Source organism: Mycoplasma aquilae ATCC BAA-1896 (assembly GCF_048074525.1).
GTDB classification, from domain to species: domain Bacteria; phylum Bacillota_I; class Bacilli_A; order Mycoplasmatales; family Metamycoplasmataceae; genus Mycoplasmopsis; species Mycoplasmopsis aquilae.
In genome coordinates this window covers 288,356-403,698 of record NZ_CP182208.1, presented here as the reverse complement: position 1 = coordinate 403,698, position 115,343 = coordinate 288,356, and the positions used below count along the sequence as shown (strand labels likewise).

At 29.6% G+C, this 115,343-nt stretch carries 74 protein-coding genes, 1 other RNA gene and 5 pseudogenes (1 of these 80 cut by a window edge); 21 read left to right on the top strand and 59 right to left on the bottom strand.

Features of this window, described 5'->3' with window-relative positions:
- Positions 1 to 27: the beginning of a hypothetical protein gene (locus tag ACM0IS_RS01785; RefSeq protein WP_416756593.1), read on the bottom strand. Its footprint begins 225 nt before the window's first position; 27 of the gene's 252 nt are visible here — the first part of the coding sequence; the start codon lies at positions 25 to 27; its stop codon lies off the left edge, out of view.
- Between the two features lie 391 nt (positions 28 to 418).
- Between ACM0IS_RS01785 and ACM0IS_RS01780 the strand changes: the two genes are divergently transcribed.
- Positions 419 to 718: a hypothetical protein gene (locus ACM0IS_RS01780; protein WP_416756592.1), complete on the top strand. Its 300-nt coding sequence runs from the start codon at positions 419 to 421 to the stop codon at positions 716 to 718.
- Positions 705 to 1,208 carry a hypothetical protein gene (locus ACM0IS_RS01775; protein WP_416756590.1) on the top strand — a complete coding sequence of 168 codons (504 nt, stop codon included), beginning with the start codon at positions 705 to 707 and terminating at the stop codon, positions 1,206 to 1,208. Before ACM0IS_RS01780 ends, ACM0IS_RS01775 begins: the two co-directional genes overlap by 14 nt.
- Positions 1,209 to 1,278: 70 nt before the next feature.
- Here the strand turns inward: ACM0IS_RS01775 and ACM0IS_RS01770 are convergent, their stop codons facing one another.
- From ACM0IS_RS01770 to ACM0IS_RS01715, 12 genes are all read right to left on the bottom strand, one after another.
- The gene (locus tag ACM0IS_RS01770; RefSeq protein ID WP_416756588.1) at positions 1,279 to 1,722 is read right to left on the bottom strand and encodes an NUDIX domain-containing protein; all 444 of its coding nucleotides are present in this window, start codon (positions 1,720 to 1,722) and stop codon (positions 1,279 to 1,281) included.
- A complete protein-coding gene (gene metK / locus ACM0IS_RS01765) occupies positions 1,722 to 2,858 on the bottom strand; it encodes a methionine adenosyltransferase (RefSeq protein WP_416756586.1) in 1,137 nt (378 codons plus the stop codon). Before metK ends, ACM0IS_RS01770 begins: the two co-directional genes overlap by 1 nt.
- 145 nt (positions 2,859 to 3,003) lie before the next feature.
- Positions 3,004 to 3,762, bottom strand: coding sequence for a hypothetical protein (locus ACM0IS_RS01760; RefSeq protein ID WP_416756584.1), 759 nt, complete (start codon positions 3,760 to 3,762; stop codon positions 3,004 to 3,006).
- A gap of 56 nt (positions 3,763 to 3,818) precedes the next feature.
- Positions 3,819 to 5,462, bottom strand: coding sequence for a hypothetical protein (locus ACM0IS_RS01755; protein WP_416756582.1), 1,644 nt, complete (start codon positions 5,460 to 5,462; stop codon positions 3,819 to 3,821).
- Between the two features lie 83 nt (positions 5,463 to 5,545).
- Positions 5,546 to 6,808, bottom strand: coding sequence for a serine hydroxymethyltransferase (glyA, locus tag ACM0IS_RS01750; RefSeq protein WP_416756580.1), 1,263 nt, complete (start codon positions 6,806 to 6,808; stop codon positions 5,546 to 5,548).
- Positions 6,809 to 9,022 carry a phenylalanine--tRNA ligase subunit beta gene (locus tag ACM0IS_RS01745; RefSeq protein WP_416756579.1) on the bottom strand — a complete coding sequence of 738 codons (2,214 nt, stop codon included), beginning with the start codon at positions 9,020 to 9,022 and terminating at the stop codon, positions 6,809 to 6,811.
- Positions 9,022 to 9,360, bottom strand: a complete 339-nt coding sequence (locus tag ACM0IS_RS01740) for a hypothetical protein (RefSeq protein ID WP_416756577.1) — start codon at positions 9,358 to 9,360, stop codon at positions 9,022 to 9,024. Before ACM0IS_RS01740 ends, ACM0IS_RS01745 begins: the two co-directional genes overlap by 1 nt.
- Positions 9,350 to 10,306 carry a phenylalanine--tRNA ligase subunit alpha gene (gene pheS, locus ACM0IS_RS01735; RefSeq protein ID WP_416756576.1) on the bottom strand — a complete coding sequence of 319 codons (957 nt, stop codon included), beginning with the start codon at positions 10,304 to 10,306 and terminating at the stop codon, positions 9,350 to 9,352. Before pheS ends, ACM0IS_RS01740 begins: the two co-directional genes overlap by 11 nt.
- Positions 10,306 to 11,529: a replication-associated recombination protein A gene (locus ACM0IS_RS01730; RefSeq protein ID WP_416756575.1), complete on the bottom strand. Its 1,224-nt coding sequence runs from the start codon at positions 11,527 to 11,529 to the stop codon at positions 10,306 to 10,308. Before ACM0IS_RS01730 ends, pheS begins: the two co-directional genes overlap by 1 nt.
- A gap of 254 nt (positions 11,530 to 11,783) precedes the next feature.
- Positions 11,784 to 12,110, bottom strand: coding sequence for a hypothetical protein (locus tag ACM0IS_RS01725; RefSeq protein ID WP_416756573.1), 327 nt, complete (start codon positions 12,108 to 12,110; stop codon positions 11,784 to 11,786).
- Positions 12,111 to 12,167: 57 nt separating this feature from the next.
- Positions 12,168 to 12,944 carry a hypothetical protein gene (locus ACM0IS_RS01720; protein ID WP_416756571.1) on the bottom strand — a complete coding sequence of 259 codons (777 nt, stop codon included), beginning with the start codon at positions 12,942 to 12,944 and terminating at the stop codon, positions 12,168 to 12,170.
- A gap of 2 nt (positions 12,945 to 12,946) precedes the next feature.
- On the bottom strand, positions 12,947 to 14,419 hold the full coding sequence (locus ACM0IS_RS01715; RefSeq protein ID WP_416756570.1) for a hypothetical protein: 1,473 nt from the start codon (positions 14,417 to 14,419) through the stop codon (positions 12,947 to 12,949).
- A gap of 158 nt (positions 14,420 to 14,577) precedes the next feature.
- Here ACM0IS_RS01715 and ACM0IS_RS01710 point away from each other — a divergent pair, with 158 nt between their 5' ends.
- The gene (locus ACM0IS_RS01710) at positions 14,578 to 15,000 is read left to right on the top strand and encodes a transposase (RefSeq protein ID WP_416755872.1); all 423 of its coding nucleotides are present in this window, start codon (positions 14,578 to 14,580) and stop codon (positions 14,998 to 15,000) included.
- 22 nt (positions 15,001 to 15,022) lie between these two features.
- Positions 15,023 to 15,840: pseudogene (locus tag ACM0IS_RS01705) on the top strand (IS256 family transposase).
- Between the two features lie 170 nt (positions 15,841 to 16,010).
- On the opposite strand, the gene ACM0IS_RS01700 reads toward ACM0IS_RS01705, so the two are convergent.
- The 6 genes from ACM0IS_RS01700 to ACM0IS_RS01675 all read right to left on the bottom strand — a co-directional run bounded on the left by ACM0IS_RS01700 (position 16,011) and on the right by ACM0IS_RS01675 (position 24,382).
- Positions 16,011 to 17,246: a hypothetical protein gene (locus ACM0IS_RS01700; protein ID WP_416756569.1), complete on the bottom strand. Its 1,236-nt coding sequence runs from the start codon at positions 17,244 to 17,246 to the stop codon at positions 16,011 to 16,013.
- A gap of 134 nt (positions 17,247 to 17,380) precedes the next feature.
- Positions 17,381 to 18,175 (bottom strand): Nif3-like dinuclear metal center hexameric protein, encoded by a 795-nt coding sequence (locus tag ACM0IS_RS01695; protein ID WP_416756568.1) that lies wholly within the window; start codon positions 18,173 to 18,175, stop codon positions 17,381 to 17,383.
- Position 18,176: 1 nt separating this feature from the next.
- Complete coding sequence (locus tag ACM0IS_RS01690; protein WP_416756567.1) at positions 18,177 to 19,688, bottom strand: RNA polymerase sigma factor; 1,512 nt, start codon at positions 19,686 to 19,688, stop codon at positions 18,177 to 18,179.
- Positions 19,689 to 19,698: 10 nt separating this feature from the next.
- Entirely contained in the window at positions 19,699 to 21,528 is a 1,830-nt protein-coding gene (gene dnaG / locus ACM0IS_RS01685) for a DNA primase (protein WP_416756566.1), read from the bottom strand.
- A gap of 19 nt (positions 21,529 to 21,547) precedes the next feature.
- Positions 21,548 to 22,921 carry a glycine--tRNA ligase gene (locus ACM0IS_RS01680; protein WP_416756564.1) on the bottom strand — a complete coding sequence of 458 codons (1,374 nt, stop codon included), beginning with the start codon at positions 22,919 to 22,921 and terminating at the stop codon, positions 21,548 to 21,550.
- Positions 22,922 to 23,047: 126 nt separating this feature from the next.
- Positions 23,048 to 24,382: a coiled-coil domain-containing protein gene (locus ACM0IS_RS01675; protein WP_416756562.1), complete on the bottom strand. Its 1,335-nt coding sequence runs from the start codon at positions 24,380 to 24,382 to the stop codon at positions 23,048 to 23,050.
- A gap of 350 nt (positions 24,383 to 24,732) precedes the next feature.
- On the opposite strand from ACM0IS_RS01675, the gene ACM0IS_RS01670 reads away from it, so the two are divergent.
- From ACM0IS_RS01670 to ACM0IS_RS01660, 3 genes are all read left to right on the top strand, one after another.
- A complete protein-coding gene (locus tag ACM0IS_RS01670) occupies positions 24,733 to 25,149 on the top strand; it encodes a hypothetical protein (protein ID WP_416756560.1) in 417 nt (138 codons plus the stop codon).
- Positions 25,150 to 25,151: 2 nt separating this feature from the next.
- Positions 25,152 to 26,408, top strand: coding sequence for a hypothetical protein (locus tag ACM0IS_RS01665; protein ID WP_416756559.1), 1,257 nt, complete (start codon positions 25,152 to 25,154; stop codon positions 26,406 to 26,408).
- A gap of 190 nt (positions 26,409 to 26,598) precedes the next feature.
- Positions 26,599 to 37,602, top strand: coding sequence for a GDSL-type esterase/lipase family protein (locus ACM0IS_RS01660; protein ID WP_416756557.1), 11,004 nt, complete (start codon positions 26,599 to 26,601; stop codon positions 37,600 to 37,602).
- A 59-nt stretch (positions 37,603 to 37,661) separates the two neighbouring features.
- On the opposite strand, the gene atpC is transcribed toward ACM0IS_RS01660, so the two are convergent.
- The 10 genes and pseudogenes from atpC to ACM0IS_RS01610 all read right to left on the bottom strand — a co-directional run bounded on the left by atpC (position 37,662) and on the right by ACM0IS_RS01610 (position 48,727).
- Positions 37,662 to 38,087: an ATP synthase F1 subunit epsilon gene (gene atpC, locus ACM0IS_RS01655; protein ID WP_416741983.1), complete on the bottom strand. Its 426-nt coding sequence runs from the start codon at positions 38,085 to 38,087 to the stop codon at positions 37,662 to 37,664.
- Between the two features lie 89 nt (positions 38,088 to 38,176).
- A pseudogene (gene atpD / locus ACM0IS_RS01650) lies at positions 38,177 to 39,571 on the bottom strand (F0F1 ATP synthase subunit beta); the annotation flags it as partial.
- A gap of 17 nt (positions 39,572 to 39,588) precedes the next feature.
- Positions 39,589 to 40,449, bottom strand: a complete 861-nt coding sequence (atpG, locus tag ACM0IS_RS01645; RefSeq protein WP_416756556.1) for an ATP synthase F1 subunit gamma — start codon at positions 40,447 to 40,449, stop codon at positions 39,589 to 39,591.
- Positions 40,449 to 42,041 carry a F0F1 ATP synthase subunit alpha gene (atpA, locus tag ACM0IS_RS01640; RefSeq protein ID WP_416755718.1) on the bottom strand — a complete coding sequence of 531 codons (1,593 nt, stop codon included), beginning with the start codon at positions 42,039 to 42,041 and terminating at the stop codon, positions 40,449 to 40,451. The genes atpG and atpA overlap by 1 nt, the downstream gene beginning before the upstream one ends.
- A 3-nt stretch (positions 42,042 to 42,044) precedes the next feature.
- A complete protein-coding gene (gene atpH / locus ACM0IS_RS01635; protein ID WP_416756554.1) occupies positions 42,045 to 42,599 on the bottom strand; it encodes an ATP synthase F1 subunit delta in 555 nt (184 codons plus the stop codon).
- A 4-nt stretch (positions 42,600 to 42,603) separates the two neighbouring features.
- The gene (atpF, locus tag ACM0IS_RS01630) at positions 42,604 to 43,200 is read right to left on the bottom strand and encodes a F0F1 ATP synthase subunit B (protein ID WP_416756552.1); all 597 of its coding nucleotides are present in this window, start codon (positions 43,198 to 43,200) and stop codon (positions 42,604 to 42,606) included.
- 13 nt (positions 43,201 to 43,213) lie between these two features.
- Positions 43,214 to 43,540 carry an ATP synthase F0 subunit C gene (atpE, locus tag ACM0IS_RS01625; RefSeq protein WP_416756551.1) on the bottom strand — a complete coding sequence of 109 codons (327 nt, stop codon included), beginning with the start codon at positions 43,538 to 43,540 and terminating at the stop codon, positions 43,214 to 43,216.
- Positions 43,541 to 43,557: 17 nt separating this feature from the next.
- Entirely contained in the window at positions 43,558 to 44,328 is a 771-nt protein-coding gene (locus tag ACM0IS_RS01620; protein WP_416756550.1) for a F0F1 ATP synthase subunit A, read from the bottom strand.
- 17 nt (positions 44,329 to 44,345) lie between these two features.
- On the bottom strand, positions 44,346 to 44,567 hold the full coding sequence (locus tag ACM0IS_RS01615) for a hypothetical protein (protein WP_416756549.1): 222 nt from the start codon (positions 44,565 to 44,567) through the stop codon (positions 44,346 to 44,348).
- 470 nt (positions 44,568 to 45,037) lie between these two features.
- Positions 45,038 to 48,727 (bottom strand): hypothetical protein, encoded by a 3,690-nt coding sequence (locus ACM0IS_RS01610; protein WP_416756548.1) that lies wholly within the window; start codon positions 48,725 to 48,727, stop codon positions 45,038 to 45,040.
- A gap of 84 nt (positions 48,728 to 48,811) precedes the next feature.
- Between ACM0IS_RS01610 and ACM0IS_RS01605 the strand changes: the two genes are divergently transcribed.
- The gene (locus tag ACM0IS_RS01605) at positions 48,812 to 51,283 is read left to right on the top strand and encodes a UU173 family protein (RefSeq protein ID WP_416756547.1); all 2,472 of its coding nucleotides are present in this window, start codon (positions 48,812 to 48,814) and stop codon (positions 51,281 to 51,283) included.
- A gap of 328 nt (positions 51,284 to 51,611) precedes the next feature.
- Positions 51,612 to 53,208 (top strand): annotated as a pseudogene (locus ACM0IS_RS01600) (IS1634 family transposase).
- A gap of 49 nt (positions 53,209 to 53,257) precedes the next feature.
- Here the strand turns inward: ACM0IS_RS01600 and ACM0IS_RS01595 are convergent.
- The 3 genes from ACM0IS_RS01595 to gap all read right to left on the bottom strand — a co-directional run bounded on the left by ACM0IS_RS01595 (position 53,258) and on the right by gap (position 66,695).
- On the bottom strand, positions 53,258 to 55,162 hold the full coding sequence (locus tag ACM0IS_RS01595) for a hypothetical protein (protein WP_416756546.1): 1,905 nt from the start codon (positions 55,160 to 55,162) through the stop codon (positions 53,258 to 53,260).
- A 148-nt stretch (positions 55,163 to 55,310) separates the two neighbouring features.
- Positions 55,311 to 65,438, bottom strand: a complete 10,128-nt coding sequence (locus tag ACM0IS_RS01590) for a hypothetical protein (RefSeq protein WP_416756545.1) — start codon at positions 65,436 to 65,438, stop codon at positions 55,311 to 55,313.
- Positions 65,439 to 65,693: 255 nt separating this feature from the next.
- Entirely contained in the window at positions 65,694 to 66,695 is a 1,002-nt protein-coding gene (gap, locus tag ACM0IS_RS01585) for a type I glyceraldehyde-3-phosphate dehydrogenase (protein ID WP_416756649.1), read from the bottom strand.
- Between the two features lie 342 nt (positions 66,696 to 67,037).
- Between gap and mnmG the strand changes: the two genes are divergently transcribed.
- Together mnmG and ACM0IS_RS01575 are read left to right on the top strand one after the other, a co-directional pair.
- A complete protein-coding gene (gene mnmG / locus ACM0IS_RS01580) occupies positions 67,038 to 68,873 on the top strand; it encodes a tRNA uridine-5-carboxymethylaminomethyl(34) synthesis enzyme MnmG (RefSeq protein WP_416756543.1) in 1,836 nt (611 codons plus the stop codon).
- A gap of 44 nt (positions 68,874 to 68,917) precedes the next feature.
- Positions 68,918 to 69,352 carry a 23S rRNA (pseudouridine(1915)-N(3))-methyltransferase RlmH gene (locus tag ACM0IS_RS01575; RefSeq protein WP_416756542.1) on the top strand — a complete coding sequence of 145 codons (435 nt, stop codon included), beginning with the start codon at positions 68,918 to 68,920 and terminating at the stop codon, positions 69,350 to 69,352.
- A gap of 45 nt (positions 69,353 to 69,397) precedes the next feature.
- Here the strand turns inward: ACM0IS_RS01575 and ACM0IS_RS01570 are convergent, their stop codons facing one another.
- From ACM0IS_RS01570 to ACM0IS_RS01540, 7 genes are all read right to left on the bottom strand, one after another.
- Positions 69,398 to 70,852 (bottom strand): hypothetical protein, encoded by a 1,455-nt coding sequence (locus ACM0IS_RS01570; RefSeq protein ID WP_416756541.1) that lies wholly within the window; start codon positions 70,850 to 70,852, stop codon positions 69,398 to 69,400.
- A 40-nt stretch (positions 70,853 to 70,892) separates the two neighbouring features.
- Entirely contained in the window at positions 70,893 to 71,324 is a 432-nt protein-coding gene (locus ACM0IS_RS01565; protein WP_416756540.1) for a hypothetical protein, read from the bottom strand.
- A gap of 101 nt (positions 71,325 to 71,425) precedes the next feature.
- Positions 71,426 to 72,748: a 23S rRNA (uracil(1939)-C(5))-methyltransferase RlmD gene (rlmD, locus tag ACM0IS_RS01560; protein WP_416756539.1), complete on the bottom strand. Its 1,323-nt coding sequence runs from the start codon at positions 72,746 to 72,748 to the stop codon at positions 71,426 to 71,428.
- Positions 72,736 to 73,281, bottom strand: a complete 546-nt coding sequence (gene rsmD, locus ACM0IS_RS01555) for a 16S rRNA (guanine(966)-N(2))-methyltransferase RsmD (protein WP_416756538.1) — start codon at positions 73,279 to 73,281, stop codon at positions 72,736 to 72,738. Before rsmD ends, rlmD begins: the two co-directional genes overlap by 13 nt.
- A 70-nt stretch (positions 73,282 to 73,351) precedes the next feature.
- Positions 73,352 to 74,353: a tryptophan--tRNA ligase gene (trpS, locus tag ACM0IS_RS01550; RefSeq protein WP_416756537.1), complete on the bottom strand. Its 1,002-nt coding sequence runs from the start codon at positions 74,351 to 74,353 to the stop codon at positions 73,352 to 73,354.
- A gap of 95 nt (positions 74,354 to 74,448) precedes the next feature.
- Entirely contained in the window at positions 74,449 to 74,931 is a 483-nt protein-coding gene (locus tag ACM0IS_RS01545; protein ID WP_416756536.1) for a hypothetical protein, read from the bottom strand.
- A gap of 41 nt (positions 74,932 to 74,972) precedes the next feature.
- Positions 74,973 to 75,365: a hypothetical protein gene (locus tag ACM0IS_RS01540; RefSeq protein ID WP_416756534.1), complete on the bottom strand. Its 393-nt coding sequence runs from the start codon at positions 75,363 to 75,365 to the stop codon at positions 74,973 to 74,975.
- Between the two features lie 262 nt (positions 75,366 to 75,627).
- On the opposite strand from ACM0IS_RS01540, the gene rpsD reads away from it, so the two are divergent.
- Together rpsD and rpmE are read left to right on the top strand one after the other, a co-directional pair.
- On the top strand, positions 75,628 to 76,227 hold the full coding sequence (gene rpsD / locus ACM0IS_RS01535) for a 30S ribosomal protein S4 (RefSeq protein ID WP_416754878.1): 600 nt from the start codon (positions 75,628 to 75,630) through the stop codon (positions 76,225 to 76,227).
- Between the two features lie 24 nt (positions 76,228 to 76,251).
- Positions 76,252 to 76,464 carry a 50S ribosomal protein L31 gene (gene rpmE, locus ACM0IS_RS01530; protein WP_416756532.1) on the top strand — a complete coding sequence of 71 codons (213 nt, stop codon included), beginning with the start codon at positions 76,252 to 76,254 and terminating at the stop codon, positions 76,462 to 76,464.
- Positions 76,465 to 76,611: 147 nt separating this feature from the next.
- Here rpmE and ACM0IS_RS01525 read toward each other — a convergent pair whose 3' ends face one another.
- Entirely contained in the window at positions 76,612 to 77,007 is a 396-nt protein-coding gene (locus ACM0IS_RS01525) for a hypothetical protein (protein WP_416756530.1), read from the bottom strand.
- 127 nt (positions 77,008 to 77,134) lie between these two features.
- Between ACM0IS_RS01525 and ACM0IS_RS01520 the strand changes: the two genes are divergently transcribed.
- Entirely contained in the window at positions 77,135 to 78,316 is a 1,182-nt protein-coding gene (locus tag ACM0IS_RS01520; protein WP_416756529.1) for an IS256 family transposase, read from the top strand.
- A gap of 55 nt (positions 78,317 to 78,371) precedes the next feature.
- On the opposite strand, the gene ACM0IS_RS01515 is transcribed toward ACM0IS_RS01520, so the two are convergent.
- From ACM0IS_RS01515 to ACM0IS_RS01490, 6 genes are all read right to left on the bottom strand, one after another.
- Positions 78,372 to 79,259, bottom strand: coding sequence for a nicotinamide mononucleotide transporter (locus ACM0IS_RS01515; protein ID WP_416756527.1), 888 nt, complete (start codon positions 79,257 to 79,259; stop codon positions 78,372 to 78,374).
- Positions 79,260 to 79,394: 135 nt separating this feature from the next.
- A complete protein-coding gene (locus ACM0IS_RS01510) occupies positions 79,395 to 79,529 on the bottom strand; it encodes a hypothetical protein (protein ID WP_416754873.1) in 135 nt (44 codons plus the stop codon).
- Positions 79,530 to 79,681: 152 nt separating this feature from the next.
- Positions 79,682 to 81,427, bottom strand: a complete 1,746-nt coding sequence (locus tag ACM0IS_RS01505) for a GIY-YIG nuclease family protein (protein WP_416756526.1) — start codon at positions 81,425 to 81,427, stop codon at positions 79,682 to 79,684.
- A 52-nt stretch (positions 81,428 to 81,479) separates the two neighbouring features.
- On the bottom strand, positions 81,480 to 83,252 hold the full coding sequence (locus ACM0IS_RS01500) for a hypothetical protein (protein WP_416756524.1): 1,773 nt from the start codon (positions 83,250 to 83,252) through the stop codon (positions 81,480 to 81,482).
- An 86-nt stretch (positions 83,253 to 83,338) separates the two neighbouring features.
- Positions 83,339 to 83,626, bottom strand: an RNA gene (gene rnpB, locus ACM0IS_RS01495) — RNase P RNA component class B.
- 42 nt (positions 83,627 to 83,668) lie between these two features.
- Entirely contained in the window at positions 83,669 to 84,427 is a 759-nt protein-coding gene (locus ACM0IS_RS01490; protein ID WP_416756523.1) for a hypothetical protein, read from the bottom strand.
- A gap of 137 nt (positions 84,428 to 84,564) precedes the next feature.
- On the opposite strand from ACM0IS_RS01490, the gene ACM0IS_RS01485 reads away from it, so the two are divergent.
- The 5 genes from ACM0IS_RS01485 (at position 84,565) to ACM0IS_RS01465 (ending at position 89,389) form a co-directional block, all read left to right on the top strand.
- Positions 84,565 to 85,404, top strand: coding sequence for an MAGa3780 family membrane protein (locus ACM0IS_RS01485; RefSeq protein ID WP_416756522.1), 840 nt, complete (start codon positions 84,565 to 84,567; stop codon positions 85,402 to 85,404).
- Positions 85,405 to 85,512: 108 nt separating this feature from the next.
- Complete coding sequence (locus ACM0IS_RS01480) at positions 85,513 to 85,899, top strand: IMPACT family protein (RefSeq protein ID WP_416756520.1); 387 nt, start codon at positions 85,513 to 85,515, stop codon at positions 85,897 to 85,899.
- A complete protein-coding gene (locus ACM0IS_RS01475) occupies positions 85,886 to 87,262 on the top strand; it encodes a M17 family metallopeptidase (protein WP_416756519.1) in 1,377 nt (458 codons plus the stop codon). The genes ACM0IS_RS01480 and ACM0IS_RS01475 overlap by 14 nt, the downstream gene beginning before the upstream one ends.
- A complete protein-coding gene (locus tag ACM0IS_RS01470; RefSeq protein WP_416756517.1) occupies positions 87,262 to 87,930 on the top strand; it encodes a PQ-loop domain-containing transporter in 669 nt (222 codons plus the stop codon). Before ACM0IS_RS01475 ends, ACM0IS_RS01470 begins: the two co-directional genes overlap by 1 nt.
- Before the next feature lie 82 nt (positions 87,931 to 88,012).
- Entirely contained in the window at positions 88,013 to 89,389 is a 1,377-nt protein-coding gene (locus tag ACM0IS_RS01465) for a M17 family metallopeptidase (protein ID WP_416756515.1), read from the top strand.
- 185 nt (positions 89,390 to 89,574) lie between these two features.
- Here the strand turns inward: ACM0IS_RS01465 and ACM0IS_RS01460 are convergent.
- Positions 89,575 to 91,169 (bottom strand): annotated as a pseudogene (locus ACM0IS_RS01460) (IS1634 family transposase).
- Positions 91,170 to 91,429: 260 nt separating this feature from the next.
- On the opposite strand from ACM0IS_RS01460, the gene ACM0IS_RS01455 reads away from it, so the two are divergent.
- Together ACM0IS_RS01455 and ACM0IS_RS01450 are read left to right on the top strand one after the other, a co-directional pair.
- Positions 91,430 to 91,603: a hypothetical protein gene (locus tag ACM0IS_RS01455; RefSeq protein WP_416756513.1), complete on the top strand. Its 174-nt coding sequence runs from the start codon at positions 91,430 to 91,432 to the stop codon at positions 91,601 to 91,603.
- 161 nt (positions 91,604 to 91,764) lie between these two features.
- A complete protein-coding gene (locus ACM0IS_RS01450) occupies positions 91,765 to 94,275 on the top strand; it encodes a GA module-containing protein (protein ID WP_416756511.1) in 2,511 nt (836 codons plus the stop codon).
- Positions 94,276 to 94,334: 59 nt separating this feature from the next.
- On the opposite strand, the gene ACM0IS_RS01445 is transcribed toward ACM0IS_RS01450, so the two are convergent.
- The 12 genes and pseudogenes from ACM0IS_RS01445 to pepF form a co-directional block, all read right to left on the bottom strand.
- On the bottom strand, positions 94,335 to 97,553 hold the full coding sequence (locus tag ACM0IS_RS01445; protein ID WP_416756509.1) for a type I restriction endonuclease subunit R: 3,219 nt from the start codon (positions 97,551 to 97,553) through the stop codon (positions 94,335 to 94,337).
- A gap of 72 nt (positions 97,554 to 97,625) precedes the next feature.
- A pseudogene (locus ACM0IS_RS01440) lies at positions 97,626 to 99,203 on the bottom strand (N-6 DNA methylase); the annotation flags it as partial.
- Positions 99,204 to 99,232: 29 nt separating this feature from the next.
- On the bottom strand, positions 99,233 to 100,513 hold the full coding sequence (locus ACM0IS_RS01435) for a DDE-type integrase/transposase/recombinase (RefSeq protein WP_416756508.1): 1,281 nt from the start codon (positions 100,511 to 100,513) through the stop codon (positions 99,233 to 99,235).
- Complete coding sequence (locus tag ACM0IS_RS01430; RefSeq protein ID WP_416756506.1) at positions 100,489 to 101,634, bottom strand: N-6 DNA methylase; 1,146 nt, start codon at positions 101,632 to 101,634, stop codon at positions 100,489 to 100,491. The genes ACM0IS_RS01435 and ACM0IS_RS01430 overlap by 25 nt, the downstream gene beginning before the upstream one ends.
- 169 nt (positions 101,635 to 101,803) lie before the next feature.
- Positions 101,804 to 102,985, bottom strand: a complete 1,182-nt coding sequence (locus ACM0IS_RS01425) for a hypothetical protein (protein ID WP_416756505.1) — start codon at positions 102,983 to 102,985, stop codon at positions 101,804 to 101,806.
- Positions 102,986 to 103,096: 111 nt separating this feature from the next.
- Positions 103,097 to 103,570: a DUF3899 domain-containing protein gene (locus ACM0IS_RS01420; RefSeq protein ID WP_416756504.1), complete on the bottom strand. Its 474-nt coding sequence runs from the start codon at positions 103,568 to 103,570 to the stop codon at positions 103,097 to 103,099.
- Complete coding sequence (locus tag ACM0IS_RS01415; protein ID WP_416756502.1) at positions 103,563 to 105,953, bottom strand: ATP-binding cassette domain-containing protein; 2,391 nt, start codon at positions 105,951 to 105,953, stop codon at positions 103,563 to 103,565. Before ACM0IS_RS01415 ends, ACM0IS_RS01420 begins: the two co-directional genes overlap by 8 nt.
- Entirely contained in the window at positions 105,946 to 106,998 is a 1,053-nt protein-coding gene (locus ACM0IS_RS01410; protein WP_416756501.1) for an ABC transporter ATP-binding protein, read from the bottom strand. The genes ACM0IS_RS01415 and ACM0IS_RS01410 overlap by 8 nt, the downstream gene beginning before the upstream one ends.
- 10 nt (positions 106,999 to 107,008) lie before the next feature.
- Positions 107,009 to 108,337 carry an ABC transporter permease gene (locus tag ACM0IS_RS01405; RefSeq protein ID WP_416756499.1) on the bottom strand — a complete coding sequence of 443 codons (1,329 nt, stop codon included), beginning with the start codon at positions 108,335 to 108,337 and terminating at the stop codon, positions 107,009 to 107,011.
- Positions 108,337 to 109,449, bottom strand: a complete 1,113-nt coding sequence (locus ACM0IS_RS01400) for an ABC transporter permease (protein ID WP_416756497.1) — start codon at positions 109,447 to 109,449, stop codon at positions 108,337 to 108,339. The genes ACM0IS_RS01405 and ACM0IS_RS01400 overlap by 1 nt, the downstream gene beginning before the upstream one ends.
- 76 nt (positions 109,450 to 109,525) lie before the next feature.
- A complete protein-coding gene (locus ACM0IS_RS01395) occupies positions 109,526 to 113,413 on the bottom strand; it encodes an OppA family ABC transporter substrate-binding lipoprotein (protein WP_416756495.1) in 3,888 nt (1,295 codons plus the stop codon).
- Between the two features lie 10 nt (positions 113,414 to 113,423).
- Positions 113,424 to 115,265, bottom strand: coding sequence for an oligoendopeptidase F (gene pepF / locus ACM0IS_RS01390; protein WP_416756494.1), 1,842 nt, complete (start codon positions 115,263 to 115,265; stop codon positions 113,424 to 113,426).
- Positions 115,266 to 115,343: the final 78 nt, after the last annotated feature.

Below are 115,343 nucleotides of genomic sequence, written 5' to 3'. Positions count from 1 at the left end.
TTCATTTGTTGTCTTTTCTGTGTCCATAAAACGCCTCCTTCTTTGTTTATTTAAATTTTAAATTTTTTTATTAAAAATAAAAACATTTAAATAAAAAGTTTATTTCCTCAAGAATTTCGACCTATTTACATAAATTCACCATTTGCAAGAGTAATAAGCGCAATTTTCAATAGCAACTTTTAGAGTATTTTTTTCATATTATTGTTTTTTTAATACTATCTTATAGTGCTCAATGTAAATTTGTGGAAAATTGGTTTAGTTTTTAGATATTGGCTCATCGCCTAATATATAAGAATATAATTATATTGTGAGAGAAATACATAAGAAATTGAAGCTATCAAAAAATACCATTATACACGGGAGTTATGCATTATATTTACAAAATAAATTAAATAGAGACTTCCATGATATTGATATTATGCAATTTAAAAAAATACTAAATAATGATTCAAAAATAGTTGAACAATTAAAAGCACAAAATGAAGCTTTAGAAGAATTATATGATTTCTTGAGAAATACTCAGGAAATGTTGAAATTTAGTAATATTAGCACAAAAAAGATTGATGGGTACTTTAAATTCTTAGAGACTTGTATTAAAAACAATACGGATTATATTGGAGTTCTAGAAGGTTGAAAAAGTCCTGAAGAACTTCAAGATAATAATGGTTCTGCCTGAATATATAATCCAATTTTAGGAGAAATGTATGACCCTTACTAGTTATCAAGATATCGTTTTTAAAATTAAGAGATTTAAAAGAATATATATGCCATATTTATTAGCATTAATTGCCTTAAGTGTTCTTTGAATAGCATTTGTTATTTGGTGAATTATCCTAACCATAAATGCTTGTGTCATTCAAAATATAAGCTTTTGAGAAGTGCCTAATGAATCTAGAATCATCTATACTGTAGTAGCTATTTCACTTGTTATCAACATAATTCATTTAGCTTTTATGTTTAGATATGGAAATCAAATCAGTAATTCATTATCTAGATATCCCGAATTTATTGCATACTATTTAAATTCACTTAAATGATATGAACTATTTGGAACAAAATATATTGTCAGACTAGGCTTGAAGCGCAAAGGTATGAAAATTCTGAAGAATCTTAGAAAGCAATATAAAACTAATAAGCCTACTATTGAAGACTTAGAAAGTCAAATACTAGAAAAAAATCTTTATATTGCCAAAGATGTAGAGATCTAAATGGCTCATTATTAATATTGGCATTAAGTTGCACATTGTAAAGCAAATAAAAATGCAGTTACTGGCTGCATTATTTCTTAATTCTTTTTGGTTTTGAAATGTTTAAAGATAAGTATTTATCATAAGCATCAAGTAAAAATTGCTTTGGTGCTTCATTATTTATTTTTTTATAGGCCTTTTTAATTGAAAAATATTTCGCTCTTTTTGATTCGCCTTTAACATGATGAGGGGCTTCCACATCTTGTGTATAGGCTAAAAAATATGTTACTTCTTTGTCATTTCCGGTTTCACTCACTACATAATTATCGATGTAAAACACATCTGAAATAATTTGGAAATTTTTAATAGTTGTTTCTTCCATTACTTCACGGTGTGCAGTTTCTACTGGAGTTTCATCACCTTCAATGTGTCCTTTAGGAAACACTCAAATATTATTTAATTGTTTAACTAAAAGTACTTTAGTTCTAAAACGAAATTTTCTAAAAATTATGGCCCCACAGGATTTTTCTAGCATTATTTATTTAACTCTTTCACTTTCTTTTGTAATTCTTCAACTTTATTTAATTGTTCTCAAGGAAGGTTTAGATCACTTCTTCCAAAGTGTCCAAAATATGATGTTTGAAGGAAAATTGGTTTTCTTAAACCTAAAGCATCAATTATTCCTTTTGGTGTAAGGTTGAATATTTCACTTACAGCTTGTTCAATTGCGTCTTCTGGCACTGTATTTGTTCCAAAAGTATCAAGCATAATTGAAACAGGTTTAGCAACTCCGATTGCGTAAGCGATTTGAATTTCAGCTCTTTTAGCTAGTCCAGCTGCTACAATGTTTTTAGCAATCCATCTAGCTGCATATGCTGCTGAACGATCTACTTTGGTTGAATCTTTTCCACTAAAAGCTCCACCTCCATGACGTGCAGCTCCACCATATGTATCAACTATGATTTTTCTTCCAGTTAATCCAGTATCTCCGATTGGTCCTCCAATTACGAAGTTACCTGTTGGATTAATTAAAATATTTTTTGGTGCTGCTAAATTATATTGTTCCATTACAGGAAGAATAATATGATTCTTAATGTATGACTTAAATTCAGCTTCATCATAGTTTTTGGCATGTTGAATACTCATTAATACAGTATCTACAAAAACATGATTTGGATCAGTGTAGTCTAATGTAACTTGAGATTTCATGTCTGCTTTAGCATTCTTGAATTCTAGGCTAGTTCTAAGTTTTTCAGCTCTACGAACTAAAGCGTGGGCTAATGTAATACCAAGTGGCATATATTCAGGTGTTTCATCTGTAGCATATCCAAACATAATTCCTTGGTCACCAGCGCCAATTTCATCGCCCAATTCAACCCCCATAGCAATATCTTCGCTTTGGCGTTTAATATCAGTAATAAAGCTAGTTTCATTTGTATAGTAGCCTAATTGTTTTAGAATGTTTTTAGCAATTTCAATTACATCAACATCAGCATTTGATTTAACTTCTCCAGCAATAAAGATATTGTGACCTGAAGCCATGCATTCTACTGCTACTTTTGAATCTGGATCTAGAGATAAATAAGCATCTAAGATTGCGTCTGATAATTGATCACAAACCTTATCTGGGTGTCCTCTACCAACTGATTCACTACTAAATAATTTTCTCATATCACTCCTTTTGTAAATGGTTATAAAAACAAGGATTACCCTTGTTTAGAAATAGTAAATAAATTATAAAAGAAAACTAGTTTTTTAGAAATCTTATTTTAAGCTAGCCTTCTTTTTTTAGTGCTATCAGATAGCACTAAAGGTATTATCTTTTTTTAGAAACAAAATTCTTATCGTTTCTTTCAAGTAAGTTAAGTAATTTAGTTACAAAGTCAGTTTCCTCAACTGTACGTTCTTCAATAAGAATTTGACTATAATCAACGAAGGTATCAAATAAGAGTTTTCCTTCAATATATTCAGGCTTATGTTTGCTATTAGCTAACTTTTCTAAGTTACATGTTTCGTAAGCTAAAGTAGTTTTACGATTAAAGAAATGAATTTTGTTTGTTTTAACTTTAGCTGGAAATTCTTTTTTAGATTCACAATCTTTTAAGTATTCATAAAAAATTTTTGCTTCTGGATTTTCCACTAAGTTTCAAGCATTCATTTCTTTATTTCAAGCATAAATTTCACGATAAATTGTTCAAATTAATAGTCCTGTAAAGAAAACATCAAGTAATCACAATACTACAGCTATTCCAGTTAGTGTAATTTTTTCTATTTGATCATTATTTTTGTTAACTTCTTGAAAGATTTGAGCCACAAAGATAAATGCAATTGGTGTATATGCAACTGTTATTGATGTAATAATAACTGTAATTATTGTAAAGATAACAAATCTCATCTTTCAATATTTGAATAAGTTTTGGTTCAAAATCACTCTTTGTAACATTTTTTCATTATTGTGTAGATGCAAACGATTGATTTTAACATGGTTAATAAATTTAGCTTGAGCTAATACTAAGACTATAAACGCCAGAAATGGTAGTAGTCCGATAACTCAAATGGCAGCTATTGGGATCATAATTCCTCCTAAAATAAAAAACTCATTATTTGTAAATAATGAGTTAATTATACTATTTATTCTTGCTCTGTTAAACTTTTTAATTGAGCTATTTCTTTAATTGAAGGAATAATTTTACGATATGAATGGCCAATTTTACCATTATCAAAAGCAACAGGAGTTACTATACTTGCATCATAAATAATTGCAACTTGTTCTTGTTGTGATTCAAAAATATTTAACACTGGATCATTTGTTCAAGAAGCATCAGAACTATCTTGATATACCATCTTATATTGTGAACCTGTTAATTGGTTTAATGCAGTTAAAATATTATTAACTTTATCAACTTGCCCATAATTAACTTCAGTTAATCCTAAAATATCAAATCCACCCGCTGCAATTACTTTCGCAATTGACGTGTATTTGAATTCTGGGACAGTTTCTCCACCATATTTAAGAATATTTCAGTGTCCAATTCTAATTACATTTTTTCCTTTAGCATATTTATCAATCGCATTATTGGTTTTAATGTCAAATTTAGCTTCTATATCAGTAAATACTGGAGCATGATCAGAAAGCCCAGATCTTAGTGGATTTCTTTTTGCATTCTTATTATATCCTGCTAACTCTTTATCTTCCTCTGCTAAAATGTGATCTTCAAATGCCTTTAAGATATCAATTTTAAATTGTATATCTGGAGTGTTAGCTGTTGTTAAAAATTTCAATTTGTCTTTATTAACATTTTTGAAAAACATTTTGTCATATGGTTGCGAATAAGGATTAGTAATTCCTAGCGAAGTATAATATGTTAATGCATCATGTGAATTAGTTAATTTTGATACAGTTGGTGTGTATTTATCGCTAAAGTTCTCTTGCAGTGTAAAGTTTTTATCTTCAATATTTGTATCACCACCAAAAATAATATTACTATTGCTACTAATAGTTGCAAAATCATCCATTACATTAGGCAAGGCAAGAAATTCACTGAATTCTTGTGCCCCCATAATTGCATGACCATGATATTTTGTTTTAAAATCAGGATCTTTAGTTGAAATTGAACTTTCTGAATATCCTTTTTTATCTTTATAGCCAGGTGAATCTAAATGTCCAAAGATAGTTGTAAATTTAATATCTTGATTATTTAACTTAAATTGCGCTCCAAATGGTGGACGCACGTATGCAGTCTTATATGGAGATGAAACAATAAATTCAGCACTATTGGCATCTGGCTGTATTGATGGTTTTGGTTTTGAATCAATTCCATCATTATCACCTGATGTATTATCATCATTATCCTTTTCGTCCATTTTTGCAATTTGGGTTTCTAATTCTTTGATACGTTGACTATAAGTTTCATTCTCTGCAATCTTAACCTGTAATTGCTCTTGCAGTTTTGTAATTTGTGCTTGTAATTGGGCAATTTGGGTATCTTTTTCACTAGTGTCAGGTGTTTTTTTGCTTTCTAATTCAGTCACTGTTTTTTGCGCACTTTGTAATTGCTTATTAATGCTATCTTTTTCTTTTCTTAAGGCATCAAATTTAGCTTTTAAATCAGCTGCCTTTTGAATTAATTTATCTTTTTCCTTTATTTTTAAGGTTAATTCATCAATTTTAGCTTGCTTTTTATCACTATCAGGTAAACAACTGGCAGCCACAGTTGGTGCAGCTATTATCGAACCAATAGCTAAGGTTAAAAATGTTCATTTACTTCTTCTCATATCTTTATTGTATCCTAGATAGATATATAAGTCAGAAAATAGCAGAAAAAATGTGGAAATAGCTTTTATTTCCACATAGTATTTTATAAGTATGATTTTTTAATTGGGAATTCTTGAGTTAAGTTAATAACCTGAGCTTTCAATTGAGCTAGTTTTTCTTCTCCTTCAGGAGAGTTTAAGAAGTCTAAATTTCTAAGTGCATAATCAATGATGTCACACAATTCTTGTCACTTAGTAAATCCTCTACTTGTCATAGCAGCTGTTCCAAGTCTTATTCCACTTCCAAGAGTAGGTGAAAGTGTATCGAAAGGAATAGTGTTTTTATTAATTGTTATATTAATCTTTTCAAGTAGTGTTTCAGCTTGCTTACCATTAATATTGTAAGTTTCTAGTACATTAACCATAAATAAGTGGTTATCAGTACCACCTGAAATAATAACTGCTCCTTTATCTTTAAAAGCTTGACAAAATGTTTGCGCATTAGTAATTATATCTGCAGCATATTGTTTAAACATAGGTTGCATTGCTTCGTAAAAGGCTACAGCCTTTCCAGCAATAGCGTGGAATAAAGGACCACCTTGATATCCTGGGAATACTCAACGATCTACCTTTTTCGCAATCTCTTCATCATTGGTCATAATAATACCTCCACGTCCACCACGTAGGGTTTTATGTGTTGTAGAAGTAATAATATCAGCATATCCAACAGGTGAAGGATGTAATCCTGCAGCAATTAATCCAGCAATGTGAGCAATATCAGCCATTAATTTAGCTCCACATTTGTCAGCAATTTCTCTAAATTTAGCAAAGTCTACTGTTCTAGAGTAAGCTGAATAACCACAAATAATTAAATCAGGTTTTTCAATTAAAGCTTGTTGTAAGATTGCATCATAATCTAATAATCCATCTTTAGATAACTCATAAGAAACTGAGTTGTAAAAGATTCCGCTAAAGCTAATTTTGTATCCATGTGTTAAGTGGCCTCCACAGTTAAGGGCTAGCCCCATAATTTTTCCACCAGAAGGTACTACTGAAGCAATTGCAGCAGCATTAGCTACGGATCCTGAATATGGTTGCACATTAGCATATTTAACGCCAAAAATAGCTTTTAAACGATCGATAGCAGCTTGTTCAACTATATCAACATTTTCACAGCTACCATAGTATCTTCTACCAGGGTATCCTTCTCCATATTTGTTTGTTAGTACTGATCCTTGAGCTTTAAGGACATCTTCTGAAACATAGTTTTCAGAAGCGATTAATTCAATATGATCTTGTTGACGTGCAAGTTCATTGTTAATTGCATCTTGCACAACTTTGTCATGTAATTCTAAATTCTTATACATCTATTCTCCTTTTTTATTGAATTTGGCATCAATAAGTGAAATTATTTGTTCAGTTCCTACGAAACGAACCGTTGTATTAACTTTATCACCCTTTTGGAATTGATCAATGACTTTAACTGTTTGTAGCTCATTTGTGGCATTATCAATTTGATTAATAAAATCAAGTGCAGGTGAAACATAATCATTTGTATCTAATTCAAAAGTAATATCAAGTGTTTTTAATGGTTCTAAGTTTACAGCTTCAAATTTAAGTTCTGAGCTTTGTTCATTAAACATAGAGGTTAAAATTTCAGCATATAAAGTTCCATTTGTAGTGTCATATTTAGGGTGGATTTTTCCAATTCATCCTACCATTTGGTCATGGAAGATAATTTCAGCTGAAGCATTTGGATGAATCATTTCATTATCTGCTAATGGAACAAATTTTAAGTCTTTTCCAGTTATGTTAATTAAATCAAGTTGCATTTGTCTAAATGATTTAGTGCTACTTGCCATTCCATATACCATAACATTGTTATTAATCATCCCTTTTTCAAAGATGTTAATATCATTCATTTTACGTTTTAAGTTATATTCAACTACACCTGCAAGCGATGTAACGATTGAGTTTCTAACTACTTCACGTTCTTTGGATACGTAAGTTTGTAAAACTTGGTTAGTTGTAAAGTTAAATGGATTGAATTGTGCTTTTTCATGTGAAACCAAGGTAAACGTTCTAACTTCTGAATATCCTTGAGCCACAAAGTTAGATGGTGTTGGATTAGATTTCATAGTTTTAAGTGGAACGCTAGCTAAAATTTCTTCACCAATTCCATCATATGAATAGAAACGTAAAATTTCTTCAATAACATCTTCCATTACATTAACATCATATCTATATTCAGGAATTGTAATCTTACTTAGATCACTAGCTAATTTAAATCCTAAATTGCTTAATGCTTGATAAGCAAATTCTAAACGCTTAGCATCTAGTTTTCCTCCATAAGCAGCTAATTTATCTAATTCAAATTTAATCGTTTTAGCATTATTTTGAGGTACATTAGCAAACTGATTTTTACTTGGTTGCTTTAATAAAGCTTGGGCTAAAGTTTTCATTCCTTGATATGCTAAATGCTTTGTAATAGGTCTAGAAGCTTGGGCACCGGCTGGATTTGACATTTTAATTTCTCTTAAAGTATGTCTAATTTCACTAGGCATAAAAGCAGCAACTTCAAATAAGAAGTTTTTTGTTTGTTCACTAATTTGGTATGGATTTAGTACGCTAACACCAGCTAGTGAAATTAATTCATTATTAGCATAAATTGCTAATACATCTTTAACCAAGGCTTCTTTATCTTCAACTATTACATTTCCTGAGAATTTTTTAGCACTTAAAATAGCTTTAGCAGGTAGCTTGTCTAAATCATAAACTTGTGCAGGAGTTCCTGCCATTAGAAGTAACATATTAGCTACATTATTAGCTCAAGATTGATTAGTATCAAAACCATGTTTAGCTAGTAACATTTTATCAGCTAAATCAACACTAGCTTGTGGTGCAGCTACTGGAAGATAAAACGCGTCATTAATTGCCTTGTTATTTAAGTCTAATTTTAAATCACATACAAGTTCGCTAGCTTTAATTGTTGTATCCATTAATTGATAATTTACTTCAGCACCATAATATGCAGCAAGTTCACGAGCTAGTACAAAATAACTATTAGCATCATTACGGTTAGCTGTAATTGAAATTTCAATTAGATAGTCATCTAAACCTAATTTTTCAATCGGATCATCATTTAATGAAGCAAAGCTTGGATCAAAAGTTACAATTTGGTCCTTTTTACTTAATAATTTTCAATCATAACCAATTTCACTTCAAGCCCCAAACATACCTTGTGAAGGTAATCCTTTTAATTCCACTTCACTAAAAGTGAAATCACCTTTACTTGCTCCAATTGGGAAGCAAATTGTTAAGTCTCCAGGTTTTAAAATTCGGTTATTAGTTTGAATTGTATATTGCCCTGATTTAGTTTTTACTTCAACTACATCTAAGCGATCACTATTTGGGTTAGGTTTTACTGAAAGAACTTCACAAAATTGCAACCCTTTAACATTGCTAAAAGGTTTTACTTCTTCAACCTCAAAACCAATGCTGTTTAAGGTTTTTTCTACATCACTTGCAGAAAGTTTAACTCCCTTAAGTAATGAATTTAAATGATTTAGCGAAATTAACATTATGCCTCCTTGTTAGTATCTCAATTGATTGCTGTGATACCTTTTTCTATTAATTTATCGTTGATTTCTGTAAAAATATTTCTTAAAGAAGGTGTTAGCTTCCCATTACCAGTTGAGAAAGCTAAACCATCTGCATAACCAACAGTATGATATGGATCTTGACCTAGAAGGACAACTTTTGTTTCATGGACTTGGAAGAAATCAAATGCATGGAACATATCCATTTGGTGAGGTAAAACTTGTGATTCTTTTTCAGCCACTTCTAATTTATTAATGATTATTTCGAAATAAGGTTTCTTACCTTCGGTTTGTAAAATATTTAAAAAACTATCTTTCATGTCTAAATTGCTCCATTATTCTTAAATCATTTCTGTATAAATCTCTAATATCATTAAATCCGTATTTAATCATTGTAATTCTTTCAATTCCAAGACCAGCAGCCAATCCATTAAATTCTGGATCAAAACCAGCCATTGCTAAAACATTTGGATGTAGCATTCCAGCTCCTAAAATTTCAATTCATCTTCCTTTGTAAAGCACATCGACTTCAACACTTGGCTCAGTAAATGGGAAGTAACTTGGTCTAAGTCTAATTTCAACTTGTTCTTCTAGCACGTATGAAAGTAAATCTTTTAGGGTTCAAATTAAGTTTCCAAAAGAAATTCCCTTTCCTACCGAAACAATATCAACTTGTGTAAATTGGTGTGAGTGAGTTGCATCATCTTCGTCATTACGATATACTTTTCCAATGGCAAAAGTTGAAAATATTTTATTTGGATTTTCAGCCAAAACTTTAGCAGTAATTCCTGTGTTATGTGTTCTTAATAGTGTAGTTGGATTAAAGTATAAAGAATCATGCATAGCTCTAGCGGGGTGATCACTTGGAATGTTTAATCTTTCAAAATTAAATAGATCAGTGACAATTTCACCTTCTTCTTGTTGATAGTAACCATGTTGGTAGAATCATTCTTTTAATCTGTTTTCAACAATTGTAATAGGATGTAAACTAGCTGGCTTACTTAAAGGTGCAGTCACATCGATAAATTCAGAATTAACTTTAGCTTGAATTTCTAATTCTTTAATTCTATTTTCAGCTTGTTCAAAGAAGTTATTGTATGCTGTTTTAAGTTGATTAATTTTAGCTCCAAGTTCTTTTTTCATTTCTACTGGCGCAGCTTTTAATTCATTTTGTAACTGTGCTATTTCGCCTGTGGCGGCAAAGGCTTTAGCTTTAGCTTGTTTTAAGTCTTCTAATGTATTTATAGTTTCTAATTTAAGCTCCATTATAGCTCCTTATTTTTTTTAATTAAATTTCAATATTTTTCTATATTTAATTCATTTGAATTTTGTTGAGGTCAATAAAACTGCATGTTTTTAATTTCATTAGGTAGATATTGTTGCTTCACATAATTATTAGCATAATCATGCGGATATTTATAATCATTTCCATCTCCTAATTTAGCAGCTGATGCATAGTGAGCATCCCGTAAGTGCTTAGGAATTTCATAAACTGCTCCAGATGAAATAAGTTGTTCTACCTGGCTAATAGCTAAATATGAAGCATTACTTTTAGGCGCTAATGCTAGGTCTAAAATAGCAAAGCCAATAGGTAGGCGTCCTTCTGGCATCCCTAAACGTTCAAAACTTCTAATAGCTTCTGCCACTCTAAGTGAAACATTAGGTGCAGCAAGCCCAACATCTTCGTATGCCACGCAAAGCATTCTTCTAAATAATCCATCTAGATCACCTGATTGTAAAATCAGCATTCCTCAATATAAGGCAGCATCTGGATCGCTCCCTCTTAAAGATTTATGAAATGCAGACAAATTATTATAATGAGCACTCGAATTTAAATCTGAATAAAAGTTCACGTTTGGCACAACTGTTTTAATAACTTCATCAGTTACTTCTTGTCCTTCATCAACACAGTTAGCTAGCATTTGTAAATTATTAATGCTAGAACGCAAGTCACCAGCTGATAAACGTGCTAGCGCTAGTAAATGAACACGCGACACTTTTAAGCCTGGATAAGTAGATGCAACAATTTCTTCCAGTTTATTGACAATATCTACTTCAGAGATCTTATTGAATTGTAGAATTTGCATTCTGCTGCGCACTGCTGGAACAACCTTAAAATAAGGATTCTCAGTAGTGGTTGCATATACAATTATCTTGTCAAATTCAACATATGATAATAAGATATCTTGTTTATCTTTATTTAATCGATGAATTTCATCAATAATAATGCATTGATTGTTTTCTAAAATATTTACAAGTTTTGATTTTGAGTCAACTGAAGCATTAAAATAATCATATTTTAACCCCAGATCATTTGCTAACGCTATTGCAGTAGATGTTTTTCCTGTTCCAGCTTCTCCAAAAAATAAGAAGCTGCTTGTAATTTTATTTGCAACTACTTTTTTCAATAATTTTATGATATTTTGTTGGCCAACAATATCATTTAACGTCTGTGGTCTTAAGGCATTTGCTAAGTTTTGACTCTTCATATAAAACCTCATTTAATTAAATATAAATATTTAATTCAATTATACAACACTATATATTTTTATGCTTTCTAAAAAGATTAATATCAGTTGGGCATAAAGTAGCATGTATCTTCCTTATTTGGCTAAATAAGCTGTTTGTTAATCAAAAAATATCTGGCTTACAATTCCAGATATTTTTGGTTGAAATTTTCCAATAAAACTATTGGATTTTTATGTTATGCATTAGATTAAATGTATTTAAAGCTCATGAAATTTTATTCAATATGAGGATTAAGTGCTCTTTGCATAAATTCATTTACGTATTCTTGAATTTTTTTAGCAATTTTTTCTTGTTCCTTTTTTGAAAGTTTAGCAGCTTTTTTAGAAATACTTGTTAGTTTATCTGACATTTCTTGAGCAATCTGCATTGCGTTTTGTGGGTTAGCTGTGATTTTTGTTATCATTTCATCAAAAACTGTTTTCATTTCTTTTGAAATACTTTCAGAAGAAACATCAGAGTTGTTGCATGCTACAGCTGATATTGGAAGAACAACTACAGTTGAACTAATCCCTATGCTTAATAATAATTTTTTAAATTTCATATTTTCTCCTTTAAATTATTTATCAAGAACGATTTATTACTATAGGAATTATCATATTTATTTAATTCCATTATTAGAGCTTAAGGCTTGCAAATTATGATAAAAATTTTGAATTTCAAACAATGAGTTATTTTGAGATAAGAAAAAGTTATCTAGCTTATAACTAAATGAAAATAAAAAGTAAAAAATATCTTCTATCTCTGAATTATTTGCTCCCAATCGTTTTCAATATTTTATCTTGAAATTAATTTTAGATATATATCTCCTATTTGACGAGTAAGTCTCTAATAAAGGCACAAAAATTTTACATGTTAATTTTGTACTGTTCTTATTTAAAGTTTTATTTGTAATTTTATTTGAGAAATTTTCAATATCATTCTTATCTTCAATTAGTGTTTGAGATAAAATTGGCATCTTCATTATATTTTTTATTTGAAGAATCCTTGCAATAAACCCAAAATACGATGCAAAACCCATTCAGCAAAAAACATTAAAATATGTGATATAGTTGTTCAAAATAGCAAATGTAAATGCAATTGATTGAATTATTGCATATACTATTCTAAAAATTGAGTCATAAATGATTTCTTGTTTGAGCTTACGCTTTATTAATGTATTTACGAGTTTGTGGCCTTTATTATATTTCTTAATATTACATTTGGTTGGTAAATTTAATTTGCTTTCTGTGTATTTAGCTTGGAATGAGCAACCAACGCAATGTATAAAATCAATTCCTCAAAATGCATAAAAATAGTAATCTTTGATTAAAAATATGCAGCACAAGATAAGTGCAAATCATGATAATGGTGAGGTTAAATTACTACTAAAATTCATAATTAACCTAAATTATCATGTTTTTTATTATTAGGTAATGTTCTAATATATCATTCATTAATATCATGATTATAAGCTTTAGTTAGTCCTTCAGCATGAAGAGCATAATTACTCATAGCAAGCATCTCTGATAATGTTTTAACTTCTCCTGTAATTAAGTTTTTAAAAACTAAGTTCTTTCCACCTGTTGCCCCAGTGCTGTAATCATCACCATAAATGGGTGTTTCATTTATTACAACCCATCTTACTCATTTTAGATTATTCATTTGTTTTATTATATTTTCCATACGATTTTTTAGATTTTGAGTAAAATTGTTGATTTCATTTATCATCTTATCTGCTCTTATTATATCTGATGTTGAATTATATATAGTATAGCCATCTATCGCAATACTTGCACCCGCAAGAACACCTGATAATACCTCAGATGGCGTAGAAAACACAAAGGCAGATTTTATTTTCAATTTTTTCAAACCATTTAAACCACTTTTCCCCAGTGTATATAAATTATTCATATAATCAACATTCGCAACAATCGGTGTTACCCCATATGCTATTAGATTATCAAATATTGATGATTTTGTTACTTTTGCATTTTTAATAGCATTTTCAATCGACTCATAAATTTTATTTCTTTCTTCAAAAACTGTATATTCATTTTTGAACTTATCTAATGCTAGTGAGAGGCCAAAAGTTGTTGCTCCTGCTGCCATTGCTCCTAGTGTTGCAGGAGGCCAAAAGAATGAAAATATGGTTGATAAAATAGAAACAACAGACATGCCAATAATCGCAGCATTAAGTTTTTTGATTGTATATTCGTATGATTTCATTATCTCTAAATTTTTTGTTGAAACCGATTGCAATGATTTTAATTCATCTTCTAATTTAATAAATTCAATGCCTATTAATTTTGAGTTCTCATTCAGTTTTTCTTTATCAACACTTACATTTACTGAATATCCTTTTTTTGCATCGGTTATAATTTGCTTGTATTTTTTGCTAATTTCTTGATTTATAATCTTCTCAAGTTTTTGCTTTTCTTTGATTTTTGACTGTTCTTCTCTAATTGTTTTTCTAAATTTTGTTTTAAATTTAGCAACAAAGGTGTCCACCTTTGAAAGAGCATCATTATATTGTTCCATATCTATGAGCTTTTTCTCTTTTGCTAAATTTAAAAATTTTATTAACATGTCCTTAACTTCTTGATCTGAAATTTTCTCGCGTACTATCTTTAGAGAACTATCAGAACTATTTTGGATAAAATTAGCTAATTTACTAAATAATTCTTCATTCCCTTTTATGAATTCAGGTACTAGTAATTGATTAAAAATTTTCCCAAATTCATCAAAATCTGCTTCTTTGTTTATTGATGCTTTATTTATTATGTTTGGATTATCTACTGTTGTACCCACTAAGCTTGTGCTTAAATTTCCAATTGCATTAATTGGTTCTCCTAATTTTAAAATAGTTTTCATTTAACTCCTTGTTATTTTGTGAAAGGCTACTTTTAAATAAGTAAGCCTTATAAATTATTATAAATAAGAATAAAAACATTTTAATAAAATTGTAAAAAGTTTCCATATATTGACTTTTGTGCCTATCTGCTAGCGAAAAATAGATACTATCCAAAATCTTGTGTAAATTTAAAATTACCCAAAAAAGGGTAAAAAGAAAAGATAAGTTACCTTATAATTTTTTTGAACAAGAAAGGAACTTATCTATGAATAATTTTAAACTATTAAACCAAGATTTTATTAAAAACTTTTCTAAAAGTATAAATAGTATTGATGACTTTATGAAACTAATGCTTGAACAATACAAAAACGATATTCAACATATATTAAACGAACTATTAAAAGATGGATTAACTGAATTTCTTAAATACGAGAAATACAAAAGAGCAGATACTGATAATTATAGAAATGGGTACTACACAAGAAAATTATTATTAGAAATCGGAGAAATTGAACTAAATATTCCTAGAGATAGAAATGGGGATTTCAATAATAAACTAATTAAAAATATCAAAGAACACAAGAAGAAGTGACAAAATTAGTCAAAATTTTATTTAAAAGGGAATGGATTATTCAGATATTATCGATGTCACGACTGATTTATTTGGAAAGCAGTTATCTAAACAATCTATAACAAATATAACTGATAAATTTTTGGTAAATGTTGAAGAATTTAAGAAAAGACAACTTAAAAAGAATATAAAGTTGTCTACTTGGATGCAACATTTTTGAGCATTAAACGTGGTACATATAGCAAAGAAGCTGTTTATATAGCACTCGGTATAAGCCTTGAAGGAAATAAAGAGGTACTAGCTTTTGATATTAATCCTAATGAAAGCGCAAACAACTGAGATGAAATACTTCAAGATATAAAGAATCGTGGTGTTGAGAACGTCGAACTTTTTGTTACTGATGGATTAGCCGGAATTAAAGATGTAATCTTCAAAAACTTTCCATCTACTAAATTTCAAAGATGTTGAACGCATATATCTCGTAATATATCTACAAAAGTGAAACCATCAGATAATTTTGAAATTATCCAAGACTTAAAATTAATTTACAATCAAACCGATGAAGAACAAGCTATTCAAAAATTCAATTCATTTTTAAATAAGTGAAACAAGAAATACCCAAACATTACAAGAGGACTCCTTAAAATTGCGGATGATTTATTTGCGTTCTATTCTTTTCCTTATGCAATACGAAAATCAATATATACGACTAACTTAATAGAAGCATTAAATTCACAAATAAAAAGACAATTAAAGGGTAAAAAACAATTCTCCACAGTAGAAGCTGCGGAGAAAATACTTGTTGCAATGTTTGAAGAGTACAATTTTAAGAATTCTCAATACAAACATTGTGGGTTTAAAAACATTTAATAAATTATGTATAATTTGTATACCATAAGAATTATAAAACTTATCTTTACAAATTTACACAAAATTATTTATAGTATCGAAAAATATGAAAAAAGCACCATTTCTGGCGCTTATAAATCTTACATAGTAGTTGATATACTTTAGTTATAGAATCCATCATTTTATCAACATTATAATGTTTTCAAATCTTCTTCTAGGTTGCTGATTAATTGTTGTATTATCACTTTAGTATCTGCGACTTGCTTGTCTACATCGATAGTTATTTTGTTTGCTAGCGCAGTCATGTTTATATATGATTGAATAGTACGTGTACGCTCATTAATATTGTTTAATTCATTATCAAGTTTTTCAATTGCGTTTTTTATCATTTCTCTATAAACAACATCAATCCCTTGCTCTGCGTATTCCTTAATAATAGTTTGTACATATCTTTCAATTTCATCCATAAACTTAGAGTTATCTTTAGTAGAATCAACATTCATATATCTGTTTTTATTGATGAAAATTGTTTTTCTTAAAGCATCTTTAAGAATTTTAGGGGTATTTGAATCTGATATTTTACTAATAATAAATAAGTCTTTAAAATTGTTAATCATTTGTTGATTAGTAACATTTTTTGTCTCAATATATGAACTAATCAAAAATTGCTTATCACCAATTGCAAATTCAGACTTATCCTTTACTAAGTCTGGAATAACTAGTCTTTCCGGGCATATCGATCCAGCAAGACACCCATTTGTATCAAAATATGAAAGATTAAGCATCTGAGTCATTAAAGTAGCTATCTTCAAATCTAAATTAACTTGTCAAAAAATATTTTCATTTTTTATTTTGCCTTCTAAATAGTTGATTCAATTTTTTGTTTCATTTGTGCCTAATTGCTTTAGTAATTTCAATATTCAAAAGCCATGTTCATATTCTGATTTTTCTTTTAGAAGTTCTGCGATCTTTGAATCTTGTTTGTGATTTGTTTTAAATACGTTTATATTTCGATTTCTATTTTCTTTATATTCATCAAAAATATAGCTGATTTTATTATCTGAATTAGTGTTGTCATTTTTGCCAAGGAATGTTGCAATATCATTTAATTCATCAATAATTATATTTAGTTTTTCAACTCTATCACTAATTTGAGAATCATTTGCAATACGTGCATACTTAGCTAAAAGCTTATTTGTTTGATCAATAATACCATCCAGTTTTAAATATTTTGAATCATTATATAAAGCAGGAAAAGCTAACAAATTGCTATAAATCCCTTCATTTATATTATCTACTGCTGCAGACACCTTGCTATTCAATTTTGAAACATCAATATCTTTATCAGTTTGATTGCATGCACAAGCAAAAGCAAGTGGTGTAATTGCTAATGGAGCTGCAAAATAGAATTGTCATGTTTTCTTCATTTTTCTCCTTTATCTTACATATAATCAAATTATAAAGGAGAGTTGAATAATTTTGTGCAATAAGCAAAAAGTTTCCACATTTTGACTTTTGTGCCTATGCGCTAGAGAAAAATATGAAAAAAGCACCTAAGTGCTTATAAGTTGTGGTATGGTTCTTTAATGTCTTTTAACACGAATTTATATTCAGGAAACATACCTGTTAAAATTTCATACATGTGTCATGCATAAACTTGCTCATCTAAATGAGGGACTTCTAAGATATTTGTCTTCATTTGATCAAAGACAATTCAGTCACTTCATCTAAAATCACTTGAAATGATTAAGTCTACCTGTGAGGCTAAATCATTTATTTGACCAATATACCCGCTACCAGATAAAATGGCTACTGTAGCATATTTATCATTATACTTATCAGCTGGTACATTGGTTCTAAATGCAGATAAATGCATTTTATCTTCTAATAATTTTTTAAGTTCTAAAAGGGATTTATTTGCCTTAAACACAGCGCTAAAAGTCTGAGTTTTGTCTCAATCCATTGAGGCTTCTAGACCCATATATTTAACGATTTGATATGAAGTTCCATATGGATCACAATCATAATTAGTATGCATTGAATATGCTGTAATTTGATGTTTTCTTAATAAGTTTAGAATTTCACGTTTATAAGGAGCTTTTTTGTCCTCAGCAAGTCAAGTTGCTTCAAATTTAAATGGGTGATGAGTTAAAATTACATTACAATCATTGGCAATCGCTTCTTGAAGTACATCCATAGTTAAATCAATTGCCAAAACTGCTCCCTTAAAGTGTTTACTTTGAACAGTTTTAACACTATATCCAGATGGATCTCAAATTTCTTTGTTTACATTTGGATACATTGAATTAACTACATTGATAAAATCTTTTATTTTTAAACTTTTTTCTTTACGCATTTTAGTTTTTTAAATAATCCTTTAAATTTTTGCCATGTTTAACATTGCTCTTTAATTTACGTAAAATCTTGTTTTCAATTTGTCTTACACGTTCTTTCGAAACACCACCACGGTCGATTGAAAGTTCTTCTAAAGAGTGCACTCTATATCTTTCACCATTTTCATCAACTCCTACACCAAAGCGCTTACAGATTAATTTTCTATCTTCTGGTTCGAGTTCGCTAATCATATCATCAAGAATTTTACTTAATTCTTCATGAGATGCATAGTCAACTGGTGAAATGATATTTTCATCTTTAACAAAGTCACTAAATGATGAATCATTTTCTTTACCAACTTGTTTATCTAATGAAATTGGGTCAATATTAATTTTTCTAATGTATCTAACTTTAGCAGCATCAAAGCCATTTCCGTATTTGTCTGCAATTTCATCATCGCTAGGTTCTCTTCCTAGTTCTTGTTGCAATTCGCGTTCGATTTTAGAAATCTTATTGATTGTTTCAACCATGTGCACTGGCACACGAATTGTTCTAGCTTGGTCAGCTACAGCACGAGTAATTGCTTGACGAATTCATCATGTTGCATATGTAGAAAACTTAAACCCTTTATTAACATCGTATTTTTGAACAGCTTTTAGAATACCAGAGTTACCTTCAGAAATAAGATCAATGAATGAAAGACCTCTGTTCTTGTATTTTTTAGCATTATTAATAACTAAACGTAAGTTTCTTTGGATTAGCTTATCTCTTGCTCTTTTTCCTCTGAAACCACCTTTTTCCATTTGTTCAGCTAATTTACGTTCTTCTTCAACAGTAAGTAATTCTCCATACTTACCAATTCATCTCATGTATCACTTAACAATATCGTTAGTTTCAGTTAGCTTGTTAGATAAGTCAGCTTTTTTCTTAGGAGTTTCATTTAGATCTACTGCTTCAACATAATCAAATGATAAAGCGTTTAGGTTAATATCAAGATCATCAGGCTCTTCAAAGAAGTTTTCGTTTAATTTTTCGTCATCATCTTCAGAATCATCGTCTTCGTCTTCCTCTTCTTCGATTTCTTCATCCGGAATCTTGTAATAATCTTCGTCAACTTCATCATCTTCAACGTAATCATCATCTACAAAGTCATCGTCATCTTTGTCATCTTCGAAGTCAATATCTATATCATCGTTATCGATTTCTGGTAATTCCTCATCCTCATCATCTAAGTCAAGCGCTTTTGAAGTTTTGCTTTTAGCTTTTGACTTATTTTTAGCTTTATCTTCATTGATTTCATCTAAAAAATCATCTGCTGAATAATCACCATCTAAGTATTCTTCATCATCTTCAGCAATGATGTTATTATCTTTTAATTCTTCAAGAAAATCATCAAATTCAGCATCCTCAATAAATAAATTTTTAGCTGCTAGAACTTCTAGCAATTCATCTTGTGTAAAGTAATCCTTATGTTTATGTTTTAATTGTTGTTTTAGATAAGTTATCACTGTGTTATAGTCAAATTTATTATCCATACAACCCCCTTTATTTCTTTTTGAGCGTTAAACGCTTATTTTTGTAGTTTATTAATAAACTAATTTGGTCCTGAATATATGTTGGAACAGGCACATTACCATTTTCTGGATATACAAAGTTTTTAAATTTTTCTCACTCGGCTACTTGCTCATTTAATGCTGGCATTAACGGAATTGAAGAACCATTTGTTACTTTTGCTTCATTAATATTTTCATCAATATAATCTTTAATAATTAAGTTGTTAGCAGCGGAATTAGTATCAATTGTATTTAGCATCAAATTTAATGATTGAGATATTTGTTCAAAAATTTGTTTTGCATCTTGAGGTGTTTCAAGTGTAATGGTGTATTCAAATAAATCTTTGATGTTTTCTGGCTTAGCAAAAATAAGCGCTACATCTGAAGTACTTTTGAGTAATTCTAAAATATTTTCATTACTCATTGCCCTAATTAGTAGAGCTAAACGATTTTGATTAGTTAATAAGTCTACTTTTTCTTGGTAGCTTTTAGCATGTTTATAATCTACTAGTTCTTCATCATTATGAAATACATCATAATGAGGGACTTTATCCAACTCTTTTATAGTTAGCGTGTAATTATACTCTTTTTGTAGTAAGCTAGCTATATATTTTTGTTGTTCAATATCAAGTAGGTCAATATAAGATTTAAGCACTAAAATAAATTTAGAAAAAGCTTCATAATCTTTAAGAGTATCAACTTTATGCTTTTGCTTTAATTTTTCATAGATAAAGTTGACAGCTGATATTTGCGAGTTTTTAATTAGCTCAGTTAATGTTTCAGCTCCATAAGTATTCAAAATTTCATCAGCATCTTTTGAATAATTATTTTCAATTAAGGACACTGTAAAATTGTGCTCGAATAAAATTTTTACAGTGCGTAGTGCAGCATCTATTCCAGCTGCATCATTATCTAAGAATAAAATAACTTTGTTGTTTTTAATTAAATTTAAATGTTCCTTGGTTAGAGCAACTCCCATTAAGGCTACTACGTTTTCAAATCCAGCTTTATATAATGCAATTGCATCCATAAATCCTTCAACTAGAATAACTTCTTTTTTGCTTGCAATTGCTTCTTTAGCATTATTGAAGTTATATAAAATCTTAGATTTATTAAACAACTCAGTTGCTGGAGAGTTAACATATTTTGCTACAGGGTGAGCTTCAATTGATCTGGCCGAAAATCCAACTAATTCATTGAATTCATTTCTAATCCCAAATGTAACTCTATCTCAAAATAGTTCATGTAAGTCACTATTAATTAGACCAGCCTTAAGCATGAGACCAGTATCAAAGTTTAATGACTTTAAATATTCAAGGGTCTTATTTTTAGGTGCATAACCAATGTCAAACTTTTCACGCAATGTTGCATCATCAAGTTTTCTAACTTTAAGATATTCCATTGCAGCTGGATTAGTTAACACTTGAACCTTGTAATATGAATTAGTAATTGAAAGCATATCAATCAATTCTAAAGTTTCTTGTGAATAGGCTTGAACATTTTGTGAATTCTTTAATGAACTAAAATCATATTGAATTCCAGCTCTTTGAGCTAAGAATTCAAGTGCCTGAATAAAGTTTCAATTTTTGATCCGTTGTAAGAAGCCTACAACATTACCAGAAGCTCCACAAGGGAAGCATTTAAAGATTTGTTTTTGGGGAGAAACTGTAAAACTTGGTGTGGAATCTTCATGAAATGGACAAAGTCCTACATAGTTGTTTCCTTTTTTAGCTAAATTAATAAACTCAGAAATTACATCAACTATGTTAGAACTAGTAATTATCTGATTAACTAATTCCGTTGGGATTCTCTTGTTTTCCATTCTTTCTCCAAAATTTTAACTATTTATGTGAGGCTAAAAACTCATTTAGTTTAGAGATTTCCACTCTAACTTGTTCCATTGTGTCTCTATTTCTCAATGTCACACAATTGTCTTCTAATGTATCATAATCTACTGTTAAACATCAATATGTTCCAATAGCATCTTGACGACGATATCTTTTTCCAATTGAACCAGCTTCATCATATGTTACTGAAATACCTTGGTCAATTAAACTTGCAAAGATTTCTTTACTTGTTTCAGATAACTTCTTAACAAGTGGCAAGACAGCTACTTTGTATGGTGCAAGTTCGTAAGTAAATTTAAGTACAACTCTTGAATCATTTTCAGCAAGCGTTTCTTCACAGTATGCATCAGAAATAATTGCTAACATTAAACGATCAAGCCCAATACTTGGTTCAATTACATAAGGAATCACTTTTGTATTAGTTTCAGGATCTAAGTAATCAAGTGATTCACCTGTCGCTTTCATGTGAGAAGTTAAATCATAATTTGTACGGTTAGCAACTCCTAAAAGTTCTCCTCATCCAAATGGGAATTTAAATTCTATATCACTAGTTGCATCTGAATAGTGAGACAGTTCTTCTGGTTCATGAGCTCTAATACGAATGCTATCTTGCTTGATTCCTAATTTTTGCACAAAGTTATAAGCCTTGTTAATGTAATAATCAAATCACACATTCGCTTCTTCTGGTTTAGTGAAGAATTCAAGTTCCATTTGTTCAAATTCTCTTGTTCTGAAAATAAAGTTTCCTGGAGTTACTTCATTTCTAAAGCTCTTTCCTACTTGGGCAATACCAAATGGTAGTTTAGCTCTCATAGTTCTTTGAACGTTTTTGAAGTTTACAAAAATACCTTGAGCAGTTTCAGGTCTTAAATAAACTTTTGATTTAGCGCCTTCAATAACTCCTTGAGATGTTTCGAACATTAAATTAAATTTCTTGATTTCTGATCAATTTGTTTTTTCACCTTCATATTCTTTAATGTGATCTTTAACAAATTGTGTCATTTCTTCAAATGTCATTTTTTCAGGAATAATATTTTCATCATATTCTTGAATTAATTTATCAGCTCTATATCTTTTTCCATTAACTTTGTTTTCGATTAACGGATCAGAGAAATTAGATACGTGACCTGAAGTCACTCAAACGTTTGGATTCATTAATATTTTTGAATCAATTAAAAAGTTATTTCCCTCTCTTAAAACAAATTCTTTCTTTCAAGCGTTTGCTACGTTGTCTTTTAATAAAGCTCCTAGTGGTCCGTAATCTCATGTATTTGATAATCCACCATAGATTTCACTTCCTTGGAATACAAATCCACTATTTTTTAAATGATTTACTATTATTTGCATTGAGTCTTTGTTATTTAGCATATTGCTATTTTACCACAATATTAAAAAATTATATTTTTTAATAGCATAATTTTGAAAAAATGAAAATATTTTTTCCACATTTTATTTTAGGTACAAAAAAAGCACATAACGTGCTTTTAAAATAAACTAAAGTGTTGGAATAATTCCGATTCCCATTAAGATCACAAGTGTGATTAGGATTCCGTATGACAATGCTAGTAAGAAGATAGCAAATCAGTTAACTGTGCTTTCAGTTCTTTCAGCTGGAACTTCTTTAACAACTTCTTTTTCTTCAGCTGGTGTTTGGAATACCATGAAGTGTTGTCTTTGAGCATCATGTCCAATGAAAATAGCGTAGTGGTATTGGTCTTTTGGTACAAATCCTACATGTTTATCATTGAATAAAACGTATGAAGTTTTTTGTGCTAGTTTGATGTTTCCATTTAATGAACATACTGAATAAATGCAATTTTCAGCTGTGTTTGCTATTTCTGGTTTACCAATAATTTTTGCATCGAATTCTTGTACTGATTTTGTAAGTGAGTACATAATTGCTGCAAGTAATTCTTTTAAGTCTTCTGATTTAAGTTCTTTTTCTAATGCTTTAGCAACTTCTAGTACATCTTTGAAATTCTTTTCAATAGCTTTAACGTCTTCAACTGATGTTTCGGTGTATTCTAATTGAGCTACTGTTGAACGCATTTTTCTAGCATAAATTGCTAATACTTTTAATTGTTCTTCAACAGGTAAGTCTCTTACATAAGCATATTCTACAATTTTGTCTTCAACTACTGAAACAACTGGAAGAACTACTTCTTCTTTTTCAATAATTACTTCTTTTGTTGCGTCTTTTTCTAGTTTTTCAGATTTTTCTCTTAATTCTTCAATTTCTTTTAATAGTTGTTCTTTATCTGAGTCTGAGTCTTGTAATCTCTTGTAAAGTTCTTGTAATTCTTTTTCGTAATCTGTTGCGTGTTTTGCTGATAATAAAGCTGATAATTCTGCTAATTTTTTGTTTAATTTTTCAATTTCAATATCTTTAGCTGATTTCTTTCTTTCAATTTTGAAGTCATCATCAACTGGGAAGTATGTTTCTGGGTCTTTTAAGATTTTGAAGTCAACAACAGCTTTTAAGTTTTTAGCTGCTTCTTTATCATTTCTTAATCCTGATTTAGGATCAATTGCTAATTCTTCAGCTGTAGCATCATATTCTAATCCACCATCGAATTTGTCAACATTAAATTCGTAGGCCATAACTTCTTTGTCGCCTCTTAATTCTTTTTCAGCAATTACTAATCCACCTCAGATTTTTTTATCTGTTTGGAATCATGTTGCAGCATCGTATCCTAATGATAAGAATCATGTCATAGCATCTTTACGTGACTTAAATAAAGCTAATGGACTTTCTACTTTTGGGTGTTTTAAAGCTCATGGATAGTTTTTATCTTTATTTGGTCTATATAAACATTGTAAACGTTTCATTTTTCCTCTTTCTAATAGTTATATTAGCCTTTAGGCTAGTTATATTATTTTTTTATATATAAAAATTATATCCATTTCGCACCTTTTTTCTAATATTTTCACATTTTCTGTTTATCCTTGAAAAATAGCACTAAAAGTATGCGAAATGTGGAAAAAATAAAAAAATATTAGGCAATTTTAGGGAAAAATAGACTTTTGCAACTATACGCAAGTTATAAAATGCTAAATTTAATGATATTTTAACCTCTTGTGGATAAATAAATCACTAGCTAGTAAACCTAATTTTATCACATATTACTTTCGAGTTAATTTCCTCTAATAAATAAAAACTGTTTTATAATTCTATATATATGGAAACAAAATTATTATATAAAGTAGGACAAGTTGTAACCGCAAAGGTTACAAGAACAGGCAGCAAGTTTGCTCTCCTCGAAGATAAAAATAATAGTAAATTTATTATTTACAAAAACGAAGTAACTGATTTTTACAAAATGCAAGTGTACGATATTTTACAAGTAAAAGATATCGTAAATTTTGTTGTGACCGGATATGATCAAAATACTAATCAATATATTGGATCATTTAAAAGAAATCACCCTAACTTTTTAAAGAGTGAACAATATTTTAGTAACAGTAAAAATCGTAAAAATGAATTAAAGGAAACAAAAAATGGCTTTGCTAATTTAAGAGAATTTACTTTATCTTATATTGATCCAGAAGCTGCTAAAAAAGCTGCTGAAGATGAAGCTACAAATATTAAGGAATAATTATGCCTTTAATTTCAATTAAGACTAAATATTATCAAGAAAAAAATACTCAAAATCAAGAATCTCAAGTAGCAAATGACATAATATCAAAAGTTAAGTCACTAAACTTTAAGGGTTCTTCTTTTTTAGGTTTTGATGATATAGCACTAAATTTTAAAATCAATGGGATTGATCGCATTGTAGATTTTTGTAATAAACTTTATCGCAGAAAAACTAACACCTTAATTATTTGATGTAAGAAAGAAAATCAAGTCGCCATTGATGCAGCCTTACAATTCATCTTTGGAGCAAGCGATTATCACAAGGATAATAAGATAGAGTTAGTTTTTATCAATGAACAATTACCAGAACACATTGTTTCTAAAACTATTAATCATTATCTAAATATAAATAAGCAAGATAATATAGCTTTACTTTTTTTAGACTCCCTAGGTTATGATGATAATCAGCAAGCTGCAGTAAAAAACTTTATCTCAAAATTCAACTATCAATCTAGTGAATTCTTAATTAAGAAATCCATCTATTTTATAGGTAGAAAAAATATTTTTAGCACAATTGATAACATCTCGATTCCACGTGAAAATGCCTTTTTCGTGTCTAATGATATCCATTCCGATTATGCTTTATTAAGTGAAATTGGATTAATTTTACTAGCTACTCAAGGTGTTAATATTGAAAAAGTTATAGCAGGTTACACAGATGCAAATAAAAATATCTTAAACCCTGACGTTTACTTTAATAATGCCTTGAAATTAGCACTTTATTTAAATGAAAATGATACAAAAAATAATCCTAGTGGATTTATTAATTTAAATATCGCTTATGACTTATTCCTAGACAAATATGTTCATTTTTATGCCCAATCACTTAATAAAATTACGCTTGGAGAAAGCATTCTAAATCAAGCAGTTTTATTCCCAAATGATATTCCTTGACAAGCTGAAGATATTTTATCTGGACAACGCAATAAATTCATTTTATTTTGAACTTTAAAACAAAGATTTTTTGACTATCAGCTTTCTTCAAATATTGAAAATGATGACTTAATTGATCAGTTAAAAAACTATACAATTAACCAATTCAATGAGAAATCTTATGATGTTTTCTTAAACTATTTAACTAGTTTTAATGACGATGTTAATGCTATTGAAATCGCAATAGAAAACAATAGCGAAGAAGCTTTAGGTGAGTTAATTTCACTTTGTTATTGAACCAAAATCTTCTATTGCATCATCAATGATATCGATCCCTTTAAATAATAAAATATTACATTTTAGTACGCTAATGGCTTAAAAAAGTCTTAGCGTTTTTTCTTTACTTTTTCCTTATGGGACTAAAATATAGTGATTTTAGTATATAAAACCATTTCCATAGGGCAGTGGCATAAAATTGCATATTTGTGATACTATTTATTTATAAATAAATAAATACCTATGTAAAGGGGAAATTATGAAGAAAAATAAACTAGTAACATCAACAGCAAGTTTAATTGCTTTTATGGGAGCTAGTGCCTTAACTGTTGCATGTAAGGCACCAGGTTCATCTCGTGGTATTGATGCCTCTGACCCAGTTGGTGACAAATATGGTAATAATCCAGGTGGGATAACAATTAAGCCAATTGATCCAGGTAAAGAACCACTTCCAGAAATTAAACCTGAACCAATTCCTGCACCTAATCCCGAAACACCAGCTACTCAACTAAGAGAAGTTTCACCAGCCTTTATTCAAGCTGATCAAAAAATTAAGCTTGTAGCTCTAGGTGACTCAATTACTGCTGGGTTTGATGGTGGTCTATTACAAGACTATCCAGGTCAAATGGTTAATGGACAAATTGAAGGAGCTTCATATCCTGCCTTTTTAGCACAACTTCTAAATCAAAATAATCGTGTTGAAAGTTTTGGAAACTATGCTGCTTCGGGAGCCAGAGCAATTGATTGAATTATGATGCTTGGAGCTAACTATCAAAACCCATACAGTGATAGTCCGACTTGAGATAAACTAGATCAAACTTTTGCAGGTAGACGTGGATTTAGTCAATTTAAAGCTGGGTATGCTCAAGAAGTTGCTAATGATACCATTGCAGCTTTAAAGGATGCTAACTTAGTAACCTTAAGTATAGGAGCTAACGACTTTTTCTACTTACTTACTAAGCACTTAACTCAAGCTAATCCAATGCAAATTATTAACGAGTTAAAGAAACCAAATCCTGATTACTTATTAATTTACAAATTCGTTAATGACGCAATAAAAGCTACTATTCCAGAAGTTGCTACTCGTGTTAAGATTTTAATTGATCGCATTGCTGAATTAGCTCCTCAAGCTAATATTAACTTAGTAACTTACCCAATGCCTATGTCAGGTCTTAAGAAGTCTTTAGATGACTTTATTCAAAGTTTAATTAAAACCAACCTCCCTCTTGATCCAGTAGTAGTTTTACTTGACCAAATTAACTTGCCATTTAAACAAGTTGATGAACTATTAAATCAAGAATTCGGTAATAAGAATCGTGTAAGTATTGTTAATGCTTACAACTCAAAATATTGAAGTTCACATTCAGCTGACTTGTCAGATGTTTATTTTGATATTCACCCTAACACAAATGGATATAAAAAATTAGCACTTGATATGTACCTTAAAATGACTAATCCAAGTGTTAATATTTCTCATTATGATCCTAATTTCGACCTTAATAAAGCCTTTATTGACAGTGATGCTTTAACTTTAAAATATGAAATTGCTGTTACTAAAAGCCCGGTTGAAGTTATTGGTAATAGTACTCAAGCTTACTTAGAAAAAAGCGATCCTTTCTTAGATAAAATTAATCAAACTCGTTCACCATACAACTATGGTGAAAGATTACTTAGAATGTCACAAACATTCAAAAACATTACTGTAGAAGCTATTTTAGCTCTAACTTCAAGCACTTTCTATAAACAACTAGATCCCGAAGGAAAACTAGCTGAATTAATTTTAGATAGCGAAAATAATGGAGAAAATGGCTTTGAATCAATTATCCAAGAAATCATTGACGAAAAGGTCTTACAAAAGATTATGGGTGATTTCCAAGCTGAATTAACCAAACGTAATAAAGCTGGAGTTTTAAAATTAAGTGACATTCCAAATATCTTTATTAGCAATGTGCTAACTGATGATAATTTATTTAGACTGATTAATGCTTTAGCTAAAAGTAACTTTATTAACCATAATAAAGCAGGACTAGCTGACGCACTAACTACTGTAATTGACAACTTATTTAAGAAGAATCAAGATTTTATTGCCCAAGCCATTGTTAAGGGAATTAAGCCAACCTTAGACAAAGCTCAAATTGCTGCAAGTGATGTTGAAGGTTTAATTAAAACTATTATTTCTTCTTCACAACTAAATCAAATTATTAACGCTTTAATTAAGACTTTTATTTCTAACTCAGCGCAATTCCAAACTGTTAATAATTATCCTGAGCTAATTAAAGCTTTCTTAAGTGATGAAGCAAATATCAAGCAAGTAGCTAACTCACTTTCTACTTTTGTTTGAGATATCTTAAATAATCCAACCATTAAAACTACCTTACAAGATATTGTTTGAAAATTAATTAATCAATATCATGTAAATAATAACCTTACTCAAGAACAATCTAATGCTTTTATTTCTAGCTTGCTAGATAACATTACTCAATTTAAGGAAGATAAAACTAACAAGTTCATTGCTGATTTCATTTCTCAATTCCTAATGGAATTAAGAAATACTGAATTTAATAAGCTTGATATCGCTTTAAATAACGCCTTTAAAAATACCTTAAATAATTTACTTGGTAAAGACGACATTCAAGACAATCTTTCTCCATACAAAGCAATTAATATCCTAGTTGAATCAAATCTAATTGTTTCAAATAAAGACTTCCTTAAACAATTACTACACAACATAGTTGAGCAAACTCCAAACTTAAAACTTGGTAATGTAATTTATTCACTTTTACCAGCTGGTGCTAAAAGTGTTCTAGCTCAAGATGGATTTATCACATTATTTAATGTTTTAATTAGTAATGAACATTCAAATGCCATCTTAATTAGTGCTCTAGACCATTTAATTGATAACTTTAATACTTTGAAAGATACCAATGATCTTGGAGCTCTAGTTGCTAACATTTTAAAAACTCAAGATTTAGCAACCTTAAAAACTCATTTAAAAGCAATTGGTAATGAACTATTAGTTCAAGAATCAATTCAAGATACCATCATCACTCTACTTCGTAAGTCATTTGAAAAGATTAAGGAACCAGCAAATATTAGTGATAATGAAATCTCTAACTTCTTAAAAGACTTCAGAAATGAAGGCTTTAGCTTTATTAGACAACTTAAATTCATTGATCCATTAATTGATACACTATTTAACTCCTTAACTAAAATCAAAGATTCAGCTACTCCTTATGTTGAACTAAAAGCTTTACCACAAGCTTTATTAAGTTCACTTAAACAAACTGTGCTAAGTGATCCATGGGCTCTAGTTGACAAACTAGCAGATAGTAAAACAATTAATCAAAACAAAGAATTTATCAAAAAACTAATTAGTTACTTATTTACAAGCCTAAACAAGAACAATGGATTAATCCAACAAATTCATTCATTAGCTCAAAGTGCTCTTAATAAAGCTAATATTGACCAATATGTTGATAAGGGTGAAGTTAAAGCTTTATTAGATCAAATCTTTAAGCAAAGTCAAATTAATTCCTTTATTCCAGCTTTAGCTAACTATATCATTGACCATATTGACTATATTAAGCTAGCTAAAAATCCAAATGAATTACTAGTTAAATTATTTAGTGATACAGCCTTTAAAGAATTAATTAAAAATCAAATTCAACCTATTATTCCACAACTTGTGCTTAACTTTAAGGCGCCTAAGACAATTTTTAAACTTGTTAAGTATCTAGCTGAAAGCAATAATATTAAGCTAGAAACTAAGTATGATGGAGTTATTGAAAAACTTATTTCAAATGCTCTTGATAACATTTGAAATAAAGACAAGATTGTCTCTGTTATTAATTCGCTTCTAGAACAAGCTATCCAAACTAGTGATGTCAATGCTTTTGTTAAATCTTTACCTAACATAATCAAAGATAAAGTTGAAATTAATGTATTTGACTTAGTTAAAGGCTTATTAGTAGTTCCTCTTGATAAGAATGAACTAGAATTATATGCACAATTATTAAATTCACTATTTGCTCAAGCTCAAGAACTCGCCAAAAGCAATGAGCCAAATGTTTTAACCAAATTACTTGCAAAAATTTCACTACCAGACAGCTTAAAAGAATATAACGTTCAAGCTAGTGATATAGCTAAATTTGTAATTAGAATATTACAATCTAACTCATTAAATAAATTAGCTAATGCTATTACAACAAGTGTAATTAGTAGCCAAGAAGCTTTAAATAAAGCAACTAACTTTGAAGAATTAGGATTAGTATTCCTAAAAGATGCTACATTTGTTGGGCAAATTAAGCAAGTTGTCCTAAGAATATTTGCTAAATACAATGAAGTTCCTGAATTTGCTATTGCAAAGAATGCGTTTGTTTCAATTGCTGCTAAAGTTTTAAGTACAAATGAGCAAACAGCTTGAATTTTTGCTCATCAAAATGATGATCAAAACTCTGAACTTAAAGCTTTACTTGGCTCAGCTTATGATTTATTAATTAAATCTCAAGATAAACTAAATCTTGTTGAAATCTTGTTTACTGGAATGGAAAAATTTGCCAACGATGGTAATGTAACAACATATGCTTCACTTGGTAAATATATAGCTAATGAATTTGCTGCCTTATTTAAAGGAGCAAACCTCGAAACTAATGTTATTAAGTTATTACATCTTTTTGGAGATAACTTACTTAAACAACACGCTTCCTATCTAAAACAAATTATTACAAATGTATATAACAAGATTGCAACTGATGATAGTTTCATTGATCAAATCTATCAATTATTACCTCAAAATATTAAAGATTTAGTGACTAAATACGCAACTAAAGAAAATATTGCAACTGTTGTTAAATTTATCTTTAGTAACGAAAATATCAAAGCAATCTTTACTAAACAATTATCAAATGTATTAGCTGCTTATGGAAGCTTTGAAAACATCAATAGCTTTAATGATCTACTTAAAGTAACCTTTGGAGCTGTTGATTTCAAGACAATTAGTAGCGATGTAACTAACTTTATAACTGCTTTCTTTGCTGATAATAAAGTTAAAGAAGCTTTAATTAGCATACTTGATAAAGTGGCTCAAGATAAGATTGAATACATCTATGCCCAAGGAATAAAAGGAAATAGCAACCTAACTAAAGAATTCATTACTTCTGTAGTAAATAACTTCTTACCATTAATTAAAGAACTTAACTTGTATGATAGCATGCTTCAAGTGCTATTTAATAGCCTAGAACAAGCTAAAAGTGCAAGTGATATTGCTGGTGAAGTTAAAGCTATTGGGCCTAAATTATTAGCTGTACTTACGACTGAATTTAAAAAAGACCCAAGTGCCTTTATTAATAAAATCTCAGCTTCATCAATTATTGTTAATAATAATGAGTATTTAAAACTAGTAGCTAAAATTTTAGTAACTAAGTATATTAAGTCACCTGAACTTATTTCTCTAATTAATAAACAAATTCAAAATAATGAAGCAAAAATTGCTCCTTATACAACAGTTGAGCACTTACAAGCTCTAGTTGATAAGCTACTTAACGATAACAATACTCTAGTAGTACTTATAGATGCAATTGAAGCTGGTTTAAGCCTTAAAGATTTAGGCCAAATTGTAACTAACCCTATGGCAGGTAGTTATCAATTAGTTAAAAATTCAAACTTATTTACTCATTCACTTGAACTTTCTAAATTTATTAAACTTATTTTAAATAGTGAAACTATTACTGATTTACTCCAAAACTTCATTAATAAGTTCTTAATTAGTAAAAATGTTTTTACTGCCAAAAATACCTTCCCACGTGAATTCTATAGTGGAGTTAGAAAGACTTTAGTAGCATTACTTGAACAAGATCCAAGTTTATTAACTAAATTCTTTACTTTAGCTAAAGAACAATTACCAAATAGCAATTCTTGAATTGATTTAGTAACTAATGTAGCTCCTAAATTAGGTTCATTAGTTAACCTAAGCGACTTTGCTTTTGTAAAAACAATTTTAAATTCAGACATTTGAGCCTACAGCGATAAACTTAACGTCTTTGTAGATCGTGTCTTTAATAGTGATACAGCAAATGGCTTATATGATACTTATGCAGATAAGCTTGTAGCATACTTGCCAATAGAAAAAATTGCTGCAAAATTAAACATTACAGATCAAGATAAAATTAATCAATTATTTAATAAGTTAATTGTTTCAAAACAATTTAAGACTATCTTACACGAAACAATTAAAGCTCTAGTAACTAACGCTAACAATACAGCACATCCAGAATTATCATTAAACGCTGCCAATAACTACAATGATCTAGTTAGAATTCTAGTAAGCAACGATACTTTTATCGCTAATATTAAGCCTCAAGTATTAGAAATTATTTCGAAAGCAATTAATCAATTTGGCGTTCTAGATCTCTTAAAAGATATTATTACTCAAGCAATTAAGAGCGAAAAAGTTGCCTTTGTATTTAAAGATATTGCTCCTGACAGAATTGATAGCTTAATTAGCAACATTTTAAGTCTTTATGATATAGTTGATACTAACTTTGGTATCTCAAACTTACTATTTGAAACTGTAATCAGCTATATGAAACTACACGGTGCCAACTTTAGCAACCTAAATCTTGGTGCAGCTTTAAGCTCATTATTTAAAGATAAAATTGCTCATGATACTAACCGTGAATTCGAAGCCAAAATTGTTAAGACATTTGCAAGCATTTCAGGCTCAAAACTATTTAGTGAAAACAAACCTGAAATCTTACAAATACTACAAAATATCTTTGGAAACTTAAGTCAAGAAGACGAATTAAGTGATCCAGAAATAGTTGCTCTTTACGGAACTAAAGGTCCTAAGAAAGCGATTGAATTAACACATTCAATTCTTAAGTTAATTCCTCAAAATACACTTGAAAAGATTTATGGCTTTGTAGATAAACAAGACTTTGAAAAGCTCTTTGTCTTTGTGCTAACAAACCAAAACTTCCAAGGCATTGTAACAAAAGGTATTAATAACTTAATTGAACATATGGATCAATTCAGCTCTGTAACTTCATATGCTGACATTATTAAGAAAGTTGTTACTCTAGTCGATCTGGACTCATTAAGAAGTGATTTAACTGGCTTTATTAATGATTTACTAACTAACCAAAATGTTCAACATATTGCTCAATACGCCTTAATTAAAGGCCTAAAAGCACTTGGAATAGATACTGATTCTTACTCTGAAGAAAAACTAGCAACAATTAAAGCTTTAAGCCAAAACCTTAAACCACTATTAGATAAAGTTGAATTGATTAATGAAACAATCGATATTGTGTTTGAAGGCCTAAAAACAGCCGGAAAAGAAACAGATTCAGCTCAAGTAATTGCTAAATTTGCTTTAATTCCTCAACAAATTACTCATCTAATTGATGAAAAAGTCAAAAAAGACCCGCTTACTTTTGTTAACAAGATTCTTAACCTCGACTTTATTAAACCTCACTACACAAGCTATATCGAAATCATGCAAGACGTAGTATTTGCTTTAATTAAGTCAGGTAAATTACAAAACATTGTAACTCAACAAATTACTGCACTAAATAGCAAACTATTTGAATACGTAGATAGACAACATTTTGCTAACTTAATTAACTTTATTTTAGGTGAAGTAACTACACAAAATGGTCAAATTTCAGTAGCTCACAATGATGATATTTTCACTTTACTAGCTGCTTACTTTGCCTTAATTAAACAACCTACTTTCCTTCAAGATGGTGATAGCTTAAAATTAGACCCTAATAAGTTTATTGCAGTATTAAAGAATGAACAGTTCCAACAACAAGCTAAAAATAGCTTAAAATCAATTCTAAATCGTGTATTAGCTTCTAAACAATTTAGCCAAGTTGTTGTAGATGCAACTAATGCAGCTGCAAAAATCTTCCATATTGATTTAGGTACAGTAGATCGTGATAAATTAACTCAAGATCTTTTATCAGATGCAATCAAATGACTTGAAAGCACAAAATCATTAGATGCGGTGTTAAATGCTTTAATCAATACAGCAGTACAATTTGCTAATAATGAAAGCAAACCTTGAAAAGAAAGAGCTTCTCTAGCTGTTAAAGACTTATCTAGTCAACTATTAAAAATCTTTAACTTCAAGAAATATAAATTTATTCAAGCCTTCTTTGAACAAGCAAACAACTTGCCAAAGAACAAAGATGCAATCATTAAACTAGTTGACATTATTTATGATGATATTTCTAAACGCGATGATGTAATTTACCAAATTATCACTATTTCAGGCTTAAATAAATATCTTGATAAATTTGACTTAAAATACGATCTTGCTAATAAAGATATTAATGCAGATGCTAAGTCAGGCGAAATTATTGAATTAATCAAAGAAGTCTTAAACTTGCCACAAGCTAAAGCTTTCTTGCATGTAGTACTAGAAGATGTTTTATCACAACAAAACTGAGATAAATTTGCTCAAATTAAACTACCAGCCAACTACCAAGAAGGTGATCAAGCAACAGTTCAAGATGATGAAGCTTACTCAAAATTAATTCAAGCCTTAGTTTCTGATCCTAAATTTAAGCAAGCAGCTGTTAGCGCAATTAGAAACTGAATTTACCAAATTAATAAGAGCGAAAACTTTGTCAAGATTCTTTCTAAAGTATTACATAAAGTACTTACAACTCTAGATATTAGCTCATTTAGTGGTAAATTACCTCTAATTAGTCAAAATAAAGGTACCGATACAATTCCAGCACCTGAAATTACTTCAATGAAGTTTGCTCAATTATTTGATGGAATTGAAAATCCAGAGCCTTTATTAGCAATCTTAATAAATAATTTAAGTGAATTTGATGCCAACTTAGATTTAATTCCTCAACTATTAGATAGCTTAATTGAATTAGTCAAGGATAAAGGATTAAATATTTCAACCAGTGACTTTGCTAACAAGCTTCTAGCTCTTGGAAAATCAATTTACAATAACCCTGACTTCCAAGTTAAAGTACTTGAATCACTTAAAATCAATGCTACAGCTATTAAAGAAAAGAACTTACAACAAGATGTATACACATTCTTTAGAAATGTAACTAAGTTTGCTACCTCAAATATTTCAATTGGAACTATTGCTTGAAGCCTTATTCCTCAAGACAATGCTACAATTGCTAAAATTAAACAAACTTTAAATATTAATGATGAAGAGTTCAATACTATAGGACTAAACTTTAAGTTCTTTATTGATCAATTAATGAATAATGATCGCATTCCTGGTTTAGTTGAAAATATCTCAAAATGATATTTAGAAAATCCAAATCAAATTGAAGGAATTACAGATTGATTTAGCGGATTACAAAAATATCTAAATGTCAAAGAAAACGAAGAAGCTACTTCACGAGCAATTATTGACTTACTCAAATCAGTGCTCAATGATAATCAATATGCAAGAAACATTGCACATTTACTTGTAAATAAAGCTCTTGTTTTTGCTGGATTAGACTATAGAACAGATGCTCAAGGTAAACAACGTCTTGATAAGATGGTTAACTTATTTGTTAATAATCTTGGAACCTTATTTGAAGAAACAGATATGTTTAAATCAATTATTGGTTCAATTCTTAACACAATTAAATCTGCTAAAGGATTTAAAGACTTTACTTCTAAAGTTGGTCTTGCTATCTTCAATGGACTTGAATTCACTGAATTTAAGACAGGTAAAAAATTCCTTAAAGCAAGTCTAATTGTTAAAAATAAAGATGATATTGTTAATATTACTCAAGAATTAATTACTAAACTACTCACCAGTTCAGCAAATGGTAAGAAAGGTAAAATCGAAGAGCTTATCCATACCTTTAATGTTGGAAATATGCTACTAGATGCCTTAATGCCTAAAGAAAAACAAGCTGAATTATCTTCAGAAAATCGTGCAAAGATTACAAATTCAATTAATGATATGCTAGTTGAAGCAGTAGCTCAACCTGCACTCGCTAATTTATTAATTACCTTACTAAAAGATATCTTTGATCGAACAAATGTATATACAGATGACGAACACAACTCATATTCTTCAATGTTGAGTGAAATATTTAACTCACCTAAATCAGAAGAAATTAAGAAAGATATTAAAGATTGATTTACAGCTATCTTATCAAACAGAGATAACATTATCTCTAAAGGTGTAACAGTTATCTTACAAAATGTTTTAGCTAACTCATTAAATATTGACTTTAGCTCACAAGAAGATTACAACCTATTACAAAACGTGGCTAATGGTCTATTTAAAACTATAGTAGGATCATCTGAATTAGATCAAGCTGTTAATGGTATTTACCAACGTATTAAAGAAACTCGCTTTGAACAAAGTCCAAACCGGATGAAAGACTTAACCAATGCAATTATTAAGGGTGCTTTAAGTGTTATTACGACTGAAGATGGAAATAACATTTCACTTGGTAAGATACTAGATAAAAATGAATTCCTAGCTAAATTGCTTGAAAATATTGGAGCTGATAATTATGCTACATTAATTAATCGTCTCTTTGATGCAAGCTCACTTGAAAACAATACAGGAATGTATAAGATTATTAAAGGAATCTTGAATATTTCAACAGAAAACAATACTGCTAGAAGTGCTTCCCAACCTACAGAGGCAAGTGAAACTCGTGCTGATGAAGGATTACAAAACCAACTTAAATTTGGATTCAAAGTGGATGTTAGTCTCTTTAGCGTGCCAAGCAAATTCAAGGCTTTAATAAAAGCTTTATATTACCCATTATTCAAATATCAAATGTCACAAGTTATGTCTGATAAGGTAGATGTATCCGGAGTACAATATGTCAAATCAGAAGGATACAAAGCGATGTATCGTTTAACAGCAACATTACTTCTTTTAGTTAAAGAAAAAGGAAATGTTGGTGGTGTATTCTGAAACTGATCAGGAATCTCAATTGAAGGTTTCTATAGAGATGGAATGGGTGACGCCTACAATGCTATGAAAGATGAAATTCCTAACTTTGATAGTATTTCCTCTGAAAAACGTGTAGCAATGGGTGCTAAGAAGTATAGTACAACCTATAACAAAGAATTTATCTTTGGAAACACCTCTTCACGAACCACATTAGACAACTACTGATCAGATCAATTATTAGTTTATGTTTGATGATTTGGTGATAAGGGTGCTATGGATAAATATAGCGACCCTAAAGTAACAATTCAACAATCATACTTTGAAGCCTTAAAACGTGGATACTTAATTCCATTTGGTACTAAATTAAAATAATGCTAAGCCTTCGGGCTTAGTTTTTTTGCATAATAAAAGTAGCCCGTAGGCTACCATTATTATTTATTGAAATTATTGTATGCATCAATTTTGAGAAGAGCTTTTTTCAACTTGGTTTCAAGTTTAAGTTTATCAATAGAATCGTTGTGTGAGGCTTCTTCAAGTTGACGAAGCACATTATCTCTATCTTTAAGAGCTCTTTGAACATCAATATTTTTAACATTTATAATATCATCAGTTATGATATTGATTTTATTAGCATCAGCATAAACTAATCCACCACCAATATAGCATTTAATGGTATCTGGATGATTATCTCATCCAATCGTTAAGTTACCTATTTCAATGTTAGAAAAGAGTGGTGTACGTCCAGCTTGAAGACCAATGTAACCTGAAGCTGTCTTCAAGGTTACAATATTTACATCACCTTCGTAGAAAATTCCACTTGGTACTGTAATAATTAAATGTACGTTATTTTCGCTCATTATTGTCCATTAGCTTCGCTATTTACTGCGTCAGCTTGGATTTTTTGATCTTCTACTTCGTTTGCTTCTGCTGCTTCAAGCTTAGTTTCTTTGTGTAGCTTGTTGTAACGTTCAATAACATCATTAATGCTTCCTGCATATCTAAAGATATCTTCTGGATAATCATCTAATTCACCTGAAAGAATAACTTTAAAACTTCTAATTGTTTCAGTTAAAGGTACGTATTGTCCTTTAATACCTGAGAATTTTTCAGCAACTGTAAATGGTTGTGATAAGAAGTTTCTGATTCTTCTGGCTCTTGCAACGATTTTCTTATCTTCTTCAGATAATTCACCCATACCAAGGATAGCAATAATGTCTTGTAGTTCCTTGAATCTTTGTAAAATAGCAACAACTTCTTGTGCTACATTGTAGTGTTCTTGACCAACAATTAATGGATCTAGTAATCTAGATGAAGAGTTAAGTGGGTCAATAGCTGGGTAAATACCAAGCGCTGCAATGCTACGATCAAGAACTGTTTTAGCATCCAAGTGAGTGAATGTTGTGGCAGGAGCTGGGTCAGTTAAGTCATCTGCTGGCACATAAACAGCTTGTACAGATGTAATTGATCCTCTACGTGTAGAAGTAATTCTTTCTTGAAGCGCACCCATTTCAGTTGCAAGTGTTGGTTGGTAACCAACAGCTGAAGGCATACGTCCAAGTAAAGCAGAAACTTCTGATCCAGCTTGGGTAAATCTAAAGATGTTGTCAATGAATAAAAGCACATCTTGGTTTTGTTTGTCTCTGAAATATTCAGCCATTGTTAGCCCTGTAAGAGCTACCCGCATACGTGCCCCAGGTGGTTCGTTCATTTGACCAAAGACTAGTGCTGTTTTATCTAGAACTCCGGCTGCTTTCATTTCGTGGTAAAGGTCATTTCCTTCACGAGTTCTTTCACCAACTCCGGCGAAAACAGAAAGACCATTGTGTTCTGTAGCAATGTTATTAATCAATTCTTGAACAAGAACTGTTTTACCAACTCCAGCTCCACCAAATAGACCAATCTTTCCTCCCTTAGCATATGGGATTAAAAGGTCAATAACTTTAATTCCGGTTTCTAAGATTTCAGAAGATGTTTTTTGTTCTTCATATGATGGAGAAGGAGCATGAATTGGAGCTTTTTCAACGTTTTTTGGAAAGTCCATATTATCAATTGGATCTCCAAGCACGTCAAACATTCTTCCAAGTACTTCATTTCCAACAGGTACTTCAATTGGAGCACCTGTATCAAGCACTTTCATTCCTCTTTGAAGTCCGTTAGTTGATACCATTGAAATAGTTCTGGCAGTATCATCCCCAATGTGTTGTGCAACTTCAAATGTGAATTTTTGTTCTTCATATTCTAAAGTTAAAGCATTAAGTAAGTGAGGTAATTTACCTTCGTCGAATCTAACATCGACAACAGGTCCTAGAATTTGTACTATTGTACCTTCGTTTTTAACCATAATTATCCTCCTTTTTATTATGTAGCATCTGCACCAGCTACGATCTCATTAATTTCTTGAGTAATGTTGCTTTGACGCTTACGGTTGTATTGTAATCTTAGGTCTTTGATTAAATCGTCAGCGTTCTTTGTAGCATTTTCCATAGCATTTCTACGTGAAGCCATTTCGGAAATTTTTGAACTTGTACCAAGTCCAAATACCATACTTGCTAAGTAAAGTGGAATTGAGTTTTTAAGTACCACTTCTGAGTTTGGTTCAAATTCGATTGTAGCATTAGCTTCTTGTTTAGTTTCCTTCTTTTCAGGAATATCAAATGGGAAAAGCTTTAGCACTACAGCTTCTTGTAATATGTTGTTAATAAATTCTGTGTAGTAGAAGAAAACATTAGCAATTTTCTTATTACGATATAAGTCTAATGCTTTCTTAGCAATCAATGTTCCAATTTCATAAGACACTGATTCACCAATTTCGGTGTATTTAAGCACGATTTGTTCACTTGCTCCCATTGATTGAATCATTGAGTAACCTTTTAAACCAATTACAATAATTTTGTCTTCTGGTTTAAGTTTAGTTTTAAGTAACTTAATGATGTTGTGGTTATAAGAACCACAAAGACCTAGGTCAGAGGTCATAACAATATGTAAGTCACCTTTTACTTCTTTATTTTCAGGGAAAATGTTAAAGAAGTCTCTTGGTTCAACATGTGAGATTAATTCATCAAAAGTATCTTTTAATGAATTTAAGTAAGCATCAACACTAGCGAATTCATTTCTAATTCTTCTTAATTTAGCAGTAGAAACAAGTTGCATCGCATTAGTAATTTTACGTGTGTTAGTAACAACTGAAATTCTATTCTTTAAACTATTTAAGTTAGCCATTATTTAGCTTCTTTAGTTTCTTCAACTAGATATTTACTTGGAAATGCTTTGTACATTTTTGGATCGTAGTTAGGAATACCTACAATAATATCTTTAACTATCTTAATTAATGCTTGTTCAATGAGTTTGTAATTTTCTTCACTAATTTTTCCTGTATTAACGATATCAGCATATAGTTTAATTCCTTCTGAATCGTTTCTTAAGTAAGCAAGTACATTGTCACGGTAATCGTGGATGTATTCAGCTGGAAGTGGGTTAATAATTCTTTCTTTAACCCCAACTAAAATGATTGCTTGTGCAGGTTGAGAAATAGCAAAGTATTGTTCTTGTTTTAATAATTCATAAACTTTTGCCCCGTGTTCTAGAATGGTTTTAGTTGAGTCATCTAGATCTGAACCAAATTGAGCAAAAGCTTGCATTTCATTGTATTGAGCAAGTTCAAGTTTTAATGAACCAACAACTTGCTTCATAGCTTTAATTTGAACAGCTGATCCAACACGAGAAACTGAGAAACCAATATCTACAGCAGGTCTTTGACCTGAGTTAAATAATGCTTCCTTAGTAAAGATTTGACCATCTGTAATAGAAATAACGTTTGTAGGGATATAAGCAGAGATATCACCTTGTTGTGTTTCGATAATTGGAAGGGCAGTAATTGAACCACCACCGTTAGCTTTGTTTAATCTAGCTGCACGTTCAAGTAATTGAGAGTGTAGGTAGAAAACGTCCCCAGGATAAGCTTCACGTCCAGGTGGACGACGAAGAAGTAGTGAGAGTGTTCTATATGCAATAGCATGTTTTGATAGGTCATCATACACTATTAAAACGTCTTCTCCACGAGACATTCAATATTCAGCAATAGTTACTCCTGTATATGGAGCAATGTATTGTTGAGGTGCAAGTTCACTAGCTCCAGCTACAACGATTGTTGTATAGTCTAAAGCACCGAACTCATTTAATTTGTTTACAATTTGAGCAACTGTTGAATTCTTTTGTCCAACTGCAACATAAACACATTTAACATTTTTATCTTTTTGGTTGATAATTGTGTCAATTGCGATTGCAGTTTTACCAGTTTGTCTATCTCCGATGATTAATTCACGTTGTCCCTTACCAATTGGAATCATAGTATCGATTGCAATGATACCTGTTTCAAGAGGTTGGTTAACTTCTTCACGTGTCATAACACCAGGTGCAACTTTAAAGATTTCACTAGTTACTGTATTAGTAATTGGACCTTTACCATCAATTGGTTGACCTAGAGCGTTAACTACACGCCCAAGTAATGCATCACCAACGTTAACAGAAATAACTTTTCCAGTTCTTTTGACTGTATAGCCTTCTGATACTGAGTTAGCGTTACCAAATAGCGCAACCCCAACTGTTTCTTCTTCAAGGTTAAGAGCTAAACCGTAAACACCATTTTGGAATTCAACAATTTCACTATTACGAACTTTATTAAGCCCTGAAACAACAGCGATACCATCACCAATTGAGATAACTTGACCAATTTCTGATCTATCTGCAGTTTTACCCATGTTTTCGATACGATCTTTGATAATCGCAGATATGTCATCTAATCTAATAGCCATTTATTACACCTCCTTTTCATTTTCTTTTTTGATAATTTCATTCTTGATTTTTGTTAAATCATGTAATAAGTTCATTTCTAAAACTTCTGTTTTTGAAATGATTTGGATTCCACTAATCAAGTTAGGATCAACTTCATTTTTTAGCACAACTGTTCTCCGTGTTACACTTTGAACTTTTTGTCTAATCGCATCAAGTTGTTCTTCTGATAGCGGAAAAGCAGAACGGACGATAGCGAACCGAATTTTTAATTCGTTATTTGATAATTTTAAGTATTCAACAATAATTTTGACAATGTAAGAAGTCATTCTTCTTTGAACAATGACTTTTAATGTATTGCGAATAATAATATCGAAATCTTTAAAGGCCAAATCAATAGTCTTAAATCTTTCTTCTTCAGCAATTAAGTCATTTCCAAGATATGTAGCAAATTTAGGATTTGTTACAAAGGCTTCTTTAACTGCTTCAAATTGAGGTTGAATTTCCTTAAATTTATCTTGTTCTTTAACTAAATCGTATATTGCCACAGCATATGCTGAGACATTTCTTTTTACATACATCTAATTAAAGTTCCTCAGGGGATTTGTTTGAATTTAAAAACTTATCAATAATTTCGGTTTGCGTTTCGGGAGTAATTTCTCTCTTTAGAATCTTTTCTGCTAAGTCTGTGGCAACTGTCACAATGTATTTTTTGGCATTTGAATCAAATTCACGTTTTTGTGAAGCAATATCTTGAGATGTTTCTTCAAGTAAACGTTTTGATTCTGCCTTAGCTTTTTCAGTATATGAATGTGATACTTCGCTAGCTTTTATTTTTGCTTTAGTTATTATAATATCAGCTTGCTTGTGTGCTTCTTGAAGTTTATTATTAGCTTCAAGTTTAGCTTTTTGACTTAATTCTTTTTCCTTGATAGAATCATCAATGTTACCTTGAATAAAGTCAGCTCTTCTTTTCATCATTTTCTTAACTGGTTTATATAATAATCAAGTTAAAATAGCGAAAACAATAGCAAAGGCAAGTATTGTTGCAATCATCATTGGGACACTTGGAATTAAATTCGCGAATTTTTCAGTAATCCCATCTTTTGCTGCGTGTGGTGTATCTATTTGTGAATAGTTTCTAGCAGCAAATGTTACAACGTTAGAAATAGTATTAATCATTTTAGTCTACTTACTATTTTAAGAATAGTAATAATAAAGCAACGATGAAAGCATAAATAGCAGCAGTTTCAGCAATCCCAGCACCGATAATTAACATAAGACGAATTTTAGATTCAGCTTCTGGATTTCTACCAACAGCTTCTGCAGCTTTACCAGCAGCGTATCCTTGTCCAATTCCTGTTCCAAGAACACCAATTGCAGCAAGTCCAGCTCCAAGTGCAGCTAGTCCAGTTGTTAATGAACTACCTGATGCAGCAGCTTCTTTAACTGCGTCAGCTTGTGGAGCAGTTGCAGCTGTAGATGCAGCTGTATCTAATAATTTTGTAACTGTTTCAATCATGTTATTCTCCTTTTATTTTAGTATATAGCTTGTAGAGAAGTTCATTCCTCAGCTTTTTCACTTAATGTTTCTTTAGCTTTTTTATCTTTCTTGCTTCCTTCTTCTCCAGAAGCTTCTACCACTCAGTAAACTGTAGTTAGTAGAGTAAAGATATATGCTTGTAAGGTTGAACCAAACAAGTCGAAATAGAAGTGCAATGCAGGTGATACAAGTAAAGCTAAAAAGTATCACTCATGGTTACCAGCTCCTATCCCAGGAATTAAGGTTCAGAAATATCCAAATAGTGAGTAAACTAAGAAAATAACTGTAGTTCCACCTATAACATTCCCATAAATACGGAAACTTAAGGAAATAAGAGGCGAAACTTTTCCTGGTAAATCTAATGGATTTATAAAACTCTTTAAGTATCTTACTTTTTGATATATAGCACCAACTATAAAAATTCCAAGTCAGCTCATTAAAGCTAAAGTGAATGGAATTGAGTATGATGTTACTATCGGTTCAAGTCCAATCATGGCTGTTAAGTTACCAACAAGAATAAATGTAGCCAATGTAAAAATATATAAGCGTGATTTTTGAATCTTATCTCCACCTGTAGTGTCATCAAATGTATTGTCAATTAAGCAAACATATGCTTCAGCAATCTGAGCAACACCCTTAGGTGCTTGATCTTCTTTAACACGACTAACTTTTACATAGACAATTATGCTTATTATTAAAATAACAACAACAGTAACTACCAAAGAAAGTAGTTGTGGCTGGTTTCAAGCCATAAAGTCCATTTTCATAACAAGCCTCCTTCCTTTTATTTTTGCAAGCTTAGTGTAATTTGTGCAAGCACAATTGCAACAAAGCTTGTGAGCAGACCACCTAAAAATGCAAATAAGTTAATTGGACGATCAACCATTTGTAATAAGGTGTAAGGTTTGTTTATTTTAGGTTCTAGATGTTCTAAATGTGAACAGTTTATTGTAATCATTAAATAAATGATTAAAGCAACTATTGCAAAATATAATGTTGTTTTCAAAATAAAAAGTGCATACAATTTTATTTTCTTATTTCTAAGGGTGAAATAAGCAAATATTCAATTTAATTTAAAAAAGACATACATTAATAGAGCACCTAATGCATATCCGAAAAATAATCCATAATTAACAGGAATTAAACACAACATAACTAAAATAATTAATAAAAAAATTACCGTAAAGAAAATATCGTATAGTTGTGTAAATTTCCTATTTTTAAGTATTTTTCTTACGAATTGCATATTTGTATTTTAATACTTTTTTAAACACATAAACAATTTTTTTTATTTTTTTATAAATATTCTATTTATAAGTTTTTAAGGCATTTGCTAAAGCATAATTTTGCCTTGCTAAAACTTGCTAAATAGCCTTAAATAAATGCCTGTTCCACATTGTTCCACATTCCTTTTTGCCTATAAATTAAGGGTTTTGGCATAAAAAAGTCTATCTAGCAAAGTAGATAGAACTAATTTTAAAGGTTTTTAGCAAGCTTTAGCAAGTCAATAAATAAAGCATTGGCTGCTGGATCATATATATCAGAAGAAGCTAATGCATAAAAGAAATTTGAATATTGTTTATACTCTTTATCATTAATTATTTGCTTTTTAACAAAGAAATATAAACCAGCATTATCTTGGCTGATTGTGCCTAACACTAATTGGTTTTGATCTGTTGAAAGTTTTTTAATTTCCTTGTTTTTGGATATAAAGTAAAGCTCATAATTTGGATCTTTTTTATAGTTTATTAATTGTAGTGTTACTGGGCTTTTTTCTCAATCCAGCTTATTGCTATAGTTTGAAGTTTGGTAAGTATTATTAAAATAAATTGCAAGTGAATCGTCATATTGTTGTGTAGCAAAATTTAGGAATATAGGCTCAGTTTCAAAATAGTTTGAATCATTTAAATTATAGTAATATCTAAATTTTAAAAACTGAATACCATCTTTAATAAGATCTTTTGTAATTTTTAAATTTGCAATCGGGATATTTTTAGCTAGTTCATTATATTGCCCTTCTTTAGTCATACTTCCCATAATTGAAACATAAACTAAAGAATTTTTAGCATATGCAATTTGCTCTAAATTTTGGTAAACAATTGGGCTCATTGTTATACCATATTGTTCAAATGAATCCTTAGGTTTATTAATAATAGTGTTTTGTTTAGTATTTCACATAAGATTATTTATATTATTGGCTTTTTCTTTATATTGGTTGGCTAATTTTATAATTAAATTTTTAGCAATAGTTAAGTCAACCTTGTCAATATTTTGAATGCAATATTCAATCAAATTATTAAATTCTATTTTATCTGCAATACTAATTTGTCCAGGTAAAGCGCCAATAACATATGAGTTAATATCCACTTGTTGTAATTTAGCAAAATTAATAAAATCTTGTTTAATTTGTTCTGGATTAAATGAGGTTTGATAAAAAGCTTTTTGCTCATCTGTCATTTCTAGTTTATGATATTGAGTTGAAAAGTTTAAACTGTAGAATATTCCTTCTTCATTGGCATAAAAGTTAGTAATGTAATAATTGTTGATATTAGGAATTGTAATTTTAATAAACTTTTTATTATCATTGTTCACCACTAAGTAAAAGGCTTTTTGGATAGTACTATATTTAGACTTAAAATTATTGGCCACGAAGATAAATTTATCTTTATATGAACCAAATAAGTTATTAGTTCGCTCAATTGTTGCATTATTCATTGAAGCCTGGATTTCAGCAACCGCAGTTGCATCATCGATAACATCATAAAAATCAATTTCACTCGGGATATTAGAATTTAAATCTTGGGAAATAAGCATTTTATATAATCCATCTTTACGTTTTACAGAACGTAAAGCATAAAATTTTCCGTTATAGAACTCATAAGCAGAACGATTGTCAATTATATCCCCCGCTGCACGTTGTAAAATATAATTATACATATATCCATTTTTGAATACCGGCGATAAAACTTCATGTTTATCTTCATTTATCTGATATTCATATGGTCCTACAGCATATTTAACATTATCATTTTTCTTATTAAATAAATCAGGTCAAGGCAGCGAAAAAAATTCACCATTACTAAATTGTGCTTGATTTAAGGGTTCATTGTAGCTTTTTCCTATTGGTAAAAGAAATTCATGATATGAAATATCATTTTGAGGCGAATAAGCAATTGGAGTCTTTTGATAAATTAATCTAGATGTTTTTGCTCAGGTAGCATCAGATAAATATCACATAGGCTGACTTGTACCTGGCATTTGTAACTTGATATAAGCAACTTCATGCGATTCATTATGATATCTAGGATCAACAAATCCTTCCCCAGTTACAATTGGCATTGCTGTTACACCAACAATATTAAGGAGTAATGAATATAAATGAGCATAATTAGCACATACCCCTGATTGAGTTAATACAGCATTTTCAATACTTATCAAAACATCTTTCAGTACATATTCTAAATATGATGACGTGTATTTTCAAAGCACAAAAGCTTTATCATAATCTTTCATACCAGGTTTAATAAGTGCTATTCCATTTTTAATAAAATTATTGAAACTTTCTTTATATGTAGATTGTCCCTGTCAGTCAAAAGCAATTAATGGACGATAAACCTTGAGAGCATATTGTTTATCAGAGCTAATTTCAAATTTTAAATTAACATTCGAAACAGAATAATATGGGAAGTATTTTCAATTTTCATAGAATCATTCACTGTAAGCATAAGCTAGCAAATTAGTATTAATCTTTCGATCACCAAAATCATATTCATAAATATTGTTACTTGCAACAATGTAATTAAACATATCTTTTAGATCTTCTTTAGTTATCTCGTTGTCAGATTTATGAACCAATGGGACTGTGCCATAATTAAATGAACTGCTAGTTAGATTTAATGTTGCTGGATTTACAATTCTTGAAAATGAATCAAATTTAGATGTATTTAAATGAAAAAGGTTCGCTTCTTTAGCTGCTTGTAAAAGAGAATCTTCCGAAGCAATCTGTGTTTTGTTTCCTTCACCAGGCTCAGTATCTTTATTTACTGTTTGAGGGTCTTTGTCTTTCTTAGAAGTGCTCTCTCCTTCGTCTTTTCCTTCGTCTTTTCCTTCGTCTTTTCCTTCGTCTTTTCCTTCGTCTTTTCCTTCGTCTTTTCCTTCGTCTTTTCCTTCGTCTTTTCCTTCGTCTTTTCCTTCGTCTTTTCCTTCGTCTTTGTTTGATTCCGCATCGCCTTGCTCATGTTCTTTATCAGTTTTTGACTCCGCATTATCTTTGCTTATTTTTTCGCTTTTTGCTTGGAAATCATTGATCAAGTCTTGAAGTTGCATCATACTTGAATCAATGCCATTGCCTCATTTTTTTACTTCGTCTAACTCAGGAATGTTAGTTTTATGAGAAACGAATCAAAATCACAAATCATTATTATTGACTTTAGCTATGTCTACCAACTTATTAAATAAATCATTTATTAAACTATGTATGTCATTAATTTTGTTTTGTAATTGTTGAATTTTAAGTTCTGACATAACTGGCTGATTTATAGATAATTTCACCTTATTAATTTGATTTTTTAATGCTTCTGCATTTTGCACCACTGATTCAAGTGCAGCTTTGTTTTCATTCCATGTTTTAAGTGGGTATTTTAAATAATCATCAAGATTATTAATTGTATTGAACGCTGGAACTACTTTTTGGAATTCTAATAAAAGTCTTTTAATAGTGTTTATTTTTGATTTAACTTTATTTTGAAGTTCTGCTAATTCAGAATTTGAAGTGTTTAATGTTATAGAGTTAAATTTAGCAACAAGTTTTTCATATTGTGCTTTAGATGCCTGAAATTTTTCATTCTTTTTTGCAACTTCTGGCTTTATATCATTTCATGAAGACTTTATAAGTTCTAACCTATCAGCATAAGTTATATTTCAACTTTTTATTTTATCAATATTAGCAGAAACTAAAGTGTTAAAATTCGACTCCTCTTGATTTAACAAATGGTTTAAATTTTGTACTTGTTCTTTAATTTTATTGTCATTTATTTTGTCATTTTTGTCAGTTTTGTCATCATTATTTTGAGAACTATTACATTTTGAAGCAATTATTATTGGCACTATAGTAATAGGCGCAATTCCAACTAAAATTATCTTATTTAAGTTTTTACTTCTTCTCATTTTAAATCCTTCACAATTAATTGTTGATAATATTTTATATAAAATATTATAATTCAATAATATAAAAAAGAGCAAAGGAGTATTATGCAAGAAAAAGAGCCAATAATAATAAAATGAAACACATTTAAAAAGGTTTTTTATAATAATCCAGCAATGATTTATAACACTTTTAATTTACAAGATCGTATTATTGAAAGTGAATATAAGAAAAAATGAGGATACTCGCCCGAAGACCACCGTGCCTTGCTGCAAGAAATAGAAAGCGATGAAACAGGATTTACTGAGCAAGATAATGATGATATTCTTGCACTTGAGGAAGCAGATATTTTCTTTCAAATTCAAGATGATCATTTTGAAGCAAATATAACTCAAGAAATTGATTTTGATGATATATCAGAATCATACATCAACATTCGTTTAGACTCTTATGTAAAATATAAAAAAGATGCTATTAACTGATACATTAAACAATACCAAATTAACCCTAAAAGAGTTGCTTTTATCAGAGGAACTGATAAGTTAGATAATAAAATTTTAGCTACTAAACAATTTCTACTAGACCCTAATATTGATTTAATTATTGATCCAGTTTTAGATTATCACATTAGCGATACTCAAGACAATCTTTTTAGATTTGTTTCAGATGGTTTATTGTATGATAAAAAGCTCAAAAAATTAAGTACTCTATCATATGTCTCACGTGCTAAAAATACTCAATTTTACCAATTTTGATACTTGCAAAAAATCCTTAAGCGCAATGACGTAGAGTTAAAAGAATGTTCAACCATAATTATTGATCCAGTTTCTTCTGTCAAAAAAACAGTTAAACAAGGCCAAATTTGATTCTATGAATCTTACTCAGCTTATCCTTTAAAAAGTATCGCTAAATCAAACAGTGCTAAATTAAGTCCTGATTTAATTGATTTAGATTTTATTTTCAAGAAAACTGGAGATGCAACTTTAATAGGACATAGTGGTTTTTATGAACGTAATAGTATGTTTTCATTTGTAAAAAGTGCCAAAAGTGGCTTAATTTTACAAACTGGTGTAGAAGTTGATAAAACTGTTATCCAAGCTAAAATAGAAGAAGACAATATTTCGCCTGAAAGTTCTAATTTAGACCAAACTAGCTATATACAAGGGCTAGAAAGATATCAACCTTTTAAATTTAAAGGGAAAGGCGACCTATTAATTCGCCAACTTGAAAACTTTGATTTCTATGTTGATGTAATGATAAAGAGTTATCAAGAATTTAATAATGAAGATTCATTTAATTATGATGCTATCAAATACTTCTATGCCGTAGATTCAAACGAAGATGATAGTAAAGTAAAATACTGATTGCAAAATGGAATAATTCCTCATGTTGAAGAAGATAATTTTGTTTATCCAGAATACTTTACAGCATTGGAACGGGCTGCAATGCTAAATTATATTTTAGGCAATAAATACGATTATTATTCCGGCAATGCCTTTAAGCCTGCTGAAAAGAAATCTTATGAAGCAATTACAAACAAGATTGCCAAAATTAAGCATAATATTAACTTCTTTAACATTCAAGCCTTAAACGTAGTTAAAAACATTCATGTTAAGGATGCTAGAATCTGCTGATATGACTATGAAGGCTTCATGAATTTATATCCGATTATTGACAATGTTCCTTCTTATAATCAAGTCATTAATCAAGTTTCAATTATCCTAACACAAAATGGTAAAGAAATTCATAAAGAAAACATCGTTATTGATACCTTGGGCTTAAAATTAATTGATATAGTCAAAATGCTTAAGGCAATTTATTGTGATGGTGCTAATGCTTATGTGGTCTATAATAAAAGCTATGAAAATACGCGTAATAAGGAAGTTTTAGCCCTTGTACGTAAGCAAATACTGCATGGAGATGGTTCTGAAAATAACTTAGCTTTTATTGCCCAATTTAATGAACTCTTCCCAAATGGACTAAAAGATTTTGAACATATAATTTTTCACATTAATAATAACACCATTGATTTAGCTGATTGTTTCAATCGTTACGCTTCAGAAAAATTACCAGTAAACAACATGGACCCAGAATTAAGGGAATATGTCTTCTTTGAAGATGATGAACAAAATCATACTATTAAAGTTCTAAATGATGTTGACTTTGCTCGTTTCCAAGAAATTACTTCTTGAAACAGCCATATTATTTCTATTAATTATTTAATGTATTACTATTCAATTAAAAAGATTGAAAAATACATTACACACCTAGGATTAAAGCTTAAAACTTTAATTACTCCTTATAAAGACCTCGAAATTCAAAAAGGAACTATGGCTATGGAAAAAGCGATGCAAAGAAATGCTGGAATTATTGGTGATACTTTATGAAATGAATTAACCGTGCCTGCATTGAAACTTTATTGTGAAAATGACGTCAAAGCCATGATTATGGTATATGAACTAATTATGTACCTTGGAAGACTAAAATTTAAAAACGAATTAGATCGTTTTGAATATCAAATTGAAGCAAAAGATTTTGAATATTATATTAATGATGATAATAAATTAGACATTAAATAAAGAGGGCTATAGGCTCTTTTTTTATAAAAAACCTCAAGCTTTTTATAAGGCCTGAGGCAATGTGTAATTATACTAATGAGATTCATTAGATTCATTATTTTTTTGTGCAAGAAGTTTTCTTACTACTGGAACTTCTTCTCTTAAAGTTTTTCCTGCGTTTCCCACTTGGGCCAAATATAGTCACTTTTTAGGTGGCTATATTTTTGAAAAAAATATAAATATTATGCTACTATGCTACTAAATGTGGTATAATATATTCATGAAAAAGAAGAACCTACATGAAATAAATTGAATAATTTCAAGATCTAAAAGACAAAAAGGAACTTATATATCTGTTGGATATCAAAGCACAAACAAAACAGGATATGCTGTAAGATTCGGGATAGGATATGAAGAAGATTTTGATAAATACCAAGAAAATTCAGTCGAAAAAATAAAACAAATTATAAAAACTCTTCCTCTCTCAATGACAAAAGAAGAGGTTATTAATGAAATTAATAAAAAGATCAAAAATAAAAGCCCTAAAATAAATGAGACATATGAAAAATTTGTTGGATTCGACTTAATTTCTCGATTAATTGATTATTTTGATATTTTCAAGGATTGTAAAACTACAAAATCAGTAAGTTTAAATGATGTTGTAAAGCAACAAATATATCAAAGAATTAAAAATCCACTAAGTGTTTATGCTACGTACAAAAATGCAACTAAAGAAAAACAAGATTTTTATTCTAAAAATTCGTTTTATAGATCACTAGAATATATTGCTGATAACAAAAATCAAATACTAAGCAATATAAATGAAACCATGAAAAATGAGTACAAAAGAGATGTAAGTATAGTTTGATTTGACTCAACAACAGCTTATTTTGAAACATTTAGTCGAGATGGTTATAAGAAACCAGGTTATTCAAAAGATGGAAAATTTAAAGAAGACCAAATCGTTATTGGACTCGCCACTGATAGTAATGGTATACCAGTGCACTACAAAGTTTTCCCCGGAAATACAGCTGATTCATCCACTTTTATTCCTTTTATACTTGAACTGCAAAAAATATACAGCATAACCACAGTTACTGTTATTGCTGATAAAGGAATGTCTGTAAATAAAAATATAAGATTTTTAGAAGATAAAAAACTAAATTACATTATTTCATACAGAATGAAAAAAGGTTCAAAAGAATTCAAAGAATATGTTCTAGTGAAAAGGATTACATTAATGAAAATGGACTCTTATATAAGAGCAGAGAGATAATATCTCTATACCGTAATGGAAGAAAAAATGGTCACACTAGAAAACAAATAATCACTTTTAGTGAAAAAAGAGCAAAAAAGACTATGAAGATAGAAAAATTCTTATTGATAACTTCAATAAGAAAGCTAAAAATGGAAAAGTGTCATATGAAGATATGGTTGGAGGAAAGAAATATCGTTTCTTTAAACCAACAGATAAGTCAGGTTTTTATGAATTAGACTATGATAAAGTCCTAGAAGATGAAAAATTCGATGGATTTTATGTTTACGAAACTAATAGAGTTGATCTTAAAGAAACTGAAATCGTTGAGCTATATGCAAAACAATGACAGGCTGAAGAAAACTTTAGAACATTAAAAGGCGCATTATCATTAAGACCAATGTATCTTTCTACATGAAAAAATATACAAGGATATATTTGTTTATGTTTTCTTTCTTTAGTAATGTTAAAATTCCTTACCTATAAAATTAATGATTTTTTAGGTCTTGCTAAGAAGGATAAAATGACTACATCTAGAATCATTACTATGATTAATGATGTTAAACAAGTTGAACACTATTTTGACAAAAAACTTATAAATACAATCGAAATTAAAAACCCAGCCTTACAACAAAGCTGGGAAGACTACCAATTAATATTAAATATTTTTAATCATTTAAATATTAAATAAAGTTTCAAGCCAACTACAGCATTCACTGTGGCTGGTTTATTTTATTATGCTACTGCTGGGAAACGTAGGATTCATTAGATTCATTATTTTTTTGTGCAAGAAGTTTTCTTACTACTGGAACTTCTTCTCTTAAAGTTTTTTGTAGTAATTCATTTCAGTATTGGGCAGTTAATTTTAATAATTCATTAAGAGGTGCATATGAAATAAAAGTATTTTCTTTTGTGGCATCATATAAGTTTTTAATAAAGTCATTAACTTTAATTTGTGTATTTGCAATATTATTAGCAGCAGCAATTATTTTATTTTGTTTAAGTAAGAGATTGAATTCATCAGCAGTGATTTTTTTACCACCAAAGAATTGGTTTAATGCAGCTGAATCATTATTAATAACTCCTTCTACAGCTAATTTTAAAATAGCATTCAGATTAGTATGTTCTTGATCCAGAATTCCAAATTGCGGGTCTGAAATAAATTGTGCTACAGATTTATTACATTCTAGTCATAATGGTTGCGCTTGAAGGAATTTTTCCAGACTTGTTAGTTTTGTGTTTGCTAAAATCTCTTTAATTTGTGATAATTTTGTAACGCTTTCTGTAATTTTATATTTTGCATAAAGTTGATCAAATACTCCTGATGGTGAATAGTCTTTTTTGATTGTGCCAAACACCGTATCGCCATCTTTTGATAGTTGTTTAGCGTTAATTTCAACATTTTGAGCCATTAAATCCACATAGTTTGAAATAGCATTATTTATGGCTTGGCTAGCATCATTTAATGCTTGTTTTTGCGATGCAATTTGTTGTGGAGTGTAATTATCAATTGTTTTTAGGGTGCTTTTAGCTTCTTTTTCATTAGTAACAAAATCATTTTTTAAAGCAACTATATTAGCAGGTAGCATTGCATCAAAATTTTCATTTGCAATATTTGAAGATAAGGTACTGTATGTTGGAGAATTAATTAAATTTTCTAATTCTTTTCGTGCCTCAGCACGTCTATAGTTTAAAAGATCACTATTTATTTGGATCTTAAGTTTAGCATTTTTATCTGCATAATTACGTAACGAAATGTCTAATGTTTTAAAAGTAGTTACTGAGTTTTGCATATTTTGTTGTTTTAAGTAGTCTAATAATTCGAAAATATTTTTCTTTAAATTATTTAATTCATCAGCAGTTTTTATAATCTCAGCACCTTTCGCTAAAGCCTGTGCTTCTACATCAGAAATTGTTTGAGCAGCTGTTTGACTATTTGCTGCTAATGAAGCGTTTATTTGCTCTATAGCATATTGTACTGGGCCAGTTGAATTTATGCCACTATTCAATGTTTCATTGACAAAGCTAATTAATTCTTTGTCATTTGGAACACCAGTTTCTTGGACTGATTTTAGCTTATTAATCATTGAAAGATTTTCATTCATTAAATTAGTTTTAACCTTATTTAAATTAGAAAGTTTTTGACTAACTTGCTCGTTTTGATAAGAAAGTTCAAAAGCTTGTGTTGTTTTAGCCAAACTGCTTAGGGAATTATATAATGTACCATTAGGGGTTAGTGTATTAATATCATTTTTTATATAAGCCAATGCCATAACTAAATAAGTTGTCGCATTTGTTACTCATTCAGTATTTGCATTATTATATTTTTGTAGTAACATAGCAATTTGATCGTTTGAATATTTATCAGCATTGTTATGAACATCATTTAGTTTAGTTAATTCAGTAATCAAATTATTTTTAGCTAGCAACAAAGCTTGTGGAAGGTTTGTAAGACTTTCTAATTCATTTTTTAAGTTAACTGGGTTAATTTGTTTTAAACTATTAATTTTTTGCTCGCGTTCTGATTTATATTGTTTATTCTTTTGGTTAGCAACTGTACCTCCTGCAATGCCAGATATAAGCCCAGCAGCAAGAATTGCACCTATTGCAATAAATAATATCTTTTTCTTTTTGTGCTTTGTCATATTTTATTTCCTTTACATATTTTTGTTTTTTATATTTTATAAATAATTATAAAACAAACTTAGCCATATTTAAAATGGATTTGGTGCTAAAAAGGCAAAAAATGCCAACATTAATGTTGACATTTCGTGGATATTAAGTAAGTTTCTATTATTTTTTTCTAAATGCAAAAGTAATGATTCCAACTATTCATAATGTACCACTAACAATTAATAAGTAAGCTCATCATGGGAATGAAGCAGTAGTATTAATATCTTTTAACATTGTAGAAGTTACTACATTTGGCATCTTATTGTATGCAGATGAACTTAAAATGTTTAATAAATCTTTAGCTTGTTTATTAGTGTATTTATTTTTAGCTGTAGAAAGTATTCCAAAATAGTCATTGTTATTAACAACATCTCCAAATTCTTTATATGTTTGACCTTTTGAAGATTGTTCAAGAGTATTAATTGCTTCTTGGAATTGTTCTTTGTCATTATTAATCAATGAATTTACTAATTTTATTAATCCATTGCCTTGTGCAATAAGCTTATTGGCTGTTTCTTGTACTTTAGTAAATAATGGGTTGTCAGATTGTTTATTAGAAAATGCTTGCATTTTAGCTATAGCAGATTGTAAATTGTTTAATGTAGCATCATAATTTTCTGAATGCACATTAGCTTTTTCATAAGCAGCTAAAGCTTGGTTTAAAGCATCAATATCATTAATTGCATTTAATAAATCACTTGCATTTTGTAATTGATCTGGCGCAACTTTATCTTTTAAGTCTTTTAGTTGATTCATTGCATCAGTTAAGTTTTGCTTATTAATATTTGGTAAGTTATTTACTAATGCATTTACTTTATCATTAAGACTTGAAGCTTGTTTGCTTAGTGAATCATTTAGTTGTTTTGCTTTTGAAATAACACCTTGAGCATCATTGTAATTTGTTGTATTGTTGTACTCATTTTTAAGTGTTTCTTTTTCAGAAGGAGAAATAAATGGCAGATTGTTTAAAACATCTTGGATTTCTGGCACATCTTTAGTTCCATCATTAAATTTCTCATTACTAAACTTATTGATTTCAGCTTGTAATTCTTTTGCATCTGCTAAAGCACTTTCTAGTGTAGCTGTCTTAGTTTTGTCAGTTGCACTAGTCATAGCAGTAACATCATTTAAGGCTTGTTGTGCTTTCTTTAAAGCATCTTTGTATTTGTTTTGTAATGCTGTAGGAGCATTAAAGAATTGATTACTGTTTAATGAATCATTTAATGATTTCATTTCAGCTTCAGCGTCTGATTTAATTTTTGCAAAATTGTTATTACCATTCAATGCTGTTAGCGCTTCTTTTAATTGTTTATTTAATTCAGTTACATCTTGAGCTTGGTTTGTTCCTAATACAGTTCCTGGATTTGCTGTAACATTTTTGGTTGAAGTTAGAGCAGTATTATAAGCATTTTGCAATGCATCATCAGCATAAGTGTAATTTATAGATGATAATGGTAATTCTTTTAATGCTGGAGAAATTGAATTATAAGTATTTCTTAATTCTTTCATAGCTTCATTTAAGGCATTAGCATCTTGAGAAATTTTATTAATTTCATTTTGTACATCAGTAAGAGATTTAGTACCTTGATTATTTAGAACTTCTTGTAATGCATTGTAAATGTTATTCTTTTGAGCTTGGTTTAATGAGTCTAATTTTTGAATATTATTAGCTGCATTAATAACATCATTTAAAGCATTTTGCTTATCAGCTTGAGCACCATAGTCTTTAGCTGCTAATTCTTTATTAGCTAATGTATTTTGAGATGCTTGTGAAATATTTGTAGTATTAATTCCTGAAATGTTTGGATCTAATTGTGGCATAGAATTAATAGCATTTGCTAAATTATTAGAATCTTGTAAGTAAGTTAATTCTTTTTTAGCTTGTACGTAATCTAAATAATTATCTGTTTCACTTGGATTTAAGTCTTTTTGGATTGCAGCGCTTAATCCAGCAGATGGTTTTAATGTTCCATCTTGCACTTTTTGGTTTAATTCTTTAGCTTGTTTTACTAATTCATTCTTTGCATCAGATAAAACTTTATCAGAAGCAGTAACAACTTTTTGTAGTTCTCCCACTGCTGTATTAAATTGTTCTTCTGTTGAGTTACTTGGACTAGTTAAAGCTGCTTTTGCTACTTGAATAGCATTTTCAAGTGCATTCTTGTTCTTTGTACTTTCTTCAGTAGCTTGTTGTCCTTCTTTAGGAGTGAAGCTATTTAATAATTTTTCAGCATTTGAAATAGTATTTTGAAGTGTATTTTTATTTAAGGCATCTTGTAAAGCATCAATAGCAGTTTGATTTTGCTCTGCTGTATTTGTTTCAATTGTTTCTTGTGCCTTTTTAGCTTTTTCTAATGCATCTGTCAATTGAGCTGATTTAGGTTGAACTAATTCAGCCTTGTTAACTAAATTATTTAAGTTATTGTTGCTTAGTAATTTAATTAACTCTTTTGCTTTTTCTTCGAAGAATTGTTTATTGGCTGTTAAATATTCATTATTTGGATCAGTTAAGATTGTTTTAGCTTGTTCAATTGCTGAAGCGAGTTTAGGATCTACAGGAGTTGAAGCTTTAATTGCTTGGTCATAGGCGTTAAATAATGGAGCCTTATTTTTATCGCTATCTAATTTACTTGTAGCATTATTGAAATCTTCAATTGTTGAGTTTGGATTATTTAATACTGTTTGAGCCGGAGCAAGGGCTAGTTCTTTATATGAGCTTGAATTTGCTAATTCTTCTGGTACAGAATTAATTGCATTATTTAACTTAGCCTTAGCTTCTAATTTCTTCAAGTCATAAATTGCGTTGACTAAAGCTGCTGCTGTAGAAGTAGGAGCTTTAATTAATTCTTCAGCTGTCTTAATGCTATTTGTTAATTCAGCATATTCAGGAGAAATTTTTTGAGCATTAGTAACTTCGGAATTTAAAGTTTCTTTTAATTTTCTAATTAATTCTTTAGCAATTAAGTTAGCCTTATCTAGTTCATTTGCAGCATTATTATAGAAGGCTTGAGATTGCTCAGGGTTAGTATTTAATGCTTGTGTAGCATTTGTAATAGCTTGTTGAAGTTGTTGTTTTCTTTCTTCAATAGACAACTCTATATTCTTATCATTTTCAGGGATAACAATCTTTCCATCATTTAATAATCCCATAATTTCTTTTGCGTTTGCAAGACTATTTGTTAATGCATTTTTATTTATTGCACTAGCTAAATCTGATTTTGCTTGTGCTAAAAGTTCATTTGCCTTATTTGTTTTGTCTTTTAAGTTTGTTTGTTTTAGGGTGTTGACAATAGGATTAAATGTACTATTAAGATCGCTGTTAGCAGCAACAGTTAATTCACTGTTTTTAACCCCTAAAATTGTGTTTGCATCAGCTAAAGCATCTTTTAATGCTTGAGATTGTTCATTTTCCTTGATTTCTTTTGCTTGTTCAACAAGTTTTGCTAATTCATAGTAATTTGCATTTGCATTTAATGCATTTGATAAAGCTTGTGCGTTTGTACCAGCATTTAGATCAAATTTATCATTTGAAACTGAAGCAGGAATTTGATTATATAGTTCACTAGCATTCTTAGCAAAGTTATTAAAGTATGGTTTTAAATCTTTGGTAAATGGTTCTGGATTAGCAGCTGTTAATTCGTCAGCTGTTTTATATAGATCATTTGCGTTTGTAGTTTGATATGTTTTAGCGATTTTTGCATTAACATTATCTTTAAATTCTGCATTAGATTCGAAAGTAGGTAGAGCTGAAATATTGTTATTAATTTGTTCAGTTCAAGCATTAATAAATCCATCTACATCAGTAATATTTGAATTCATTTCTCTTGATCTATTATTTTGAGCAACTTTAGCTTGAGATTGTGTATTTACTTTGATTAATTTATCTAATTCAGTTGCATATTCTAATTGTTTTGTTGCCTTAGAGATTTCAGTTGCATTAGCTGAAGGACCCTGTGCAACTATTTTCTTAGCACTTTCAATTAAATCGTGTAATAGACCTGTTGGAGTACCATTATTTTGGTTTTCTGCTGCTGTTATTGCTTTACTTAGACGATCAATTAATTCTTTGTTTCCTTTTGCTTTAGCTAATTCGTCATTTAGTGCTTTAACAGCTTTTTGGACGTCTTGATCAGATAAATCATTTGAATTAGCTATTTTTTGAGCACTTTGAATTGCTGAAGTTAATGAAGGATCCTTTAATGTTTCATTTTCTTTTTGAGCATTTGCAATAGCTTTGTAAAGTGGTTCCTTCTTCATAGCATCTTTTAAAGCTGCTATTTGTGCATCATATTTGTTTGTTTCTTTATTATTGGCAACACTTTGAGCCGTGTTTATTGCATCAGTAAGTTCTTGAGAAGGATTTTGAACTTTTTGTGCTGCTGCAATTTGATTTTTTAGCTCGCTTAATTTAACTGCATTGTTTAAATCATCAGCAACTTTTTGAACAGTTTCTTTTGCTGGTGTTTCCTCTTGATTAACAAGTTTATCTAATTCTTGTTGTGCTGTAGATATTGCAGATGTAACATCCTCTGACTTGTCATTTGAATTTTGCGCAGATTTAATTGCTTCATAAATAGGTTTAGCAGCTACAATGTTTTTTGCTTTTTGTAATTTGCCTTTTAAATCTTCAAGAGTATTGTCTGTACTTAGTCCTTTAGTTAAATCACTTTTTGCTTGTTGCATTTCTGCTGATGATTGTTCATTAATAGGTGCTAATGTATCATTTATTTGTTTGATAATTAATTCTTTTTCATTATCTAAAATTTCTTTTGTTAATTGTTGGATGTATGCACTTAATTTAGTTGTTAATTCTTGAGCAGCTGAGTTAGAAATATTTTGAACTATAGCATTTTCTTCAGAATAAGGAGCAAAAACAGTATTTGCTTGTGCTAATGCAGTTTCAAAATCACTCTTAGTTTTTGAATTTAAAGCTTTTAATTTGTTTTCATTATCTCTTGCAAATGCAACAGCTTCTGTTCATTGAGCTTTGAGACTACCCATTGTTGTATTTAATTGATTTACACCATCAAATGTGGTTTTTAAATCATTAAATTTTGCTTCAGGTTTATTTACAACTGTTTCAATATTGCTTGCATATGCCTTCTTTTGTGCATCTGTTAAATTAGGTTGAGCATTAATTTTACCTTTTACATCATTTGCTAAGTTACCTAAAATAACTTTATATTGTTTATTGTATTCTTCTAGACTAGGAATAATAGGCAATTTAGAGATATCAGTTGTTTTACTAAATTCAGTTTGAGTTACAAAATCTTTAATTGAGCTGTCAACACCATTGATATCATTTTGCAATTTAACATTAAATCCGTTTAATTTATCATATTGTTCTTTTATGTTTACTCAAATTTTGTTTATTCCACTTCAATCAATTTCTTTTATTTGATCAGGATCTTTAAATGGGTTGTAAAGTTTCATGAATTCATCACGATTTGCTGCTAATTTTAAAAGCTCTGATTCATTAGGGGTATCAATGTTTAATGGCGCTAATTTTTCCGCATAGAATTTTCTTAAAGCAGCCATTTGTTCGTTGGCACCAGAAATATTTGAAAGTTGTTCTGGACTAGCAGTTAAATGTAATGTTTTATTAAGTTCAGAATATTTGCTTGGCATTGCCTCTGACTCATTTGTAATATTTCATTTTGAAGAATCTACTAAGTTTCATTCTTTAATAGTGTTTGTAATTGAATCAATTTGGAATCGGTTTAATGAAGGATAGTTGGTTGCTAATTTATCAATGATTCCTTGTTTGTATTCATTAATTTGAGCAGCTTGATATAAAATAGCTTGCACTTTTCATAATCATTGAGGTTGGTCTTGTCTTCCTCCAATTAGAGAATAAAAGTCTATAGTGTCAGAACCGTTAGATATTTGCTTATTAAATGTGCTTTTTTCTTCTTGTGATAAATTGCTTAATGAATTAATTTCATTTTTTGCTAAGGATCCAATAAAATTGCTTATATTCTTGTAATAAATAGAATCATTTTCCATTCTGTAATCAGCTTTTTCAGGGATTTTCAGTAATTTAGTAAATTTTTCAAAAGTAGAAGCTGCATCAAGAATTAATGGACGATTCTTATCATTAATTGATGAAAAGTATTTATTAACTGCATATTCAAAATAATTTGTTAAAGCATTGTATCTTCCATCTAATGAGTTTGCTGTGTCTGCTATTGCATCTTTTAATTTTAATATTTGATCTTTGTCGTATACAAATCAATTGTATGGTGTTTGGGTATCGAACACTGTCATTCTTAAAACGGATGGTAAATTGAGCCCTGTTCTTGCAGCAACTAATTGCGCTTCTTCACCTTGACCATTAGCTATTTCATTTATATTAGAAGGTAAAATTTCAAGAACTTGCAATGCCGTAGTAATTAATGCAATTAATTTACCATTATTTTCCGGCATTTTAAATGTGTATTTGTCCTCATATAATAGTGCAAATTTGTCTAGATTACCTAAACCATAAAATTGTCCATTTTGAAATACATTTTGTTCTGGATTTGGAGCAAAATTATTATCTGAATTAGCATTTGATTTAGGTAATATATATGTACTTAAATTTTTCTTCAATTGTGCCATTGAGACTTTTAATTGGGCTACTTCGCCATTAATTTGACGAATACCATCAGTGATTTGCGTGCTAACATTTGTGTTTGATTGAGTAAAAATTAGATCGATAAATTTCTTAAGGTAGAAATTATATTGAGCTTTATTAATTCTTGTATCTGCTGTTGAGCTGTATGCTGAATTTAGTTCCTCTAATTGAGTTATAAAAGTGTTTAATAATGCTATTCTATTGTTATAGAAGTCATTAACTTGTTGCTCAGTTAAAAGCACTCCACTATTGTAAGATAAAGCACTAACAAAGTTTTCGAATAGATATGAAGATAATTGTGTCGTTTCTTCTTGATTAATTTTTGTAAATGTTTCTGATTGTTCTGAAAACTTTTTATTAAAAACTATATAGTCAAAAGCAGCTGTTTGTCAGTGGTAATTAACTGATGCAGATTCTACTGTGGTGTTTGGAATAATATATATCTTTTTGCTTCCATTCATTACAAAAGGTAAATCTGGATGAATGTCCTCATATGTAATAATTGTTGCTGTTGATGTTCCATTAGAAACGGGTACATCAACTTCATGAACAGATTTAGAGATATTATTTGTATACTTAAATGATGAGAAATTTAAATTAAACTTTTGTGCAAATGCTGCAACGTCTTTATTCTTTTGAAGCAATAGATCTTGCATTTTAGCTGTATTAACAACCATAGCAATTTTTGCTTCTCTAGCAGCATAATTTGCTAATAATCTATATTTTTCGCCATAAGGTCCATCATTTTTAACAAGGTCTCATAGTTTATTTATATATGACTGTTTATCATTTGCCGGAACATTTACTAAGCCATTAATTTTTCCTATTGCTGCTGTTATATCAGAAATAATTGATTGATATTTTTCAACAATATTATTAGGATTAATCTTAGCATCTAAGTTAATTAAAGTTTTTGCACCAATAATAGAACTATTAACGCTTGTTTGTTGGTAGTTAGAAAACGAATCTAGTAAACCCTTCATTTCGTTTAATGAAAAAACGAAAGCATTATATGAACTATCTTTGCTGTTTTGAATGTTAACATATTCATTGCTGGTAGAAACAGGAAGATATGTTTCATATGTAGATTTTGCTGTATTATATTTATTCGCTAGATTTACTATTGCGTTTACATATTTTATTACATCTTCTCTACTTGTTTGTTGTAAGATAATATCTTTGAAAGCTGATTTGTATTGAATTGTATATAATGGAGCATTATCAATTAATAAAAATGCTTCATCAATGAACTGTTTAGCAGTTAAAGATTCCCCTTCATTAAATCCAATTCCTTTATAATTAAGCAATTGTTTTTCTTGTTCCTTAATATTTTGCACGTAAGTTTTAAAGTTTTGGGCAACATTGTTTTTATCAACTATTGTATCGCCTTCAGTAACAAAATTAGGTGTAGAATTATTTTCTCACTCATTAATTGCATTGTATGCTTGCATAAATGCTTTTCTTGTGGCATCATCTGCTAATAAATATGCTGAATAATAATTAGTATCATTATTTCCTGATGTAAAACTATTTAATGTTAAAGCTTGTTTAGTTGATGCATTGCTTTGTGAATCAGCATCAGGATTTGTTGCGTAAGCAACAACATTATTCATTGATGGTAAGGCATTGAGAGCATTTTTTATATCAAAAATACCTTGTTTAACATCATTTAATTTGATGTCTCAAAATCCAGAAGTAAAATCATTTGCTTGTCAGTCATTGTAAATAGCATCATTAAATGGGCTTATTTGGTTGCTTAACAATACAGTATTAGAGTAAGAATATTTTTCCCCTTGGTAAATAGAACCAGAAGGTGCTGCTGTGTTTGATTGCTTTTGAGCAGTGATATTATTTAAGACCATTAATTTGTCATAACCTAAACGACTTGAGCCTGAACCCAATCATTGTGTATAATCATTGAATTCAATGGTTCCTTTTTCTTTAAGTGAGTTGGGATTTAATGAGATCCCACCTAAATTTTGACCATCATTGTCAGGTTGAGAATCTCACTCAAATGGGAATCTGCTAACTGTGAAAAACGCAGCTTGGTTAGGGTCTTTGTACACTTTCTTTATAGCTAATTTATTAGGGTCCATGAATCCGCTATAAGATTGCTGCATTTCTGTAGGTAATTTCGAAATGTCGACATTAAATTTTAAATTAATTTTAAATTCTTTTCTTGCTGGATCATATCCTTGTTCTTTAGCTTTATCAACAACATCAGCAGGGACATAACCTAATTTGTTATCACCATATCATAGTTCATATCCATATCCTTTGGCAATGTAGTTATTTGTCGTCTTATTTTGGAAGCCAACTCATGAATTAATTGTTTTTTCGTTTATTTGAACGTTAATTTGTCTGTATTGTGATCTCTTGAATGATAGAGAGTGTGCTGCAACAAACCCATTATTAACATCATTTCCTGAACCTGCAAGTGATATAAAGGCTGATATTCCACTATTTCCTGGAGAAGTAAATGAATATCCTGTTTGAGATTGTACTTGACTATTAATAGTTTCGAATTCTATGACAATTGCTGGTTGCTTACTTGCACTATTATAGTAGCTATCTAAGCTTACTGTCCCAAAGAGCGCTGTTCCAATATTAGCAATGTTATTTACTAATGCTGAATTTGGAAATAGAGGAAGTAAACCTGCTTGTAAAGGTCCATTAGCAATTTCAATCGCACTAGCATCGCTTCCATTATATATTGTGTTATATTGGAAGTTATTGAAGTTAAATGGAGATGTTTGGATTAGCTTGCTTAATGGCGATTGCGCACCATTAAAAAAGTTATAGCCAAATGGAAACATAACACTTGTAGTTTGAGTAGAAACGTTAAATGTTTCTAATTCTGAGGAGTTTGTGTTTTTAGGCATGTAAAATGTGTTTGGCTGTGCATTGTTAGAAAATTGGTTAAATATCTCATTAAGTGCTGCTGGAGCATCGTTTTGCACATTTGACTTAACTACAACAACCCCATCAGAATTAGGCATATTTTGGTGTTGTGCATTTCTTGAAACAACTGATATCTTTAATGAATTGTTAACAAGTTGCAAGTCTTGAGTTAAGACAAGCCCAAATCCGATTCAATTGTTTGCATATGGTGCAAAGCTATTTGATTGATTTGAATCTGTGTCTGCTCAAGGTTGGCTTGGGATGTATCAATTGTTAATTGTTGCTCTTCATTTTCTAACTAGAGCTCCCGATCTTTGAAATGCAGTTGTGTTTCCATTTACATTACCTGTTATTTCTTGTAAATAAACAGTTCCATCATAGTGGCTGTTCTTTAATGTTCCATCATGCGTTGAATATTTGCCTCTATTTTGAAATACATCTCATTCAGAAACTGGATTAGCATTAAATTCTAACTGAGGTTGATTTGTTGATGAGTAAAAGCTGCCAAATACTGAACTTTCACTATTTGATCCGTCTTTTTGATTAAGGATGTTGATGAAATTGTTTTGAGAATAACTCCCAGAGAACGCTTCGTCATCACCTCCAAAGTTTACAACAGGGCTATTAGTAGTTGTACCCGGTGCAGCAGCAACAATACCTGTTGTTGATAAAATTAAACTTGTCGCGCCAAGAACTGGAATAACAAGTTTTTTGACATTAGTTTTTTTCATAAATTTCTCCTTAAACTAAACTAAAAAATGATTTAAAAAAGCACATTTTTATATAATTTTTGAAATAATTATAACATTTTGATTTAAAATAAAAATTTCTATGTTTCTATATTTTTCAGTCGTAAAAGTATTTAAATTTTAAAATAAATTCATTAATTCATATTTTTAATTAAATTGCGAATAAATAATAAAAGCGTGCACCTTTGTTGATGCACGCCGGAATGATCTAATTTCTAATCATGTATTTATATCTTATTATAATTTTACAAAGTATTCTACAGTTCTAACAAGTTGTGAAACGTATGACATTTCATTATCATATCATGAGTATAATTTGTACATTTTTCCATCAACTGTGTCTTTTGTTGAAGTCATTAATGAGTCAAAGATTGAACCGTGGTGTTGTCCAATAATGTCTGAAGAAACAAGTGGTAATGTTGAGAATTCAAGTGTTTCACTTGCTGCTTTTTTCATAGCTTCGTTAATTTCTTCAACAGTAGGTTGTTTTTCTAACATAACTGTTAAATCAACTAATGATCCTGTAATTGTAGGAACTCTAACTGCAACCCCATCAAGTTTTCCAGCTGCTTCTGGAACTACAAGTCCAATAGCTTTAGCTGCACCTGTTGATGTAGGAACCATGTTTTGAGCTGCTGCTCTAGCTCTTCTTAAATCTTTGTGAGGAGCATCTTGTAATCTTTGGTCAGCTGTATATGAGTGGATTGTTGTCATGTATCCTGATTTTAATCCAAAGTTGTCAACAAGAACTTTAACAACTGGTGCTAAACAGTTTGTTGTACATGAAGCTGCTGAGATTAATTTGTCTTCTGAGTTTAATTCTTTGTGGTTTACATTGTAAACGATTGTTTTAACATCTTTGTCAGATGGTGCTGAAACAACAACTTTTTTAGCTCCAGCTTTTAAGTGTTTTTCTGCACCTTCACGTTTTGTGAAGAATCCTGTTGATTCAACAACAAGGTCAATTCCTAATTCACCTCATGGAAGGTTTTCTGGATCTCTTTCTGATAAAACTTTAATTTCTTTTCCATTTACAACAATTGCACCTTCTTTAACAGAAACTTCTACTGGTAATGCGTGGTATGCTGTATCGTATTTTAATAAGTGTGCTAATGTAGCTGGGTCAGTTAAGTCGTTAACAGCCACAACTTCCATATCTGTTGATTTAGTTTCTAGTAATCTACGTAAGAATAATCTTCCGATTCTTCCAAATCCGTTAATTGCTACTTTTTTCATAATCTTCCTTTCAAATAGTTTAATTATTAATAAAAAGTATCCTTTTTATGTTCTGTTATATTATATTAGTTTTTTTACAACTAGTTACAGTTTTTTTATTTCTTTTCAATTTATTTTTTTGCTCCCTTAAAAGCAAAAAGTCAAAAAAGTATATTAATTTTTAGCTAAATATTATCTTTTATAAAATCAGCCAATAAATAAAAGTCATATTAGCACTAATTTAATTAGCATTTTTATCATCTGGACAAAAAGTTAGCTAAATTCCCTAGTTTCTTATATTATAGGGGTAAAAATGCTTAACTTTTTTATGTCGATTTAAATTCAAAATAGTAAAATATAAAAACTATGAATAAAACAGTTTCAAATAATAAATATGATGCAATAGTAATTGGTGGAGGTCATGCTGGAGTTGAAGCAACTTTTGCTTTAGCAAATATGGGGCATAAAGTTGCTTTAATAAGCTTTGATCTTTCTCGGATTGCTATGATGCCATGTAACCCATCAATTGGTGGTCCAGCCAAAGGAATCATTACTCGCGAAATTGACGCTTTAGGAGGAGTACAAGGTTATTTTTCAGATCTAGCAATGATTCAAATTAAAATGTTAAATGAATCAAAAGGACCAGCAGTTAGAGCAATGAGAGCTCAAATTGATAAAGAAAAATATTCAAGAATTATCTTAGAAGCTTTACAAAAACACCCAAATGTTACTTTAATTGAAGGTGTAGCCGAAGAAATTCTAGTTGAAAATAACTCATTTAAAGCAATCAGACTTGAAAGTGGAGAAATTTTAGAAGCTAAAGAACTTGTTATCACAACAGGAACTTATATGAATTCTCGTATCCTAAGAGGTGATCAAATCACAATTTCAGGGCCTGATAACCAAAAAACTACTCCTAAGCTTTCTCAATCTTTAGCTAAACTTGGTTTTGAATTACAAAGATTAAAGACTGGAACACCTGCTAGAGTTTTTGCTGATTCAATTGACTTTTCTAAAGTTGAAAAAGAAAACTTAGAAGATACTTATTTATCATTCTCAACTAGATCAAATGTTAAGTTAGATAAACAAATTTCATGTTATCTAACTTATACCAATGAAAAAACACATGAAATTATTCGTGAAAACATTGGACGTTCAGCTATGTATTCAGGTTTAATTGAAGGAATTGGGCCAAGATACTGTCCAAGTATTGAAGATAAGGTAATGCGTTTTTCAGATAAACCACGTCACCAAGTCTTCTTTGAACCTGAAACAGTAGATGGATCAATTATTTATGTAAATGGAATGTCAACTTCTATGCCTATAGAAGTGCAAGACTTAATGTTGCGTACAATTCCTGGGCTTGAAAATTGCAAAGTTCAAAAATGAGGATATGCAATCGAATATGATGCCTTAAATCCATTACAAATTTCTCCTTCTTTAGAATCTAAAGTTATTAGTAATATCTTTACAGCTGGTCAAATTAATGGAACTAGTGGATATGAAGAAGCTGCTGCTCAAGGATTAATGGCTGGAATTAATGCTGGAAGAAAACTTGAAAATAAAGAACCTTTAATTTTAAAAAGAGATGATGCTTACATCGGCGTCTTAATTGATGACTTAGTAACTAAAGGAACTAAGGAACCATATCGTATGCTAACAAGTAGAGCAGAATATCGTTTATTACTTAGAAATGATAACCCAGATTTAAGACTAGCTAAATATGGGAATGAAGTTGGCCTAGTATCTGACGAACAATACCAAAAAGTAGTTGATAAATACGCAAGTATTCAAGCTAAAATTGATGAATTAGCTAATTCATATCTATCTTCAAAAAGTCCTTTAGCTCAACGTCTCGGAGTCGAAAATGGTGTTTCACTTCTTAGAGTACTTGCTAGACCAGATGTTGAAGCTAGCGAAGTAGTTGGCGACTATGAATTCAAAAATGAATTAACCATTATGGTTAGATTAGATGGTTACATTAAAAAGCAACAAGCCGAAGCAAATAAAATGAATAAGCTTGAAAACTTTAAAATACCTCAAGATATTGATTATGATAAAGTACCTAATGTCGCTACTGAAGCAAAACAAAAATTAGCTAAAATTAGACCTTTAACAATTGGCCAAGCATCTAGAATCAGTGGAATTAACCCTGCTGATATTCAAATGTTGATGTTTTATATCGAAACTAGAAATAAATAGAGACTAATTTCAAATAATATTAGTCACTTGTTCCAGGAGGAAAAATGAAATTAAATATTATTTGTGTCGGATCCTTAAGTAAGGAATTCAAAGTTCTTTATGATGACTATGCTAAGAAAATAAACTATTTTTGTAAGTTAAATGTCATCGAAATTAAAGAACAAAAGATCGAAAACATTGAGTTAAAGAAACAAAAAGAAACTGAATTAATCTTAGAAAAGATTCCTAAGAATTCTAAAGTATTTTACCTATCTCTTAGAGGTAAGCAATATTCAAGTGAAGAATTTGGCAATCTCTTTTTAGATGTTGATAATGTAACTTTTGTTATCGGTGGCTCAAATGGTGTAATTGAATCTTACTTTCCAAATCAAATAAATTTTTCAAAAATGACATTTCCTCACCAACTCTTTAGAGTTATGCTCGCGGAACAAATTTATCGTGCATTTACAATTCGCAATAATATTACTTATCACAAATAGAGGCTAGTGCCTCTTTTTGTAATACAAAAAAGCCACTGCTGTGGCTTAATAAGTAATTTTGCGTTTTTGTTTTAAAACACGTTGATCAAAGTAATCAAGTGTTGAATAAATAGTGATTAATAGTACTGTATAAATCGGAATTGAAATAAATGAACGCAGTACAATCGGAATCATAAAATAGATGTATTTATCTTGAAGCAAGTAATTCTTTCCATTGAAGTAATTCATATAGTTAATATAAACATATGGTCCATAAATTCATCTTGCGATTACAATAACTGAGATAACTAAGCCAAATGAGATTAATAATTTCTTAACAAAGACTAACTTTGGTACCAAATTAAATTGCTCTTGGCTTAAGTGGCGCATCTTAATTCAAATAATTGCAGTAAGTGTTATAGCAATTGCTAAAAATACTCCACTTAATGCTACCATGCTTCAAATTACAGCATCAGATAAGGTTGAAACCCCAAAGGTACGAGTAATTCTTCATCCTGTTGCATTTCCATTTTTCTTATCAATACCAAAGAAATTCTTTAATATTCCTGAATCTGGATCAATATTATGTAAATAAGCAGCATATGCTGTAGCACTTAATAAAGCAGCAAAAATTATGACTAATATAATAATTGTAATTAAGGAAGCTACTTTCGTATTTGCTTTATACATTCATAAAAAGGCTTTAGCAATCAATACTACTGCCACCGGTACTATAGCATACATTCAAAATCATGATCAAATTCCACCAGTAAATAGTAGTGAAGCAAAGTCAGCTATTAATCCTAGTAATGAAGCTTTAAAAGTTGAGAAAAATAAGGCAAATATAATATAGAAGACATATTCGAAGCTTAGTCCAACTTTAGATAATCCAGTAAATTTTGTTAAGGTTGTAATTATTAAGAATAGTCCAAGTAAGACACTTGACATTGTTAGGTCTTGGACTGAGAATGTAAATTCATCTTGGATCACTTTAGTAAACTTACTATTACTTGTTAAATTAATTAAATAACGAATATTTGTAAGGTCTTGTAAAGTATTAATATTCTTATTTTGAGGCACTAGATGATTTTCCAATACTAGTGTTTTGTATAGTAAGCTAGAAATAGGTAAAAATGTCACAAATCAATCTAGCTTAATTAATTTGTTATATTCTTTAGCATTATATTTTAGCGAGCTAAATACTGCTTTTAAACGATAGTGTAATTGGTAGGTCTTAATGTAAATTCAAAAATTATAATATACAAAAATTAATACAGCGACAATAATATAGGTGTATCAAGTTTGATATACAGCTTGATTTTGTGTTTTATAAGCATTAACTATTCCTAGTACAAGGAATGTGATAAATAAGGCTTGATAAATAAATTGAGCTACAAAAACTGCAAAGCGTTGTTTTCTTGTTTCACTATGTAGCAGTTGTAGTCTTTCTTGTAAGAATCAAATATTACTGTCAAATGTTTGGTTTGTTTTGTACTTTCTCTTTTTCTGGTCTATAATCATACGGTAATATTTTAATACAAAAACTTTTTTTTCAACTATTTTAGTAACAATTGTTATTACTTTTAGGCTTAATATTAATTGAGATAAGTTTTGAGATCTTAAGCTTTTGCTCCAATACTTGAACAAAAGCATCAAGTAGTTCTAACTCATTACTTTCAGCTATTTTTTCCCCAATAATTTGATTATGTATATTGCTAAACTTCTCTATAAAAATTCTTAGTGGTATTTTATAAATAGTTTTAAATTCAACAACGTAGTTAGTGATCTGAGATCAGGTATAAATTAATAATTGTTTACAAATAGCGTTTTCAGGATAAGTTTTGATTTTTTTAACTTCGCAAAATAATATATCAGTTCTTGAAACTAAAATAGGTATAACATAATTAGACTCAATTTGTTCTTGCTGTGCAATCAGGCTACCAATTTCATCATTCATTTGGTAAATTTCAAATAATTTTAATTCTGTTTCCATTATTTCCTTTCATTATATAAATTAAAAATAATGTAAAGTGAACTAAAAAAGTAAAAGAAGAACAAAAAAACACTAGAATACCTTCTAATGTTTAAAACTTTTTAGTTATTTTTGATTTTTAATAAGACAACTGTTTCAATATGAGCAGTATTTGGAAACATATCAAACCCTTGAACATATGAGATATTGTAATTTGAAGCTAAATCTTTTAAATCACGGACTAATGTTTTCGGATCGCAAGACATATAAACTATATTCTGAATTTGATTTTGCTTAATTCATGTAATAAATTCTTCAGTAATTCCACTGCGAGGTGGATCTAAGATTAGAATTGTATCTTGTAAGTTTTTAACTTGCTTTTTAAAAATTGTGCCCGAATCCCCAACATAGTATTGTCCATTTATTCGGTTATGTTGAGCATTGATTTTCGCATCCAGTATAGAAGAAGGAGCTATATCACTTCCAATTATTTGCTTGTAGCCACCTACTAGTTGTCCAATAACTCCAACTCCACAATAAGCATCTAAAAGAACTTGACTCGGAATTGAGTCAACTATATCATGAATTTTGTTAAAAATTATTCCTGCCATTGTGCTATTAATTTGGAAAAAAGAATTTATATTGCAGTTAAATTGCATATTATTTAATCCCATTGTAAATGGTTTAGTACTATACAAGTTAATGGTTTTATCTTTCTTTATAATATTAAAATCCACAATCGCTTGATATTGTTGAATTTTAGTTAGCAGTTTAGCAGGTAAATCATAATCAGAGTTGATTTTTAGCGCTAATGAAATTTCATCTTGCTTATTAGCGCGCAAAGTAATTTCTTCATAGAAAGCTAGGTGCTTTTGTTTATTATTAACTAAGTAATAATTATTTAATGTGTCTAATAAATAGTTTATTGCTAGATTAATAGCTTGATTATTTTGACTAAAATTGTTTGCTAAATGTAAATTATTGGACTTAATATCATATTCAGCTACAAATAGCTGGCTATCTTGAATAATAAAAGGATAACGTACTTTATTACGATAATTATTTATCACTGGGCTAGGGGTAAATGGAACATAATTTTCAAGTACTTCTGGTCCTAAATTTCAAGCTAACAATTTGTTTAAGTATTTGTCTTTAAATTTAATTTGTTCTTGATAATTTAAATTAATTAAAGGAGCAGAATTAATGCAATCTTGTTGTTTAACATTGCGCATTAAAGAAGGAACTAGCAGCTTGATAACTTTTGCAAAAGCAAACTTGCTATTGACTTTTAATAATTGCACTTTAGCTTTTTCTCCTGGAAATAAATCACTTGTGAAAATAGCATACCCATTTTCATCCCGAGTGGTTCCAAGTCCTTCGTAACTTAATTCACTACAAGTTACCTCGATAATTTGATTCTTTTGATATTGATTTAGTTTTGACATAAAAATAGTATCTCGATCTTTCCATATTTCTTGCTTTTATAAACTTTTAACCCAGCGGGCAAGGCTATTTTGCTAAAGTTGTCTGTTTCAACAATAATTTCAAAATCCTCTTTGAGTAGTGATTTTTCAACTAGCTTAGCTAAGCAAGCTGAAACTAAATCATACTCAATAAAAGGCGCATCAATAAAAACAAAGTCATATTGCTTATTGCTATGAGTTAAAAAAGCTAGTGCATCTTCATTAATTAATTCAATCTTATTGGCTTCAGGTATTTTATTAATATTAGCTTTAGTTGTTTTTAATACCACTTTATTTTTTTCAATCGAAGTTACAAAACTAGCTCCTCGAGAAATAGCTTCAATACTTCAAGCTCCTGATCCCGCAAATAAATCCAAGCAAGCTGCATTTTCAAGCTTAAATTGTAGTGATGAAAAGACTGCTTCACGCACTTTATCTGTGGTTGGGCGAGTATATTTTTCATCTGGCTGTTCAATTTTGTACCCACGGTACTTTCCTGCAATAATTCTTAACATGTTGTAATTTTATCAAATTTAGGCCATTTAATTTGCTGGTTTTAAATATAAAAAAACTTGCAATTGCAAGTTATTTTTTGGCATATAGTCCCATTTTTTTCATTAGCTTATTTAGATTATATGAAGCAATTTGAGAAGCTTTTTGGGCCCCTTGGTCAGTGATTTGATCAGCTATTTTTAAGGCACTTTCATATTTTGCTTGAATATTAACTAATAAGTCACGAACAACTGTAGCAACAGCTTCTTTAAATTCTTTATAGTCTTTATCTTTAAATAAAGCTTCAGCTTCTTGTAATGTAATATTACTTAAAGCAGCATAAATGTTTAATAAGTTTAAGATTCCAGGTTTTTCAGGTGAAATATAAACCTTACCTTCTGAATCTGTGACAGCTTTCATAATTTTGTTATAAGCTTGTTGTGGATTTTCTAGTAAATATATTGTTGATTTAGTACCATGTTCACTTTTTGACATTTTACTATTTGGATCGGTTAAAGATTTAATTCTAGCTCCAACTTTTGGAATGTATCCTTCAGGTAAAGTGAAACTAGTGTGATATTTAGTATTAAATCTTTCAGCAATATTTCTAGTTAATTCAAGGTGTTGAGTTTGATCTTCACCGATCGGAACTAAATCAGGGTTGTAAAGTAAAATATCTCCCGCCATTAATGTTGGGTACATTAATAAGTTAGTTGGAATTTTGCTTGTTCCGTTTCCTTGCTTAAGCTTAGTTGCTTTATCTTTATACTGTGTCATTCTTTGTAATTCACCAAGTGTAGTTTCTGAAGCACATAATCATTGCATCATAGCGTGTTCGCTAACTTGTGATTGGTAAAAAATAGTTGCTTTTTCAGGATCTAGTCCACATGCAATATATAAAGCCACTATTGTTTTACGGGCTTTTTTTAGTTCAATTGGATCCACTGTCCCTGTGGTTAAGGCATGTAAGTCTGCTACAAAAAAGTATGAATCGAATTCATCTTGTAAAGCCACAAAGTTTCTTAATGCTCCAATATAATTTCCTAATGTTAAATCTCCAGTAGGTTTAATCCCACTTAATAATCTTTGTTTCATTGTTCTCCTAATTAGTATGAATTTATTATAATCAATTTAATTTTTTCTGTATTAAAAATCCCATAAAACATTGATTTTATGGGATTAAATTATTCCTAGAAAATATCGTTTGAGTTGTTTGTATTTGGTTTTGGTTGAGCAGTTTGCTGATTACTTGCTACAGCATGCATTGCTTGAGATGCGGATACAATTAAAATAATGTTTCCTATTGTTGGCAGGCAAAATGTAAGTCCAAAACCAACCCATGTTAAAGTTTTTGCAGAATCATGATTTTGATTAAGGGAACCAACTGTATTAGTGGTGCAAACAAAAACAATATTTAAAATCATGCATATGCTTAAAGCAATTAAAGTTATAACTCCAAATACAAAAGGAATTAGTTGTACTCCTCCAAAGATATCTTCGAAATTAGGCGTCGAATTATTATTCCCATCCATTGAGTTTGCAATATTGACACTATTCAAGGCAAATAATACTAACCACAGAACAAAGAAAAATATACATAAGAATGTTAAGACCAAAAAAGCAATATTATTCCCTTTAATTCTCTTATATCCATTATATAAATCTGTATTCATTTTTACTCCTTTTTATAATTATACGACTTTTAAAGCTACAATTAGCACCCTTTGTGCATTTTTAAGATCTTATTTTGTTTTACAGCTAAGACAATATTTGCTATTCCAAATAAGAAAATTAGGGTAAAAACTAATCATATAAGCATATTATTTCTCAATGCTATGTCTTCTTGTGACTCAAGGGTCTTAAAAAGTGTAATGTGCAGTATTATATTTACGATTTCACTAATTAATCATATGGCTCCTAAAATTGAGCAAGCATAGGTACCGATACCGTAGAAAACTAATGTGAATATAAAGCTATCAGAACTTGTTGCATTCATTATAGATGGTACAGCAAAAAAGATAACTGCAGCTAATGCCAAAATAAAAAATATAGTTGCTGTAACAATATTTGCTATTTCAGCTTGCTTAATTTTGTTAATTTTATTCATTTTTCATTTCTCCTTAAAATCGAAATTATTATATAAAATCTTTTATACCTATATTCTAGCACTTAATTAATTAAATTAATTAGTTATATATACATTCTAATCTGTTAAAATAAATAAGCATAAAAACAGCAGTTTATTATGATTGGAAAATAAATTTAACGAATTATTCTTGTTAGTAAGTTAGCTGCTTAACCGAAAACATTAAGTTAAACTTATCCAATTAGAAATAAACCCTCTCATTATGCAGAAAGAGGAAAATCATATGTCAAGATACACAGGACCTGTATTTAAAAAATCACGTCGTTTAGGATTTTCAATTCTTGAATCAGGAAAAGAATTTGCTAAAGGAAAGAAAAGAACATACGCTCCAGGGCAACATGGAAACAAAAGAGTAAAATTATCTGAATACGGATTACACTTATACGAAAAACAAAAAGTAAAACACTTATACGGAGTTAACGAAAAACAATTACAAAAAGTATTCCAAAAAGCTGTTAAAGCTAAAGGAATTACAGGGACAAACATGCTTCAATTATTAGAAACACGTTTAGACAACTTAGTTTACAGAGCAGGATATGCTACAACACGTAGACAAGCACGTCAATTAGTTAACCACAACCACTTTGTTGTTGATGGTAAAAAAGCAAACATCCCTTCAATGGTTATCTCAGTAGGATCAGAAATTACTCTTAAAGAAAAATCAAGAACAAACAAACAAATTTTAGAGGCTATGGAAGCTCGTGAAGCTGCTTCATGATTAACAAGAAAAGATTTTACTGCTAAATTAGATCGTTTACCAGAAAGAAATGAATTACACCCAGAAATCAAGGATGCTTTAGTTGTTGAGTTCTACTCAAAATAATAACTAAATACAAGGAGAATTATTATGAGACAAAACATTCACCCACAATACCACACAGTTGAAGCTACTTGTTCAACATGTCAAAAATCATTTACTTTCAAATCAGTTAAACCTAACTTTACAGTAGACGTTTGTTCAAATTGTCACCCTGTTTACACTGGATCAAAAGCTCAAGTTAAAGCAACAGGAAGAATCGACAGATTCAACAGAAGACTTGAAAAAAAGAACGCTAAATAATAATGCATTCTGCAGTAGCTTAGGCTACTGTTTTTTTATAAAAAAATGAATAACATTTGCTAATTAAGTGAAATGTTATTCATTGTAATAAATATAATATTGGGCATAAATAAATAAACCAAAAATGTTTTTATAGTTTAAATATTTCTATTTATTTTTTGCTAAATAATCATCGATAGTTTTAATTATTTTTGTAGTTAATTCTTCTTTAGTACCATCATTGTTAATATAAATAACATTTTTACAATATCTATTTAGAAATTCTTTAAATTCAACTGTATTATAATGCTCTCAATATTGCTTATATAGTGGCATTAAAGTATTTTCGAGTTTTCTACGATTATCTGTTCTTGCTGCTTGATACCTATATTGTTCTATTTTATCAAATGATGAACTAGTAACAATAATAAGTAAATCAAGCTTAGGCTTTTGCTTTAAAAAAATAAGCATTTTTCTTTTTAAGCTATTTCACTGCTTAATTTCATCTTTTGTATACATAGCATTTTGAATTTGAACTTCTGGATATATAAATGAATCAAGCATGTGCCTATCAAAAATAATGTTTCGATACTATATAGATTTTTGTGTAAATTCATAAATTATTAAAAATGGCAAAAGAAAAGATAAGTTACCCTATAATTTTTATAACGTCGAAAGGAATAACTTATCTATGAATAATTTTAAACTATTAAACTCAGAACAATTGCAAAAATTTTATAAAGAAACAACCGATATCAATCACCTTATGTCTTTATTACTGAATCAATATAAATCAGATATCCAAGAAATAATTAATGAATTATTAAAAGATGGTCTAACTGAATTTCTTCAATATGAAAAATACGAAAGAAGTGACAATGCTAATTATAGAAATGGCTATTACACTAGAAAATTACTATTAGAAATTGGTGAAATTGAAATTCAAATACCACGCGATAGAAATGGTGACTTTGAAAATAAACTTATTAAAAAACATCAAAGAACACAAAAGCAAGTAACAGAAATGATTCAAATTCTTTTCAAAAAAGGTTTAGATTACAGCGAAATTATTGATATTGTAAACGAAATGTTTGGAAAGGAATTTTCTAAACAATCAATAACAAATATCACCAATAACTTAATTCATAATATTGAAGAGTTTAGACAAAGAAGGTTGAAAAAAGAGTACAAAGTCATATACCTAGATGCAACACATTTGAGTGTTAAAAGAGATGGTTCATATCAGAAAGAAGCTGTACATATAGCCCTAGGAATAAGCGCTGAAGGTTATAAAGAAATACTCGCATTTGAGATTTATCCAAATGAAAGTGCAAATAATTATGGAGATATTTTAGAAGATATTAAAAATCGCGGTGTTGAAAAAGTAGACATATTTATAACTGATGGACTAGCAGGGATTAAGGATGTAATTCACAGACATTTTCCAGAAGCATATTATCAAAGATGTTGAGTACACATACAACGTAATATACATTCAAAAGTTAAAAGAGCGCATATCACAGAAATAACCCAGGATATTAAATTAATTTATAATCAAACCGATGAAGATATGGCTATTAAGAAGTTCAATGAATTTCTAAATAAATGAAAAAATATCTACCCATCAATTGTTAGAAATCTACTATCTATAGGAGATGATTTATTTTCATTTTACGCATTTCCATATGAAATCAGAAAATCCCTTTATACAACAAATTTAATTGAAGCATTCAACTCATATATCAAAAAGCAATTAAAAGGTAAAAAACAATTCTCTACTGTTAATTCAGCAGAGAAAATATTAATAACGATTATAGATTCATATAATGCGAAAAATTCTAGTCGCAGGCATATGGGATTTAAGAATATTTAATATTCTTGTATAATTTTTAAATAAAAGTTATACAAGTTACTTATCTTTTCAGAATTTACACAAAATTATTGACAGTATCAATGTTTCTATCTATTAGTGCTGCTCTTTCTATGTCATCTTGTTGCGTCTTAAAAAAGAACTTTTGGGACTCTCAAAATGATTTCTTTCCTTTTAATGCTAGTATATAGTCATTATCATTGTTTTTATAGTCACGCTCTTGAAACATGTAAAACTTATTTTCCTCAATAAGCTTAGAAAATTCTTTTGAATTTAAAACAGTACTTTTACCAACACACCCCGGCCCCGTAATTGCAATATATACTTTTTCCACTCGATAACTCCTTATAAAAATATAGATTGATAAACACATATAACAAATATTTATTATTACCACACTTCAATTAACAAGAGCAATTCCTGAATAAAAGACTATAGATAAAATATTTTTTATCTGTCATACAAGCCAAACCTCAGAAAAACCTCTTAACATCATTACTACCGCAATAATTAATATCATATTTGTTAAAGTAACTAATACATAGTCTTCGTTCTTGTATTTAAAGTTTGAGCCAAATTCTATAATCTCTTTTTTAAATGAAGTTTGTAAAAATTTTGTTATTTCTTTAATAGAAAAATAAAATATTATAAACATGATTATAAAAACAATAACAAGAATCAAAATTCATCTCAATTCTAGTTTATATGATCTGATTTTAAATTTAAAGGAAGTTACAATTCAAAAGTAAATAAAAATAGCAGGAAGAATTATAGTGTAAATAATAACGTCAATAAATAAATCTAATGATCATGCGAATATACCATATGCAATAGCATTTAATATAGCTATAGGGTAAGCATAAATAATTCTTCGATAGAATAAATAAGTGGCAAATATGCCACTTAATCCAGACACCATTACCATGCTGATATAAAATCTCTGCATAGAATTTACTATATTATTTCATATAAAAGTATCTGTATTTAAATCATATATTGAAAAAATAAATACTGAAAGTGATAAACAAAAAACAAAAAAGTATTCTATGTAATTCTTAAATTTCAATATTTATTCCTTTCATTATTTTGTTTTCTTATTATTTGGATTTAATTGATTTGATCTATTATTATTAACATTTTTGTAGTCTTTATTATTATGTGTCATATTTGTATTATTTGAATTTTTTTGATTTGATTTTTGGTCATTATTAAACATTTTTACCTCCTTTCTGAGAAAAAAATAATTTCTCAATATTATTTTTTCAAAAAAAAAAAAAAAACAAATGCCAAAACAACTACAAAACAGGCCTAAAAGAATTTTTTTGTGAAATTAACATTCTGCTTAAAACAGAATAAAAAAACATAAGACTATTTAGCCTTATATTCTTCAACTATTATTTTAGCTTTACTTAACCCTACAATTTTGGACAATTCTTCAAGTGAAGCATTTTTAATTGCTTGATAAGTTTTAAAGTGTTTTAATAGTGCTTTTTCACTTTGAGGGCCTATGCCTTTAATCTTCGTTAAATCATTACTTCTGGCCTTTAAGCCAAAAGATCTGCTCATTACATTTTTAGCATAACGATCAACGCTGTATTGCATATTAGAAAGTAAGTTATAAGCATTCTTACTAATTGTTAAAACTTCATTCTTAGAGTTAATTAAATTTCTTGTTCTGTGATTATCATCTTTCACTAGCCCATAGACTTGAATGTTATTAATATCCTGTTCTTTGAGAGCATATAAAGCTTCATTAATTTGCATTATAGCTCCATCCACTATAAAAATAGTACTATCATTCAGCATAAAACGTTTTTGTACTATAAATTTAGCCACAGTTAAATACATTAGTTGCACATCAGATTTCTTATCCATGATGGCTAGTTGCTCACTGTGATCAAATTTAGAGCTTTTTGCATCAATAGCAGAGGCATTCTCTCAACAAGTCACTACCCCTACAGGAGCGCTTAGACCAAAATGCGAGTTATCAAAAATAAAAATAGATGAAATTTTATTACCTTGATTAAGCACAGTTTCTAGCTCAGCTCAAGCATTTAATAAGTTAGCATTCTTACGATATCATTCATCATAGTTTAACTTAATGTTTTCTTCATTATTTTCATTAGCTAATGATAATATTTTTTGCAATATACCTTGCATTGGGAAAGTAATTCGAGAGCTAATTTTAGGATTATTAAGCTCAATATCGCTATATACGTGTGATAAAAGTATTTTATCTGGTAATTTATTGTTTTTATAATATGTTTCAAGGTATTGGATAATAAAGTCTTCCAGTAAAATATCAGATCAATAAAAGCTATGTGCATGTTGAATTTGAATACCAGAACGATAAAAGACTTTTTGCACAGCTACTACATTCTCATGCGGAACGAATGAAAAGACATCAATATCATTATAGTTTTGCAATTCAGCAATTTGAGTAGTTTTAATATTTTCTAGCACACTTATAGCGTCTCGATATTCCATTGCTAGCTCATAGTTATAATTACTTGCAGCAGCTTGCATTTTTTCTTGTAACTTATCAATAAAGCTATTATCCCTAAATTTCAAGATATTAATAATTTGATCAAACTTCGCTTTTGAGCTAGTATAAGTAAACTCTTTGATTTTTAGTCCATTTTCATAAGTAAAATTACGTTCCAAGATATTTAATAAATCACGGAAATTACTATTGGTTGGAAATGGACCAAAGTAAAAGCTATCTTTTTGATATTTATCAAAGCGATAGACTGATGAGATTACCAATTCATTATTCTTTTTAATTTGTAAAGCTAAATATGGGTAACGTTTGTCATCAGTTAAATCAATATTATAAGCTGGCTTATATTGCTTAATATAGTTTGTTTCTAGGGCTAAAGCATCTTTTTCACTACCACAAAGGAAGATTTCGAAATCAAATATTTCCTCTAGCATTTTTGGAGTCTTATATGAATTAATTGTCCCCTTTAAGTATTGATTTAGACGCTTATTTAAAGCTTTAGCTTTCCCGACATAAATTACTTGCTCAAAGCGATCTTTCCATAAATAAACTCCTGGTGTATTAGGCACATTTTTCACTTTAGCTTTGAGTTTTTCTAATATAGCTGCATTCATATTTTAATTTTATCATTAAGGCAGAAAAAAGCTCACAGCTGTGAGCAAATTTCTAACCTTTGTATTGTGTAAAGTAAAAGGTACTAATTTGTGATAGTAATTCTTCAGAAACACCTTTGATTGAGAAGTGTTGAATTCCATTTTTATCTTCAATTTCATATATTGCTAGCGCTTTTTGATCTACTTGATTATCTTGAATAAAGTAATTACGCTTGATAAATAAGTAGTCTAAGTAAGCAGTTGGTGTATAGTTGATAAAGTCAAAGTTATTTAAGTTAGCATACTTATCAGCTACCACTGGAGCAAATTGTTCATTTGCTAAATCCACATGGTTAATTAAGTTAACAATTAACTCTTTAAGGTGACTAGTATCTTTAGTTTTAAATAATTTATCTGAATATAAGATAAAGTTTTGCTTAATTAAATTATCACTTAGTAATTCATCAGTAACAAATTGATCATATAAGCTAAGTTTACTAATATCATCTAAAGTCTGATTATATAAATCAATTAATCTTTTTTCAATTGAAGCATATTTGGCAATATCCTTAAATATAGGCTTAAGCACTGAATCTAAGTAATCTTGATAAATTTTTAAACTGTATTTTTTATAAGCTTGATTTAAATCAAAAGTATTATTAGCTTTTGAAAAACGTCAGGTTATATTTTGCAGCACACTTTCATTCAATGTTTTATATAGCTTACTTTCATAGTTAGAATCAATATCATTTCTAACCACAATTCCATCAACTAATAAGACATTTTGACCTATTTTTAAGCCTTCAACAGTACCATTTGGTACTGTATCATAATTATTGTCTGAATAATACATATCTAGCATATCACCATTATAAACAATCCCACTGTCAGTTTGTTTATTACTTGGATCAAGTAATCTAGCCACAATATTTTGCCCATCTCCATCAAGAGTAATGTAACGTGAATTACTTACTGGATATGAAGTAGCTGCTTGAATAACATTTCCAAATTGTACAATTTGGTTCTTATAATTTTGTTCTGTAGAAGTCCCAGTAAAAGGTTGTAAGGTTAATTTATTATTTTGAAAGTCATAACCTGAAGCATATAACATATTGGTACGAATTGCATCAGTAATAATGTAGTTTCCATAACCACTTTTAGAAATTAAATTAAGTTCGTTTAATAATGAATATGGCTCAATAGTGGTTTGATATTGATTACTTAAGGCTGTTGCATTGGCCTGTAAGTTTTCAGGATTAATTTCTTTGCCATTGATAGCTTTAGACTTATTGTAAGCAATCATTCCATCTTGAGCATAATAAGGAATAAAGTATTCTCATAAGTGGACTGGATTAGCTAGTTTCTTACCATGAATGTCAGTAGTTAATTCATCATCATAAGAAGCAAGATGATTAAAGACAATTGGTGAATAAATCTCTTTTAGCACATTAGCTAAAAACTCTGTATCACCTAATTTATTAAGCAGTGCTTCATCAAAGTTAGCGTGATCTACACTTTTGAATAATTTTTTGAAATCAATTTTCTTAATGTGGCCTTTTTTAATTAAATCAATTGCTTGGAAGTCACTTCCAATTCCAGCAATAGCTTTATTGTTAACTAAAGCATTGGTGAATTCATTGATTTCATCAAAAGTTTTATAAGTAAAGTCTTTTTGAATTTTGTCAATATTAGTTTTTGACATATAAGACTTATAGTTATAAAACGCAGGCTTAAATGGGTGAGAAAATTTAAATGCAGAAAGTAAAATTACAACTAAAGCAATTATAAAACTGCCAATTGCAAGTAGTGCAATTTTGATCTTCTGAAGAGGGGTTTTTTCTTTCATAAATATCCTTTTTCTTTAAATATGCATTATTTTAATACAATCCAGAAAAAATAATTAAAAAACACTCAAAAAAATTGAGTGTTTTGCATCATAAGCCGTGTTCTGTTCCGCACAAAATTGTACGGTGCTGACAATTTATCTAATATCTTACGATATTCCCAAGCTTCATTCATTTCTTAGCTTGAGTTCCTCTACCAAAATTTGAGTTTCTAGCTTGCGGAGTTTACCCGTTTCATTTCTCTCGTCTCTGTGGCACTAGTCGTCTACAATTGCTTGTATCCAGGGCTTATTGGGCCAAGCGCAATCACTACCATCATCGCAGATGGTGCTAGCACGGACTTTCCTCTACATTTCTGCAGCTGTCAGCTGTATGCTTATATATAATACCATTAATCTAAGAGAAATTAAGAATTTTCTTAAAAGTCCATATCAGGAATTTCTAAATGATTATTTGCTTGCTTAGAAGATAGTTTAACATCTTTATTTAAGACAAATTTTAAATAATCATAAGCCAGCATATTAATATTAGCTTTATATCCATCAATGTATAAATTATGTGCATTAGCCAGTACCATTAAGCTATATGCATGTATTTTCTTATCTTTGATTTTTGTTGGCTTAGTACTTTTAAATCAAACTTTATTAACAATAGAGATATTAACTGGTTGCTTTTCATCTTGAATTTTGCCCAGATTTTTGTCAGACACAACAATAAATTTGTGTCTACCTGAGCAAACTGAGACTTGATGATATTTTTCAAGTGCATCCGGTTGCAACATATTTTCAATTAAGTTTTCATCTGCAAACTTACTATTTGCCATTTGTCATTCTTGGAAGATATTTATAAAAGAATTGCTCTGTCTAATATAGATCAAAGCATAAATTGTTGATAGGAATGACAATCCTGCTACCAGTAAAAGCGCTATGCCGATAAAAAATAATGTACTAGTTTGCTTATCAATAGCAATAAAGCAAATTGCTAAAATAAAGCTTGGAACAAATAAGACTATGCTATAGGTTATTAAGTATTTTAAAGTCTTGTTAAACTTAGTCCAGTAAGCTAAAATATCTTGAAAGAAAAAGTCTTGAATTTTGATTTTTCTCGAAATGTAATAATCAATATTTGTATCTTGTCTTTGTATTACTTGTGCCATTGTTCTAGGCTTAAAAATCATATGCAAAATATATATTAACGTAATAATCATATCTATTTAATTATAGAAAAAATTCATTAATGAACTACATAATTTAATTATTAAGCCTTGTAAGTAACAAATGTCCTAATTTTAAAATAATTGGATATAATTTTCTCATGCAGAAAACAATTGAAATAAAAAAATCAACATTTCACCAGTGAACTAAACTAAGAAAAGCAACATTATTTGCCGGAATTGCTATTTTGATTTTAATCTTTATTGCAACTTTATGAAGATGAGCGATTACAGCAAATGATATTGTTAGTATAATTGATAAATTTAGCCCTGAAGAAAAAGCTAAACTAGTAGCAGAAAAAGCTGTTCCGGCAGTGTTACCAAGTTTTTGAGCAATTACTGGAACATTTACTTGAATCAGCAACCTAGCAATCGGAATTGGACTAATACTTTTTGCCATTTACCCAAAAAGTTGAATTGCACAAAGAGCTTTATTTTTAGTTAACACCTATATCACAATTACATTTGTTGTCTTTTGAACATTAATTTTTCCAGTTAGCATAAAGCACTTCCAAGCTCAAAGATTCATTAATAGTACAATTGTGCACTTTCTAAATCCTTTAATTTGCTTTATTTTTGTGATCTTAAATCGCAAAAATATTCAAGTTACTAAGAGCACAATTTGGCTTTCTAGCACTGTGCTAGTGGCTTATTGATTCTTTGCTCTATTCTTATTTTTCTTAGGGCAACCTGTACTAGATGCTTTAGAAGTTAAAAACCCAGGCCCAGATCTTTATAAACAATTAGCTCTAGTTGTCTATGATTTCTTAAACTTCAAACATCCTCTTTTCTATAAAGGGAATAGTGTTGCAATTATAGTGCTTTTAAACTTAGTTATTTTCATTGTAGGATTCTTACTTACACCTGGAATTGGATTTGCTTGAAAATACGCCTTAAAAATCCCTTATGATAAAGTAACTGAATCATGAAATATACAATAATCCCTAGAACATAGGGGTAAAAATCTAGTTAACAAACAAAAGTTAGCTAGATTTTTCTTGCACTTTTCACGATATATATTAAATAATGCTTTATAATTAAACTAAATTATGATTACAGAAGAATTAATTGTTAAAAAGTCCACATTTATCGGTTATTTAATACCTTTATCATCAAAGGATGAAGTTAAAGATATTATTGCTCAATTAAGAAAAGAACACAAGAAAGCTCGCCATGTTTGCCATGCTTATTTAATTAATCAAAATGGAGCTGAATCAGCTGGATTTAGCGATGATGGTGAACCTAAAAATACTGCAGGTAGACCTATTTATGATCTAATAACTTTAAAAGGAATATCTAATGTACTAGTCGTAGTAGTTCGGTATTTTGGCGGGATAAAACTTGGAGCTGGAGGCTTAATTCGTGCATATCGTGAATGTGCTTCAATGACAATTAATAAATATCTTGAAGAAAGGAAAGAAAATGTTAAAAATTAATTATGATAAGCCAGGGTCAAACCTACGCTTAAAAGCTGCTTTTGAAGGGCAAAATTTCCCCCAATGAGTTGCTAAAAAACAAGGAAGAATTACAAATAATTTACAAGCAAATGAATCTTATGTATATTTTGATGCTAAACACCAAACATTAGATGAATTATTAGCTTTCTTTAAACAATTACCAGAAAGCATTAACTATTCATATGATATTGATGTTGAAAGCTTTGTACTAGAAGGGAAAATTTCTTACGATGCTACTTTAAGAGGAATTTATTCTAAAGTTGCGTTTGGATCAGCTAAACTATTTAAGAAAACAATTGAAAAAGAAGAAAAAGAAACTAATACACTTTCTTTATTCTTAAACAGATCTCAAGCTGAATATGGTGAAGAAATTAAGAAACTTGAAATCATTGCTAAAGCAGTAAATGACACAAGAAACTTACAAATCATGCCAGAAAACTTCTTAAATTCAGAACAACTAGCTGCTGCTATTGCTTCTGATTTTAGCGGAATTGCCAACTTAGAAGTTCAAGTGTTAACTAAAAAGGAAATTGAAGAATTAAACATGGGATTACTTCTTTCAGTTAACAAAGGAAGTACTCATGAAGCTCGTGTAGTTATTGTTACATACAAAGGTAACAAAATGAATAAAAAAGACCACGTGGCTATTGTTGGTAAAGGTATTACATTTGACACTGGAGGTGTTAACACTAAAGGATATCACATGGAAGGTATGAAATACGATATGTCAGGTTCTGTAATTGCAGCTTATGCAGTTAAAGCGCTTGCACAAATGAAAGCTAAAGTTAATGCTTCAGCAATTATGTGCATTACTGACAATAGAATTAATGCAGATGCTTCATTGCCAGAAAATGTTTACCAATCAATGAGTGGAAAATGAGTTGAAGTAGTTGATACTGATGCTGAAGGACGTTTAGTACTTGCTGATGGAATTTTCTATGCAGCAGATAGAATTAAACCTTCAACAATTATTGATGTTGCTACTTTAACTGGTTCAATTCTAGTTGCACTTGGAAATACATATTCAGGTATTTGATCAACTAACGATGATAAATATAGCCTATTTGCTCAAGCTGCAGCAAATGCTCAAGAAAAAGTATGAAGAATGCCTCTTCATGAAGATTACAATAAAGGAAATAAAGGATCAAAAGTTGCTGATTTAGCATCATGATCACAAACAGTTCGTGTAGATTCTTCACAAGCTGCTATGTTTTTAAAAGAATTTACTAAAGATATCGACTTTATTCACTGTGACGTTGCTGGAACAGCTGACGTTCAAGGTGAACCACAAGGTTGCTTAGTGGCTACTTTAGTCGAATATGCTTTATTAAGTCAAAAATAATGACCATATTTAGTATTATTTTAGGCTTCTTTGCTTGCTTACCAGTATTATTTGGAAGTTACAAATTAATAAGAACTAAACATGTTGATGGCTTTTCTGTTTTTAGTATTATGGTTTCGCAAACTGGATCATTATGCTACTCAATTATGGGATGAAATAATCCTGAATACTTAGCAATTATTATTTCAGGTGGGGCTGTTTATTTTGCTAATGTGTTACTAATGAGCATTTACTTTGCTTTTAGCAAAAATATAGTCACAATAGGTAAATTAAAATTAAATCACTGAACTCAATTTAGTTTAAACCTAGGAATGTGATGTCCATTCTACATAATTATTGCTCTTGTGTTTAGCTTTGTGCATACTGATTCACCTATTTTCGAGGCATTCTTCTCATTCTTAGCACCATTCTTAATCGCTTTTGCAGTTATGCCACAAATTATCGAAACATTTAAGACTAAAGATGTTAAAAATCTTTCTCTACCAATGTTTTCAATTAGCCAAGTATTATGTACTTGCTGACTTGTTTGATGATCTATTAATACTAATACTGAAGCATCAGCAGCCAATATCATTGGTGTCTGTGCCCAAGTATTCTTCTTTTCAATTAATGCTATCCAAATTGCTTTAATAATAAAACATAGATACATTAAGAAGGATCAAGTTTAAATAAAAAATAAATAACTACCACTTTAATTAAAAAGGGTAAAATATAACTACTTAGTTAAATACAAATTAGAAGGAGAAAATTATGTTTATTAAAAACGTTGACAAAACAAGAAATAATGCAATGTTATTAAAAGCTGTTTTCAAAGGTGATTCATACGATAAAACACTTGTTGAAAAAAACAATGTTGTTACAGATTACTTTGATAAAAACGAAGCTTTAGTATATTTAGGTGAAGGTGATAAATTCAAATATGAATCATTATATGCCTTTGCTAAAGGATTCTTTGCTTCACAAGCTAGAGAATATCAAATTGATTTAGCAAGCTTTGTTAAAGGAAACTTAACATTAGCTTTAGTTGTTAAAGCATTTGTTGAAGCTTATAACTATGTAAACGCTGACATTTACTCAGCTAAAACAAGCAAAAAAGATGAAAAATTTGCTGTTTCATTACTTTCAAATGCAAATGAAGCTGAATACAAAGCAGAATTAGATAAAGCTGTTATCTTATCAGAAGCTGTTAATTTTGCAAGAAACTTACAAGTTACACCTCCAAACATCTGTAACTCAGAATGATTAGCAGACCAAGTTGTTGCTGATTTAGCTAAATACGATAACTTAAAAGTTACAGTATTAGACAAAAAAGCTATTGAAGAAAACAAAATGGGATTATTACTTTCAGTTAACCGTGGAAGCGTTTATGAACCACGTGTAGTTGTAATTGAATACAACGGAAATCCTGATTCAAAAGAAAAAACAGTTTATGTTGGTAAAGGAATTACATTTGACTCTGGTGGATACAACATCAAAACCGGAAGAAACATGCTTGGAATGAAATATGACATGTCAGGTTCAGTATTTGTTGCCTCAGCTTTAAAAGCTATTGCACAATTAAAACCAAAAGCAAACGTAGCTGCTGTAATGTGTATTACAGATAACAGAGTTAACGGAGATGCTTCATTACCTGATTCAGTATGAACAAGTATGAATGGTAAAACTGTTGAAATCAACAACACAGATGCTGAAGGTCGTTTAGTAATGGCTGATGGTTTAACATATGGTGTTAGAAAATTAGGAGCAACAAGATTAGTTGACGTTGCTACATTAACAGGTGCAATCTTAGTTGCTTTAGGACAAACATATACAGGAGTTTGAGCTACAAGCGAAAAAGCTTGAGAAGAGCTTTCTACAGCTGCTAAAGAATCAAACGAACTTGTATGAAGAATGCCATTAGATGAAGCTTTTGCTAAAGAAATTAGAAACTCAGTTGTTGCTGACTTAAAGAACACAGATTTAAGCGGAATTGGTGGTGGATCATCATCAGCTGCTATGTTCTTAAAAGAATTCACAGAAGATGTTGAATACATTCACTTAGATGTTGCTGGAACAGCTGATATTGCTTCACGTCCAACAGGTGTAATGGTTAAAACATTAACACAATTAGCTTTAAACAATAAATAATTATTAATTTTAAGATAGCAAATTTTGTTGTTGCAAATATGCTATCTTTTTTTGAAAGAAAAAGTGAAACTAAAAACTACAGAAACTGGAAAATGGCAAACTAATCACGATATAATCCTACGTTTCCCAGCAGTAGCATAATAAAATAAACCAGCCACAGTGAATGCTGTAGTTGGCTTGAAACTTTATTTAATATTTAAATGATTAAAAATATTTAATATTAATTGGTAGTCTTCCCAGCTTTGTTGTAAGGCTGGGTTTTTAATTTCGATTGTATTTATAAGTTTTTGTCAAAATAGTGTTCAACTTGTTTAACATCATTAATCATAGTAATGATTCTAGATGTAGTCATTTTATCCTTCTTAGCAAGACCTAAAAAATCATTAATTTTATAGGTAAGGAATTTTAACATTACTAAAGAAAGAAAACATAAACAAATATATCCTTGTATATTTTTTCATGTAGAAAGATACATTGGTCTTAATGATAATGCGCCTTTTAATGTTCTAAAGTTTTCTTCAGCCTGTCATTGTTTTGCATATAGCTCAACGATTTCAGTTTCTTTAAGATCAACTCTATTAGTTTCGTAAACATAAAATCCATCGAATTTTTCATCTTCTAGGACTTTATCATAGTCTAATTCATAAAAACCTGACTTATCTGTTGGTTTAAAGAAACGATATTTCTTTCCTCCAACCATATCTTCATATGACACTTTTCCATTTTTAGCTTTCTTATTGAAGTTATCAATAAGAATTTTTCTATCTTCATAGTCTTTTTTGCTCTTTTTCACTAAAAGTGATTATTTGTTTTCTAGTGTGACCATTTTTTCTTCCATTACGGTATAGAGATATTATCTCTCTGCTCTTATATAAGAGTCCATTTTCATTAATGTAATCCTTTTCACTAAGAACATATTCTTTGAATTCTTTTGAACCTTTTTTCATTCTGTATGAAATAATGTAATTTAGTTTTTATCTTCTAAAAATCTTATATTTTTATTTACAGACATTCCTTTATCAGCAATAACAGTAACTGTGGTTATGCTGTATATTTTTGCAGTTCAAGTATAAAAGGAATAAAAGTGGATGAATCAGCTGTATTTCCGGGGAAAACTTTGTAGTGCACTGGTATACCATTACTATCAGTGGCGAGTCCAATAACGATTTGGTCTTCTTTAAATTTTCCATCTTTTGAATAACCTGGTTTCTTATAACCATCTCGACTAAATGTTTCAAAATAAGCTGTTGTTGAGTCAAATCAAACTATACTTACATCTCTTTTGTACTCATTTTTCATGGTTTCATTTATATTGCTTAAGTATTTGATTTTTGTTATCAGCAATATATTCTAGTGATCTATAAAACGAATTTTTAGAATAAAAATCTTGTTTTTCTTTAGTTGCATTTTTGTACGTAGCATAAACACTTAAGTGGATTTTTAATTCTTTGATATATTTGTTGCTTTACAACATCATTTAAACTTACTGATTTTGTAGTTTTACAATCCTTGAAAATATCAAAATAATCAATTAATCGAGAAATTAAGTCGAATCCAACAAATTTTTCATATGTCTCATTTATTTTAGGGCTTTTATTTTTGATCTTTTATTAATTTCATTAATAACCTCTTCTTTTGTCATTGAGAGAGGAAGAGTTTTTATAATTTGTTTTATTTTTTCGACTGAATTTTCTTGGTATTTATCAAAATCTTCTTCATATCCTATCCCGAATCTTACAGCATATCCTGTTTTGTTTGTGCTTTGATATCCAACAGATATATAAGTTCCTTTTTGTCTTTTAGATCTTGAAATTATTCAATTTATTTCATGTAGGTTCTTCTTTTTCATGAATATATTATACCACATTTAGTAGCATAGTAGCATAATATTTATATTTTTTTCAAAAATATAGCCACCTAAAAAGTGACTATATTTGGCCCAAGTGGGAAACGCAGGAAAAACTACAGAAACTGGAAAATGGCAAACTAATCACGATATAATGCTTAAGAATGATAATAATTTAGAAATTTTTAATACTAATGTTTAAGGCAAAATTCAAGGATAAGCCTTTATACAAATACTATGCTGCTATGATGAAGAATTTATTAGACAATTTATCTCTTATAGTAAAAAAAGCAAAATTAGAAGCTGAAATAATATTTAAATCAATTTTTATAAAAACATCTTTTAGAGCTAAATTATTGGTACTTTAAAGATATTTTTTTGAACGATTAAACCTTTAGGCTAAAGAATTAAACTTTTATAATTTACAAAATGTGGAACAAAATCATAATTTCCACATTTTTACACCATTTCGCCTATATTTAGGTAATAAATTATTATAATTAACTATATATGAAAGGAAAATTCTAATATGAACAATCGAAAATATAAATTAATTCTATCTAGTGTAGTTGCAACTAGTGGAATTTGCTTACCTGTTATTGCTATCTCTGCAAGCGCTACTAACGAAACAGTAAGTGCACAAGGAGATAACGTAGATCCTTTACAAACAAGTAAAGAGGAAGTAACAAATATTATAACTGCTGATGCTCAATTATCACCAGCACAAAAAGAAGCTTTTAATACTCAAGTCTCAAACGCTAAAAACGATGATGAACTAAACAAAATTAAAACTGAAATAAATGCATTAAACGAATTAGTACAAGAAATCTCAACATTCGATTCTCTTGCAACTAGCTATGAATACAAGCTTTCAACTAAAGTCCAACAAGATGCATTTACTAAAGCATTCACTGAATTAGATGAAACAAAGAAAACTTATGTTCAAAGCATAGTAAATAAAACTTATGCTGCTACAACAGCTCAAGCTATTAGTACAGAATTAAAAGACTTACTTGCTGCATATAATCAACTAAGCGGAATTAAAACATATGAAATAATTAAGTATGCTTTAACTAACGAAGCAATTATTAGAGCTTACAGCTCAAAAAATGCCACAATTTTAGATCCAGCATTTACAACCTTAAAAGAAGTTCAAACTACTGCTCTTACAGCAGAAACAGTTTTTGACCTCAACAAGATTAATTCTGCCATTGAAACTATTGGTCAAGAAAACATTATTGCATCAATTCAAATTTCAAATTCAAGAAAGCAACTTGATGATGCACTTCAAACTGCTACAGCAAATCCAGCTATTCCATACATTAGCACATTAATATCATTTGGAAAAGGTTTATTATTAAATGATGGTAAAATTGTTGCTACACCAGCTGCTGCATTAGATACAGTTTATGCTGAATTAAATACGCTTCTTAAAGAAGCTCCAACTGTTGCTGATTTATCAAACTTAGTAAGTAATACTAATTCACAAATTGCTGCTTTAGAATCATTTAAAACTTCAGATAACAAAGCATTAGCTAGTCTAGCTGAAAAAGTAGCTGCAATTATCACTTTATATGCAAACGCAGCAACCAAAGCTTCTAACGACTATAACAAGAACCTTCAAGATAACTTAATTAACTTTATTGTTGAATCAAATAAACAAGTAGCTAGCTTATCTCTTGAAGCTTACAACACTCAATTGGCTAAATATAGCCAAACTGTTAATGCTCCTTTAGAAGAACTAAAAGCAACTATTACTCCACTAGTTCAAACCTTTGATCCATTATTTGCCCAAACAATTGACTTAGTAACAGAAATGGATAAGGCTACTGCTGAAATTAAAGCTTCTGCTCAATACGCTAACACAACACAATACTTAAAAACACAAATTGACTCACTAAATCAAGAACTGAAAAAAGCTTTAGCTGAAGCTAGTGAAATCGATTCTCAATTCCCAGGTTTCCCTGCTTTCTTAAATACAGATAATTCTAACTTTAATTATAAATATGTTGATGCACTAAACACTTTACAAGATATCGAAACTAAATTTGCTAACACTAAGGCAGAAATTAGCAAATTCCCTGACACTCCACTTGTAAACGGAAAACAAGCAGCAGTTATTGAACTTGAACAAAAATTAAGTATCTTTACTCCTGCAGCTAAAGAACTATTTGACAAACAATTCCAAACACTTCCTACATATGAAGCTACCCTAGGATTCATTGCTAAAGCTAGTGATTACAACACTATAGTAAATAAACTATTTGTCTACTCAACTAAGAGTTTAGATTCATCAACAAGTTCACTAAATGTATTAATTAGCGATCTTGGAACATCTGAAAAGGTTACACCAGCTGAAAATAACTTAAGTGTAGATTCTAGTGCTTTAATTTCATTAGCTGGAGATAACTCTGTTGCAGACTTCCAAACTGCACTTGATTCAATCACTAATGCTTTTACAAACTTGCAAGAATTTATGTATCAAATTAACAAATTTGAAAATTCAACATTTGATACTAATTCTCAATTCCAAGACAGCTCACTTGCTGCAACAAATGCTATTGCTAAATTTACCGAAGATATTCAAGAAAATGCACAACTTAGCTCATTATTTAACTCAGTAATTGATCTAGATGCCTTTAATGCAGCAAATACAACCAGAATTAAAGACAACACTTTATATGTAAAACTTATTGGCGCTATTGAATCTAAGAATGTAGCAGAATTTAATACCCTAGCTGAAGAACAAACCTCAGATCCTCGCATTATAAACTTAGTTAAATACATTAAAGAAACCAATTACTTAAAATACACTCAAATTCCTGCAGTTAAATTAACTACTCATGATAAAAATATCATGAATAATATAATTAATACAAAAGAATTTTATGGACTATCACCAATTGCTCAAGACGCAATTAAATTTGATTACCCAGTACAACGTCAAGGATTTTGAATTGCTATTGGGGTTTTAGGTGCTATAGTTGCCACATTCGGATTTGCACTCCTATTTGTTAAAAAAGCAAAAAGAAACAAATAATTTAATATTTATAGGCACACATACGTGTGCTTTTTTATACAAAAAACTGCTCAAGGCAGTTATTTGTGAATTTCATATTCTTTATCTAAGATATAGTTCTTTAATCTTAATTTTAATTTAGGGAATAGATTTCTAGCTGGAATAACACTATTACTTTCAGCTTCTAAAAATGCTTTAGCTTTATTTTTATCAACTAATTCAACTAGTTTGTCAAATCTTGAAAAGTCATTATAATTTTCTTCATTTGGCACATAATTAATATATTCATTTAATTCAGCTTCTGGTACTCCAAATGCGAGAGCAAAATTATGTATATTTGTCGTTTTAGTTGTGACTTTTCTTTCATTGATATAGTCTCTAAAGCTTTTATCTGGACTAAGAATTAATTCACCTGATTGAATTTCAAAAATCAATGAGTTAGCAATGCTTTGTTCTTCTTGTGATAAGGTTGCAAATGATGATTGTAATTCTTGCAATTTATTTTGTACTAATTCAGCATCTTTATTTATTTGTAGTTCTTTAGTTCACTTAGTAAATTTTTCTTCTAAGTAATCTTTATCAATTCTAGTTGCATCCATTTCTATGATGGTTGTATCTACATCATAGGCACTTTCGCCAGCTGTTGCATATTCTTTTTTGGCTAGTTCCTTTAATTCATTATATCTTTGGATTAAGATATCATAAGTTACACGTTCTAAATCACAAGTAACTTGTCTAGGTTTCATTCCCTCTTCAGGATCAAATTCGGTATAATGAGTAACTTTTTCTCAGTTAAACCCTTGTAAGGTAGCAGCTTGAATTCTTCTTCATAGTTTATTAAATTCACTAGCAAATTTAGCCTTTGCTGCCTTAGATTCAGGGTTTTTCTCAAAATTATGAATTCCTTCAGCCAGAAAGATTTGAGAGATTTCTTTAAATAACACATTAACTGTAACAATATTTTGACCAATTTTATCAACGTAAGCTACACTAGCTTTATTTCCTGAGTAAACTTTAAAAGCTTCCTCAATGTTTCTTACCATGGTATAAGGCTTTTTGTATAGCTTGATATTTCCTGATTCCTTACGAATTGTTTCAATCCGGTTAGTTCTCGAAAAGGCTTGAATTAAACCACTATATTCAAGTATTTTATCTAGATATAAGGTATTAACATATTTAGAATCATATCCTGTTAGCATTTGATCAACTACAATAAGTAAATCCAGACGCTTAGAAGTTTCTTTAGCAATTCCAATATAAGCTCCCTTGTGAGCTAGACGATTAGCAACATCTTTTTTGAACTTATCTCAATCAGTTACCATAAAACATTGGTCAAAGTTAGTATTGTAATCTTGTAAGATTTCAGCCTTTCCATCTTCTTTAAATAATGAACGTTCGGTATCAATGTTATCAATATTAGGATCAAATAAACAAGTAATTTTTAATTGAGGCCCACTTGGATTTTCTTGCATACGTAACTTAAATAAACGATAATACATGATTGCTTCAGGAATTGAACTTACAGCCATAATCGCACTATAAATTCTTCCTATACTTAGTACTTCTCAGTTCTTTAAGATATCACTAACAACCATATTTTTATGGGTTTTTAAATTAGTTGCTTCCTCTTCTCAAGGGCGCTTATATTGCACTTCTGGTATTAAATCTTCTAGTCCAGTTTTTCTTTTACCTAACGAATCAATATAACCAGCATTAGGGAATTTTTTAGGATCATTGTAATATAAGAATGCTCCTTCTTTATCTGGATTATTAAACACTTCACTCTCACTATTAGCTTTTGCTTCACGTAAAGCAATTTGCTTTCTAATTGCTTTATAATCTAGAGTAATAACAGGTGTGTAGTCAAATCCTAGTACACTTTTATCTTTAATTCCATCTACAATGGTATAACGGTGTAATTCATCTCCAAAAACATCAACAGTAGTACTATTTGATTTCATGTTTTCTTCTTGAATTGGAGTTCCGGTAAATCCAAAGAAGATAGCATTTTTAAATAATTGTTTAATTTTAACAAACATATCTCCAAAAGTTGACCGGTGACATTCATCCACAATAAAGACTAAACGTTTATTATTAATAATTTCTAAGTCTTTTTCAGTACGGTATTCAGTATCAATTCTATTCATTTTTTGAATCGAAGTCACAATTAAGCTATCACTAGCTGCATTCGATTTTAATTTTGAAATTAACGAATAAGTATTATGGGTATCTTGCACAGATTCTTGATCCTCTGCAAAGTTACGATATTCATTTAATGATTGAGTACTTAATTCAATTCTATCTACTAAGAAAATTACCTTATCTGCATCTTTTGAATTAGCAATTAATTGAGCTGTTTTAAAGGAAGTAAGCGTCTTTCCTGACCCTGTGGTATGTCAAATGTAACCACCTTTAATTCCTTTTCTGCCTCAGTTTTCGTCACGATTAATTCTTCGAACTTTTTCAGCAATTGCTCTAGCTGCATAAATCTGATAGCTACGCATAACTTTAAGCGTTCCACTATTTCGATCATTGCCATCACTTTCAGCCACTGTATAAAATCCAATTAATTCATGTGCCATTGGAATGTTTAAAAAGAAGGTTGATAATTTACGTCAATCATTAATTACATCGTTATTCATATCAGCATAATGGAAGAAGAATTTTTCATTAAATTCACTATCTCCAGGGTTAGCAAAGTAAACCATTTCTTCCGGTGTCATAGCCACAAAAATTTGTACCATGTTAAATAAACCAGTAAAGCATTGTTCAGCCTTATATTTTTTAATTTGGTTAGTTGCTTCTGAAAGAGAAACTCCTGAACGTTTTAATTCAATATGAATTAAAGGCATTCCATTAATAAGCAGTAATAAATCCCCTCTGCGATCACTTTTAAGTGGGTTATCAATTCTAAAAATAGGTTGTTCAACTATTTGATAAGTTGAAATACCAGCTGCAATTTCATCACGATCATAAATTTTAAGACTGATTTCTCTACCATAGTTATTAAGATCGTCTTTATTGTCACGAATAATTGAAATAGTTTTACCATTAACAAACTTATTAATGTGGTACGGAGTAGCGTATCTTACTTTTTCTAGAATTTGGTTCATTTCTCCTTTAGTTAACGGATAGTTACCTAAACGATATGAATCACGGTTATTCTTGTATAAGATATCTGCTCAGTTTTGGATTAGTTCTTCTTCTGTTTTATTTTTGAGTACTTGAGTTTCTCACCCATTCTGGGTTAGCTTTTCAATTAAAGCTTTTTCAAATTTTAATTCTGAGTCAAAAGTCATTTTTGCCTTTCTTTGATAATTTTCTCGTTATATAAAGAATTAGCCCTAGGCTTAGGGCTAAATGTTATTTTATTAATTCATTGATAATAATTTTTTGAATTCTTCTAAACCTTTTTTATCTTCTTCATTAGCATCAAGTTCATCAATTAATGAAATTAATGTATTTGAAACTTCTCTGATATCATTTTCAATATCCATTAAGGTGTTTTGGTATTTTTCGCCAAGTTTCTTAATATTATCAGCATAAGTTTCAAGAATAGTTGTAGGCAAGCTTTCTAGTGATTTAATTACTGGATTTACTCATTTAATAGTAATCAATTCTCTAGCATCAGTATCGCTTAAAGTATCATAAATAGCAATAGTTTGTTTTACAAGTTCTTCAGCTAGTGCCTTGCTTTGTTTTGCTACTTCTTTTTTCTCTGCACCTAGAGTTGAAATTTCAACAATTTTAGCCTCAAATCCTTCAGGATCATTGCTTGCTACTTTGCTAAATTCTTTAAGCACTGATTTAACTTCTTTATCAATTAATTTACCTGTATCTTCAGCAAATAAGTTGCTGTAAGTTTCTTTATCTTCTTCAGTGATTTCACCAGTTAATTCTTCAATTCTAGCATCAATGTCTTGTACTCTTTGTTCAAGAGCTACTTGTTGTTGTTTTAAGTCTTGAAGTTTAACTTCTTGAATTAATTCAAAAGGTAAGATGTATCCCATGTAGCCATCTTGTACTTCGATTGGATTATTGCTTTTATCTTTCTTAGAAACCATTTTAGGTTTAATAGCTTTGATTACATCAAAACCTTCAGCTTGAATTACTTCTAAATCATTAGAAACAACTTTTCATTCATCATCCATTAATTGGTAAGCTTGATAGAAATCTACTAATTTTTTATTTTGTAAGCTAGCTGCTAGATGATTGCTAATAATATCTTCTTCTTGGTGGATGTTTACTTGCATCATTCCATCAATTAATTCTTTCTTTAGGAAGGCTTCAAATGAGCTTAAAGAATCTTTAAAGTCTTGCTCATAAGCTTTAACTTCACCATTAGCGAAAATATCTTGATAAATGTCTTTGTTTTTAAGTTCTGAATATTTATCATTAATTGGAGCAAATAGTTCTTCCTTAAGAGTTGGGAAAGCATTTCATAGATCGTCAAAGGCTTCTAATTCGCTGTTTGGAACTCCTCCAAACATTGAAGCATAAATATCTCATGATTCTGCTTTAGCATTAGAATCAACATAACGTGGAATGTTAAGATTGAAATCATTTTGTCTAATTTCTTCTCTTGAAACTTTACGTGAGAATTTATCAAGATCAGCTCTTGATACATAAGTATCAACAATCTTTTTAATATCTGAAGATTGTAATCTATTATTCTTACCATCTTTAATAAAGTTCTTAGATGCATCAATAAAGAGTACATCGTCATTAACTCTATCTTTTCTAAGCACCATAACAATTGTAGGAATACCTGTTCCAAAGAAAATATTAGCTGGTAATCCAATAATTGCATCAATATTATTCTTTTCAATTAAATTACGTCTAATTCTTTCTTCTTCACCACCTCTGAATAATACTCCGTGTGGTAGAACGATTGTAAGTACTCCATCACTCTTTAAATGGTATAAATCATGTAATAAGAAAGCATAGTCAGCTTTAGATTTATATTAGGATAAAAATTTTAGACACATAGCGCCATATGATTAGAAATATCATATGGTGTTTTATATTCTAAATTTCTTTGTGGTCTTTCTGTGTTATATCAAAACACGAATGAATTAATTAAATTATAAACTATTTCATATTCTAAATTGGATGTATTATAAAAGTCAAAAAGTTCTCTTTGAAATATTGAAAATAAGAATTCTGATGGCCTATTTCTTAATGAATTGCCCTTTGGAGACATTGATTGAGCTATATTAAGAGACTTTAAAAAATTTGAAAACATTTTGTTTGCATATTCGATACCATGATCAGAGTGAAAAACACTTGGTTTTATATTATATTTATCGATGCATGCCTGCAATAAATTTATACTTGCTTGTGCAGTTCTATCAATAGATAATGTTCAGCCAAGTATCGCACCAGAATAAGTTTCAGTAACCACATGTAAATAATGTCAAACACCATTTACTTTCACATATTTAATATCTGCATGTAAAACTTCTCCAAAATAACTTGAAACGAAATTTCCTTTAATCAAATCTGGAGCCCAAACTCTATCATATTTTTCTTCCTTTGGTGGTTTATCTTTTCTTCTATTTTTATATGCATTTGATTTATAACCCAAAGAATCAAAATTAATTCTAAAAGCATAAGTTGAAATTTTATGCCCTGTCTCATAGACGTATTTGTGAAAAAGTTTATCTCTTCCAATGACATTATTTGATAATTCGATTTGCGTTTTTAGCCAATCAATAACAGTATCATCTAAATATTGATTTCTTCTATCTATTTTTTCTGCTTTTTCATATGTGCTGTAAATAGATGTTCTGTTTACATGAAATACCTCAGCTGCTAATTTATTGTTATGAAATGATTGATTTTTTTGCTTTCTTTCTTTTATCTTTTGAATGATTACATTTGGATTAATACCATTTTCCTCTAATATTTCTTCCATAATTTCTTGATATAAATTTCTATCATGATCATCGAATTCATTAATGCTTCTACGTTTAGGTGGCCTACCTGATGCTTTCCCTTTTTTAGAAGATTTTCCGGTTTGAGATTCTAATTTTGTCATATCAGTATTATATATGTTAATTCAATATTTGATATATTTGTATGCGTATCGATAAGGATTAACATTACGTTTTCTTCTGGCATATGAAGTGTATACGTCTTTGTATCTTTCTTCTCAAAATTCTTCAACAAATTCTATTTGAGCATACTCGATTCCTTTATTTAAAGCAAGATTAATATATTTTAATTTTTGTTCTACAGTGAATTGTTTTCTTGACATAAAAAACACATTCCTTTCTTAATTTTGGAATGTGTCTTAAAATTTTCTCCTAATATATAGTCAGCTTTAGATTTTGGAGCAATACCATATTCAGCAAATCTTGGATCATTTTCCATCATTTCAGGATCTCATGGTTGAGAATATGGAGGGTTTGAAACAACTGCATCTAAATATAAACGTTCATAAACCTTGTTTTCATCAAAATATGGTCAGTCTTCTTTTAAAGTATCACCATTTCTTGTTTCAATATTGTTAGGTAAAATACCTCTCATGATAAGGTTCATACGGGTTAAGTTGTATGTACTATCTTTTAGCTCTTGAGCATAGTATTTAATGTTTGACTTGTCAATGTATTTAGACATACTTTTACCAATGTTAATTAGTAAAGAACCTGAACCTGAGGTAGGGTCATAAATACTAATAGTTTCTTTGTTTTTAAGTACATGAGAAACAATTTCAGCCATTAATACTGAAACTTCATGTGGAGTATAAAATTCTCCAGCTTTTTTACCAGCATTAGCAGCAAACATAGAAATTAAATATTCATAGATAAATCCAAGCACATCATAGTCTTGTTTATCATCCATAGGAATATCTTTAATGATGTTAATAATTGAGGCAATTTCTTTGGTTTGAGCTCCAGTACTATCTCCTAGTTTAGAAAGTCCTGTTTCAAGTGTATTAAAGATTTTATTAAATACTTTCTTGTGCTTTGGACCAATATTGCTATTGAAACGAGCTAATCCTCTGTGAACTGTATCAATTCCAAAGTCTTTTCCCATTTTTAATCAAGTTGAGAACAAATCATCATATTGAATGTAATATCCAAGTGTTGATTGAATATCAACAATAGTTTCAATCATAGCTTGGTCATCTTCTGATAATGATTCAAATTCATCCTTGTTATTGATTAAAGATAAATCATAATTATTTTCACCTAGGTATTTTAAGTCATCATTTGTATAGTTATATTTAGAAATTAAATATTTTTCTTCTTGTTCTGATAAGAATTTGTAAAAAATAAACCCTAGGATGTAGTCTTTGTATTCATTAGCCTCGATTTTTGAACGCATACTGTTGGCTGATGCCCATATTCTGTTTGCCAATTCTTGTTTATTCATATAGTGCTCCTTTTATTATTTAAATTTAAATAAATTACTAAATAATTTTATCATATGATTAATTTTAAGGGTAAAAAAAGGGCCAAATCCATGCTAAATGGAACAAATTTAAGAAACTTCCACATTTTTCCATAAAAATATAAAAATGTAGTCATTTGACTACATAAATCTAACAAAACATTTTTTCTAATAAAGCTTGCTTAATGTTGTTTAATTTTTTGAGTTTAAGTTCTTGAGATTTAATTAGGGAGTCTAAACCTACGATTAATTGTCCTATTTTATTTTGCTCTAATCGCGATGTATATGGAACTAATATAGAATTAAAACCATTAATATCGATGCTTCTTCCGTCCCTAATCCCATAAACATGATTGTTTAAATCAGTATTTATAAATTTCTTTCTTCTGAAATAGTAATAATACATTTCTGTATCAGCACAATCACTTTTAAATATATGATAAGCAGGGCTAACAAGTCCATCATGATTTGCTTTTTCAAGACCACCTTCAAAAGAACGCAAGTGCATAATAAGAGATCCTTTGTGGACTAATTTTAAGTTGCTTATATTTTCTGCATCTGATTTTACAGTTCTTCCAGATTCCTCCCTTAATACAGTTCCGATTCCTTGCTTTATGGATAAGAGGGGATATTGATTGTTATTTTTTAAAGAATATTCATCAAATATATCATCTATTCTTTTGCATGACCATTCTTCTTCAAACCCTTTAAATCTTATTTCTGGAAATTTTTGATTTTCTGAAGCAAACATTTTACTTAGAAATGATTGTTTGACTTCATTAAGTTTTTTAAGTTTTAATTCTTGAGATTGAATAAGAAAGTCTAAACCTACAATTAATTGTCCTATTTTATTTTGCTCTAATAGCGATGTATATGGAATTAATATAGAATTAAAACCATTAATATCGATGCTTCTTCCGTCCCTAATCCCATAGACATGATTGTTTAAATCAGTATTTATAAATTTCTTTCTTCTGAAATAGTAATAATACATTTCTGTATCAGCACAATCACTTTTAAATATATGATAAGCAGGGCTAACAAGTCCATCATGATTTGCTTTTTCAAGACCACCTTCAAAAGAACGCAAGTGCATAATAAGAGATCCTTTGTGGACTAATTTTAAGTTGCTTATATTTTCTGCATCTGATTTTACAGTTCTTCCAGATTCCTCCCTTAATACAGTTCCGATTCCTTGCTTTATGGATAAGAGGGGATATTGATTGTTATTTTTTAAAGAATATTCATCAAATATATCATCTATTCTTTTGCATGACCATTCTTCTTCAAACCCCTTAAACCTTATTTCTGGCACTAATTTTTCCTTTTGCATATATCCTTCTTTCTCAAGAAAACTGTTTATAAATTAATTTTATCATATGCTAAATTTTCTAGCTTAAAAAGGCAAAATAAAAAGCTGGTAAGCAATGTTACCAACTTGTTTTTAAGCATATATTACAATAATAAATGCAATTGAGAGGAATAAATACAACACTGAAGCAAAAACAAATGGAAATTTGGTTTTGGGATGGCTAGCTGCATAATCTTCTCTTTTTTGTGCTTCAAGCTTTTTCTTTTCTAAATAAAGACGTTTTTCTTCATTAGGCATCTTTTTGAGATTTCTTTGTTCTTTTGAATCTTGAATATTATCAAGTGACAATCTCATTTTCTTAAAGGTACGTTCTAAAAAGCCTAGTTTAAGTACTAACGCAATAATTGCAATAAAGAAAGTTATAAAGGCAGGGACTGAGAAAGCATCAATAGCTTTGTTATAATCCCAATGTTCCTTATTGACAATGTAATAAGGAATAACTATTGCAAAATATAATACTAGAAAAACTAAGTTAATGATGTAAAAACGTAAGCTTGTAAACTCGTTTTTAAGTTTTAGCCCTATTTTGTAGGTAAATTTATTCATTATTATTTTTTGCTAATCATTTTTCAACTTGAGATTTTGTACCATAGACATAGTGCAATCCATCTTCAACCTCAAATTGAGTTGCGATGTTAGGGAACATTTGTTCTTCTAAATAAGAAAGTTCGAATTTAACATCTTGGAATTTTTCGTTAGCATTTGAAATTTTAGGTATAGCTTTAAATAAGTTAATTGTGTAAGGGTGGATTGGTTTAGCATAAATAGCTTCTGTTTTTCCTGATTCAACAATTTTACCAAGGTGCATGATTTGAACTCTATCAGCTATATATTCAATCATTGAAAGGTCGTGAGCAATAAACACCATACCAATATTTTTCTTCTTACATAAATCTTTTAACAAGTTAACTACTTGCGCTTGAATTGAAATATCAAGTGAAGCGATTGGTTCATCAGCTACAATAATTTTAGGTTCTGTAATTAGGGCACGAGCTATAACAATTCTTTGTCTTTGACCACCAGAGAATTCATGTGGATAACGATAAGCAAATTGTTTTAGTAATCCAACGTCTTCTAATGCTTTATAAATAATTGATTGTGTATATAGATCAGAAATACGTTTCATTCTTAATGGTAGACCTAAAGAAACAAGGAAGGCACCAAATTTACCCATTTTCTTGTATTTTTGATCTTTACGTGTAATTCCCATTAATAAATAAACGCTGTATAAGTTTTTATTAAGGTATTTTTGTTCAATTTTAAATGATGCTATACCATTTAATCTATCTTCTACATTAGTTTTATACACTTTTAAATCAATTTGATGTTGTAGATATTTTTTATGCTCTTTGCTATTCTTTTTAGCTTTAGCCAATGGAGCAATAATATCTTTTTCATAAAACTTAATAAAGTTATCATTGTTTTGTAAAAATTGAGCATAAACTTTTTTATCACGAGCACGAAGGTCTTTGTCAATTTCACTAGCTTGAGCAATTTGCTCTTGTAATTTTTGAATTCTTTCACGGTATGAAATAATGTATTTTTTGGCTTCAGCATCAAATAAAGCTTGTGCTTTTGCTAATTCTTCTTTGGCACGCATTCTATCTTGGTAGAAGTCTGGAGCATATTTAAATGCCTCTTTAAACATTTTAACTTGAGTTTTCTTTAATGCTTTTTTAGATTTCTTATATTGAGTTTTTAACTCACGTTGCAATTGCAACGATTGTTTAATATAAGAGTCTAAATTGAAATCATATTCATTTTTAACAATATTTTTCAATTGTTTAATTGCAGCTTTAGAACTTGTATTAATATTTAATTTAGTTGCATAAAACTCTTGTGAATATTTTCTAAATTCATCTGACATTTTAAGTAATTCTTCAAATGAAAGGAATTTTAACTTAGAATAATTTGCTTTCAATTCTTGGTATAAACGATGATTAATTAAATACAATTTGTATTCATGGAAGTAGTAATCTAAAAACGTAGTAGAGAAAGCATCATTACGGTGCATACGGTACTCGTTTTTAACTTCAGCTAAAAAGTTTTGAATTGAAGTTTTTGAAATTTTAGCTGTATCTTTATAGTTATTTTTATCTTCAGCAAAAGTATGTTTTTGCTCTTGATATAAAGCTTTTAAGTCGTAATATTCTTGTGTAAATCAGAATAATTCTTTTTCATGTTTATATTTATTTCTTGCTTCTTCTAATTCAACTTCATCAAAGTCAATTTTCTTATTTCTAAAGTCAGCTTGTTTAGCTTCATAAAGTGCAAGGAGCTCTTCAGTATTTTTGTAAAGGTTATTAATAACAATTGAATTAATTTTGGTTCTTTCTTCTAGATAAGCAAAATATGAATTAAATTGATCATCTAAATTATTTTGCACATCAAAAGTAATTTGATTTCCTAAATTTTCTCATTTTGCAATGAATGGTTCATGAAGTTTGTTTGAAATTAATAAACTCTTTAATTGGTATTGTAAAGCATGTTCAATAAATGTAAATCTAAAATTAGATTTAACTTTATTTCAATCTTTGCTAATATCTTTACGCTTGTTCTTGATAATTCCATTAACAATTAATGGTTCTTTTAAAATGCTGTAAATTGTATTTTGACCATTTAACGAAGCCATTGGGTCCTGGAAAATCATTTGAATATTCTTGTGCATGAATTTCTTACGCTTGTGTGAAATTCTTTTACCTGAAATAATCTTACCATCTAGGCGTACAAATCCATTGTAGTCGTCATATAGTCTTAATAAAGAGCGACCAATAGTTGTTTTTCCTGAACCTGATTCACCAATTAGCCCAACAATTTCACCTTCTTTAACATCAAATGAAACATTATCAACTGCTTTGTTAACTGCATTTTTATTAACAAAATATTTTTTTAAATTAATAATTTCTAATATTGTTTTTTTATTACTCATTAAATACCTTCTTAAAACTTTCTAATCTATTTTGTAATTCTTTTGATAATGTCACTTTAGGCGCATCTGGGTGCAATAGCCAGGTAGCAGCATAATGTCCTGGTGAAACTTCAAATAATGGTGGTTCTTTAATAAAGTCAATTTCTAAAGCGTATTCATTTCTAGGAGCAAATGCATCTCCAAGTGGAAGATTGTTCATATCAGGTGGTGTACCATTAATTGAGTATAAACGATCTTCACGATTTTCTGGAATTGCTGAAATTAAGGCTCAGGTGTAAGGGTGGCAAGGATTTGTAAAAATATCTTTCTTACTTCCTCTTTCAACGATTTTACCAGCATACATTACATAAATATAATCACAGAATTTAGCAACAACTGAAATATTGTGGCTAATTAAAATAATTGTAATTTGAAATTCTTGTCTGATTTGTTCAAAAAGTGCTAGCACTGAGGCTTGAACAGTAGGGTCTAAAGCAGTTGTAGGCTCATCAGCAATAATTAAGCTTGGTTTTAAAGCAACAACCATTGTGATTACAACACGTTGTTTCATCCCTCCAGATAGTGTATGAGGATACATTTCAAATACTTGTTCAGCATTTCTGATTCCAAATTGTTTTAATAATTTAACTAGATAAAGTTTTTTCTCATTTAAATCTTTATCTTTTCAATCATCATTTTTATTTAAAGCATCCAATAATTGTTTCCCAATTTTTCTTGTTGGGTTTAATGATGTTAAAGGGTCTTGAGGTATATATCCAATTTTGTGACCTCTGATTTTTTGTCAAAAAGAATCTTTTTTATGTTCTAATAAATCAATGCCATCAATTTCCATTTTATCCGCAGTTGTAAAAGAATTATCATTAATATTTAATAATGCTTTTGAAGTAACAGACTTACCTGAACCAGATTCTCCAACAAGGCCAATGATTTCACCTTTGTTTATTTCAAGATCCACTCCGCGAACGATAGTTATAAATTTATTACGTCTCAGTTTAAAAGAAACCTTTAAGTTTTCAACTGTTAAGAGTTTTTCTTTTTGTTCCATAATAATTCTCCTATCTAGTTTTTATAACCTTTGGATCAAGAGCATCGTGTACTCCTAATGCAACAAAGTGAAGTGAAATTGAAATTAATAATAAAATCATTGCAGGTAATACTAATATAAATGGATTATTTCCTGCTTGAGCTGCAGCACTTGAAAGGATTGAACCTAAGTTAGCTTGATCTGATTTGAAGAACCCAAGGAAAGCAAGTGATGATACAGACATAATGATTCCAGGGATTGATGCTACATAACTAGTTGAAATCTTTCCAATAATTGCAGGTAAAGCATGTTTGTAAATTAATCTTGCTTTTGAAGCACCAACTGATTTTGATGCTGTGATATATTCTTGATCTTTGACTGTAATGATAAACATTCTAGTGCTTCCAACTGAACCAACTCATCCAATAAACACAAGTGCAATTCCTAATGTTAAATCAGTTGTCCCAAATGTTGAGGCAAAAATTAATAATCAAATAAGTGTTGGAGGAGCTACAAAAATATCGATTAAACGCATGATAACAGTATCAATTCATGAACCAACATGGAAACCTAAATAAGCACCGATTGCTACCCCGATTATTGTTTGGATTGTTGCAACAATAATAGCTAATCTAATTGCTTGTCAAGTCCCAACTCATGATAAAGTTCATATGTCAATACCATCTTTATTAGTTCCTAAATAAGTTGAAAGATTTAGTTGAGGATTAATTGCAACAATTTTATCAATCATTGCATTAATTTGGTCAATTGAAGCATCGCTTTTTAAACCAGAGTTTTGTAATGCAATAGCAATGTTACGTGTTTTTAAAAAAGTATAAGCATTAACAGATAAATTTTGCGTTTCATTGTTTAATTGAATAATCTTAATTGCGTTATTTGGATTATCTGGTCCAAAATACATAAATTTGTTTCATAATACTCCGCCATAATAATCACTTTTAGCTCATTCTTGAGTAATTTTTTCAAAGTTCGGAATATTATCTGCTGAATATCATGGTGAAAAAAGTGGTGGTAAATTTTGCACATCGGCTGAAGATGTTTTTAGCATATTGCCATTAGGTAAATAAATTGGAACAGTTTGTGACAATGGTTCTGTTGATGAATATTTTGCAGCTGTAGTAACTACAATTGAAATAATTAAGATCGAAATAAATACAATTAATGATAATACTGAAACTCAACTAGTAAAGAAACGTTTAAAAATTTCAGCAACTAGTTTTTTTGGTTTACCAGCAATATTATTTAATAATGACTCTTCTCTAGGAGCAAATTGTTTAATGCTGGTTCTTAATTGATTTAATGATAAATTATATTTTTTTTCAAATTCTTTAGCATTCATTATTTATTTGCTCCTTTCATTACTATTTCATTTTGTTTAAATTGTTTATTTCTTTCTCTTCTAGCTAAAATAAATTTAGTGTAGCTATATGGAGAAGAAGCTGTATATTTAATTCTTGGATCTAAAATGGCGAATGATACATCGACAATAATTGTTGTAAATAAACTTAATGTAGTAAAGAACACCGTTGAGAACATAATAATGTTAATTTCACCTTTAGGGAAAGCTTGCGCAATTACTTGTGATGTTCCAGGTACATTTCAATAAGTTTCAATAACAATCCCACCACTAAGAAGTCCAATATATGATGGAATTAAAATAGCTGCTAATGGGATTGAAATATTTCTTAAAACGTATTTAAAGAAAATTTCTTTGTTTGATAAACCTTTTGATTTTGCAATCAAAATATAGTTTGAAGTTAATACAGTAATAACTTGATTACGTGTATATGTTATATATCCAGATAATGAACCTAAGACAATTATAGCAATAGGTGGAATTCATGATGCAATCATTTTGCCAACACCATAGGCTTCAACGTCTGTTTGGTTATTAAAGTTAATAAATTGTGGCGGAATGTTTACAGAGAAAAGAATTGAAATCAAAATAGGAGCTATAACGAATGATGGTAAAGCTATAAAGAATAAAGCGAAGAAGTTAATTCCAGCGTCCAAAACAGTTCCTCTTTTATAACCAGCAAATATTCCGAGTGCAATTCCTAAAATAGCTGCAATTATAAAGGCTGGTAAAGTAATGATAATTGAATATTTAAGGTATTTAAAGAAGTATGCACTAATAGATGCAGTTCCAGTTTGTTGGAAAATTGTTTCATCATAAGGAATACCAAATGGATTTGTTCTATTAGTAAATAGATTACTAATTCAATATCCAAAACGAATAAATGGATTTAATTTGATATTCATTCATGAACCCTTGACTTCCTCATAGTTTAAATTATTTGGAATCAAGTGATATTGAACAGATTTATCGAATAATGTTCGCAATTCTTTAGTAGTTGAAGTGCTTGATCCACTAGCAGACTGCTGCGTTTCAAGAGCTTTAACTGCAAAAGGGTTATCAGAAAATTGTGCAACTAATAAATAAACTACCATTGTAATAGCTATTAGCGTTATTATTGCAAACCCTATACGCTTCAGTATGTATTTTCACATAGTTTTTCCTTTCTATTTAGTTTTTTTCTTTTACTACTCTGTAATTTGTTTGATCAACAAATCTATTATATGTAGTTGGTAAAATATAATTTGGATTTGTTAAGGTTGCCGCAAAAGGTGATTTTGACGCAGTCATAGCAAACATATCTGGAACAGCTCCTGAAATATTAGACATTTCAACAGCTAATTCTAATAAGTCTTTTTTAGTTACATCTAATGAATTGTTGTATTGTAATCAGAATTTAGCATTTAAGTCATCTAGAGTAATGTAATCTGCAACATTATCGGTATCATCTAAATTAACAAGTTGTCCATTGACAAATTTTTGATTTCCTAATCAATCTGTCATATTGTTCAATTCGTCTGTAGTTAAATTTTTAGCTATGTCTTCTAATGAAACTGATAATTTTTGTCCAGGTTGGGAAACAAATTCTTTAAATGACTGAGCTGCTTTATAAAGTTGTGGGTATGATTTTTTTACTTTATTAGCATATTGTTCATCCGTTAAGATTGAAGCAAATAAAGCTGTTAAATTCAATGATTGTGCATAAGCTGTAAATGCTGATCCAATTCCATTATAGTCATATGTTCATCCAACTCTAATGAATGGAATTGTGTCATTAAATCAATAATCGAAAAATACATTTCTTTCTTGTGGATTGAAAGCTTTAATTTTGAATTCTAATCTATCATCCAACCCGTTAATAGCATCAGCATAGTTTTGATATGCTTGTTTCATTGGCTGAGTTATATTACCAAATGATCACATAATTTCTAATTTAACTTTTTGACCAATAATTTCAGGGTGAGCAGCATAAACTTTATCTAATAATTTTTTCATTCTTTGTTTCATTTGCTCGTAGGCAACTGATTTAGACATATCTTGAGCTGCAACATTTAAGTTTTGAGTATCTGAAGGTTTTAAAAATGTATTTTTAGTTGCATCAAAGACAATACGTTCTCCAGTTTGTGCATCAACCACAAATGTTCCATTAATAATATCGTGATTTGGTCTTAAGCTATTGTTTGGCAATGATGTATCAGATGCATTAGCATTTAAGTTTGCATCTGGTGCAAAAGAAGTAATTCATGGATATGCTGGGTTAGCTTGTGAAAGCTGATCAGCAATTGAAGCTCATGCAATTGAAGAAGAAATAATGTTTCTAAATTCTCCACCAAGCCCTAATGTTGTATATGGCATAATGTTTTTACTATTACCACTCATTAATTCTTTATTCGATACCCCATACATTGCATATGCAAAAGCATCACTCATATAAGATCTATCTGATTTTTTAGGTAATAAATTTCATATAAAAGCTTTGATTAATTGTGTATTAGAAAGAACTTGTTTATATGACATTCCATATGCCGAAGGATTTTTTTGAACTGCTTCTTTGTTATTTTTAGTTAAGTCATTGAAATTATAAACAGCTAATCCACCTGCTATATATTTGTTATATGTGTTGATTTTATAGGTTTCAGGATCAATTGGAGCTTGTAAATAGTTTGTTGTAAATTTTGCAATTGTTTGATTTGAGCCTGTATATGTTGTGTCAAAATAGTATGGATTTAAATATTGAGATATTGAAAAAGTTTCTGAGTCAAATGGTTTAGCATAGTATTTTCCAGCAAACAGTGTTGTTTCTGGGTTAAATCCATATCAGTAAATACCTGCTTCTCTGGCTTGACCTGAAGCTGATTTAACTGCTTCAACTATAGTATCATAAAGTTGCTTGTTATTTTTAGTAGCAAGAACTTGAGAATAAATATCCTCTGTATTATTTAGTGTCATATCAGCAATATAGGTTGATGGAGCAGGAACAAAGTCATAAGTAGTTGCTATATTTTGGAAAAAGTTCATAAATTGTGCCGGTGAACTTTGATTATATTTTGAAACCATAAATAAGTCATCAGTTTCATTAGGGTTATTTGGATTAGGTGAATGAATTACTGTTTTACTCTTATTTAGCATTTGTTCAATATTTACATTAAATAATTTATAAATGTAAACATTTGGGAAAGTACTATTTGGAGAAAAGGAATCACCTGGTACTGTTAATAATTTTCTAACTTCTTCATCAATATAACTGTTTCCACCATTTTGTGTTCTATATTTAGCATCATTCATATAAGTTCTAACTACAGATGTGTAAAAATCATTAGAGTTAATTGGGTATTGTGTCTTTTGCCCTTGTGCATTTACTCAAAATTGTCCAGGTCTAATTCTGAAAGCAATTTTAGCTGCCTTTTCCAGAGCTGATGCAAATTCTTTAGAATTAATTGAACGTGGATTAGATGATGTTCTTATTACAACAGATGAAGAATATGTTCCATCGGCATTATCCGGTTTTTCCACTAGCCCTGCATCATCTTGATCAAAAATTTTGACGTCATATTCAGGGTTTTGTAAATCTGAACCTTCTTTTGGAATGTAGACATAAATAGCATCAGCAAGTTCTAATTTATACCTTTGCACTTCAGGAGAAATAATTTTTTGAGCTTTACTTTGTGTAACTCCAGCTTCTGAAATGTTATAGCTTTGTTTATTTAAAATATTTGGACGCCCTAAAGTTTCGATAGAAATAAAACTTAGTGTTGTTGTATCCATTGTTGATGGTGTACTTCTAGTACCATATGAAGATGAATTATCTGCAGGATATGCTGTTAAACCAAATGATGAATTATAAGAAACTTGGTAAACTCTAGCTTTCGCAATTTTATCACCTACAGGGTAACTAGAAAAGGTAAAATCAGGATTTATAATATTTTCGAGTTCAGCTTTTGAAAGATAGTTGCCAGTACCTTGTAATTTATCATCCCCAGTCTTGTCTAAAGCATTCATATCATACTCATAAATATCAGTATTTAATTTTTTAATTAACTTAAAGTATTTGTCAAATTCTTGATATGAATTGTTTAACTGAGCGCTAAATTTTGCTATTTCAGAATCAATCATTGCTTTTTTTGATTCAAAAAGTTTTTGTTTATTAACTAATTGAGCTTTTAAATCAGCTATTAAGCCTTGTGCTTTAGTAATTTCTGTATTTAAAGATGCAATTCTTTTAGTTCTTGCATCAGGATCATTGGCAAATGATTGAGCTAAAGCTAATTGGCCAACTGTTTTTTGTAGCCTATTTAACGCTTCTAATTTTTCCTTTGCTGCTGCTAACTTATCCACTAGTTTAGAAGCAGTTGTGGTACTTAAAGTTTTCATTTCAGTTTCTAATTCTGATATTTTAGAAAGTATTTCTTTTTTTACATTTTCTTGTTCTTGATCTTTTAAAGTAGCTAACTTATCTTTTAGTGATTGAATTTCAATACCAACATTTTCGATAGCAATTTGATTTTTATTAATTTCATCTGAAATATTATCTATTGTTGAACTTGCTTTTTGCACTTGTGAAACAACAGAATTATAGATGTATTGCTTTCCATCACTGTCTTCTGGAAGTACAGAAGGCAATTTCATGTTTTGTATTTTATCTAAAAAGTCTTTAATTTTTAAATTAAGTAAACTGTTTTCAAGCAACTTAATTTCATTCACTAATTGTTCAAAGTCATTTTTTCCAGCTGCTAATTTGTAATATTCAATCTCTCCTTGTGCTGTTAAAACAACATTTTGTTGAAATTGAATTTTACTTTCAACATCTTTAACATCATTTACAAATGGCGTTAATGAATTAAGTAAGTTGTCTTTCTGAGAATTTAATTTACTATATTCATTTCAAGCTTTTTTGGCTAGTGCATCATATTGAGCCACTTCCTTTTGTGCTTTTTGGAGTTGATTTTCATTAGTGATTATTGGCTTTGATTGTCTAGTATTGTCGCAACTAGCAGCGACAAATGGAAGAGAGATTCCGACTGTAGCTAATGTTGACAATAATAAAAATTTTTTCTTCATGTACTCCTCCTTATTTTTTGATTTTAAAAATTTTTGCTCCTAATTCAATTCATTCTTGAATTAATTCTTCTACATAATTAAAACCTAATTCATAAAACTCATTGCTTTCTAAATCTACACCAACATTTTTTAAAATTTCTATTGGGTAGTTTGAACATCCTGCTTTTAAAAAATTATTTATATAATTTTCTAAAGCTACTGTACCTTCTTTTTTGTACTTTGCAAAAAAGAAATTTGCTACTAATTGACCTATGGCGTACTTGTAAACGTAAAAGCCATAATAAAAATGAGGTACATAAATAGATTTTAAATTTTCTCGTGCGTCATATTTATATGTTTTTTTCTTATCACTCTTATATTTTAAAGAATTTTTGAAGTAAATGTCAGATAATGTTTCATAACTACCAGATGCATTTCCAGCAGCTATTGCATTATATAAATCGTATTCGTAATTTGCTCATTCAACTTGGCGCAATACAGTGCCAATGAATCCAGAAATCATGTTTCCTAGTATTTTAAATTTTAATTTATCGTCATTTGATGTTTTAAGTAGATAATCAAATAACATTAATTCATTAAAGATTGAAGCAATTTCAGCTAAAAAGATTGGATATTGTGACTTAACTAATGGTTGATATTTAGATGAAAAATATGAATGCATTGAATGACCTAATTCATGAGCTAGTGTTTCTACACTGTCTAATCTACCATCAAAGTTCATCAAAATATATTTTTTATCAATATCGTATGTTCCACCAATACTATATGCTCCTGAGCGTTTATTATCTACTGGCATAAAGTCTATTCAATTTTGGTTAAATGCTTTAGCAACTTGTTCTTGATATTCTGAGCCAAAAGGTTTAGTTGCATTAGCTACTATGTCTTTTGCTTCTTCAACAGTATATTCAGATTTCACATTAACTAATTCTCTAGAACCATCTCATTTTTTCATTGGTTCTTTAAATTTAGCTAAATAAAACTTTTTGTAAGCTTGGGTGTATTTTTTAAAGATTGCACTTCTGGTTGCTACTTGATCAAATAATTTTTGTAAAATTTCATCACTTACTTTATCAGCATTTGTCAACATTGCAACAGCAGATGGATAATTTCTAATTTTAGCTTCAACAACTATGCTTTTAAATTGTTGATAAAGGGTTTCTGCTAATGATTGGCGATGTTGATAATAAGCATTTCAATAATTTTGGTAAGCTTGCTTTCTAACTTCTTTATTATTTGATTTAGCAAATGTGACACGATTAGTTGGATTTAATTTAACTTTTTTATGTTCGGAAAGTTGAATATATCCATAATCAAGTTCACTGTCTGTTATGATTGAAAAAATGTTATGAGGGTCTGGTTCGCCTAGAGAAGACTTAATAATATATTCTTCTACTTCGTCGCTAAGTTTGTGAGAATATTGTTCAATCGAGTCTTCAATTTCACGTTTATATAAAGCTAATCTAGGGTCATTTTTTCATTGTTTCATTTGCTCAATGTGAGCAAAGAAACGATTAGTTTCTGAACCATATTCCTCTTCTAATTGTTGATTTAAGAATTCTCATTCCTGTATTAACTGCTTAAATTTAGGATCAACTATATTAATGTTATGGTTATTTGATAAGTAATTATCAATCTTAAAACTTATTATAGTTTGCTTTTCTGATTCAATTAAATCTTGTAAGTATGCATCTATGTTATTGTATTTTGTATCTTTATTTTGTATTCTTGCTTGAAATATTTCTTTATATTGTGCAATCCATGATTCTAAGCTTTTACCTTCAAGTATAGCTTCCAAATCCCAGCGATATTGTGTTGGTACATCTGAATATTTTTTATATTGTTTAGCTGCCATGTTTTCTCCTTAATAAATATGGAAAAAGAAAGTTTTGTAGGCTACAAACCTACAAAACCCATAGCAAAAAATTATTTT